At 56.4% G+C, this 112,735-nt stretch carries 118 protein-coding genes (2 of these 118 cut by a window edge); 52 read left to right on the top strand and 66 right to left on the bottom strand.

From position 1 onward, the window contains the following. The 4 genes from AB1F12_RS15470 to AB1F12_RS15455 form a co-directional block, all read left to right on the top strand. Positions 1-587, top strand: partial view of a DUF6478 family protein gene (locus AB1F12_RS15470; RefSeq protein ID WP_368185260.1) — the 3' portion only. Its footprint begins 187 nt before the window's first position; the window shows 587 of its 774 coding nt (coding positions 188-774); the start codon falls outside the window, past its left edge; its stop codon occupies positions 585-587. Between the two features lie 27 nt (positions 588-614). Continuing rightward, a complete protein-coding gene (locus AB1F12_RS15465; protein ID WP_368185259.1) occupies positions 615-992 on the top strand; it encodes a hypothetical protein in 378 nt (125 codons plus the stop codon). Positions 993-1,058: 66 nt separating this feature from the next. Continuing rightward, positions 1,059-3,083, top strand: a complete 2,025-nt coding sequence (locus tag AB1F12_RS15460) for an FAD-dependent oxidoreductase (protein WP_368185258.1) — start codon at positions 1,059-1,061, stop codon at positions 3,081-3,083. 221 nt (positions 3,084-3,304) lie between these two features. Continuing rightward, positions 3,305-4,210: a LysR family transcriptional regulator gene (locus AB1F12_RS15455; protein WP_368185257.1), complete on the top strand. Its 906-nt coding sequence runs from the start codon at positions 3,305-3,307 to the stop codon at positions 4,208-4,210. 75 nt (positions 4,211-4,285) lie between these two features. Here the strand turns inward: AB1F12_RS15455 and AB1F12_RS15450 are convergent, their stop codons facing one another. The 7 genes from AB1F12_RS15450 to mbfA are packed head-to-tail and all read right to left on the bottom strand — an operon-like array spanning position 4,286 to position 10,005. Further along, on the bottom strand, positions 4,286-5,200 hold the full coding sequence (locus tag AB1F12_RS15450) for an alpha/beta fold hydrolase (RefSeq protein WP_368185256.1): 915 nt from the start codon (positions 5,198-5,200) through the stop codon (positions 4,286-4,288). After that, on the bottom strand, positions 5,188-6,108 hold the full coding sequence (locus tag AB1F12_RS15445; protein ID WP_368185255.1) for an ornithine cyclodeaminase family protein: 921 nt from the start codon (positions 6,106-6,108) through the stop codon (positions 5,188-5,190). The genes AB1F12_RS15450 and AB1F12_RS15445 overlap by 13 nt, the downstream gene beginning before the upstream one ends. Continuing rightward, a complete protein-coding gene (locus AB1F12_RS15440) occupies positions 6,105-6,725 on the bottom strand; it encodes an HAD family hydrolase (RefSeq protein ID WP_368185254.1) in 621 nt (206 codons plus the stop codon). The genes AB1F12_RS15445 and AB1F12_RS15440 overlap by 4 nt, the downstream gene beginning before the upstream one ends. Then, positions 6,722-7,174, bottom strand: a complete 453-nt coding sequence (locus tag AB1F12_RS15435) for a YaiI/YqxD family protein (RefSeq protein ID WP_368185253.1) — start codon at positions 7,172-7,174, stop codon at positions 6,722-6,724. The genes AB1F12_RS15440 and AB1F12_RS15435 overlap by 4 nt, the downstream gene beginning before the upstream one ends. Continuing rightward, positions 7,171-8,001 (bottom strand): S-formylglutathione hydrolase, encoded by an 831-nt coding sequence (fghA, locus tag AB1F12_RS15430; protein WP_368185252.1) that lies wholly within the window; start codon positions 7,999-8,001, stop codon positions 7,171-7,173. Before fghA ends, AB1F12_RS15435 begins: the two co-directional genes overlap by 4 nt. 51 nt (positions 8,002-8,052) lie before the next feature. Then, positions 8,053-8,988 (bottom strand): AEC family transporter, encoded by a 936-nt coding sequence (locus AB1F12_RS15425; RefSeq protein ID WP_368185251.1) that lies wholly within the window; start codon positions 8,986-8,988, stop codon positions 8,053-8,055. Between the two features lie 39 nt (positions 8,989-9,027). After that, positions 9,028-10,005, bottom strand: coding sequence for an iron exporter MbfA (gene mbfA / locus AB1F12_RS15420; protein ID WP_368185250.1), 978 nt, complete (start codon positions 10,003-10,005; stop codon positions 9,028-9,030). Positions 10,006-10,155: 150 nt separating this feature from the next. Between mbfA and AB1F12_RS15415 the strand changes: the two genes are divergently transcribed. The 4 genes from AB1F12_RS15415 (at position 10,156) to AB1F12_RS15400 (ending at position 11,760) form a co-directional block, all read left to right on the top strand. Further along, positions 10,156-10,341, top strand: coding sequence for a hypothetical protein (locus tag AB1F12_RS15415; RefSeq protein ID WP_368185249.1), 186 nt, complete (start codon positions 10,156-10,158; stop codon positions 10,339-10,341). Between the two features lie 88 nt (positions 10,342-10,429). Further along, complete coding sequence (locus tag AB1F12_RS15410) at positions 10,430-11,050, top strand: TetR/AcrR family transcriptional regulator (RefSeq protein ID WP_368185248.1); 621 nt, start codon at positions 10,430-10,432, stop codon at positions 11,048-11,050. A 40-nt stretch (positions 11,051-11,090) separates the two neighbouring features. Further along, positions 11,091-11,381: an I78 family peptidase inhibitor gene (locus tag AB1F12_RS15405; RefSeq protein WP_368185247.1), complete on the top strand. Its 291-nt coding sequence runs from the start codon at positions 11,091-11,093 to the stop codon at positions 11,379-11,381. Positions 11,382-11,421: 40 nt separating this feature from the next. Next, positions 11,422-11,760, top strand: a complete 339-nt coding sequence (locus AB1F12_RS15400; protein ID WP_368185246.1) for a DUF2794 domain-containing protein — start codon at positions 11,422-11,424, stop codon at positions 11,758-11,760. Here AB1F12_RS15400 and AB1F12_RS15395 read toward each other — a convergent pair. From AB1F12_RS15395 to AB1F12_RS15385, 3 genes are all read right to left on the bottom strand, one after another. After that, positions 11,741-12,586, bottom strand: coding sequence for an NlpC/P60 family protein (locus tag AB1F12_RS15395; protein ID WP_368185245.1), 846 nt, complete (start codon positions 12,584-12,586; stop codon positions 11,741-11,743). The two genes, AB1F12_RS15400 and AB1F12_RS15395, sit on opposite strands and share 20 nt — an antisense overlap. Further along, a complete protein-coding gene (locus AB1F12_RS15390; RefSeq protein WP_368185244.1) occupies positions 12,583-13,965 on the bottom strand; it encodes a M17 family metallopeptidase in 1,383 nt (460 codons plus the stop codon). The genes AB1F12_RS15395 and AB1F12_RS15390 overlap by 4 nt, the downstream gene beginning before the upstream one ends. A gap of 68 nt (positions 13,966-14,033) precedes the next feature. Then, complete coding sequence (locus AB1F12_RS15385) at positions 14,034-14,207, bottom strand: hypothetical protein (RefSeq protein ID WP_368185243.1); 174 nt, start codon at positions 14,205-14,207, stop codon at positions 14,034-14,036. A 364-nt stretch (positions 14,208-14,571) separates the two neighbouring features. On the opposite strand from AB1F12_RS15385, the gene AB1F12_RS15380 reads away from it, so the two are divergent. Continuing rightward, a complete protein-coding gene (locus tag AB1F12_RS15380; RefSeq protein ID WP_368185242.1) occupies positions 14,572-15,219 on the top strand; it encodes a carbonic anhydrase in 648 nt (215 codons plus the stop codon). 18 nt (positions 15,220-15,237) lie between these two features. On the opposite strand, the gene AB1F12_RS15375 is transcribed toward AB1F12_RS15380, so the two are convergent. The 4 genes from AB1F12_RS15375 to hemN all read right to left on the bottom strand — a co-directional run bounded on the left by AB1F12_RS15375 (position 15,238) and on the right by hemN (position 19,677). After that, positions 15,238-15,447, bottom strand: coding sequence for a hypothetical protein (locus AB1F12_RS15375; protein WP_368185241.1), 210 nt, complete (start codon positions 15,445-15,447; stop codon positions 15,238-15,240). A 50-nt stretch (positions 15,448-15,497) separates the two neighbouring features. After that, the gene (locus tag AB1F12_RS15370) at positions 15,498-16,520 is read right to left on the bottom strand and encodes an aspartate-semialdehyde dehydrogenase (RefSeq protein ID WP_368185240.1); all 1,023 of its coding nucleotides are present in this window, start codon (positions 16,518-16,520) and stop codon (positions 15,498-15,500) included. 196 nt (positions 16,521-16,716) lie between these two features. After that, positions 16,717-18,225: a malonyl-CoA synthase gene (locus AB1F12_RS15365; protein ID WP_368185239.1), complete on the bottom strand. Its 1,509-nt coding sequence runs from the start codon at positions 18,223-18,225 to the stop codon at positions 16,717-16,719. A gap of 96 nt (positions 18,226-18,321) precedes the next feature. Then, positions 18,322-19,677: an oxygen-independent coproporphyrinogen III oxidase gene (gene hemN / locus AB1F12_RS15360; RefSeq protein ID WP_368185238.1), complete on the bottom strand. Its 1,356-nt coding sequence runs from the start codon at positions 19,675-19,677 to the stop codon at positions 18,322-18,324. 67 nt (positions 19,678-19,744) lie between these two features. On the opposite strand from hemN, the gene fnrL reads away from it, so the two are divergent. Further along, positions 19,745-20,482, top strand: a complete 738-nt coding sequence (gene fnrL, locus AB1F12_RS15355; protein ID WP_368185237.1) for a transcriptional regulator FnrL — start codon at positions 19,745-19,747, stop codon at positions 20,480-20,482. Positions 20,483-20,547: 65 nt separating this feature from the next. Here the strand turns inward: fnrL and AB1F12_RS15350 are convergent, their stop codons facing one another. Next, entirely contained in the window at positions 20,548-21,387 is an 840-nt protein-coding gene (locus AB1F12_RS15350) for a universal stress protein (RefSeq protein ID WP_368185236.1), read from the bottom strand. 190 nt (positions 21,388-21,577) lie between these two features. On the opposite strand from AB1F12_RS15350, the gene ccoN reads away from it, so the two are divergent. From ccoN to AB1F12_RS15295, 11 genes are all read left to right on the top strand, one after another. Then, a complete protein-coding gene (ccoN, locus tag AB1F12_RS15345) occupies positions 21,578-23,179 on the top strand; it encodes a cytochrome-c oxidase, cbb3-type subunit I (RefSeq protein ID WP_368185235.1) in 1,602 nt (533 codons plus the stop codon). Positions 23,180-23,190: 11 nt separating this feature from the next. Beyond that, on the top strand, positions 23,191-23,916 hold the full coding sequence (gene ccoO, locus AB1F12_RS15340) for a cytochrome-c oxidase, cbb3-type subunit II (protein ID WP_368185234.1): 726 nt from the start codon (positions 23,191-23,193) through the stop codon (positions 23,914-23,916). Positions 23,917-23,925: 9 nt separating this feature from the next. After that, a complete protein-coding gene (locus AB1F12_RS15335) occupies positions 23,926-24,126 on the top strand; it encodes a cbb3-type cytochrome c oxidase subunit 3 (protein WP_368185233.1) in 201 nt (66 codons plus the stop codon). After that, entirely contained in the window at positions 24,123-25,004 is an 882-nt protein-coding gene (gene ccoP / locus AB1F12_RS15330; RefSeq protein ID WP_368185232.1) for a cytochrome-c oxidase, cbb3-type subunit III, read from the top strand. The genes AB1F12_RS15335 and ccoP overlap by 4 nt, the downstream gene beginning before the upstream one ends. Then, positions 24,976-25,335, top strand: a complete 360-nt coding sequence (locus tag AB1F12_RS15325; protein ID WP_368188403.1) for a hypothetical protein — start codon at positions 24,976-24,978, stop codon at positions 25,333-25,335. The genes ccoP and AB1F12_RS15325 overlap by 29 nt, the downstream gene beginning before the upstream one ends. 41 nt (positions 25,336-25,376) lie before the next feature. Further along, positions 25,377-26,792, top strand: coding sequence for a cytochrome c oxidase accessory protein CcoG (gene ccoG, locus AB1F12_RS15320; RefSeq protein ID WP_368185231.1), 1,416 nt, complete (start codon positions 25,377-25,379; stop codon positions 26,790-26,792). A gap of 1 nt (position 26,793) precedes the next feature. Further along, a complete protein-coding gene (locus tag AB1F12_RS15315; RefSeq protein WP_368185230.1) occupies positions 26,794-27,249 on the top strand; it encodes a FixH family protein in 456 nt (151 codons plus the stop codon). Continuing rightward, positions 27,246-29,432 carry a heavy metal translocating P-type ATPase gene (locus AB1F12_RS15310; RefSeq protein ID WP_368185229.1) on the top strand — a complete coding sequence of 729 codons (2,187 nt, stop codon included), beginning with the start codon at positions 27,246-27,248 and terminating at the stop codon, positions 29,430-29,432. Before AB1F12_RS15315 ends, AB1F12_RS15310 begins: the two co-directional genes overlap by 4 nt. Then, positions 29,432-29,593: a cbb3-type cytochrome oxidase assembly protein CcoS gene (gene ccoS, locus AB1F12_RS15305; protein WP_368185228.1), complete on the top strand. Its 162-nt coding sequence runs from the start codon at positions 29,432-29,434 to the stop codon at positions 29,591-29,593. The genes AB1F12_RS15310 and ccoS overlap by 1 nt, the downstream gene beginning before the upstream one ends. Before the next feature lie 109 nt (positions 29,594-29,702). After that, complete coding sequence (locus AB1F12_RS15300; RefSeq protein ID WP_368185227.1) at positions 29,703-31,817, top strand: YjbH domain-containing protein; 2,115 nt, start codon at positions 29,703-29,705, stop codon at positions 31,815-31,817. Beyond that, positions 31,796-32,488 (top strand): YjbF family lipoprotein, encoded by a 693-nt coding sequence (locus tag AB1F12_RS15295; RefSeq protein ID WP_368185226.1) that lies wholly within the window; start codon positions 31,796-31,798, stop codon positions 32,486-32,488. Before AB1F12_RS15300 ends, AB1F12_RS15295 begins: the two co-directional genes overlap by 22 nt. Here AB1F12_RS15295 and AB1F12_RS15290 read toward each other — a convergent pair. Next, positions 32,485-33,390 (bottom strand): Gfo/Idh/MocA family protein, encoded by a 906-nt coding sequence (locus AB1F12_RS15290; RefSeq protein WP_368185225.1) that lies wholly within the window; start codon positions 33,388-33,390, stop codon positions 32,485-32,487. The two genes, AB1F12_RS15295 and AB1F12_RS15290, sit on opposite strands and share 4 nt — an antisense overlap. Then, entirely contained in the window at positions 33,390-35,132 is a 1,743-nt protein-coding gene (araD, locus tag AB1F12_RS15285; RefSeq protein ID WP_368185224.1) for an L-arabinonate dehydratase, read from the bottom strand. Before araD ends, AB1F12_RS15290 begins: the two co-directional genes overlap by 1 nt. A gap of 93 nt (positions 35,133-35,225) precedes the next feature. Here araD and AB1F12_RS15280 point away from each other — a divergent pair, with 93 nt between their 5' ends. Then, positions 35,226-36,131, top strand: coding sequence for a LysR family transcriptional regulator (locus AB1F12_RS15280; RefSeq protein ID WP_368185223.1), 906 nt, complete (start codon positions 35,226-35,228; stop codon positions 36,129-36,131). On the opposite strand, the gene AB1F12_RS15275 is transcribed toward AB1F12_RS15280, so the two are convergent. From AB1F12_RS15275 to AB1F12_RS15255, 5 genes are all read right to left on the bottom strand, one after another. Then, the gene (locus AB1F12_RS15275) at positions 36,112-36,750 is read right to left on the bottom strand and encodes an ATP-binding cassette domain-containing protein (RefSeq protein WP_368185222.1); all 639 of its coding nucleotides are present in this window, start codon (positions 36,748-36,750) and stop codon (positions 36,112-36,114) included. The genes AB1F12_RS15280 and AB1F12_RS15275 overlap by 20 nt on opposite strands. Continuing rightward, positions 36,743-38,428 carry an ABC transporter permease gene (locus AB1F12_RS15270; RefSeq protein WP_368185221.1) on the bottom strand — a complete coding sequence of 562 codons (1,686 nt, stop codon included), beginning with the start codon at positions 38,426-38,428 and terminating at the stop codon, positions 36,743-36,745. Before AB1F12_RS15270 ends, AB1F12_RS15275 begins: the two co-directional genes overlap by 8 nt. Before the next feature lie 34 nt (positions 38,429-38,462). Next, positions 38,463-39,662 (bottom strand): ABC transporter substrate-binding protein, encoded by a 1,200-nt coding sequence (locus AB1F12_RS15265; protein WP_368185220.1) that lies wholly within the window; start codon positions 39,660-39,662, stop codon positions 38,463-38,465. Further along, positions 39,659-40,282: a CDP-alcohol phosphatidyltransferase family protein gene (locus AB1F12_RS15260; protein WP_368185219.1), complete on the bottom strand. Its 624-nt coding sequence runs from the start codon at positions 40,280-40,282 to the stop codon at positions 39,659-39,661. Before AB1F12_RS15260 ends, AB1F12_RS15265 begins: the two co-directional genes overlap by 4 nt. 242 nt (positions 40,283-40,524) lie before the next feature. After that, the gene (locus tag AB1F12_RS15255) at positions 40,525-41,139 is read right to left on the bottom strand and encodes a DUF2306 domain-containing protein (protein ID WP_368185218.1); all 615 of its coding nucleotides are present in this window, start codon (positions 41,137-41,139) and stop codon (positions 40,525-40,527) included. A 69-nt stretch (positions 41,140-41,208) separates the two neighbouring features. Between AB1F12_RS15255 and AB1F12_RS15250 the strand changes: the two genes are divergently transcribed. After that, positions 41,209-41,811: a TetR/AcrR family transcriptional regulator gene (locus AB1F12_RS15250; protein ID WP_368185217.1), complete on the top strand. Its 603-nt coding sequence runs from the start codon at positions 41,209-41,211 to the stop codon at positions 41,809-41,811. 189 nt (positions 41,812-42,000) lie between these two features. Here the strand turns inward: AB1F12_RS15250 and AB1F12_RS15245 are convergent, their stop codons facing one another. The 9 genes from AB1F12_RS15245 to AB1F12_RS15205 form a co-directional block, all read right to left on the bottom strand. Next, positions 42,001-43,305 carry a PepSY-associated TM helix domain-containing protein gene (locus tag AB1F12_RS15245; protein WP_368185216.1) on the bottom strand — a complete coding sequence of 435 codons (1,305 nt, stop codon included), beginning with the start codon at positions 43,303-43,305 and terminating at the stop codon, positions 42,001-42,003. Between the two features lie 36 nt (positions 43,306-43,341). Continuing rightward, the gene (locus AB1F12_RS15240; RefSeq protein ID WP_368185215.1) at positions 43,342-43,722 is read right to left on the bottom strand and encodes a hypothetical protein; all 381 of its coding nucleotides are present in this window, start codon (positions 43,720-43,722) and stop codon (positions 43,342-43,344) included. A gap of 108 nt (positions 43,723-43,830) precedes the next feature. Then, positions 43,831-44,829 carry an ABC transporter substrate-binding protein gene (locus tag AB1F12_RS15235; RefSeq protein WP_368185214.1) on the bottom strand — a complete coding sequence of 333 codons (999 nt, stop codon included), beginning with the start codon at positions 44,827-44,829 and terminating at the stop codon, positions 43,831-43,833. A gap of 56 nt (positions 44,830-44,885) precedes the next feature. Then, positions 44,886-45,731: an ABC transporter permease gene (locus AB1F12_RS15230; protein WP_368185213.1), complete on the bottom strand. Its 846-nt coding sequence runs from the start codon at positions 45,729-45,731 to the stop codon at positions 44,886-44,888. After that, positions 45,728-46,681, bottom strand: coding sequence for an ABC transporter permease (locus AB1F12_RS15225; protein WP_368185212.1), 954 nt, complete (start codon positions 46,679-46,681; stop codon positions 45,728-45,730). Before AB1F12_RS15225 ends, AB1F12_RS15230 begins: the two co-directional genes overlap by 4 nt. Before the next feature lie 33 nt (positions 46,682-46,714). After that, positions 46,715-47,494, bottom strand: a complete 780-nt coding sequence (locus AB1F12_RS15220; protein WP_368185211.1) for an ABC transporter ATP-binding protein — start codon at positions 47,492-47,494, stop codon at positions 46,715-46,717. A 63-nt stretch (positions 47,495-47,557) separates the two neighbouring features. Beyond that, a complete protein-coding gene (gene hydA / locus AB1F12_RS15215) occupies positions 47,558-49,012 on the bottom strand; it encodes a dihydropyrimidinase (protein WP_368185210.1) in 1,455 nt (484 codons plus the stop codon). Between the two features lie 65 nt (positions 49,013-49,077). Further along, positions 49,078-49,308: a hypothetical protein gene (locus tag AB1F12_RS15210; RefSeq protein WP_368185209.1), complete on the bottom strand. Its 231-nt coding sequence runs from the start codon at positions 49,306-49,308 to the stop codon at positions 49,078-49,080. Then, complete coding sequence (locus tag AB1F12_RS15205) at positions 49,305-50,555, bottom strand: Zn-dependent hydrolase (protein WP_368185208.1); 1,251 nt, start codon at positions 50,553-50,555, stop codon at positions 49,305-49,307. Before AB1F12_RS15205 ends, AB1F12_RS15210 begins: the two co-directional genes overlap by 4 nt. 177 nt (positions 50,556-50,732) lie before the next feature. Between AB1F12_RS15205 and AB1F12_RS15200 the strand changes: the two genes are divergently transcribed. Further along, entirely contained in the window at positions 50,733-51,365 is a 633-nt protein-coding gene (locus tag AB1F12_RS15200) for a TetR family transcriptional regulator C-terminal domain-containing protein (RefSeq protein ID WP_368185207.1), read from the top strand. 43 nt (positions 51,366-51,408) lie between these two features. Continuing rightward, positions 51,409-51,648: a hypothetical protein gene (locus tag AB1F12_RS15195; protein ID WP_368185206.1), complete on the top strand. Its 240-nt coding sequence runs from the start codon at positions 51,409-51,411 to the stop codon at positions 51,646-51,648. A 3-nt stretch (positions 51,649-51,651) separates the two neighbouring features. On the opposite strand, the gene preA is transcribed toward AB1F12_RS15195, so the two are convergent. The 3 genes from preA to AB1F12_RS15180 form a co-directional block, all read right to left on the bottom strand. After that, the gene (gene preA / locus AB1F12_RS15190; RefSeq protein ID WP_368185205.1) at positions 51,652-52,956 is read right to left on the bottom strand and encodes an NAD-dependent dihydropyrimidine dehydrogenase subunit PreA; all 1,305 of its coding nucleotides are present in this window, start codon (positions 52,954-52,956) and stop codon (positions 51,652-51,654) included. Positions 52,957-52,968: 12 nt separating this feature from the next. Beyond that, on the bottom strand, positions 52,969-54,297 hold the full coding sequence (locus AB1F12_RS15185) for an NAD(P)-dependent oxidoreductase (protein WP_368185204.1): 1,329 nt from the start codon (positions 54,295-54,297) through the stop codon (positions 52,969-52,971). A gap of 122 nt (positions 54,298-54,419) precedes the next feature. Beyond that, the gene (locus AB1F12_RS15180) at positions 54,420-55,847 is read right to left on the bottom strand and encodes a PLP-dependent aminotransferase family protein (protein ID WP_368185203.1); all 1,428 of its coding nucleotides are present in this window, start codon (positions 55,845-55,847) and stop codon (positions 54,420-54,422) included. Positions 55,848-55,916: 69 nt separating this feature from the next. Here AB1F12_RS15180 and AB1F12_RS15175 point away from each other — a divergent pair, with 69 nt between their 5' ends. Both AB1F12_RS15175 and AB1F12_RS15170 read left to right on the top strand, forming a co-directional pair. Continuing rightward, positions 55,917-56,582: a pyridoxamine 5'-phosphate oxidase family protein gene (locus AB1F12_RS15175; protein WP_368185202.1), complete on the top strand. Its 666-nt coding sequence runs from the start codon at positions 55,917-55,919 to the stop codon at positions 56,580-56,582. Next, on the top strand, positions 56,579-57,295 hold the full coding sequence (locus tag AB1F12_RS15170) for a GNAT family N-acetyltransferase (RefSeq protein ID WP_368185201.1): 717 nt from the start codon (positions 56,579-56,581) through the stop codon (positions 57,293-57,295). Before AB1F12_RS15175 ends, AB1F12_RS15170 begins: the two co-directional genes overlap by 4 nt. Here AB1F12_RS15170 and AB1F12_RS15165 read toward each other — a convergent pair. Beyond that, positions 57,273-58,409 (bottom strand): Gfo/Idh/MocA family protein, encoded by a 1,137-nt coding sequence (locus tag AB1F12_RS15165; RefSeq protein WP_368185200.1) that lies wholly within the window; start codon positions 58,407-58,409, stop codon positions 57,273-57,275. The two genes, AB1F12_RS15170 and AB1F12_RS15165, sit on opposite strands and share 23 nt — an antisense overlap. Before the next feature lie 251 nt (positions 58,410-58,660). Between AB1F12_RS15165 and AB1F12_RS15160 the strand changes: the two genes are divergently transcribed. After that, positions 58,661-59,542, top strand: a complete 882-nt coding sequence (locus tag AB1F12_RS15160; RefSeq protein ID WP_368185199.1) for a LysR family transcriptional regulator — start codon at positions 58,661-58,663, stop codon at positions 59,540-59,542. Between the two features lie 24 nt (positions 59,543-59,566). Beyond that, complete coding sequence (locus tag AB1F12_RS15155; protein ID WP_368185198.1) at positions 59,567-60,514, top strand: DMT family transporter; 948 nt, start codon at positions 59,567-59,569, stop codon at positions 60,512-60,514. Here AB1F12_RS15155 and AB1F12_RS15150 read toward each other — a convergent pair. Further along, positions 60,462-60,785 (bottom strand): ArsR/SmtB family transcription factor, encoded by a 324-nt coding sequence (locus tag AB1F12_RS15150; RefSeq protein WP_368188390.1) that lies wholly within the window; start codon positions 60,783-60,785, stop codon positions 60,462-60,464. The genes AB1F12_RS15155 and AB1F12_RS15150 overlap by 53 nt on opposite strands. Before the next feature lie 130 nt (positions 60,786-60,915). Here AB1F12_RS15150 and AB1F12_RS15145 point away from each other — a divergent pair, with 130 nt between their 5' ends. From AB1F12_RS15145 to AB1F12_RS15120, 6 genes are all read left to right on the top strand, one after another. Beyond that, a complete protein-coding gene (locus tag AB1F12_RS15145; protein WP_368185197.1) occupies positions 60,916-61,812 on the top strand; it encodes a DMT family transporter in 897 nt (298 codons plus the stop codon). Positions 61,813-61,974: 162 nt separating this feature from the next. Next, the gene (locus AB1F12_RS15140; protein WP_368188389.1) at positions 61,975-62,325 is read left to right on the top strand and encodes an AtpZ/AtpI family protein; all 351 of its coding nucleotides are present in this window, start codon (positions 61,975-61,977) and stop codon (positions 62,323-62,325) included. Next, entirely contained in the window at positions 62,315-63,076 is a 762-nt protein-coding gene (locus tag AB1F12_RS15135; RefSeq protein ID WP_368185196.1) for a F0F1 ATP synthase subunit A, read from the top strand. Before AB1F12_RS15140 ends, AB1F12_RS15135 begins: the two co-directional genes overlap by 11 nt. Positions 63,077-63,131: 55 nt before the next feature. Next, on the top strand, positions 63,132-63,356 hold the full coding sequence (locus tag AB1F12_RS15130; RefSeq protein WP_108827259.1) for a F0F1 ATP synthase subunit C: 225 nt from the start codon (positions 63,132-63,134) through the stop codon (positions 63,354-63,356). 83 nt (positions 63,357-63,439) lie between these two features. Then, positions 63,440-63,994, top strand: coding sequence for a F0F1 ATP synthase subunit B' (locus AB1F12_RS15125; RefSeq protein ID WP_368185195.1), 555 nt, complete (start codon positions 63,440-63,442; stop codon positions 63,992-63,994). A gap of 3 nt (positions 63,995-63,997) precedes the next feature. Further along, positions 63,998-64,555: a F0F1 ATP synthase subunit B gene (locus AB1F12_RS15120; protein ID WP_368185194.1), complete on the top strand. Its 558-nt coding sequence runs from the start codon at positions 63,998-64,000 to the stop codon at positions 64,553-64,555. Positions 64,556-64,627: 72 nt separating this feature from the next. Here the strand turns inward: AB1F12_RS15120 and AB1F12_RS15115 are convergent, their stop codons facing one another. The 3 genes from AB1F12_RS15115 to AB1F12_RS15105 form a co-directional block, all read right to left on the bottom strand. After that, on the bottom strand, positions 64,628-65,746 hold the full coding sequence (locus AB1F12_RS15115; protein WP_368185193.1) for an LCCL domain-containing protein: 1,119 nt from the start codon (positions 65,744-65,746) through the stop codon (positions 64,628-64,630). A 63-nt stretch (positions 65,747-65,809) separates the two neighbouring features. Continuing rightward, positions 65,810-66,577: a FadR/GntR family transcriptional regulator gene (locus AB1F12_RS15110; RefSeq protein WP_368185192.1), complete on the bottom strand. Its 768-nt coding sequence runs from the start codon at positions 66,575-66,577 to the stop codon at positions 65,810-65,812. Between the two features lie 172 nt (positions 66,578-66,749). Then, on the bottom strand, positions 66,750-67,181 hold the full coding sequence (locus tag AB1F12_RS15105; protein ID WP_368185191.1) for an SMI1/KNR4 family protein: 432 nt from the start codon (positions 67,179-67,181) through the stop codon (positions 66,750-66,752). 95 nt (positions 67,182-67,276) lie between these two features. On the opposite strand from AB1F12_RS15105, the gene AB1F12_RS15100 reads away from it, so the two are divergent. Further along, complete coding sequence (locus AB1F12_RS15100; RefSeq protein ID WP_368185190.1) at positions 67,277-67,438, top strand: hypothetical protein; 162 nt, start codon at positions 67,277-67,279, stop codon at positions 67,436-67,438. Here the strand turns inward: AB1F12_RS15100 and AB1F12_RS15095 are convergent. Further along, positions 67,435-68,097, bottom strand: a complete 663-nt coding sequence (locus tag AB1F12_RS15095; protein ID WP_368188388.1) for an OmpA family protein — start codon at positions 68,095-68,097, stop codon at positions 67,435-67,437. The genes AB1F12_RS15100 and AB1F12_RS15095 overlap by 4 nt on opposite strands. Positions 68,098-68,216: 119 nt before the next feature. After that, a complete protein-coding gene (locus tag AB1F12_RS15090) occupies positions 68,217-69,071 on the bottom strand; it encodes a bifunctional helix-turn-helix domain-containing protein/methylated-DNA--[protein]-cysteine S-methyltransferase (protein WP_368188387.1) in 855 nt (284 codons plus the stop codon). 102 nt (positions 69,072-69,173) lie between these two features. On the opposite strand from AB1F12_RS15090, the gene AB1F12_RS15085 reads away from it, so the two are divergent. Genes AB1F12_RS15085 through AB1F12_RS15075 form a run of 3 tightly spaced genes read left to right on the top strand, consistent with a single transcriptional unit; the run spans position 69,174 to position 71,748 of the window. Continuing rightward, on the top strand, positions 69,174-70,067 hold the full coding sequence (locus tag AB1F12_RS15085; RefSeq protein WP_368185189.1) for a fatty acid desaturase: 894 nt from the start codon (positions 69,174-69,176) through the stop codon (positions 70,065-70,067). Positions 70,068-70,109: 42 nt separating this feature from the next. Continuing rightward, positions 70,110-70,757: an endonuclease III gene (gene nth, locus AB1F12_RS15080; protein WP_368185188.1), complete on the top strand. Its 648-nt coding sequence runs from the start codon at positions 70,110-70,112 to the stop codon at positions 70,755-70,757. Further along, a complete protein-coding gene (locus tag AB1F12_RS15075; RefSeq protein ID WP_368185187.1) occupies positions 70,750-71,748 on the top strand; it encodes an adenosine kinase in 999 nt (332 codons plus the stop codon). Before nth ends, AB1F12_RS15075 begins: the two co-directional genes overlap by 8 nt. 2 nt (positions 71,749-71,750) lie before the next feature. On the opposite strand, the gene AB1F12_RS15070 is transcribed toward AB1F12_RS15075, so the two are convergent. Together AB1F12_RS15070 and AB1F12_RS15065 are read right to left on the bottom strand one after the other, a co-directional pair. Next, positions 71,751-72,416, bottom strand: coding sequence for a DNA-3-methyladenine glycosylase I (locus tag AB1F12_RS15070; protein ID WP_368185186.1), 666 nt, complete (start codon positions 72,414-72,416; stop codon positions 71,751-71,753). A gap of 14 nt (positions 72,417-72,430) precedes the next feature. Beyond that, on the bottom strand, positions 72,431-73,249 hold the full coding sequence (locus AB1F12_RS15065) for a sulfotransferase family protein (RefSeq protein ID WP_368185185.1): 819 nt from the start codon (positions 73,247-73,249) through the stop codon (positions 72,431-72,433). 170 nt (positions 73,250-73,419) lie between these two features. Between AB1F12_RS15065 and AB1F12_RS15060 the strand changes: the two genes are divergently transcribed. From AB1F12_RS15060 to polA, 5 genes are all read left to right on the top strand, one after another. After that, positions 73,420-74,997, top strand: coding sequence for a DUF5928 domain-containing protein (locus AB1F12_RS15060; protein ID WP_368185184.1), 1,578 nt, complete (start codon positions 73,420-73,422; stop codon positions 74,995-74,997). Between the two features lie 9 nt (positions 74,998-75,006). After that, on the top strand, positions 75,007-75,372 hold the full coding sequence (locus tag AB1F12_RS15055; protein WP_368185183.1) for an HIT domain-containing protein: 366 nt from the start codon (positions 75,007-75,009) through the stop codon (positions 75,370-75,372). Between the two features lie 82 nt (positions 75,373-75,454). Then, complete coding sequence (locus tag AB1F12_RS15050; protein WP_368185182.1) at positions 75,455-75,640, top strand: zinc-finger domain-containing protein; 186 nt, start codon at positions 75,455-75,457, stop codon at positions 75,638-75,640. 19 nt (positions 75,641-75,659) lie between these two features. Next, positions 75,660-76,280, top strand: coding sequence for a TIGR02117 family protein (locus AB1F12_RS15045; RefSeq protein WP_368185181.1), 621 nt, complete (start codon positions 75,660-75,662; stop codon positions 76,278-76,280). Positions 76,281-76,333: 53 nt separating this feature from the next. Continuing rightward, positions 76,334-79,132: a DNA polymerase I gene (gene polA / locus AB1F12_RS15040; RefSeq protein ID WP_368185180.1), complete on the top strand. Its 2,799-nt coding sequence runs from the start codon at positions 76,334-76,336 to the stop codon at positions 79,130-79,132. A gap of 148 nt (positions 79,133-79,280) precedes the next feature. Here the strand turns inward: polA and AB1F12_RS15035 are convergent, their stop codons facing one another. The 5 genes from AB1F12_RS15035 to AB1F12_RS15015 form a co-directional block, all read right to left on the bottom strand. Continuing rightward, positions 79,281-79,748, bottom strand: coding sequence for an Hsp20 family protein (locus tag AB1F12_RS15035; protein WP_368185179.1), 468 nt, complete (start codon positions 79,746-79,748; stop codon positions 79,281-79,283). A 146-nt stretch (positions 79,749-79,894) separates the two neighbouring features. Beyond that, positions 79,895-80,716, bottom strand: a complete 822-nt coding sequence (locus AB1F12_RS15030) for a serine protease (RefSeq protein WP_368185178.1) — start codon at positions 80,714-80,716, stop codon at positions 79,895-79,897. Positions 80,717-80,756: 40 nt separating this feature from the next. Then, on the bottom strand, positions 80,757-82,079 hold the full coding sequence (gene glcF, locus AB1F12_RS15025) for a glycolate oxidase subunit GlcF (protein ID WP_368185177.1): 1,323 nt from the start codon (positions 82,077-82,079) through the stop codon (positions 80,757-80,759). Positions 82,080-82,083: 4 nt separating this feature from the next. Then, positions 82,084-83,184, bottom strand: coding sequence for an FAD-binding protein (locus AB1F12_RS15020; RefSeq protein WP_368185176.1), 1,101 nt, complete (start codon positions 83,182-83,184; stop codon positions 82,084-82,086). Positions 83,185-83,229: 45 nt separating this feature from the next. Then, the gene (locus AB1F12_RS15015; RefSeq protein WP_368185175.1) at positions 83,230-84,669 is read right to left on the bottom strand and encodes an FAD-linked oxidase C-terminal domain-containing protein; all 1,440 of its coding nucleotides are present in this window, start codon (positions 84,667-84,669) and stop codon (positions 83,230-83,232) included. Between the two features lie 123 nt (positions 84,670-84,792). Between AB1F12_RS15015 and AB1F12_RS15010 the strand changes: the two genes are divergently transcribed. Genes AB1F12_RS15010 through AB1F12_RS15000 form a run of 3 tightly spaced genes read left to right on the top strand, consistent with a single transcriptional unit; the run spans position 84,793 to position 86,275 of the window. Further along, entirely contained in the window at positions 84,793-85,203 is a 411-nt protein-coding gene (locus AB1F12_RS15010) for a CopD family protein (RefSeq protein ID WP_368185174.1), read from the top strand. Next, on the top strand, positions 85,203-85,898 hold the full coding sequence (locus tag AB1F12_RS15005; RefSeq protein WP_368185173.1) for a DUF599 domain-containing protein: 696 nt from the start codon (positions 85,203-85,205) through the stop codon (positions 85,896-85,898). The genes AB1F12_RS15010 and AB1F12_RS15005 overlap by 1 nt, the downstream gene beginning before the upstream one ends. A gap of 53 nt (positions 85,899-85,951) precedes the next feature. Next, positions 85,952-86,275 (top strand): hypothetical protein, encoded by a 324-nt coding sequence (locus AB1F12_RS15000; protein WP_368185172.1) that lies wholly within the window; start codon positions 85,952-85,954, stop codon positions 86,273-86,275. Here AB1F12_RS15000 and AB1F12_RS14995 read toward each other — a convergent pair whose 3' ends face one another. From AB1F12_RS14995 to AB1F12_RS14980, 4 genes are read right to left on the bottom strand one after another with little or no spacing between them, the layout of a single operon-like run. Beyond that, the gene (locus AB1F12_RS14995) at positions 86,276-88,348 is read right to left on the bottom strand and encodes a hypothetical protein (protein WP_368185171.1); all 2,073 of its coding nucleotides are present in this window, start codon (positions 88,346-88,348) and stop codon (positions 86,276-86,278) included. After that, the gene (locus tag AB1F12_RS14990; RefSeq protein WP_368185170.1) at positions 88,345-91,101 is read right to left on the bottom strand and encodes a DUF4159 domain-containing protein; all 2,757 of its coding nucleotides are present in this window, start codon (positions 91,099-91,101) and stop codon (positions 88,345-88,347) included. Before AB1F12_RS14990 ends, AB1F12_RS14995 begins: the two co-directional genes overlap by 4 nt. Next, complete coding sequence (locus AB1F12_RS14985; RefSeq protein WP_368185169.1) at positions 91,101-91,928, bottom strand: DUF58 domain-containing protein; 828 nt, start codon at positions 91,926-91,928, stop codon at positions 91,101-91,103. The genes AB1F12_RS14990 and AB1F12_RS14985 overlap by 1 nt, the downstream gene beginning before the upstream one ends. Before the next feature lie 38 nt (positions 91,929-91,966). Then, positions 91,967-92,968, bottom strand: coding sequence for an AAA family ATPase (locus tag AB1F12_RS14980; RefSeq protein WP_368185168.1), 1,002 nt, complete (start codon positions 92,966-92,968; stop codon positions 91,967-91,969). A gap of 82 nt (positions 92,969-93,050) precedes the next feature. Here AB1F12_RS14980 and AB1F12_RS14975 point away from each other — a divergent pair, with 82 nt between their 5' ends. The 4 genes from AB1F12_RS14975 (at position 93,051) to AB1F12_RS14960 (ending at position 95,491) form a co-directional block, all read left to right on the top strand. Beyond that, complete coding sequence (locus AB1F12_RS14975) at positions 93,051-93,617, top strand: DUF1285 domain-containing protein (protein ID WP_368185167.1); 567 nt, start codon at positions 93,051-93,053, stop codon at positions 93,615-93,617. Positions 93,618-93,619: 2 nt separating this feature from the next. Further along, positions 93,620-94,369 (top strand): hydroxypyruvate isomerase family protein, encoded by a 750-nt coding sequence (locus AB1F12_RS14970; RefSeq protein ID WP_368185166.1) that lies wholly within the window; start codon positions 93,620-93,622, stop codon positions 94,367-94,369. Positions 94,370-94,448: 79 nt separating this feature from the next. Next, positions 94,449-94,808, top strand: a complete 360-nt coding sequence (locus AB1F12_RS14965) for a VOC family protein (RefSeq protein ID WP_368185165.1) — start codon at positions 94,449-94,451, stop codon at positions 94,806-94,808. Then, a complete protein-coding gene (locus AB1F12_RS14960; RefSeq protein ID WP_368185164.1) occupies positions 94,808-95,491 on the top strand; it encodes a helix-turn-helix transcriptional regulator in 684 nt (227 codons plus the stop codon). Before AB1F12_RS14965 ends, AB1F12_RS14960 begins: the two co-directional genes overlap by 1 nt. A 34-nt stretch (positions 95,492-95,525) precedes the next feature. On the opposite strand, the gene AB1F12_RS14955 is transcribed toward AB1F12_RS14960, so the two are convergent. The 9 genes from AB1F12_RS14955 to AB1F12_RS14915 form a co-directional block, all read right to left on the bottom strand. Next, the gene (locus AB1F12_RS14955) at positions 95,526-97,541 is read right to left on the bottom strand and encodes a von Willebrand factor type A domain-containing protein (RefSeq protein ID WP_368185163.1); all 2,016 of its coding nucleotides are present in this window, start codon (positions 97,539-97,541) and stop codon (positions 95,526-95,528) included. Beyond that, complete coding sequence (locus AB1F12_RS14950) at positions 97,538-98,074, bottom strand: RNA polymerase sigma factor (protein ID WP_368185162.1); 537 nt, start codon at positions 98,072-98,074, stop codon at positions 97,538-97,540. The genes AB1F12_RS14955 and AB1F12_RS14950 overlap by 4 nt, the downstream gene beginning before the upstream one ends. 135 nt (positions 98,075-98,209) lie before the next feature. Further along, on the bottom strand, positions 98,210-100,360 hold the full coding sequence (locus AB1F12_RS14945; RefSeq protein WP_368185161.1) for an esterase-like activity of phytase family protein: 2,151 nt from the start codon (positions 100,358-100,360) through the stop codon (positions 98,210-98,212). A gap of 100 nt (positions 100,361-100,460) precedes the next feature. Further along, complete coding sequence (locus tag AB1F12_RS14940) at positions 100,461-101,303, bottom strand: TerB family tellurite resistance protein (protein WP_368185160.1); 843 nt, start codon at positions 101,301-101,303, stop codon at positions 100,461-100,463. Positions 101,304-101,426: 123 nt separating this feature from the next. Then, complete coding sequence (gene lpdA, locus AB1F12_RS14935) at positions 101,427-102,815, bottom strand: dihydrolipoyl dehydrogenase (protein WP_368185159.1); 1,389 nt, start codon at positions 102,813-102,815, stop codon at positions 101,427-101,429. A 21-nt stretch (positions 102,816-102,836) separates the two neighbouring features. Continuing rightward, entirely contained in the window at positions 102,837-103,226 is a 390-nt protein-coding gene (locus tag AB1F12_RS14930; protein WP_368185158.1) for an MAPEG family protein, read from the bottom strand. Then, positions 103,223-103,438: a hypothetical protein gene (locus AB1F12_RS14925; RefSeq protein WP_368185157.1), complete on the bottom strand. Its 216-nt coding sequence runs from the start codon at positions 103,436-103,438 to the stop codon at positions 103,223-103,225. The genes AB1F12_RS14930 and AB1F12_RS14925 overlap by 4 nt, the downstream gene beginning before the upstream one ends. A 51-nt stretch (positions 103,439-103,489) precedes the next feature. After that, positions 103,490-104,974 carry a 2-oxoglutarate dehydrogenase complex dihydrolipoyllysine-residue succinyltransferase gene (odhB, locus tag AB1F12_RS14920; protein ID WP_368185156.1) on the bottom strand — a complete coding sequence of 495 codons (1,485 nt, stop codon included), beginning with the start codon at positions 104,972-104,974 and terminating at the stop codon, positions 103,490-103,492. Positions 104,975-104,977: 3 nt separating this feature from the next. Further along, positions 104,978-107,944, bottom strand: a complete 2,967-nt coding sequence (locus AB1F12_RS14915; RefSeq protein ID WP_368185155.1) for a 2-oxoglutarate dehydrogenase E1 component — start codon at positions 107,942-107,944, stop codon at positions 104,978-104,980. Between the two features lie 74 nt (positions 107,945-108,018). Here AB1F12_RS14915 and AB1F12_RS14910 point away from each other — a divergent pair, with 74 nt between their 5' ends. Then, on the top strand, positions 108,019-109,011 hold the full coding sequence (locus AB1F12_RS14910; protein ID WP_368185154.1) for a sulfotransferase: 993 nt from the start codon (positions 108,019-108,021) through the stop codon (positions 109,009-109,011). Between the two features lie 300 nt (positions 109,012-109,311). Here the strand turns inward: AB1F12_RS14910 and sucD are convergent, their stop codons facing one another. From sucD to mdh, 5 genes are all read right to left on the bottom strand, one after another. Further along, positions 109,312-110,193, bottom strand: a complete 882-nt coding sequence (gene sucD, locus AB1F12_RS14905) for a succinate--CoA ligase subunit alpha (RefSeq protein WP_368185153.1) — start codon at positions 110,191-110,193, stop codon at positions 109,312-109,314. Between the two features lie 43 nt (positions 110,194-110,236). Next, positions 110,237-110,695, bottom strand: coding sequence for a hypothetical protein (locus tag AB1F12_RS14900; protein ID WP_368185152.1), 459 nt, complete (start codon positions 110,693-110,695; stop codon positions 110,237-110,239). A gap of 3 nt (positions 110,696-110,698) precedes the next feature. Next, the gene (gene sucC / locus AB1F12_RS14895) at positions 110,699-111,904 is read right to left on the bottom strand and encodes an ADP-forming succinate--CoA ligase subunit beta (RefSeq protein ID WP_368185151.1); all 1,206 of its coding nucleotides are present in this window, start codon (positions 111,902-111,904) and stop codon (positions 110,699-110,701) included. Positions 111,905-112,138: 234 nt separating this feature from the next. Then, positions 112,139-112,363: a hypothetical protein gene (locus AB1F12_RS14890; RefSeq protein ID WP_368185150.1), complete on the bottom strand. Its 225-nt coding sequence runs from the start codon at positions 112,361-112,363 to the stop codon at positions 112,139-112,141. 257 nt (positions 112,364-112,620) lie between these two features. Beyond that, positions 112,621-112,735 carry the 3' portion of a malate dehydrogenase gene (gene mdh, locus AB1F12_RS14885; protein WP_368185149.1) on the bottom strand. It continues 848 nt past the right edge of the window, so 115 of the gene's 963 nt are visible here — the last part of the coding sequence; its start codon lies off the right edge, out of view; its stop codon occupies positions 112,621-112,623.

Below are 112,735 nucleotides of genomic sequence, written 5' to 3'. Positions count from 1 at the left end.
TGCCACGGATCGGGTCCAATTCGTTTTTCCGCCCCGAAGGCACGGATTGGGCATGGCGTCCGCAATTGTGGCGCGGGCCATTGGAGCCGCGCGGCATGGCCAGCGTCCAAAGCAAACAGGGTTTTGGCAACGAAGTCACCGTGTTTCACGATTGCCGGATTTCTGAGCTGACCCTGCGCCAGCTGCGCAACACCAAAGAAGAAGACCTCGCGCCGTTTGGTCTGCGCATGGATGTTTTCCGATTTGATGGGTCGTTTTTGTCGCTGGTTCTGGATTTGCCGGATGAGGCTTGTCAGAACCTGAAAAAACGTCACTTGATCCGACTGGATACTATTATCGAGCTGGAAAAACCGCTCGAAATCTTTGCGCGGTTGAACATTAAACACGGCCCCAATACCGAACAGGTGGTGCGGGAATTACCGCTGAACCAATCGGATGTGATGGTCGAATTTGATCTGGCCTATACCAATCTAAATGAAAAACGCGTCGAACGGATGTGGATCGATCTGATTTTTGAGGGGCCGGAAATGAACCAAGTGACCATTCGCGAACTAACGTTCAGCCGGTCGCCCCGGGCCGAATTGTAACGGGCGGAATTGTAAAGGAACGACGTGATGGCAAAAAACAGATTGACCAAAACACGCCTGACCGATGGTGTCTGGGACGGTATTTTGACGCTGGCCAAAGAATTTGACGCGCCGCCCCCCCTAAAGGCGATGCATCTGGATCGGGTTCTGGACGGGCTGGATGTACAGGCCGAAGGCGAAGGTGGCCGGTTTCGGGTGCGTCTTCCTATTCCGACAGAATTGTTATCGGACGGGTTGCAAACGATCCTGTTGATCGATCAAGACAGTGGTGAAACGCTAAATTCGATCGCGATTCTGGCCGGGGATGCCTTGGCCGAAGATATGCGCGCGGAAATGGACCTGCTGCGCGCAGAATTGGACATGTTGAAACGGGCCTTTCGGCGGCATTGCGTCGAAACCATGTAATCTGACGTCGCGTCTTGCGTGACGTAAACGTCAGCTTGGGCCATGTTGACCACAACAGGAGGCCCCATGACCGATTTCCCAAAACTGCTTGCCCCGCTTGATCTGGGTTTTACCACGCTGAAAAACCGCACCCTGATGGGGTCGATGCATACCGGACTAGAAGAGACCAAGGATTGGAACCGGGTCGCAGAATTTTACGCCGAACGGGCGCGCGGGGATGTGGCCCTGATTGTCACCGGTGGCATGGCGCCAAATCGCGAAGGTGGCGTTTTTCCTGGCGCGGCGGGGCTGTTTAGCCAGGACGACATCGACAATCACAAAGTGGTCACAGACCGTGTGCATGAGGCGGGTGGCAAAATCGCCATGCAGATTCTGCATGCGGGGCGCTATGCCTATAGCCCTGAATGTGTCGCCCCCAGCCCCACCAAATCGCCGATTTCGCCGTTCCCACCCAAGGAACTGGACGAAGACGGGATCGAGAAACAAATCGCAGATATCGTCACCGCTGCCGCACGTGCCAAACAGGCCGGCTATGATGGTGTCGAAATCATGGGATCAGAGGGCTATTTTCTGAACCAGTTTCTGGTCACACATACCAACAAACGCACCGACCGCTGGGGCGGGTCCTATGAAAACCGGATGCGATTGCCTGTCGAAGTGGTGCGCCGCGCCCGCGAAGCGGTGGGCACGGATTTCATCATCATCTATCGGTTGTCGATGATCGATCTGGTGCCCAACGGGTCCACCTTTGACGAAGTGATCACATTGGCCAAAGCGGTCGAAGCCGCGGGCGCCACGATCATCAATACCGGCATCGGCTGGCACGAAGCGCGCATTCCAACCATCGCCACATCGGTGCCGCGCCGCGCCTTTACGTGGGTGACCCAGAAATTGATGGGCCATGTGACTATTCCCGTGATCACGTCCAACCGGATCAACACCCCCCAAGTGGCCGAAGACGTACTGAGCGATGGCTGCGCCGATATGGTGTCGATGGCGCGGCCCTTTTTGGCGGATGCGGATTTTGTCGCCAAAGCCGCCACAGGTCGCGCGGCAGAAATCACACCCTGCATTGCCTGTAATCAGGCCTGTCTGGACCACACATTCGGCGGCAAAATGTCGACCTGTCTGGTCAACCCACGCGCCTGTTATGAAACCGAACTGACGATTGATCGCGCAGACAAACCCAAACGGATTGCCATTGTCGGCGCTGGACCTGCGGGGCTGTCTACGGCCCTGACGGCGGCGCAACGTGGGCATGACGTGACCCTGTTTGATCGCGCGGCAGAGGTCGGCGGACAGCTGAACATGGCCAAACAGGTCCCCGGCAAAGAAGAGTTTCACGGGCTGGTCGACTACTACAAAACCGCGATTGATGTCTCTGATGTGACGCTCAAGCTGAACACGGTAGTGGTTGCCGGTGACTTGACCGGCTTTGACGAAGTCATCATCGCGACAGGCGTCACCCCACGTGATCCGGGCATTCCGGGGCAGGATGGCCCCAATGTGCTGTCTTATATTGATGTGCTGCGCCACCAGGCCCCAGTCGGGAACAAAGTTGCGGTAATCGGCGCTGGTGGGATCGGCTTTGATATCGCGGAATATCTGGTCATCGATGACAGCCCCACCGAAAATCTGGACGATTGGCGCGCCGAATGGGGGGTGGGCGATCCGCAACTGCAGCGCGGTGGACTGCACCCAGATGGCCCCAAACCAGAAGCCCCGGTGCGTCAGGTGACGTTGCTGCAGCGTAAACCAGAAAAGTTGGGCAAACGGCTGGGCAAAACCACGGGCTGGATTCACCGCGCGAGCCTGAAAATGAAGGACGTCAAAATGATGTCCGGGGTCAATTATGAATGCATTGATGCCGACGGGTTGATGGTCAGCTTTGGCGAGGCACGCGAAAATCCAACCTTGATCGAAGCCGACACAATTGTCATGTGCGCAGGTCAATTGTCCGAACGCAGTCTTGCGGATGCATTGGAACAGGCGGGGCAAAACGTCCATGTGATCGGGGGCGCAGATGTGGCGGCTGAACTGGACGCCAAGCGCGCCATAAACCAAGGCGTTCGGCTGGCGGCGTCCCTGTAAATCGCGGGAATGTACAATTTGCAGCATTGAATGGGGCGCGGCGACAATCGTGCCCTTTTCGTATTATTGCCCACAAAATAAGGGGTTAGCGCAGACCATCCTTCGTTTCCGATTTGCCAACAGCCGTTCAAAAACCCTGATATTGTCCGCGCACTGTCCCATTCCTGCCCGATTTCACGTCGATACAGGACCTCGAATTAAAGACGAGAAAAGGGACGCAAATGGACCGCTTGACGGAAATGGAAGCCTTTGCAACAGTTGTTGACCAAGGTGGATTCACAGACGCCGCCAAGAAAATGGGGATTTCAAAATCCGCCGTGTCAAAGCATGTCTCTTCACTTGAGGCGCGTCTTGGGGCGCGACTTTTGAACAGAACAACCCGCCGTGTTAGCCCCACTGAAATTGGTCTGGCCTATTATGACCGCGCGCGTCGCGTTCTCAACGATGCAGGCGAGGCGGATGCCTTGGTCACGTCCATGCAATCGGCCCCGTCAGGTCTGTTGCGGATTTCGGTTGCGACCGATTTTGGTGTGAACCATTTGTCCCCTGTACTGGGCGGATTTCTGCAGGAATTTCCAGATATTACGGTCAATATGGTGCTAAATAACCGCTATGTTGAACTGATTTCCGAAGGGTTCGATATGGCGATCCGCATCGGAGAGCTAGAAGACAGCACCCTGCGGGCCCGGAAACTAACCGAAACCACCAAACGCATGATCGCGGCGCCGTCCTATTTCGAACAATATGGACGACCTGAAAAAATCGACGATCTGAACGAACATAAATTGCTGCATTATTCCAACCAATCCAATGGCGCGGTTTGGAAACTGACCGCCCCATCTGGTGAAAAACGTCAGGTGCGCACGGCCGGTTGGTTGACGGTGAATGACGGTCAAAGCCTGCTGAACGCCTGTATTTCGGGGCTTGGTATCGCCTATCTGCCAGAATTTCTATACGCCGAAGCCATGGAACAGGGGCTGGTGCAGGATGCGATCCCAGAATTGCCAGAGGAAGTACAAGGCATCTATGCGGTTTACCCGCCGGGCCGGTTCACACAGCCCAAAGTGCGCGCATTCATCGATTTCCTGGCGCATTCCTTTGCCGATAAAGGCCCAGACGCCTGGTAAGGTTGAACAATTCCCTCGTGCTGAAAAGCACACTAAGCGGCCCAAGGGCCGCTTTCTTTTTGACAGACTGGGTTGTTAGCGGATCGAATCCTGCAGCATTGTTGCGATCAGGTCGGCCGCCTTTTCCCCGTGGGTCATGGGCAATTCGTGCCCCGCCCCCGCGACGGTTTCATGCAGCGCCTTTGGGTTCCAGCGGGCCAAAACCCCCATCGCACTGATGGGAATAACCCGATCTTTGGTCCCCCAGATCGCCAGAACCGGAATGCCTGATTTGGCGATACTGCGATGTTCGGTTTCCTGAATATCCATCAGCATTCCACGTCGACTGGACAATATGGCGGGCAGGAATCCACGGCGTTTAAGTTCATGCAATTGCGTGGCTTTCTGATCATCAGATGTTGGGCCGGATTTAATCCCAGCGCGCAGGCGTTTGGCCGCAAGCAAGGCATGCAACCAGTCGCCAAACCCGGGGATGCGGCGACAAGTGGCGCTGAATTGGCTTTCATTGGCTTGAATGCCCGCAGGCGCAACCAAAATCACTTGCTTTACACGATCCGGATGTTCCGCAGCAAAGGCCGTGGCGATAGATCCCCCCATGGAAAAGCCCATAAAGCTCAGATCTTGGGTCAGGTTTTCATGGGCCAGCAAATCGTTCAGCTGTTGTAGGAAAAAATCACGGCCCTGCCGACCGGGGGCCGCATCCGAAAATCCGCGCCCATATAGGTCATAGCTGAGGACGCGAAACCCCTGATGGGCCAGCCCATTTTCGATGTCTTCCCAAACTGGGGATGGGGTCGATAGCCCATGAATGGCAATGACAACCGGGCCACGGGTTGGTCCAATCCAGCGGTAATGTGTGATGCCCTGACTGAGCCGGGCAAAGTCACCCGGCGCTTTGGGGTAAAGTTCGGCGCGAACCGGGCGGCGGCGTGTTTCCAGCAAGAAAGGAACAGCCACAACAGCGGCAAATATCGCAATCAACCAGAGCATTTAGTCATCCAAGTTTGAAGGATGTGGCGGCTGGTCATCAGGTCCAAATGTGCGCCACCTCCGTTTTTGAATAGGGTGATTTCATCATCCGATTGCCGCTGAAACAGATCCATTTGATAATAGTCGGCCACCACATGGTCGCGGGTGATGACCCCCTCGGCCAGCGGGATTTTCAATTCGCCAATGTGGTCCAAAACCGTGGTTCGGTTGTCGACAAAGACCCGGGATCGCAGCAACGCAATGTCGTTGGCTTCGCGCATGTCAGGGCGATAAGCCCCAATTAAATCAATGTGTTGCCCGGGTTTTAGCCACGCCCCATCCAAAATCGGTTGGGTGCTCATGGTGGCGCTGGTCACGATATCGGCCTGTCCAACGGCGGTTTCCAAATCGGCAGCGATTTTTGTGCCGGGGAATTGCGCGGCAAATTTTTCTGCCCCACTGGCAGAGCGGTTCCAGATGGTGAACTGCGCGTCGGGGAACAATTCGCCATAGGCGGATCGCAATGTGCGCCCCACGGTTCCCGCCCCCATAATGAGGATGTTTTTGCTGTCTGGGCGCGCCAGTTTTCGCGCGGCCAAGGCGCTGTCGCCTGCGGTTTTCCATTTGGTGACCAGATGGAAATCTACGATGGCTTCTAGGGCGCCATCCTTGTCGGAAAAAAGGTTCACCGCGCCGCCAATCATGGGTTTGCCATTGGCGGGATTGCCGGGGAAAATCGTGGCGCATTTCACCGCCAGACCCAGCCCGGGTATCCATGCAGATCGGTTGAGCAACGTGTTGTCGTCTTGGTACAAAAAGACGTCGTCGACTGTGGCGGGGGGCAGGGCGTGACACGCCTCTAATGCGTCCGTTAGACCGGTCCAGGTCAAATGCTGATCGGTCGGGTCAAACGGAACAAAGGTTGTCATTGTGCGTTTTCCGGTGAGAGCAGCCCCTCGGCGACCAAGCGATCCGCCCATTTTTGTGGCGTTTCAAACAGATGCGTTTGCCAGCCCCGCGCGTCTGCGGCGGCGATGTTATCGGCGCGATCATCAGCAAAAAGCAGGCTTTGTGGTGGCAGGCCGCAATCGTCTTCGACTTGTTTATAAATATCCGCAGATGGTTTGGTGATGCCCATATGGCCCGAAATATAGCGCCGGTCGAATTCCTCTAAAAATGGATATTCCCGTTCGCCAATCGCAAAGGTCTGAATGCCAAAATTACTAAGCGCAAAGACCGGGACATTCGCGCGCCGTAGGGCCCGCAATAGACGGACCGAATGGTCCATCGCCGGGGCGGCCATTTCGATCCAGCGGTCATGCCACATCACAATTTCATCGTGCCACTGGGGGGTTGCGTCGGCCTGCGCCATCACGGTGTCGCGAAAATTTTCACCCAGGTCGACCCGTTCGTTCATGCCATGCAGATCGACCTCTGCGAACATTTTTTTGCGGCGCGCGGCCCCGATAACGGAATCATAGAACCGCTCTGGTTGCCATTCGATCAGCACGTTTCCGATGTCAAAAATGACGGCTTGGATACTCATAGGTCCCTCTTTATTTTGTTCAACTCGCGGTCCAGCGCGTCCAGAAACCGGGATCTGTCGGCCTTGGTGAACCCTTTGCCACCGCCCTGACGAAACGGATCAGCGGCGCGCAAATCCGCCATCAGGTCGCGCGTGGCGAGTACATTGCCGATATTGGCTTGGGTCAAGGCTTCGCCGTTATGTTTCAGAACCCGTGCGCCGGATTCCACGCATTTTGCCGCCAATGGGATGTCGCCGGTGATCACGACATCACCGGGCCCGGCGCGGTCTGCGATCCACATATCGGCCACATCGGGACCCTCTGGGACGATCACGTTTTCCACCAACGGGTTCAGGGATGGACGCAATCCGCCATTGCTGACAATCGCCATGGCGACCTTGTGGCGGGTGCCGACTTTTTCGACCTCAGCTTTGACCGGGCAGGCATCTGCGTCCACATAGATCGTCACGAATAAAGCGCCTCTGCATGGAAGGCGATGTGATCCTCGATGAAGGTTGAGATGAAGAAATACGAATGATCATAGCCCTTTTGCAGGCGCAATGTCCCCTGTTGACGGCGCGCGGCCATGGCGGCGGCAAAGGAGTCTGTGCCCAGAAGGTCGCCGAATTGATCATCGGTGCCGGTATCAATCAACAGCGGTCCGTCGAAACCTTTGGATTGCATCAACAGCGTGGCGTCATGGGGTTGCCATGTCGCTTCGTCGGTTCCCAGATAGGCGCTAAACTGTTTGCGGCCCCAATCGGATTGGGTGGGGTTACAGATCGGCGCAAAGGCAGAGGCAGACATGAACTGACCCGGCAGGCCCATCGCCAAGGTCAACGCGCCGTGGCCGCCCATGGAATGGCCTGTGATGGATTGGCGGTCGGTATCCACCGCAAAATTAGCGCCCAAAATGCGCGGCAATTCATCGGCAACATAATCCCACATGTTGAAATGTTTGGCCCAGGGATCTTGGGTGGCATTGACGTAAAACCCGGCCCCCTGACCCAGATCATAGGCGTCGTCATTGGCCACAGTTTCACCCCGTGGTGACGTGTCAGGAAACACCAAAGCGATCCCTTGTTCGGCGGCCCATGCCTGTGCGCCCGCCTTGGTCATCGCGTTTTCGTGCGTGCAGGTCAGCCCCGACAGGAACCACAGCATTGGTACTGTGCCCATTTGCGCCTCTTCTGGCAGGAACAGCCCAAATGTCATGTCCCCCGCACAGGCATCAGAGCGATGGGAATAGACGCCTTGAACGCCTCCAAAACACTTATTTTCGGAAAGGGTTTCCATGGGGGTCTCCAATTAGGTTCGTCTGGTAAATCCATTTACCTAACGGCTAGCTTAGCCTGTCAGGCTTGTCACCCATGCAATGACCATCGACACAGTGATAATGCTGATTGCCGTGGAAATCAGGATCGACGCGGAAACGCGTCCCGGGGCGACGTTATAGTGCTGTGCCATGATATAGACGTTGCCCGCGACAGGCAGAGCGGCAGCGGCAATGACCACGCCGGCCTGATAGGGGGCGACCGGGAAAATCATCAACGTGGCGATCGCAATGGCGGCTGGGTGCAACACCAATTTGGCGAATGTCAGCCAGAATGGGATCGCGATCCGGTCGGCGGTGATGGTGGCCAAGGATGCCCCAATGGCGAACAAAGCGCCGGGCGTGGCCGCGGCCCCCAATATCGTCACAAACGAATTCACCGGCGCCGGGATGGGCAGGCCGGACGCCGAATAAAGCAGGCCTATTGATGTGGACACAATCATCGGGTTTTTGATCAGGCCCAACCCGATGCTCTTGAAAATGGCGGGGGACATGCGGCCATCGCGTGACCCCGTGACCAGGATTACAACCAGTGACCCAAACACGATCAAATCAATGGCCAGCGCGATCATCACCGGCCCGATTGCGGCGGTGCCCAGCAGCAGGACCAGCATCGGAATGCCCAGAAACCCGGTATTGCCGATTACCGCGCATTGGGCCTCAAATGCGACCTCGGCGGTGGTGAGCCCGCGCATGAACCCAACGATTGTCGCGATCAGATAAATGGCGATGCTGCCACTGAGATAGGCCAGCACCAGCGGCCAGCTCCAGATTTCGGCCAAGCTGAGATTGGCCGAAAATTTGAACAACATGGCCGACAAGGCAAAGTAGAACACGAACCGGGTCAGATAGGCCGTGGCCTGCGCCGGGAAAAAGCCGGTCACGCCCGATCCATAGCCAAGGCCGATCAGCGCGAAAAAGGGCAATGTCTGAAGGAAAATATCCAGCATGACACTGCCCTAACACGTTTGTTTATCGAATAAAACGGCCTAACCAGACCCGATTAAAGCACCAGCCGCGAACACCAATGCACCGCCCAAAACCACCTGAAAAACGGCCCGGAAAAACGGGGTTTCCATGTATTTGTTTTGGATCCACGCAATTGCCCATAATTCAACAAACACCACGATCAACGCGATGATAGTGGCGGTCCAAAAGTCGGTGATCAGATAGGGCAGCGCATGGCCCAATCCCCCAACCATCGTCATGATACCGCTGGAAAATCCACGTTTATAGGGTGATCCACGACCGGAAATTTGCCCATCATCGGACGCCGCTTCGGTAAAGCCCATGGAAATCCCGGCGCCCACAGATGCCGCCAATCCAACCAAAAACGTGGTCCACGTGTCATGGGTCGCAAAAGCAACGGCAAAAATCGGGGCCAAAGTTGACACTGACCCATCCATCAAACCTGCCAAACCCGGTTGCACCCATGTCAGCACAAATTGACGATGGGCGGTGGCGTCTTCGTCATCGCGTGCAACGGAATTTAGACTGCTTTGCTCCAGTGCAATCGCTTTGTCTGAATGACCCGCTTCGGCGGCGGCTAAATCGCCCAGCAAAGTGCGTGTGGCGGCATCCGTGGTCTGTGCGGCTGCGGCGGTGTAGAACCGCTCGGCGTCCTTTTCCATCAACGTCGCCTCTTGGCGGATACGTTCCAGGCTGAGGTTTTGCATCATCCAAGTGGGGCGACGGGCGTAATACCCCGACACATGTTCGCGCCGGATCAGCGGGATAATGTCGCCAAACCGGTCCTGATGCAGCGCGATCAGGCGTCGCCGATGGTCGTCTTCTTCGGCGGCCATCCCATCAAAAACCAGCGCAGAGGCCGGGAAATCATCGCGCAGCTTTTCAGCATAGGTGCGATAGATCCGGGCGTCATCTTCCTCTGACGAAATGGCCAGCGCCAGAATTTCTTGCTCAGACAGGTCTTTGAACCGTTTTCGGCTGGCAAATCCGGGAATCATAGGTTGGGTCCTATTGTTAGAATAATTCTAAGTTAGTGATTTCTCGCTCAGAGGCAAGGCGAAAAGTGAACTAATCAGTTCAACTCCCCTTGAAAGATAAAACTAAACTGTTTAGTTTATAATCATCAACCGATTCCAAAGGATCAAACCATGAAACCGATTTTTGCCGCCTTCGCCTTGTCTCTGACTTTTGCTGCGGGAGCCGCCAATGCCGGGGGACTGATTAACGCTTTCCCGACGCTCACTTATCCAGAGCCACAGCCCATCGTCACGCAAGATTGTGTTGACATGACCAGCCTTGGTGCGCCGACATGTTTGGCAGATGACGCAAAATAACGTTGCGGCCCATTCACGGGTTGGACTGTAATTATCTTGCTGCAACTAAACCGACTTGTTTATAGACGACCCACACAGGAGGAACTGAATGCCAGACGGAACCACGACCGAAGTAAAACGAGGGCGCAAATTTGATCAGGTGATCGAAGGTGCCCGCGAAGTTTTTATGCGCGATGGTTTCGAAGGCGCCAGCGTCGACGACATTGCCAAAGCGGCCGGTGTCTCTAAGGCAACGCTGTACAGTTATTTCCCCGACAAAGGTGCGCTGTTTATGCAGGTCACCAAAACCGAATGTGAACGTCAGGCGACAGATGTGTTGGAATCTGTCGATCTGACGGCTGCGCCGCGTGACGTTCTGACAAATATCGCCACCCAGCTGGTCGATTTTTTCTGCTGCGATTTCGGCCAAGAAACCTATCGCATCAACGTCGCTGAATCCCCAAGGTTCCCAGATATGGGGCGGGCGTTCTACGAAATGGTTCAGGTGTCGGTGATTGGACCGCTAAAGGCCTATTTTCAAGCCGCGATCGACCGCAATGAACTGGCCATAGAGGACTTGGATTTGGCCGCTTGCCAATTCGAAGACCTGTGCCGGTCACAGTATTTCATCCGGCTGATCATGCAGGTTCAGGATCACGTCACCCCAGAAGAACGCGAACGGGTTGTGGTATCGGCCGTGGATATGTTCCTGGCGCGTTACGGCAAATAACCGGATCGACAGCACGCTCACAATTTGCGACGCTGGCGTCATGAAGAATCTGACAAAATTCCCGTTGATGTTGATCTGCGCACTGGGCGTTGCCGCCTGCGCTGGGATGCAGCCAGACCCCATCGCGCCACCTGTCGCGCAGGATACCTGCGACGCACAAAGCTATGTCGACTATGTCGGGCGGGATGCGACGGATTTGGAACGTGTTTTAATCCTGAAACCGGTCCGCATCATTCGCCCAGAAACTGCCGTGACGATGGATTTCAGCGCAGAGCGTTTGAATTTTCACATCGACAGCGCCAATCGCATCATACGGATCACTTGCGGCTAAGGGACTTGATTTACACGCATTTGCGGCGCAAGCTGTTGGTATGAATGTGCAAAACTCTTCGCCGTTTCCACCCGCCAAGCCAATCGTGGCGTTTCACCGAACAGAATTGGCGCCGATCCTGTCGTTGTATGGGCGCATGGTCGCCGCCGGGGAATGGCGCGATTATGGGATTTCTTCGCTCAAGGATCTGGCCGTGTTTTCAGTATTCCGTCGCACGGCTGAGTTTCCATTATATCGCATCGAAAAGCGACCCAAATTGCGGCTTCGACAGGGGCAATATTCGGTGGTGACGATGGAAGGTCAGATTTTGAAACGCGGCGATGACCTGAAACAAGTGCTGCGGGTGTTGGAACGCAAGCTTATCCGAGCGGTAAAGTAACCCGCTTGCGCGCCGTGATGTGGCCGTCACCTTGCGCGGCGATCCGGGCGATGGCTTGGGCGACATCTTCGAATTCGACCGCCATATGAAACGCATTGGCATGGATCAATCGGTGTTCATCCACAACCATGGCCACATGTCCCTTCCAGAACAGCAAATCCCCGCGCATCAGCGGAATACCTTCGCCAAATTCGGTGCCAAACATATCCTGTTGCAGGTCGCTATCCCCCGGACAATCCAACCCACAGGCGATAAACGCGGCCTGAACCAGCCCCGAACAATCAATACCCGCGCTGGAATTTCCGCCCCATAAATAGGGTGTGCCCAGCAGCTTTTCTGCTTCAGAAACGGGATCGATTGGCGGATCAGATAGCGGGGCCAAATGATGTGATGGGATGTAATGCCCGTCCAATGTGCGCGTGAACCGGCCCTCTGTGCCTTGGGCATGAATACGCGCGCCATAGGTCAAAACAATCGGCTTTGGCGCTTTGAAATCGGGGCGGTCAAAGGCAAAGGTAGCCCGCACCTGAACCTGATCAGTGGGGTCGATCCACAGCCCCAGCGCGTAATCCGGGACATATCCGACATAGCCACCGCGATCGGATTGACCAAAGGCCTGACCATTGATGCGTTCCAAAACACGGAAACGATCCCCGTGCACCAATTGCCGATCAAGCCCGGTTTGCGCGGGGTCGCACCGCAGATCTGCCAAATCTGTAACGATGCGGCACATGTCACCCTCAATGAAATGAGGCGCATCAACTTGGCCCTGCAATTCCGATGCCGCAAATCGTGCATTTGCCGCCAACAAACGGGAATCGGTCATAGTTTTAACATGTCTGGCAATGCATCCAGCAGCGCCCGCGCGCCCATTCCAACGCCGCCCTTTGGACGGGCCGGGGCTGCGCTTGGGTTCCAACCGTAGATGTCAAAATGCATGTAATTTGTATCGCTGGTAAACCGACGCAGAAACAATGCCGCGGTGATCGATCCGGCAAATCCACCCTTTGGCGCATTGTCCAAATCCGCGATCCCCGGTTCGATCATCGATTCATACGGGGTGTGAAATGGCATGCGCCAAACCGGGTCAGCGGCCTGTTTTGCGGCGGTTTCCAGCGCGGCAGCATCGCTGTCATTATCCGTATAATATGGCGCCAAATCGGGGCCAACCGCCACACGGGCCGCGCCGGTCAATGTGGCCATGGATACCATCAAATCAGGGTTTTCTTCGGCCCCTAGCGCCAGCGCGTCCGCCAGAACCAGTCGCCCTTCTGCATCTGTGTTGTTGATCTCGACGCTCAGACCTTTGCGGCTGGTCAAGATATCACCGGGGCGAAAGGCATTGCCATCAACGTTGTTTTCAACGGCCGGGATCAGGACACGCAGTTGCAAAGGCAGGTTCAGGGCCATGATCATATGCGCCAGCCCCAATACGGTTGCGGCCCCGCCCATATCCTTTTTCATCAGGCCCATCGACGCGCCGGGCTTTAGGTTCAAACCGCCTGTGTCGAAACACACGCCTTTGCCTACCAAAGTCAGGGTGGGGCCCGTTTTGCCCCAGTGCAGATCGATCAGGCGTGGCGCGTTTGGGCTGGCCCGGCCGACCGAGTGGATCAGTGGAAAATTGGCGTCCAATAAATCGGCCCCGGTGGTCACGGCGATTTCTGCGTTGTGGTCCTTGGCGAGGTTTCGGGCGGCTTGTTCTAGCTGTTGGGGGCCCATATCTGCGGCGGGTGTATTGATCAAATCCCGTGTCAAAAATTCGCCCGCAGCGATCGCCTCTATCCGGGGGGCGTCAACATTTGCGGGGGCAACCAGACGGGCCTGCGCCTGTGGTTGGGTGGCATATCGATCAAATCGATACATCTGCAACAACCAACCCAGCGCGGTTTCCGTGGCAAGTTCATCTGAAAGGTCCCCGGTTAATTCCCAGTCCCCGGCAGGCAAGGAATTTGCAGCACTTGCCGCAGTAAAGCGACGCCTTGCAGCGGTTTCTGGTGCACCCAGCCCGACAACCGCGCCTGCAATCGCGCCTGTTTCGCTTTGCAAAACCAATGTTTCGCCGGCATTGCCTTTGAACCCGTTCGCCTGCACCCAGTTTTGAGCGTGCAAAGGCAACGTGCCGGCCACAGCTTCAAGCGTGTCTGGCGTCACCAGATAAAGTGGATAAGAGGTCGTGGATTTTGGGGCGAAAACTGGGGTCATTGTGCAATCCGATAATGTGTCTCTCCACATTATTGCGCCCAATTGCGACCGCAAGAGGAAAGCGATGCTTAGGGCATAACCGAAACGTCCCAGATTTCCGTCAGGGACCGGTCAGTCACACGTGTCAGGCGCGCAACGGTGGATCCCAACGCAACTGCATCGTCACTCAGCGCGCAATCACGCACATCTTTGGCGACCTGTGACACGGCGCTGAGGCCAATTTGATCGGCTACAGCGATCATTCCTGCCGCTGATTCCCCGAGCCTGGCAAAGGTACAGGCCCTGTGGTTCTCCTCTACGCGTTGCAATTTACGCGCTAAATCTTCGACTGCACGGCAGATGATTTCCTCTGCCTGATGGGGCCCTTTATCCGCGAATAAACGCGCCAAAGGGGCTGGATCAAACGCCAAATTGTCTCGGGGTTGAACGACGCTCAATCCGTCGAGATTTGGGTGAATACCAAGTATATGAATTGCTGCCTTTTCCATGACTTAGGCATATCGCAAACACGGTTTTCAAGTGATGAAGGCCGGGCGACGAAATAGCTCGAAAAACTTGAAAATTGAAGGTATTAACCACGGCCAAGAGAAGCGAACGGAGAGAGACATGAAAAACGCGCGGCCATTGCCTGCCTATCTTGCAAAGCGGTATCACGGTTGGAAAGCCACCTCGCATGCGGAAAATGCCAATTGGTTCAGACGGTTAGCAAACGAAGGTCAGCGCCCACGATCCATGGTGATTTCGTGTTGCGATAGCCGTGTTCATGTAACGTCGATTTTTGGCGCGGATCAGGGCGAAATTTTTATTCACCGTAATATTGCGAATTTGGTGCCACCCTATTCGCCGGACGGGGCGGCGCACGGCACGTCAGCGGCCATCGAATATGCGGTGACGGCGCTCAAAGTTTCGCATCTGATCGTTCTGGGGCATTCCAGCTGTGGCGGCGTCGAAGGCTGCTATAACATGTGCGAAGGCAAAGCGCCGGAACTGGAAGAGAAAGAGAGCTTTGTCGGGCGTTGGATGGACATTCTGCGCCCCGGATATGATCGCCTGCCAGAAGGGGATGATACCATGCGCAAATCCGCGCTCGAACGTGAGGCGGTTTTGGTGTCTTTGGAAAACCTAATGACATTCCCCGATGTCGCGGAACGTGTGGCCGATGATCGACTCACTCTGCATGGTGCATGGAACGACATCGGCGAAGGTGATCTGGAATATTACGACCCAGAACGAAACAAGTTCGTTCCAGTCTAATTTGTTGGGTTGGGTCGTCTATTTAGGATTCCCCTTAATGACGGCCCAGGCATCCCTTCCGGTTTCCGTTTTTAGATCCAACTCAAACGCGGGATCTGCTTTGGAAATTTCCCGCACCATGAATTCGCGTAGCACCGTGCCGGGCGTTTCACCGTTTTCTGTGCACATGAGCCAGAATCGCTGTGCGAGGTAATCCGGGCAGTTAAACTGAAAGTCTTTCAATGGCATTCTCCCGCTCTCTTATGAGAACGGGATAATGCCTAGAGGTTAAGGACCTTTTACCCCTTGCGCAAAACTTCGCGACCAAGGAGTTCTGCGATTTGCACCGCATTCAAGGCAGCCCCTTTGCGCAGATTGTCCGACACGCACCATAGGTTCAGGCCATTTTCAACGGTCGAATCCTGACGGATGCGGCTGATAAAGGTGGCAAAATCACCGACACATTCGATCGGGGTCGTATAGCCGCCATCTTCGCGTTTATCGACAACCATGATGCCCGGTGCTTCGCGCAGGATGTCGCGGGCTTCGTCTTCGTCAAGGAAATCTTCGAATTCGATATTGATCGATTCTGAATGACCGACAAAGACCGGCACGCGCACACAGGTCGCGGTCACTTTGATCGATGTATCGACGATTTTCTTGGTTTCGGCGATCATTTTCCACTCTTCTTTGGTGGTGCCGTCTTCCATGAATACGTCGATATGCGGGATCACGTTGAACGCGATCTGCTTGGTGAATTGCTGGGGCGGTTTGTTATCGGTTGGGTTGTAGATCGACTTGGTCTGATCCCACAGCTCATCGATACCGTTTTTGCCCGCACCGGACACGGATTGATAGGTGGACACAACAACGCGTTTGATTTTCGCGCGATCATGTAACGGCTTTAGGGCCACCACCATCTGTGCGGTCGAACAATTCGGGTTCGCGATGATGTTTTTGTTGGCGTAATCGTGGATGGCCTCTGGGTTTACCTCAGGGACGATCAGCGGAATGTCGGGATCATAGCGATAAAGCGACGAGTTATCGATCACCACACAGCCCGCAGCCGCTGCTTTGGGTGCGTAGATTTTTGTCGCATCAGAACCCACGGCAAACAGCGCGATATCCCAACCGGTAAAATCGAACGTGTCCAGATCCTGGGTTTTCAGGGTGGTGTCGCCAAAGCTAACCTCGGTTCCCAATGATTTCCGGCTTGCCAAAGCGGCAAGTTCATCAACTGGAAACTGGCGCTCGGCCAAGATATTTAGCATTTCGTGGCCCACATTCCCTGTGGCGCCCACGATGGCGATTTTATAGCCCATGGATCTACTCCTTTGAATGGCAGAAGGCGACATAACCCTGTTTGCGATCAAGTTAAATGGGTGGCAGGGGGCGGATCCCACTTTTCATGATGCTGTGATGCAGAAAAATCGAAAGTGTTTCGTCAAATTGTGCGTCACTGTCGTTAATGTGACGAAATATACGGCAATTTTCGTCACATCGACGGAAGTGGGCGAATCACTTGCTGGTGAACCAAGTGGCAAATTCAGTGCGCAGCGCAGCCTTTTGCACCTTGCCCATGGTGTTGCGGGGCAGGGCATCGACGATCACGTAATGGCGGGGCTGTTTGAACCGGGCCAAGTTTTGCGCCAATTTACCAGCCACATCATCCAAATTCAGATCCGAAGGCGCCGCGAGGACCGCGATGATGCCTTCGCCCATATCCGGATGTGGCACGCCGATCACTGCGCTTTCGATGATGCCGGGCAGAGCGTCCAGCGCTTCTTCGACCTCTTTGGGATAGACGTTCAGCCCGCCGCAGATGATCAGATCCTTGCCGCGCCCAACGATGGTGACATAATCATCCTCGCCCATCACAGCCAAATCGCCGGTGATGAAAAACCCATCATCGCGCAGCTCTGCGGCGGTTTTTTCAGGCATCTGCCAATAGCCTTTGAAAACATTGTCGCCGCGCACCTCAAGGATGCCGATTTCGCCACGTGGCAATTCGCGGCCCTCAGGATCACAGACTTTGCCATCCACACCGGGCAACATGCGGCCAACGGTGCCGGGGCGGCGGTCCCCTGAATAGGGGTTGGAGGTGCTCATGTTGGTTTCGGTCATCCCGTAGCGTTCCAATATGCGATGACCGGTACGGGTTTCGAACGCTTGGTGGGTTTCGGCCAGCAAAGGCGCGGACCCGGACACGAATAACCGCATGTTCTGTGCCAGTTTTGCATCAAACCGATTGTCGCCTAGCAGACGTGTGTAATAGGTCGGCACGCCCATCAGCGCGGTGGCGCGGGGCATAAACCGGATCAATGTATCCAGATCGAAACCGGGCAGGAAAATCATCGATCCGCCCGCCAACAGGGTGATGTTGGTGCCCACGAACAACCCATGTGTGTGATAGATGGGCAAACCATGCAGCAACACGTCTTGGTCGGTAAACTGCCACGCATCCTTTAGGACCTCGGCGTTGCTCAGCAGGTTGCGCTGACTCAGCATCGCGCCTTTGGACCGGCCTGTTGTGCCGGATGTATAAAGGATCGCGGCCAGATCATCGGCGTCACGATCAACCGGGACAAACGTGCCGGGCTGCATGTCGGCCAGCGCGGCCAGACCACCGGTGCCATCGGCGTCCAAGGTGAGATGTTTGGCTTTGTGGGTATTGGCCACCGCACCGACATCGCCAGCCTTGGCGGACCCAGACAACACCAGTCCGGCACCAGAATTGCTGATGAAATAATCCAGTTCAGCGGCGGTATAAGCGGTGTTGAGCGGTAAAAACACCAATCCCGTTTGCACACAGGCGGCATAGACCGCCAAAGCATCCGGGCTTTTGTCGATCTGTACGGCCACCCGGTCGCCGGGGCGCAACCCCAAGACACAGAAACTATGGGCAAATTGCGCGGCGCGGCGCAAAAACGCGCCATGGGTCACATCGGTCCCGTCCGGCAGGTGCAAAAACACGGATTCTGCATTCAAATGCGGTGCAAAAAGCGCCTCATATAACGGGTTTGCCATGCGTGCCTCCTTGGGTTTCAGATCAGATAACCTGCCTAAAACCCCGCGTAAACATTCCGCAGCGGGTCTTTTGTTGGTTCAAAGTCGCATCTTTGGTTACATCGCGCGGGAATGGCGGCCTTCTGGCATGGCATAAGCATCCAGTTCCCGCGCCACCATCCGGGCAATCAGACGCGCGGATTGGGTGATTTTGAACCCGTTCGCATGGACGTCAATGCAGGGTTCAAACCGTTTCAACAGGGCGTCACACATGGCTTTTATGTCTGTGGTCTTCACGTCAAACCTGCGGCTGAGTTCACCGTAATCCAGTTCAAATCGGCACATGATCATTTCAATCATCGCCGATCGCAAACTGTCATCGGCGGACATGTTGTGGCCCCGGATTGTGGCCAATTGCCCGGTCTGGATGGCGCTGCCGTATTTTGACGATGTGGAATGGTTCTGCGCAAAGCCCTGCGGGTAGCGCGAAATCGCCGACGCCCCCATGCCGATCAGCACTTCGGATGTGTCATCCGTGTAGCCTTGGAAATTGCGGCGCAGCGCGTGGGTGCGATCCGCATCGGCCATGGTGTCGCCTTCGCGCGCATAATGGTCGATGCCAATTTCACGGTAGCCATCCCAGACAAACAACCGACGGGCGATTTCAAACAGCTCTAGCCGCGCTTCGCTGTCGGGCAGGGCATCGGCGGGGATCATGACCTGCCGTTTGGCCATCCACGGCACATGCGCATAGCCATAAAGCGCCACGCGGTCCGGCCCAAGCGACAGGATTTTCTGTACAGAATCCGTCATGCGGGCGCGGGTCTGATGTGGCAACCCATAGAGGATATCCATGTTCAGGCTGCGCACCCCAGCAGCGCGTAACATATCCACGACATCGCGGGTCTGTTCATAGCTTTGGATACGACCGATACATTCCTGCACCACCGGATCAAAGTCCTGCACGCCGATGCTGGCGCGGGTCATGCCAATCGCTTTGAGCGCATCAATGCGGGCTTGGTCGACCTCTGTCGGGTCAATTTCCACGGAAAATGTGATGTCATCTGCCCAAGGTCGAAACGTGGCCAGTTCCGCGCCCAGCTTGGCGATCATATCAGGGTTCAGCAGGGTCGGCGTACCGCCACCCAGATGGATTTGGGAAATCACAACGTCCTGTGGCAGTTGGGCTTTGACCAGTTCCATTTCGGCAATCAACATATCCAGATACGGGACCAATGGCCTGTCTGTGCTGGTGCCTTGGGTGCGGCAGGCACAGAACCAACACAGCCGGCGGCAATACGGAATGTGCAAATATAGCGACACACGGCTGCCCGTGGGAATGGCCTGCATCCAGCCAGCGACGGTGCTGTTATCAACACCTCCGGAAAAATGATTGGCAGGTGGATAGCTTGTGTAGCGGGGGACCCGCGCGTCAAACAGTCCCAGCTTACGTAAACTTTCAAGCGAAGCCATTGTACATCCTTAGGTGTTTCGGGTTATTAAGGGGCATTAGTTTTTGGGAACCGGAGTACCGTCCCTCATGAGCAAAGCCCTTGCTGATATCCAATGTAGCGAATGTCCCATTCGACACCGTGCCGTCTGTGCACGTTGCGAAGCTGACGAATTGCAGAAATTGGAAGAGATCAAGTATTATCGCAACTACGAAGCAGGTCAGGCGATCTGCTGGGCGGGCGATGATATGAGCTTTGTTGCGTCTGTGGTGCGGGGCGCTGCAACGCTGAGCCAAACCATGGAAGACGGACGCACCCAAATGGTCGGGTTGCTGTTGTCGTCTGATTTTATTGGCCGTCCGGGCCGCGCGCAGTCGCCCTATGATGTGACGGCTGTGTCCGATGTGACGTTGTGCTGTTTCCGTCGCAAACCGTTTGAAACCATGATGATCGACACGCCGCACCTGTCGGAACGTCTGTTGGACATGACGCTGGACGAACTGGATGCAGCGCGCGAATGGATGTTGATTCTGGGCCGCAAAACCGCGCGTGAAAAAATCGCGAGCCTGTTGGCGATCATTGCCCGCCGCGAAAGCACGCTGGGCCTGATGGCACAAACCGGACCCGTTCTGGTTGAACTGCCCCTGACCCGCGAAGCGATGGCGGATTATCTGGGCCTGACGCTGGAAACGGTCAGCCGTCAGATTTCGGCGCTGAAACGCGATGGCATTATCGTTCTCGAAGGCAAACGCCGCATTCAGGTGCCGGATATGCATAAACTGGTTCTGGAAACCGGAGATGACGTAGACGGCGGCTTCATCGCCTGAAGCCGCCGCGTCCTCTCTCCTCTGGGGTGCAAAAAATGCGGCCCCATTCCCCGAGAGATCCGTCATCAATGCGCCATAAACAGCGGGATTTCCGACTGTTCCAGCATGTCACGCGTAGGTCCACCCAGCACGGCTTCGCGCAGGCGGGAATGTCCGTAGGCGCCCATCACGATCATGTCGCAGTTATGTTCCTTGGCAAACCGGCTGAGGCATTCGGACACGCGCGGAAGGGTGCGTGACAGGATTGATACCTCGGCGCGCACGCCGTGGCGGGCCAGCATCAACGTCACAGCGCCACCGGGATCGGATCGTTCTGGCGAATGGCTGGGGGGATCGACCATCACCACATCCACACGATCGGCGGCCTGCATCAAGGGCATGGCATAGCGCATGGCGGACAGGGCTTCGGCGCTTTCGTCCCATGCCAAAAGGATGCGGCGCGGGTTAACGGGGGCTTCGGCATCGCTGTTGCAGACCAGAACCGGGGCGCGTGTGCCAAACAGGGCCGCCTCTAGGACGGAAACCTGCAACGGGGTCGCGCCTTTGCCATAAGGTTTTGCACAGACAATCAGGTCGGAATAGCGGGCAATCCGGCCGATACCGGAATCAAGTCCCAGATGCGGCATGATCACACCTTCGACTGCGACATTGGGAATGTCCTGAGGAATGATCGCATTGACCCAATCGACCAGTTCACCGGCCTGCGCGCGCGCCTCGGCAACACCAGTTTCCATGATGATCGCCGCAGATCCGGCTGGCAATGGTTCGTAGCGGGCAGGGTCCACACCCAGACAATGCACGTCCAGATGGCCGTCGCAGCGATCCGCCACCGCCCGCGCAGAGGCCAAAGGCGCGGCATCCGTGGCTTGGTCTGTGACGATGATCGAAACGGATTTGTACCCCATAACGGTTCTCCTTGGTTGACACACCGCTATTCTCCCTGACTGGGGCGCAGCTTTGTATGATGACTATCAACCTGCGCGCGCAAATTACTTGATTTGGATCAAGGTAGCGCTTGCTTGGGGGTGAGAAACCCAACTCATAGCAAAAGTTTCATGCGACTCGTCGTGTGGGCAAAAAAAGGGAACGCTTCTCATGTGGGATTGGATCAAGATTGTGGCGCTGGGGGTTATCACCCTTTTCGCTGCGCTTGCTGCGAACTGGGCCCGCGACCTGGCTTATCAGGTCCACGCTCTGATCGTTATGGCCGTCGCCGCTGGATTATTTATCTGGACGGTGCGCAAAACAGGGGACGCTCCGGCGCCTCGTACGGATGCATATATGGACGGTGTCGTCCGATATGGTGTCATCGCAACCGCCTTTTGGGGTTTGGCAGGATTTCTGGTCGGGACGTTTATCGCGTTTCAGCTGGCCTTTCCGGCGCTAAACTTTGATTTCTTGCAAGGCTACGGTAACTTTGGGCGGTTACGTCCCTTGCACACTTCGGCGGTGATTTTTGCGTTTGGTGGCAACGCCTTGATCGCAACTTCGTTCTACATCGTGCAGCGCACCAGCGCGACACGGCTGTGGGGTGGCAATCTGGCGTGGTTCGTTTTCTGGGGTTACAACCTGTTCATCGTTTTGGCCGCAACCGGCTATCTGATGGGTGCAACCCAATCCAAAGAATATGCCGAACCTGAATGGTATGTCGATATCTGGCTGACCATCGTCTGGGTGGCCTATCTGGCGATTTACCTAGGCACGATCATGAAACGCAAAGAGCCCCACATCTATGTGGCCAACTGGTTCTTCTTGTCGTTCATCGTCACCGTGGCGATGCTGCACCTGATCAACAACCTGTCGATCCCGGTTAGCGTCTTTGGCTCAAAATCTGTTCAGCTGTTTTCGGGTGTGCAGGATGCGATGACCCAGTGGTGGTATGGCCACAATGCGGTTGGCTTCTTCCTGACGGCGGGCTTCTTGGGCATGATGTACTACTTTGTGCCAAAACAGGCCGAACGTCCTGTGTTCAGCTACAAACTGTCGATCATCCACTTCTGGGCGCTGATTTTCCTGTATATCTGGGCCGGTCCACACCATCTGCACTACACTGCGTTGCCGGATTGGGCATCGACCCTTGGCATGGTGTTCTCGATCGTGCTGTGGATGCCGTCATGGGGTGGGATGATCAACGGTCTGATGACGTTGTCAGGCGCGTGGGATAAAATCCGCACCGATCCGATCATCCGGATGATGGTGATTTCCATCGGCTTTTACGGCATGTCCACATTTGAGGGCCCGATGATGTCGATCCGTGCGGTCAATTCCTTGTCGCATTATACTGACTGGACCATTGGCCACGTGCATTCTGGTGCTTTGGGCTGGAACGGGATGATCACCTTCTCGGCGCTCTACTTCCTGACACCACGCCTGTGGAACAAAGACCGCCTGTATTCCCTGTCTTTGGTCAGCTGGCATTTCTGGTTGGCGACAATCGGGATCATTCTTTATGCCGCCTCAATGTGGGTCACCGGCATCATGGAAGGCCTGATGTGGCGCGAAGTTGATGCGCAAGGGTTCCTTGTGAATTCGTTCGCTGACACCGTTGCTGCGAAGTTCCCGATGTATGTTGTGCGTGGCTTGGGCGGTGTTCTGTTCCTCGCTGGTGCATTGATCATGTGTTATAACCTGTGGATGACAGCCTTTAGCAAACGCGTACCTAGCGCGTCTGCTGCTGCTGCCGTTCCCGCCGAATAAGGAGACGACCAATGGGTATTCTTGATCGTCATAAGGTTCTTGAAAAGAACGCCACCCTGCTGCTGGTATGCAGTTTAGGCGTGGTCACAATCGGTGGGCTGGTGGAAATTGCTCCGCTGTTCTACCTGGAAAACACCATTGAGGATGTGGAGGGCATGCGCCCCTATTCCCCACTGGAACTGGTCGGTCGCGATATTTACATTCGCGAAGGCTGCTATGTCTGCCACAGCCAGATGATCCGCCCGATGCGCGACGAAGTCGAGCGTTACGGTCATTATTCGCTGGCGGCGGAATCCATGTATGACCACCCTTTCCAATGGGGGTCCAAACGGACCGGGCCGGATCTGGCACGGGTTGGGGGGCGCTATTCGGATGAATGGCACGTCCTGCACCTGAACGATCCCCAAGCTGTGGTTCCTGAATCTGTGATGCCGAAATATGCGTTCTTAAACGACACCATGTTAGAGCCCACATATATTCAGGACCTGCTGGAAACGCACCGTATGGTGGGTGTGCCTTACACTGATGAAATGATCGAAAACGCACAGGCCGACTTTGTGGCTCAGGCGGATCCTTTCTCGGATTGGGACGGTCTGGTTGAACGTTATCCGGGCACCCAGGTGCGCAATTTCGACAATGCCGATGGCATTTCTGAAATGGACGCATTGGTGGCGTATCTGCAAATTCTGGGCACTATGGTCGACTTCTCGACCTTTACCCCAGATGCAAGCCGCTAGGGGGTCGACATGGATACATATTCGATCTTCAGGGAAATCGCGGACAGCTGGGTTCTGCTGGCAATGTTCGTCTTTTTCGGTGGCGTGGTGGCCTGGGCGTTTCGCCCCGGATCCCGCGCCATCCACCAAGACGTCGCCAACGTTCCGTTCCGCCATGATGACGCGCCTGCGCCTGACGTAGCGCCCAAAATTTCGGAGGCTCAGTCATGAGCAAACAAGACAACAACACACCGCAGGACCCGGATACAACCGGCCATTCCTGGGACGGGATTGAGGAATTCGACAATCCGCTCCCGCGTTGGTGGCTCTGGGTGTTTTACGCAACCATCGTTTGGGCGATCCTTTATACGGTTGCTTATCCTGCATGGCCTCTGGCCAAACAGGCCACCGCGGGTTTTCTGGGCTATTCCACCCGAGGCGAAGTGGCCGAACAGATTGCCATTGTGGATGAACAAAACGCCGCTTTGGTTGAAAAACTGGCTTCCGCTGACATGCTTGCCATCACGGATGACACCGAATTAAACGGCTTTGCGCGCAATATGGGCGCGGCTGTGTTTCGCGCCAATTGTTCGCAATGTCACGGTTCCGGTGCGTCGGGTGCGTTTGGTTTCCCGAACTTGCTGGATGATGACTGGCTGTGGGGTGGCACCATTGATGACATCGTCCTGACCGTCACACATGGCGTGCGCAACGAAGATTCCTTTGATGCGCGTTGGTCAGAAATGCCCGCCTTTGGTGAAATCCTGTCTGAGGAAGAAATCACACAAGTCGTTGCATTTGTGCGTCAATTGTCCGGTCAGGACGCGGATGCCGCATTGGCCAGCGCTGGTGAACCGATCTATCTGAACGAATGTTCTGCCTGCCACATGGAAGACGGCACAGGCGATCGGTTCCAAGGGGCGCCAAACTTGTCTGATGCGATCTGGCTCTATGGCGGTGACGAAGCCACCCTCACGGAAACTGTCACCAATGCCCGTTTCGGCGTCATGCCCGCCTGGAGCGAAGAGTTCAACGCAGCCTTTGGTCTGACACCTGCTGAAATCAACGCGGTGTCGGCCTATGTCCACCAATTGGGCGGCGGCGAATAATCAAACCACAGCTGATGTGGCGAAACCGGGCTTGCTGTTGCAGGCCCGGTTTTGTTTTGGGCAAAGGGGCGCTGCGCCTTGGTTAGATCAACCTGTTCCGTTTGATGCATGTCAAAGAAACCCCAGCCAGAATCATCCACAAAGACCCCGAGTAATCTTCTCTCCCCGATGGGCCAACCTTCCCGGTCCATCGAACCTTTTAGCGGCGCTTTTGGCGCCGCTTTTTTTCTGCCTGATTGTCACATGTGACAACCCGCCCAAAGACCACAAAATTGCGATGGATTATGGTCAACTTGACTTGAATCAAGGCCGCAATTGCCTGCCGGTCTAAAAGATCAAGCAAAACTATAGCTTTTATGCCAGGACCCAGAAATGAGCCAGCCAGACGCCCCACAGCTCTACGCCAAGCGCGAGCCGGTTTTTCCACGTAAAGTCAAAGGCTTCTTCAGAAATATGAAGTGGGTCATAATGGCGATTACCTTGGGGATTTACTATCTGACCCCAATGATTCGCTGGGATCGTGGTCCATCGTTGCCGGATCAGGCCGTGTTGATCGATTTGGCCAATCGCAGGTTCTATTTCTTCTGGATCGAAATCTGGCCGCATGAGTTTTACTTCATTGCCGGGCTGCTGATCATGGCCGGTTTGGGGCTGTTTTTGTTCACCTCGGCGCTGGGCCGAGTTTGGTGCGGCTATGCCTGCCCGCAAACCGTTTGGACGGATTTGTTTATCCTGACGGAACGCTGGATCGAAGGCGACCGCAACGCGCGTGTCCGACTGTGGAACGCCAAATGGGACGCCAAGAAAATTCGCCTGAGGATCACCAAATATGTGATCTGGGTGCTGATCGGTCTGGCGACCGGCGGCGCGTGGGTGTTTTATTTTGCCGATGCGCCCACATTGGCGATGGCGCTGGTCACGGGCACGGCCAATCCAATCGCCTATACAACAATGGCCATTTTGGCTGTCTCAACTGTGTTTTTCGGCGGGATCGCCCGCGAACAGGTCTGCATCTATGCCTGCCCATGGCCGCGTATTCAGGCCGCAATGATCGACGAAGACACCATCGTGATCGGCTATCGCGAATGGCGCGGTGAACCGCGCGGCAAAGGCAAAAAGCGTGACGATATGGGCGATTGCATTGATTGCATGGCCTGCGTGAATGTCTGCCCGGTTGGGATCGATATCCGCGACGGTCAGCAAATGGCCTGTATCACCTGCGGTCTATGCATTGATGCCTGCGATGACATGATGGACAAAGTCGGCAAACCACGTGGTTTGGTTGATTATTTCGCCCTGAAAGACGAAGCCAAAGAACGCGCCGGTGAGCCGCCGATCAACGTTTGGAAACACATCCTGCGGCCGCGCACGATCCTTTATACGTCGCTGTGGTCGCTGGTCGGGTTTGCCTTGGTGTTTGCGCTATTTATCCGTCCGGATATCGACATGACTGTTGCACCTGTGCGCAATCCGACCTTTGTGATGCAATCGGATGGCACGATCCAGAACACCTACGAAGTCCGCCTGCGTAACAAACACGGGGATGACCGCGAATTCCACATGTCGCTCAGTTCGGATGAAATTCTGAGGATTGATTTGGAAGGCACGCATGAACGGGTTACAACTGTGCCCGCTGACAGCACCAAACTGGTGCGTGTCTTTGTCAGCGCCCGGACCCAAGATCCGGCATCTTCGGCGGAACGGACTGATTTCCGGCTCTGGGTTGAGGATCTGAATGGCAATGAACGGTCCTATGTGGACACCCACTTTATTGGGAAAGGAAACTGATATGGCCCGCGAATTGACAGGCAAACATGTGCTGATCGGGATGGTGGTGGCGTTTAGCATTATCATCGGGGTGAATGTTCTGATGGCAACACAGGCGATCCGCACCTTTCCGGGGCTAGAGGTGAAAAATTCCTACGTGGCCAGCCAGAATTTTGACGCGGATCGCGCGGCGCAATTGGCCTTGGGCTGGGATGTCTCGGCCAAGGTGGAACAAGGCGAATTGCTGTTGTCGATTGTGGATGCAGACGGCACCCCGGTTGATCCAACATCCATCACCGGCACCTTTGGGCGCGCGACATCCGTGCAGGATGATCAGACACCTGACTTTACCTTTGATGGGAATGTGCACCGTGCGCCTGTGACCACAAATGGCGGCAATTGGAACCTACGCATGGTGGCGGTTGCACCTGATGGCACCGAATTTCGGCAACGCGTTGTGGTTTACGTCGCACAATGAGCGTTTCTGATCATCCCTCGGCAGCGGCCTGTCCGGGCTGCATTGCCCTGCCAGATATCGCCCGGCGGGTCGAAAAGACCCGGTCGGAACATGCGTTTGACGTGCAAATATCACTGCCATCAATCCATTGTGCATCCTGTATTTCCGGGGTTGAGCGCGGTTTGATGCAGCTGGATAGCGTCGAAGATGTGCGGGTGAACTTGACCCGCAAACGCGCCACGGTGCGGGTGGCCCCCGGCACGGAACCTGACACTATTGTGCACCATCTGGAACGGTTGGGATTTGAGGCGCAGCCGTTGGACAACGCAACCCTGACCGCCGGAGAGAGCGACAAACAAGCGCGCGACCTGATGATGCGATTTGGGGTTGCCGGATTTTCGTCGATGAACGTGATGCTGCTCAGCGTGGCGATCTGGGCGGGGGCAACCGATGCAACGCGCGACATGTTTCACTGGCTGTCTGCTGCGATCGCGTTGCCGACCATCGCCTTTTCTGCGCAACCGTTTTTCAAATCGGGCTTTGCGGCGCTGCGTGCTGCGCGGTTGAACATGGATGTGCCGATTTCGTTGGCGATCCTGTTGGCGGCGGGCATGTCGCTGTTTGAAACGATCAATTCCGGCGAACATGCCTATTTCGACGCGGCTTTGTCGCTGACATTTTTCCTGCTGGCGGGGCGGTTTCTGGATCAGAAAATGCGCTCTACCGCCCGATCCGCTGCGGCGGAACTGGCCGCCTTAGAGGCGCCGACCGCCCTGCGTGTTGTGGATGGCGACACCCACACGGTCAAAGTCACCGATGTGTCGGTCGGCGATATTTTATTGGTGCGGCCGGGCGCGCGCATTCCTGTGGATGGTGACGTTATTCAGGGTGCCTCTGAAATGGATCGCGCGTTTTTGACCGGCGAAACCGATCCGGTTGCTGTGGCCATCGGCGCTCAGGTGCGCGCGGGCGAAGTGAACCTGACCGGCCCGCTTCATATTCGAACCTCGGCTGTTGGGCCGGATACGTTATTGCATGGGCTGGCCGATCTGGTGTCCGTCGCCGAAGAAGCCAAGTCGCGCTATAATTCATTGGCCGACCGCGCCGCACAGATTTACGCACCTGCCGTGCATTTGCTGGCGCTGATCGGGTTTGTGGTCTGGATGTATCTGACCGCAGGCGATGTGCGCACGTCGCTGAACATTGCCGTTGCGTTGTTGATCATCACCTGTCCCTGTGCGCTGGGCCTTGCTGTGCCTGCAGTGTCGACGGTGGCGTCGGGGGGGCTGTTCAAACGTGGATTGTTGGTCAAACATGCCACTGCATTGGAACGTTTGGCTGAAATCGACGAAGTGGTGTTCGATAAAACCGGCACATTGACGCGCGGAACTCCGACATTGACCAATCCACAGGACCTGCCGGATCATGCATTTGCGTTGGCGGCGGCTTTGGCTCTGGGGTCTAACCACCCCCGGTCCAAGGCGATTGCAAAGGCCGCTGAGGGCTTTGATTTGCCTGACGTTCAGGTCACCGACATCGTTGAACATCCCGGATTGGGCGTCGAAGCGAAATTCCAAGGTCAAACGGTGCGTCTGGGACGCGCGGAATGGGTCACCGGTCAGGGGGATAGTTCCACCTGTCTGGGGATTGATGGTCAGGACACCGTTCAGTTCACGTTCGAAGACACGTTACGCCCCGGTGCGGCAGAGCTGCTGCAACATCTGCGTGATCGCAATATTCCAGTGATGTTGCTGTCTGGGGATGCGGAAAACCCGGTGGCTCAGCTGGCGCAGGACCTGAACATTCCCACATGGCAATCCGGTGTTTTGCCCAGCGAAAAAGCCGCCGTACTGGAGGCCAAGCGCGCCGCCGGAAAACGTGTTTTGATGGTTGGCGATGGCCTAAACGACACCGCCGCATTGGCCGTCGCGCATGTATCTATCGCGCCTGCCTCTGCCTTAGAGGCGACCCGTGTGGCGGCTGATCTGGTACTGGTATCGCCTGATTTGTCGCGAATCCAAGACAGCCTGCGCATTGCGAAATCTGCCCGCAAACGCATCCTCGAAAACTTTGGCGTGGCGGCTGTCTATAATTCAATCGCCATTCCGATTGCCTTTGTTGGGTTGGCGACACCGTTGACGGCGGCTATTGCCATGTCGACCAGTTCTATTCTGGTGTCGCTAAACGCGTTGAGGACCCGCTGATGGATGTGCTTGTTTTCTTGATCCCCGTTTCTGTCGGGCTGGGTGCTTTGGGGTTAGTTGCGTTTTTCTGGACGATGAAATCGGCGCAATATGATGACCCGCAGGGGGATGCGGCGCGGATTTTGCGGGACGATTACGACGACAATCCAAAGCCGGATTGACAAAAATACGCCATTCGCACCGCTATGACGTGAATGCGGTTCCCAAACGGCAATGACTTATTTAATGTGCTGTTGGATTTCGATGTTGAAATTCGCCGGGGGGCGACACGTGAAAACAACAACATTTTTGACTTTTGGTGTGGCTTCGATTGCGTTGTTTTCAGCGACGGCCAGCTTTGCACAGGACAGCTGGATTTCCAGCTACAACTATTACGGGGCGCCGGGGCTGTTGGATTTGCCAACAGCGATTGCCCCCGAAGAGGGCGAAATTGCCGCCACACTGAGCTATACGCCAACGCATTTGCGCAACACAATTTCGTTCCAGATCACGCCGCGCCTGTCTGGCAGTTTCCGCTATTCGCGCAACAATGATTACAATCCCGAAGGCTCTGGCCACGATCCGCTTTTTGATCGCAGTTTTGATCTGCGGTATCAGCTGGTCGAAGAAGGCGAACATATCCCAGCCGTCACAATCGGGTTGCAGGATTTTATCGGGACGGGTGTTTATACATCCGAATATCTGGTTGCGACCAAAACTCTGTCCCCAAATGTGCGGGTCACAGGCGGAATCGGCTGGGGACGTTTGGGCAGCTATAACGGCTTTGAAAACCCATTTGGGGCCACTGACCGCGGGGAATTTGAATTTGACGAAGGGGGTGACCTTTTGTTTGATCAATATTTCCAAGGCGATGCAGCGTTGTTTGGCGGGGTGGAATACCGGTATTCTGACACTCTGACGTTTAAGGCTGAATATTCGTCCGATGCCTATACACGCGAAACCACGAATGGCGAATTTGAACATCAAAGCCCGCTGAATTTCGGTGTCGCATGGCAACCCCGCCCCGGATACCAAGTGTCGCTTTCTTATATGAATGGCCACGAATTGGCGTTGGCGGGCACTGTGATGATGAACCCGCATAATCGCGGATCTGGCTCTGGGTTTGATCCCGCGCCAGCGCCGGTTTCCGTGCGTGGCGCGCATGACCGCGCCGCCCTGAGCTGGGACCGCAACATCCGATCCGAAGCAAGCATCCGCGCGCAATTGCAGCAGGTTCTTGCGGTTGAAGGCATCACATTGATTTCGGTTCAGTTGACCGATCGTCAGGTGCGCGTGCGGTATTCTAACAGCCGCTATCGGTCCGAAGCACAGGCGTTGGGGCGTGTTGCGCGGATTTTGACCCATGTCATGCCCGCCTCTGTCGAAGTGTTCATCCTAGAGCCGGCCCAACGTGGCCTGCCATTGTCGTCCACTACATTGCGACGCAGTGATATCGAAACACTGGAAAATGAACCCGGCGCAGCGCAGGCGATTTTTGATCGGGCTGCATTTGATCACGCCGGGCCAAATGCCGGGCTGGTTGCTGTCGATGCGGCTGACGGGGCTGCCTTTACTTGGGGATTGTCGCCCTATACCGAAATTTCCCTGTTTGATGGCGATGAACCCATCCGCGGAGAGGTGGGGCTGGAACTTTCGGGTCGTTACACGATCCAGCCGAACTTGGTCTTGTCCGGTCGGGCCCGCGCCGCCTTATGGAGCGGTTACGAAGATGCGGGTTCAATTTCCGCTTCAACGCTGCCCGCCGTGCGTCGGGATGCGTTGCAATATGCCGTTGACGGAAACCCAGGTATCGAAGAATTCACCCTCGCTTGGTACGGCCGCGCTGCCCCGGATGTGTATACGCGTGTGACCGCAGGGTATCTGGAAACCATGTATGGTGGCGTGTCCGCCGAAGTGCTGTGGAAACCCGTCGAGAGCCGGTTGGGGCTGGGGGCAGAGCTAAACTATGTCGCCAAGCGGGACTATGACATGCTGCTCGGGTTTCAGGATTACGAAACGGTCACCGGGCATGTCTCGGCCTATTATGATTTTGGCGAAGGCTGGCATGGCCAATTGGATGTCGGTCGTTATCTGGCCGAAGATTTCGGCGCAACCTTGTCGGTTGACCGTGAATTCACCAATGGCTGGCGGCTGGGGGCCTATGTGACCCAAACCGATGTTTCCGCAGAGGAATTTGGCGAAGGGTCCTTTGACAAAGGCATCCGCCTGACCATTCCGTTTGATTGGTTGATGGGGGCCCCGACCCGCAGTCAAAGCTCTGTTTCACTGGCATCCCTCAGCCGCGATGGCGGTGCACGTGTAGATGTTGATGGTCGTCTATATGACACGCTGCGTGATGGTCATTTGGGGGATATGACAGATGAATGGGGACGGTTCTGGCGATGAAAATGATGGTCATGAAAAAGAGTTTGTTGAAAATACTGACAGGCCTGTCCCTGGCCGCTTTGGTTGCGGGCTGTGGTCCTGACCGACGTCAGGGGGTTGGCACGCAAATCGTTTCCGGTTTGGTCGCGTCGCGAACTGGTGCTGCAACGGCTCAGGCCCCTGCCGAAATGACCCGCGCCAATATCGCAGCGATGGGCCAAGAGGTGATCCTCGTGGACCATCTGGGCCATGGCGCACCCAGTTTGTTTGTCAAAGGCGGCACAAATGGTGCAAAAATCACGTGGTTTTCCGCCGCTGGCCAATCAATGACCCTCGAAGGGGGATATTTGATCGCGACGCGCGGGCTTGGGTTCGATTTGATGGCGTCTGACGCCAACGGAATCAACGATTTGCTGGCCGGTCGGGTGGAAATCGCCACTCGCACATATGAGTTTCTGAACGGCAATGATCAGATCGTCACCCGGACCTTTGGTTGTGCGATCACGTTGCGTGAACCCGAACAGATCGAAATCGTCGAACGCAGCTTTGCCACCACACGTGTAGAAGAAACCTGCGCTGATGAACGCCACATTTTCACGAACGCCTATTGGGTGGATAGCGCTGGCACATTACGTCAAATGCGCCAGCTGATTTCGCCCGAAGCCGGGTATTTCCAGGTGTCGACCCTTTAGAATTCAAACGCGTCGACGGTTTTTCTGCGCCCCAAGGTGAACGCATCAGACAGATGGATCATCGGGGCCAGATCGACGTTTGATTTGCGATCCCGCACCAGATCAGCCATCTGCGCATAAAGCGCAGGATATTCGCCCATGCCAGTGGCGTTTTGATCCTGTCCGTCGATGAACAGACGCGCACCGCCATCCTTTAGGATCAGCGTGCCATCGGTGGTTTCGACTTCGATTTCCCAGGTTTGCGGCCCGTCTTGGCGCCAATCGAAATCGGCGGTCACATGGCCCGAAAATGTCAGATCAGCAGCAATTGGCATGGCGCGATTGGACGGAAATTCCAATGTGGCGTCGGTCAGATGCACCGGGTCCGGCAGAATATGTGTCAGGATCGACAGGGCGTTGATGCCGGGGTCAAACACGCCCATACCACCGGGATCAAACACCCAGTCCTGACCCGGATGCCACAGGCGCACATCTTCGCGCCAGGTGATATGCGCGCGCGTGATTGTGCGTGATTTCAACCAATCCGCCGCCGCCTGAACGCCATCCGCCTGTCGGCTGTGCCATGTCGCATAAAGCGACACACCCGCATCGCGTGCACGCCGTTCCAGATCAAAAATTTCCGCAAGCGTGGCACCGGGTGGTTTTTCCAGCATCACGTCTTTGCCGTTTTCAATCAACGTTTTAGCCACATCGTAACGGGGTGCTGCTGGGTGACACAGGGAATAGACCTGAACGTCTGGATGGGCCTCTAACGCGTCATTGATGTTGGTGTAGCCGGGCACGCCGTCCACCCCGCCAGACCGGCTAACGGTGGCGGCCAAATCCCAATCTTTTGACGCGGCAATCGCCGGGATATGTTGATCCCGGGCGATTTTACCGATGGCACATAGGATGATTTCCATCAGTGACTCTCCCGCTTGACGACTTTGCCGCGATGCCCAACCAAGAAGCTAAGATCTGCGCCTTTGTCCGCACCCTCAACCGTGTCGAAATAAAGCTGCGTCCAGCCGCCATTGGGCCGTTCAACTGGGTTTTCCCACGCCGCAAGCCGAGCGGCCATTTCTTCGTCGGAAATGTCCAGATGCAACCGGCGTGCGGGCACGTCCAATTCGATCATGTCGCCGTCCTGCACAATCGCCAGCGGTCCGCCAGCGGCGGCTTCGGGGGATGTGTGCAACACAACCGTGCCATAGGCCGTGCCGGACATGCGCGCATCCGACAGGCGAATGATGTCTTGAATGCCGCGTTTCAACAGCTTGGCTGGCAGGACCATATCGCCAACTTCGGCCATGCCGGGATAGCCTTTGGGGCCGCAATATTTCAGTACCATGATGCAGGTTTCGTCGATGTCCAGATCGTCGCTATCCACCCGCGCTTTGTAGTCTTCGATGCTGTCGAACACCACGGCGCGGCCTTTGTGCACCATCAGGTCTGGCGATGCCGCAGACGGTTTCAAAACCGCGCCATTGGGGGCCAGATTGCCACGCAGAACGGCGATGCCGCCGGATGATGTCAGCGCCTGATCTGTGGGCAGGATGACGTCTTCGTTCCAGTTCTGCACATCTTTGACTTCGTCCCAGATGCCAGTGCCATTCACGGTGATCGCGTCATTGTGCAGCAATCCCATTTCGCCCAAACGTTTGATCACAACCGGCAAACCACCGGCGTAGAAAAACTCTTCCATCAGGTATTTGCCCGATGGCATCAGGTTCACGATTGTGGGCACGTCTTTGCCGCAGCGATCCCAGTCGTCCAGCGTCAAATCCACACCCATTCGGCCCGCAATGGCCAACAGGTGGATCACCGCATTGGTGGACCCGCCGATGGCGCCATTGGTGCGGATCGCGTTTTCAAAGGCGTCTTTGGTCAGGATATCGCTGGGTTTCAGGTCATCTTTGACCATCTGCACGATGCGCCGCCCGGTGATCTGGCTCATCATGCGACGGCGGGAATCCACGGCGGGAATGGCGGCGTTGCCAGACAGGGCCATGCCCAACGCTTCGGCCATAGAGGCCATGGTGCTGGCGGTGCCCATCGTGTTGCACGAACCGGGGGACCGCGCCATCGCGGCCTCTGATGCGACGAATTCTTCGGACGTCATTTCGCCCGCTTTCACGGCGGCGCGGAATTTGCGCAGATGGGTGCCGGACCCCAATTGTTCGCCTTGGAAATAACCGTTTAGCATCGGGCCACCGCTGACCATGATCGCGGGAATGTCGACCGATGCGGCCCCCATCAACAGGGCTGGCGTGGTTTTGTCACAGCCTGCCATCAACACAACACCGTCGATGCATTTGCCGCGCAACGCCTCTTCGACATCCATGGCGCATAGGTTGCGATGCAACATCGCCGTGGGGCGCAGCGTGGTTTCTGATGGGGAAAAGACCGGGAATTCAACCGGAAAACCGCCTGCTTCCCAGATGCCGTTTTTCACTCGTTCGGCCAGATCACGCAGATGGGCGTTGCAGGGCGTCAGTTCCGACCACGTGTTGCAGATCCCAATCACGGGCCGCCCGTCAAACACGTCCGGTGGGAACCCTTGGTTCATCATCCAGCCACGGCGATAAATGGCGTCTTTGGACGCGCCGCCCAGCCAGTCCTGGGACCTGAGTTTGCGGGGCCATTTTGCGGGTTTAAATGTCATGGAATCCTCATTTCGCTTTGGTCCAGAATAGCGATCCATACTTGCCAAACAAATCATATTAGCGCATCAATAATTACCATTTTGGATAAGTATATGCCGCTTCAACTGCTACAAAAGGGATTAAAGCTGTCCCATCTCAGGCTTATGGCCGCATTGGCGTCGCAGCATCGGATCGGTGAGGCGGCGGATCAGGTCGGGATCACCCGGCCTGCCGCGTCGCGGTTGATGTCGGAAATCGAACATTTGACCAATCAGCCTATGCATCAACGGGTGGGGCGGGGCATTGTTTTGACCGATGCGGGCCTGTCCCTGGCGCGGCGCGCGGCGCGGATCATTCAGGAAATCGATTCAGCCGGGCGTGAATTGGACGAAATGCAGCAGGGGCGCGGTGGGCATGTCCGGATAGGGGCCGTCACGGGCGCGGCGCTGGACAAAGTTTTGCCCGCGCTTGCGCAGCTGCCCGACCTGCGATCCCGCGTCGAAGTGGCGACATCCGACGTTTTGGCCAATATGATTTTGGACGGAGAACTGGACTTTGCCCTGTCCCGTTTGCCCGATGGTTTTGACCCGGATATGTTTGATTTCACCGCCATTGGCAGCGAACCGGTCACGTTGCTGGTGCGGCAGGATCACCCGTTGCTATCGGTCCAGCCGACCCCGCAGGACATGCTGCAATTCCCATGGATATTGCCGCAATCGGATGCGATTTTGCGCCAAGCGGTTGAGGCTCAGTTAAAACAACAGGGCCTGCCATTGCCGGATGTTCCGTTGGAAACCTCATCGTTTTTGGTGACGATCACGCGCCTGCGTCAAAGCGATGCCATTGCGCCCGTCGGCGTGGCGACGGCGGCGGATTTTGCAGGTGCTGGCATGCCGATCCGGCGATTGCCCGAAACCTTTGGCTTTGCGCTGTCGCCCTATGGGATCGTGACCCAAGCCGGGGCGGTTTTGACGCCCGCGGCGGCGCGGGTGCGGCAGGCTATGTTGGCTGCAGGGTGATCAATTCACCGCGCGCAGCGTTGGCATCATCGATATCATGGGTGACCATCAACACAGGCAGGCTGCGGTCATGGGCGGTTTTGAAAACCAAACTGCGCACCTGTTCGCGCAGCGCCGCATCCAGCCCCGAAAACGGTTCATCCAACAGCAACACACATGGGTCCGACAGCAGCATGCGCATCAGGGCCACCCGCGCCTTTTGTCCACCGGACAACGTAGCAGGGTCGCGGTCGTGAAATCCGTCTAGGCCGACCTCACGCAGGGCATGTTCAACCTGCGCGCGGCGGTCAGCGCGGGTGCCGCCGGATTGCAGGCCAAACGCCATATTTGCCCCGACGCTAAGGTGCGGAAACAGCAGGTGATCCTGAAACAGAATACCGACGCGCCGTTGATGGGGGGGCATATGCGTGATGTCCGACCCGTTCAGCAGGATGCGCCCGGAACAGTCAAAATCAGCGGCCAGATTGCCGGTGACCGCAGACAAAAGCGTGGATTTGCCCACGCCGCTGGGTCCCATCAAGGTCAGGACCGCGCCGGGGGTGATCGTGCGGTTGATGGCGAGCAAAGGCTGGTTATCTTTACGGATTTCGACTTGGTCGAATGTCAGGCCTTCATCCATTTCGCAATCCTTTTCTGTTTCGATAAATGATGGCGGGCAGGGCTATTGCCAGCGCAAAGGGTACGAGCGCAGCTGCCGTTTGCATCAGGCCATAAACGCCAATTGCCCGTCGATCCCCGCCCGAGGCCAGTGCAACCGCTTCGGTTGTGAGGGTTGATACACGCCCGCCGCCGACCAGCAGCGTCGCCAGATATTGCCCCACCGACACCGCAATGCCCACGGCGATGGCCGTCAGGATCGGGGCCAGCATCATTGGCAATCGGATGTGCCAGAAAATCCGGCGCGGGGAGGATCCCAGCGCGGCGGCGACGATGGCGTTTCGGTTGTCCCATGCCTTGAACGGGTCCTGAAGGGATAGGCGCAAATAGGGCAGCACAAACACCAGATGGGTGAAAATCACCGGCCAGATGCCCATATCCGCGCCCAGATTGATCAGCAGGGTTTGCAGCCCCGGCAGAAACGCGGTTTGAGGGATCAATAACGGCAGATATAGCAGCCACATGCCGCGTTCCGTGAGGGTCAGATTGTGGCGTTGTTCGGTCTGCAAACAGCCCAATGTCAGCGCCAATCCAATCCCCGTGGCGACCAGTGCGATCCACGCTGTTGTGGCCAATGTGTCCAAACTGGCGGGGCCGTGACGTATCCAGGATCGCAGGGTCAATTGTTGGGGCAATGCGTCGGGGAACGCCCAGAACCCGGCAAAGGACCAGATAACCAGACCGGCCAATCCGGCGAAGACCACGATGGCTGAAATCGCGCCCAGTCCAAAACCGATGCCCCGCAAGGGACGATCCAGCATCTGGCGTCGACCCGCATAGGCCCAGCGTCGTCCGGCCAATCCCAATAGGATTTCGCCGATCCGCCACAGGATCAGCGCGCCGACAACCAGTCCCAGCTGGATCAGTGACGCGGCGGCGGCCTGAAGACGAAACGCCAAGTCAGGATCGGCCATCCATTTGACGATTTGTACGGACAAAGGCGGCGGCGTGTTTGGCCCCAGGATCACCGCCACATCCACCACCGACATAGAATAGGCCAGCACCACATAAACCGGCAGGCGGATTTGGTGATAAATCGCCGGGAACACGGTTTTAAGCCACGCGGTGATGCGCTGATACCCAGCGGATTGGGCCACGCGCATGCGCTGGGTTGCGTCCACTTGGCTGAGGGCGGCGAGGGTGATGAGCAGTAAAAACGGCACTTCTTTGGCGATCAGACCGGCGGTCATGGTCAGGCCCAGCGGGTCCTGAACGATCAACCAGTCCACCGGGCGGTCCCATCCGGTGAGTGTGGGGCTGACCAACCGGGCGATCCAGCCGGATGGCGCAATCAGAAAGGCAAACCCAAATGCGGCGGCGGCGTGGGGCACGGATAACAGCGGCGACAGCAGTTTTTCGAGCAATCGAAAGGCGCGTGTCCCCGACCAGCCTGCGGTGATCAACACAACAATGATCAGCGATCCCAGCGTGGCAAACAGGCCCGTCGTAACGCTGAGCTGGATGGCGGGCCCGATGCCAGCCCAGTCAAACACGGCACGAAAAGGATCAAGCGATGGGCCATGCAGACCCGCGGCGGGCAGATGCCCAAAGGCAGGCAACACCGTGCCCCATAACCCGGCCACCACTGGCCCCAACAGGGCCAGCAAGGTTAAAATCGGCAAAAGTGGTGGAAATTTCATAGCTTAATCGACCACTTTCGCCGGTAATATTAGCTTATTGTGCAACACCGTAGCGGTTTTGCCAATCTTGCGCGATGCGTGTCATCCAGCTGGGATGGGGTTCGGCTTGCGCCTGTCCCAGTTCAGCCGGTGTCAGCGTTGCGATGCCCAAATCCAACGCGTCAAAGACGGCGCGTTCCTCGGCGGTGATCGCGTCCATGTCCAACACGGTGCCATAGCCCAGCACATTGGGGTCTTGGGCGCGGGCCTGTGCTTCGGGGGACATCAGGAAATTGGCCAGAACCATCGCGCCTGCTTTGGAACCCGAATTATAGGGGATCGCCACAAAGGACGCGTTGCCGATGGTGCCTTTGTCCAACACGAATGTGCGCACGGTGTCGGGCAGTTCAAAGTTGTTGATCGCGGTGCTGGCGGCGCCGGGGCTAAAGGATGCGGCCAGATCGACTTCGTCATCTGAAATCAGCTGAAACTGGCGTTGGCCGGATTGCGGATAGGCGCGGCCTTCGCGCCACAAAACCGGCGTCAATTGTTCCAGATAATCCCAAAGCGGGGCGGTGACGTCAGCATAGTTTTCATCCGTGGCGGGGTCTGCCAGCACAGATGGGTCATCTAACAGATCAACCAAGGCCTGTTTCAGGAATGTCGTGCCCAGAAAATCAGGTGGCTGTGGGAATGTGAACCGGCCCGGATTGGCCTGCGCCCATGCCAGAATGTCGTCCATTGATCCCAAAGGTTCGGCCAGATCGGCGGTGTCGTGGATAAACACAACCTGCGCCATGGCCCAGGGCGCTTCGTACCCTTCGACGGGCACGGTAAAATCGGTCTGAACGGTTTTGCCATCCACATCAACCACATCCCAGTTGGGCAATTGTTCCGCAAAGGGACCAAACAGCAAATCTGCCTCTTTCATCGCGGCAAAATTGGCCCCGTTAATCCAGATCATGTCCACGGCGCTGTCATCATGCTGGCCGGCCTCTTTTTCGGTCAAAACCCGTGTGACGGCATCCGCGGTGGAGGTCAGTTTTACATGTTCCAAGGTCACGCCGTAATCCTCGGCGATACGCGCACCGGCCCAAGCGATGAAATCATTGGTGGTCGTGGACCCGCCCCAAGCGTGCCAATACACAGTTTGACCACGGGCTTCGGTCAGGACGGCGTCCCAATCGCTGGGGTCAATATCGGCCAACGCGGGCAGGGGCGCAATCAGCGCGGCGAGTACAGCAAGATGTTTCATGAGGATCCTTGTTGGTCGTTAAAGAGGTGGAACGCGCCATATAGACGCAAAGTGGCGGTGACAAAGCAGGCCAAGCCAAACAGGACAGCCAGCGGGACAAAGGCACCGGGCCATAGGCAGAGGGCGACGAAAAACGCAATGGTTTCCGTGCCTTCTAGCAATCCGTTGGAATAATATAGCGATTTCACCCCTTGGGCGGATGTCGACATTTCGTGTTTTTCAGCCAGGATCGCATAGCCCAGAAAGGATGCGCCGTTGAAATAAAACGATGTCAGCAAAAACGCCCCAGCCGCGCCATTACTGGCCGGATCAAACAGGACAAAACCCAGCGGGATCGCCCCGTAAAACAGAAAATCACAGGTGATATCCAAATAGCCGCCAAAGTCGGTTTTTTGGGTCGCACGGGCCACAGCACCATCCAGCCCATCGGCCAGTCGCGACATCAATATCAACGCCAAGGCCAACCCAAACCAGCCCATCCAGATCGCCAGCGCCGCCAACAGGCCCAAAACCAACCCGGCCAAGGTCACACCATTAGCGGTGATCCCCATCTGGGCGATCTGGCGTCCCAGCCGGTTGAGCGGCGGGTCGATCAGTTTTCTGGTGGCGGCGTCTAACATGCGGGCTCCGGTTTCGTTGCGCACCTATGTGGCCCAAGAAACCGCGTTGGTCTATCGACATGACAGGAATGTGACATGCTGTCATTTTTGATAGGGTGTCAGGCGCCATATACGTTTATATTTCGCAATCGCGACCGAAGGCAGTTCAGAATTGCCTGTTTGTGCTTTCAAAAACGGACATGCGCATAGGGCCAAGTGACCGTCGGTTGCGCGGGACAAAGCGACGCTGACGCCATGTAAGATCAATGACTGCTTTTGGTGTTTCTCAGTTTTCGCACGAAGTACTCAGCCACAACTAGGTTTGGTAGCCAACAAAGCCAGGACACAACCTGATATGCCACGTCAAATGGAACACCTGAGATGAGCTGAGCAGGAAGCCAAACACGCAACATTACACCTGCGAAAGTTAACGCGATTGAGCGGATCATCCATTCACGGTGCAAGCTAATTTCGCGTCGTCTTGCGAATTGGACTGCCTTAAACGTCACCACAAGCCAGATTATGGCCAGTAAAATAAACCCCGATTGCGCAATTGGGCCATGCATGGCGTCGAAACCGATCATGATACCGCTCAAGCCAGCCACCAAAACTGCGCCAACATATATCCGGCCCAACAACCGATGCCGACTGAGCGATTTGGCCCGAAACTTCTCGGACAGTTGGAACGGCGCGATGGCAAGCGCGATAGGTGCGAAGATAACGTGCAAGTAAAACGAGTAATTAGGCGACACCAATTGGTGGGCCATGTTCGGAAACCCTGTCTTCATCCCAAGTACGACAAACCGGTAAGACACGAGGGCAACGGCAATGGACAAAAACCAAAAAATGCCTCGTTGAATCTTCATTTTAAGCAACATCGTTGCGCACTCCTTGACAGTGTCAAGTTCACCGCTTACGTCAATCTACTTGACACTGTCAAGCCGTAAATGTATTCGACCAATATGAATTTGAATGAAAAGACGAAGCGTGCCGGAGATTTGCGCCAAACGCTCATCAGCGCGGGAATTGAGTTGTTACAAAGCGGCGGTGCAAATGCGCTGACACTCCGTAAATGTGCCGCACGCGCTGGGGTCTCTCACGCGGCACCGGCTCATCACTTTGACGGTATAGAAGGACTGCTCACTGCGATTGCGGCACGCGGCCATGAAACGTTTACCGCGACAATGCTTGCTCACTTGAGCCGTGCACCGAACCTGAACCGAGATCGCCTTTATTCCATATGTGAAGGGTATTTGGAATTTGCTGCGGCAAATCAGGCCCTCTATGGATTGATGTTTAATTCCAGCCAGATAGATTTCTGCGATCCAGACCTTGGCGCAAAATCTCGCGCCTCATTCGAAATTTTGGAACAGTGCTGCGCGCCCTTTCAAGACACGAATACTGGCCCTTTGACGCTCGAGATCACGATTTGGTCGTTGCTGCACGGATATTGTAGCTTTACCAAGAAAATCCGCGAAGGAAGTCCAATGCATCCGGCAAATCAAATACCATTTCGGCAGCTTTTTGACTACGTCGTTCCGTCGAATTAGCCTGAACCCTGGAACACCTTGGACCATAGGATGACATTCACGCGTAGCGCAGCATCGGTCGAAGAGGGCTCGAAACTGACATTCGCGGCGAGCTACGCCAACGACTGCTTTCCCAAAAAGGAAAACGATGTGTTGCCCCTCATGTGACCTTTGGGCCGGAACGCGGCCGGCCCAAAAGTGGTTTGAAACTTAGGGGTTTTCTGATCGGAACCAACCCAAGCGGCTAAAGATCAGCCAATCTAGCAACAGCGCGGCGATCAGGGATGCGGCCACCAATGGGAACAGCAGCGACACAAAAATGATCAACACGATCATACCCGATCCCAAGGCCCGGTCCGGCGCATTTGGCACCCCCAGCCGACCCGCGGGGCGGCGTTTCCACCATGCCACGAATCCGGTGATTGACAGGAACAATGCCGCCAAAGCCGCCAATGTGTTCACCACCAGATTGAGCGGTCCGTAGAGTTCGCCTTGGTGCAGGGAAATGCCCAGCGAAACGGCCTTGGCCAAAACAGGGTTCTGGTCAAAGTCATGCCGCATCAGAACGTCACCGGAATATTGATCCACGATCAGTTCGGATTGCTCATACCGATCCCGGCTGGCCGAACGGACCCAAAACGCGGCCGCTTCGTCGCGCGGCGGGCGCATTTCATAGGGCGACACCAACCCTTGGGCTTGGGCCGTGGCGATCACATCTGCATAGGCAATGGGCGTGCCTTGGGACGTGGTTGATCCGGGCACATCCCGCGAAAACCGCAGCGATCCGGATTTTTGATCGGTCTGTTCCTGTACATAGGACAGCCCCCCGCCCCAGACATCCGTCCAAGGCAGGCCGGAAATCAGGATGGGCACCACAACGATTGTCGCCAAAAAGCCAACAAACAGATGGGTTTCGCGCCACCATGCGCGACCCTCGCCTTTGGGCAGGCTAACGGCCTTGGACAGGGTGCGCTGGCCACGGGGCCACCACAGATAGACGCCGGTGATAAACATCACGATGGCCCAATGGGCGGCCAATTCGACAAATTTTGTGCCGGTTTTGCCCAACAGCAATTCGCCATGGAATTTTTTCAGCATCCGCATCGCCATGCGATCCCGTTCAACGGACCCCAGAACGTCCCCCGTGTAGGGATCGACCCACGCATAAGACCGCACACGATCTGCGTCGTTAAATTCGATCATCGCGGATCGGGCTGGATCGTCGTAAACGGTGATGCCCCGCAGACGGGTGACGCCCAGTTCACCGTCTACAGCCGCCACTAGGGTTTCCAGCGGCAGCACCGCTTCGCCCACGGATACGTTCATTTGGTCGGCATAAAGCCAGGCTTCGATCTGGGGTTTATATAGGTAAATCCCCCCGGTGATGGCCAACATGGCCATAAAAGGCAGCACATAAAGAGAAGCGAGGAAATGCCATTTCCACACCATACGATAGAGGGCCCCGCCGGTCGCTTTTTGCGACGCAGCAACGCCCGATACAGTTGCATCGGTCATAAAATAGTCCTGTGATTTGATTTGAAAATTAAGGTGTCAAATCACAGCAGGGGGCGCACGAGAAGGCAGGATATGGGACAATCGATCCCGATCCGCCGCATCGTGAACAACAATCGTAAACGGGCGTGTGTAATCGCGCGCCAAGGCCTGCCAATGGGGGTCGGGCTGGGCCTGCGCGATGACAAGATCGGCCAAAACACAATGTTCGGATTTGTGTTCTTGGGACTCAATCGGGGTGCCGTTTGCATCCAGCGTCAGGATGATAATTTCCGCCCCGGTACAGATCGCCACGGTTTGAATACCCGGGATCACATGGACCAAAATTGCGGACATGCGGGGCGCAAGCAATCCCAGAACAACCAGACAAACCATCAGTGCCCGCAGGATTTGGCTAGGGTTGAGGCGGGATAACAACATGTATGAACGGCTCCTTAAGGGTGTTTAACCTTAGGGGGCCTCAGAACAAACCGGAAAACAAAAGGGCGCGCAGTTTCCTGCACGCCCAATGACTTGATCAGATGGGAATTATTCGCTCAGCGCGGCATCCGTGATCGCATGTGTCCATGCGCCTTCTGGGGTGGCGGTGATCACAGGATCGGACCCACCGGCCAGCAATGTGGCGACGGTGCGATCAAAGTCGGCTTCGTCCAATGCGCCGTTTGATCCCATGGTCAGTTTGGCGATTTCGGCCATCATGCGGATCTGATGAGCTTCGGTTTGGGCGCCGGTTTCGTCATAATCCAGAATGATTTCAGCCGCTTCGCCCGGGTTTTCTTCGGCCCATTTCCAGCCTTCCATAGAGGCACGCACAAAGCGCACCATTTTGTCGGCAAATGCCGGATCGTCCAGATTTTCCTCTAGCACGTAAATGCCGTCTTCCAATGTGGCGACGCCCTGATCTTCGTATTTGAAGGTGATCAATTCGTCCTCGGAAACGCCTGCATCCAGAACCTGACCGTATTCATTATAGGTCATCGTCGAAATGCAATCGGCCTGACGTTGCAGCAGTGGATCAACGTTAAAGCCCTGTTTCAGAACTGTAATTCCGTCTTCGCCACCTTCGGTTGGAATGCCAACCTGGCTCATCCAGCTGAGGAACGGATATTCGTTGCCAAAGAACCAAACGCCGATGGTTTTGCCGCGGAAATCCTCAACGGATTCAATGCCGGTATCACGCCAGCAAGTCAGCATCAGCCCGGATGTTTTGAACGGCTGTGCGATGTTCACCACCGGCAGACCCTTTTCACGGGCGGCAAGGGCGGATGGCATCCAGTTCAGCATGGCATCCGCGCCACCACCGGCCAGAACTTGGGGTGGAGCGATGTCAGGTCCGCCGGGCAGGATGGTAACATTCAGGCCTTCGGCTTCGTAGAAACCTTGTTCCAGTGCCACGTAATATCCCGCAAACTGAGCTTGGGTAACCCATTGCAATTGCAGCGTTACATCATCATCCGCCAGTGCTGGCATGGCCAGTCCTGCGGTCAAACCCAGTGCCGCTGTTGTCGCGATCAATGTCTTTTTCATGATAGTTCCTCCGTGTTGTCATTACGCCGGATTTTCCCGGTCATTATATGATTTCGTTAGCGTCGGTGTGAGGGATGCCAGAACGTGATCCGTCCTTCGATCCATGCCATAACCCCATAAAACGCGGACCCGGCCAATGCGGCAACCACGATTTCTGCCCAGACCATATCCAGTGCAAGCTGCCCAACCGAGGTTGAAATGCGAAATCCCATCCCCAAAGTGGGCGATCCGAAAAATTCAGCCACAATCGCACCGATCAGCGCCAATGTTGTTGAAATTTTCAGCCCATTGAAAACAAAGGGCATCGCAGCGGGCAGGCGCAATTTAAACAAGGTCTGCCAATAGGATGCGCCATATGTGCGCATCAGGTCGCGCTGCATGCCAGATGTGTCACGCAGACCGGCGACGGTGTTAACCAAGACTGGAAAAAACACCATAACCACCACGACGGCAGCTTTGGATTGCCAGTTGAATCCGTACCACATCACCAAAATGGGGGCCGTGCCGACAATGGGCAATGCGGCCATGAAATTACCCACAGGCAGCAGGCCGCGCCGCAAAAAATCGTATTTGTCAGCGATGATCGCGGTCAGAAACGCGGCGATACAGCCGATGACATAGCCGCTCAGCGCGCCTTTGACGAAGGTCTGATTGAAATCCGCCCATAGGATCGACAGGTTTGCCTCAAACGTGGTGGCGATATGGGTGGGGGCCGGTAGAATGACCAGCGGCACATCCAGCCCTTTGACGATCAATTCCCACATCACGATCAGTGTCAGGCCAAAAATGGCAGGGATCGCGATTTTGACGGCGGGCAGATGTGCGGCCGGGCCATTGGCCAGTTGCACATTCAGCCACCACATGGCGATCCACAGGGCAAAGGCGGTGAAAACAAGGATCATGATTGCACCCCCATACGCCGCAACGTGCGCCGTTCCAGCCAGCCAATCAATCCGACCATGCCCGCCGCAACCAGCGCCGCCATAAACAGAGCCGACCAGATCTGGACGGTTTGCCCGTAATAGGACCCGGCCAGCATCCGCGCACCCAGTCCGCGCACGGCACCGGTGGGCAATTCGCCAACGATCGCGCCGACCAGACTGGCGGCCATGGCGATCTTCATCGAGGTGAACAGATACGGCACCGAAGACGGCAGCCGCAGCATCCAGAACGACTGAGATTTCGACGCATTATACGTGCGCAGCAGGTCCAATTGCATGTGATCCGGGCTGCGCAACCCTTTGACCATGCCAACGACCACCGGGAAAAACGACAGATAGGCGGATATGATTGCCTTGGGCAGAATGCCCTGCACGCCAATCGAGTACAGAACCACGATGATCATCGGTGCGATGGCGATGATTGGGATGGTTTGGCTGACAATCGCCCAAGGCATCACAGACATGTCCATGGCTTTGGAATGGACAATCCCGACGGCCAAAATCACGCCCAGCCCCGCCCCGATGGCAAAGCCCAGCAAGGTCGCCGATAGGGTGATGCCTGCGTGATAAAACAGGCCGCGATTGGACAATGTGCCGGATCGCACGATGCCGCGTCGCCCAAACAGCTCTTCTCCGAAGGTGCTGTCCCACATTTCAACCACCACCTGATGCGGGGCGGGCAGGCGCGCGCGTTCAACGGACCAGGATGCGCCCAATTCGCCAGTATTGGCAAAGACCATGCCAATCGCGCCTGCGTCCCTGCGTTCCACAGCGGTTTCGGGATAAACAACAGCACCGGCACGTTCGGCGGTTGTCAGAACTTCGCGGATATTCATCGGCACGCAGGCGATGTACCAAATCGCGGCGATGGCGGCGATCACGGTCAGGACAGGGACAAAGGTCTGTTTCATGCCAGCCCCCACATGTGGATAAATTGGATCGGGTCAATCATCGGCATGCCCCGCGCGCAGGCCTTCGCGGACACGATGGGCCACATCGATAAATTCCTGTGAATCGCGGATATCGAGCGGGCGTTCCTTGGGCAACGGGCTGTGGATGACGTCAGTGATCCGACCGGGGCGCGGAGACATGACAACGATTTTGGTCGACAGATAGACTGCCTCAGGGATGGAATGGGTGACAAAGCCGATGGTTTTGTTGGTCCGCGCCCAGAGCTGCAACAATTGTTCGTTCAGATGGTCGCGGACAATTTCATCCAGCGCCCCAAATGGTTCATCCATCAACAGGATATCCGCATCAAAGGCCAGCGCGCGCGCAATGGACGCGCGTTGCTGCATCCCGCCGGACAATTGCCACGGGAATTTTTTGCCAAATCCGGCCAGATCAACCAGTTCCAGCACTTTTTCGACGCGGGTGTTTTGTTCGGCCTTGTCGAACCCCATGATTTCCAGCGGCAGTTTGATATTGCCCGCAATTGTGCGCCATGGATACAAGCCCGCGGCCTGAAATACATAGCCATAGGCGCGTTTGCGGCGCGCTTCGTCCGGGGTCATGCCATTGACGAACAGGTCACCGCCGGTCGGGGTCTCTAGCCCCGCGATGCAGCGCAGAAACGTGGTTTTCCCGCAGCCAGACGGCCCGATAAAGGACACAAAATCCCCTTCGTCAATGTCTAGATTCACATCTTTGAGCGCATGGATCGGACCGTCATTGGTGTGAAAGGTCAGATCAAGATTGCTGGCTTTGATCACTGCGTTGCTCATTTTGTTCCTCATGCCCCGGACGTCATCCGGGGCTTCTATTGATGTTCCATCCATGGGCATGGATTATACGCCGGTTGACGGAATGCCGCTGCGCTGCACGGGGCGCGGTGCGGTCAGTTCTTTCCAGCTGCTCAGCGCTTTGTTCACGGCTGTGTTTGGACCACGGGCGACAAATTCGCCATGGCCTTCTTGGGTTTTGATGTCGCCGTCCATCACCGCAACCTGACCGCGCGTCAGGGTATAACGCGGCAGGCCTTTGACTTCGTTGCCTTCGAACACGTTGTAATCAATGGCGGATTGCTGGCTGGCGGCGGTGATGGTTTTGGATTTTTCGGGATCCCAGACCACCAAATCCGCATCTGCCCCAACCAGAACCGCGCCCTTTTTCGGATAGCAGTTCAGGATTTTGGCGATGTTGGTGGATGTCACGGCGACAAATTCATTGGGCGTGATCCGGCCCGTAGCCACGCCATGGGTCCACAACATCGGCATGCGATCCTCTAGGCCACCGGTGCCGTTGGGGATTTTGGAAAAGTCGCCCAGCCCGGTGCGTTTTTGATCGGTGGTGAACGCGCAATGATCCGTGGCCACCACGGACAAAGACCCGGATTGCAGGCCAGCCCACAGGCTGTCTTGGTGTTGTTTGTTCCGGAACGGAGGCGACATGACACGCCGCGCGGCATGGTCCCAATCGGGGTTGAAATATTCGCTTTCGTCCAGAGTCAAATGCTGGATCAGCGGTTCGCCCCAGACGCGTTTGCCCTGCATGCGGGCGCGGCGGATGGCTTCGTGGCTGTCTTCGCAGGAAGTGTGCACCACATAAAGCGGCACGCCGGCCATATCAGCGATCATGATGGCGCGGTTTGTGGCTTCGCCTTCGACCTGTGGCGGGCGGGAATAGGCGTGCGCTTCGGGGCCGGTATTGCCCTCGGCCAGCAATTTGGCGGTCAGTTCTGCCACCACGTCGCCGTTTTCCGCATGAACCATCGCGATGCCGCCCAGTTCCGCAAGCCGTTGAAACGACGAATACATTTCATCGTCATTGACCATCAGCGCGCCTTTGTAGGCCATGAAATGTTTGAATGTGTTGATCCCACGTTCCTGAACGATGGTTTTCATGTCGTCAAACACCTGTTCGCCCCACCATGTCACCGCCATGTGAAACGAATAGTCGCAATTGGCGCGGGTCGATTTGTTGTCCCAGCGTTTCAGCGCGTCCAGCATGCTTTCGCCTTGGTTGGGCAGGGCAAAGTCAACCACCATCGTGGTGCCCCCCGCCAGACCAGCGCGTGTGCCAGATTCAAAATCATCGGTGGAATAAGTGCCCATAAACGGCATTTCCAGATGGGTGTGTGGGTCGATACCACCGGGCATGATGTAACAGCCGGTCGCGTCTAGCTGTTCGTCGCCCTTTAGGTCAGGTCCGATCTGCGAAATGACGCCGCCTTCGATCAGGACGTCGGCCTTGTAGGTCAAATCAGCGGTGACAATGGTGCCGTTCTTGATGACGGTGCTCATGGTCGGTTTCCTCCTTGGGGTCGTGGCGTTTTGGCTGGCGTAACGGCTGGCAATGGGCCGTCACGTCAAGGGGTACATATCGGTGTGCCGTTTTGGTCATTCACGGTGAACAAATCCCCGGCATAAGTGTAGAACCAACACCCGTCCGGGTCTTGGTTCACTTCGGTCCGGTCCACGTCAATGGGCAGGGCGCGGTCCACATCCGCCGGGAAATCCAGCAATGGCGCCGGGGGCGGTGGATCGCATGCGGCTAGCGCAACTGCGCCTAGCGTGATGAAGGGGGCAAGAAGCTTCATCCCACAATCTCCGCGGTTTCAACAACCGCATGGAACAGCACATCTGCCCCGGCGGCGGCCCAGTCTTTGCTGATGTCTTCGGCCTCATTGTGGGACAGGCCGTCGACGCAGGGGCACATGATCATAGCCGTGGGCGCAACTCGGTTGATCCAGCAGGCATCGTGGCCGGCGCCGGAAATGATGTCGCGGTGGGAATGGCCCAGCCGTTCGGCCGCGTCGCGCACGGCTGTCACGCAGCCCGGATCAAACGTCACCGGATCAAAACCGCCGACCTTTTCGAATGCGATCTGCATGCCCATGCCGGTGACAAGTTCGGTGCCCTCGGCCCGCAGGCGGTTTTCCATATCGGTGATCACGTCCAGATCGGGGGATCGGAAATCGACGGTGAACACCACCTTGCCAGGGATCACGTTGCGCGAATTGGGGTAGACGTCGATATGGCCCGCAGCCCCCACCGCATGGGGCGCGTGGGACAGGGCGATGTCGTCGACCAGGTTCAGCACCTTGGCCATGGCCAACCCGGCGTTTTTGCGCATCGGCATCGGGGTGGACCCGGTGTGGCTGTCTTTGCCGGTGATGGTGACTTGGGTCCAGCTCAGGCCCTGACCGTGGGTGACCACGCCGATGTCTTTGCCTTCGGCCTCCAGAATGGGGCCCTGTTCGATGTGCAGCTCAAAAAACGCATGCATTTTGCGTGCGCCGACCTCTTCTTCGCCGCGCCAACCGATCCGTTCCAGCTCGGCTCCGAATGTTTTGCCCTCGGCGTCTTGGCGTGCATAGGCCCAATCTTGGGTATGCATCCCGGCAAACACACCTGATGACAGCATCGCCGGGGCATACCGCGTGCCTTCTTCGTTGGTCCAGTTGGTGGCCACGATCGGGTGTTTGGTCTGAATGTTCAAATCGTTCAGCGTGCGGATCAGTTCCAGCCCGGCCAAAACCCCCAACACGCCATCATATTTGCCACCCGTCGGCTGGGTGTCCAAATGTGACCCCACATAGACCGGCAGGGCATCGGGATCTGTGCCGTCGCGGCGGGCAAACATGTTGCCCATCTGATCCAGCCCCATCGTGCAACCGGCGGCTTCGCACCAGCTTTGAAACAGGGCGCGGCCCTGCGCGTCTTCGTCGGTCAGCGTCTGGCGGTTGTTGCCCCCTGCGATGCCGGGGCCGATTTTGGCCATCTCCATCAGGCTGTCCCACAACCGGTCACCGTTAATTTTTAGATTGGCAGCAGGTGCAGTCATGTCACATCCTTTCGGGCATATCGCAGAAATTTATCTCGTGTCGATTTGACCAAGTGGTCAAAGCAACGCTATCAGAGGTCCATACCCAGTCAAGCTTTCCGGCTGCGACATATGCTAATGCTGAATTGTTTTGCACTTGGCGGGGTAAAGTATGAAGTTTGTGGCAAGAGGTGCACAATGACAGCAACGCCAAAGTCGGGTCCAAATGCGGGAAACCAGACGCGGATTCAGAAAAAGAACCGGTCCCTGATTTTGGAAGCCGCGCTGGACGTGTTTTCAAAGTTCGGGTTTCGCGGGGCGACGCTGGATCAGATCGCGGATCAGGCCGGGCTGTCGAAACCGAATTTGCTGTATTATTTCCCATCCAAAGAAGCGATCCATATGGAGCTGTTGCAAGGGTTGCTTGGCACGTGGCTGGACCCGCTTCAGGATATGTCAGCCGATGGGGAACCGCGCGACGAAATCCTTGGATATATGCGCCGTAAACTGGCAATGAGCCGGGATTACCCACGCGAAAGCCGTCTGTTTGCCAATGAGATTCTACAAGGCGCGCCGCGCATTCATTCCGCCCTAGAAGGCGAATTGCGCGATTTGGTCGAAGAAAAGGGCGCCGTGATCCGCACGTGGATTGCGGATGGGAAAATGCATGACGTGAACCCGACGCATCTGCTGTTTTCAATCTGGGCCTTGACCCAGCATTACGCAGATTTTGAGGTACAAGTGGGCGCCATTTTGGACGGCGCTGATCCCTATCCGCAGGCGGAAACCTTCTTGGATCAATTATTTGGTGGGTTTTTCCCCGCAAAATAAGGGGATTAACCACACTTTTACCAATATCGGTCATGGTTAACGCATGATGGATATTCGAAACCGCATCCCCGCTGGCCCAAATCGCCAACCGTTTAACTGGAACCGCACCCTTGCAGGCGCGGTCCGGGGGGGTGTTTTGCGGCACAATGTGCGCGACATTGATCGTGGACCCGGGCGCGACGCCCTGATGGCCGAGGTTAAGAGACGCGGATATCACCTGATCGAATGTGGCGATCAGTTCATCATCATCTGTAATCCCGGCCCTCTGAGGGTACATATCTAACCTTTATTCCGCCGCTGTGGCGCTTGGGTTGTTGGGATGGGTTGTCCAGTTGGCATATTCATCACTGACAACTTTGCCGGTGCGTGGGTCGACTTCGCCGGGCTGCATTTGGATCATCGAAATGCAGTTTTCCACCGGACAGACATCCACACATAGATTACAGGCAACGCATTCCTCGTCTTTGACGCTGAACACCCGATCTTCGCTCATGGCGATGGCCTGATGGCTGGTATCTTCGCAGGCGGCATAGCAGCGGCCGCATTTGATGCAGGCATCTTCGTCGATCTTGGCCTTGGCGATGTAGTTCAGGTTCAGATCTTTCCAATCGACGACGTTTGGCGTGGCGCGGCCCACAAAATCGTCGATTTTGTCATAGCCTTTTTCGTCCATCCAAGCGCCCAGACCGGCGATCATTTCCTCAACGATGCGGAACCCATAGGTCATCACCGCCGTACAAACCTGCACGTTGCCCGCGCCAAGGCTCATGAATTCGGCCGCGTCGCGCCACGTGGTCACGCCACCGATTGCCGAAATCGGCAAACCGCGTGTTTCGGCACTGCGCGCGATATCCGCCACCATGTGCATGGCAATCGGTTTCACCGCTGGGCCGCAATAGCCGCCGTGGCTGCCTTGGCCGTCAATTGACGGTTCGGGGCTGAAATCATCCAGATTGACCGAAGTGATCGAATTGATCGTGTTGATCAGGCTGACCGCATCCGCGCCGCCGTTTTTCGCTGCCTGCGCGGGATAACGCACATCGGTGATGTTGGGCGTCAGTTTCACGATCACCGGGCGGTCATAGTATTTTTTGCACCAGCGTGTGACCATTTCGATATATTCGGGCACCTGACCCACAGCGGATCCCATGCCACGTTCGGCCATCCCATGCGGGCAGCCAAAGTTCAGCTCGATCCCATCCGCGCCGGTTTCTTCGACACGCGGTAGAATTGCTTTCCAAGCGGCTTCTTCGCAGGGCACCATAATCGACGCGATCAGGGCGCGGTCGGGATAGTCGGCTTTGACGCGCGCCATTTCTTCGAGGTTCACCTCAAGCGGGCGATCGGTGATCAATTCGATGTTGTTGAGCCCCAGCAACCGCCGGTCAGCCCCGTAAATCGCCCCATAACGCGGGCCGTTTACATTAACGACGGGCGGGCCTTCGGACCCCAGTGTTTTCCAGACCACACCGCCCCAACCAGCCTCAAAGGCGCGGCGGACGTTGTATTCTTTGTCCGTGGGCGGCGCAGAGGCCAGCCAGAACGGATTCGGGGATGAAATACCTAGAAAATTGCTTGTTAGGTCGGCCATGTTGAACCTCCTTTACGCGGAAAGCGTTGCGTGAATGTCTTCGGCGGCGTCGCGTCCTTCGGCGACGGCCGTCACGGTCAGATCGTCGCCACCACTGGCGCAATCCCCCCCGGCCCAGATGCCTTCGCGGCTGGATCGCCCGGTGTCAGACACTTTGATTTTGCCATGTTCCAGTGCCAGCCCACCATCGGTGGTCAAGGATTGGCCGATGGCCAAAAACACCTGATCCGCGGGGATGCGGGTGGTTTCACCGGTGGGTTTCAACCCCGCGCCATCATCAACCGTAAAGGCCAGCTCCATCTCAGCGGCGGCGCCGTTGCCATGTACCGCGACGGGCTGCACATGGGTTAGGATCTGCACACCTTTGGATGCGGCCAGATCCTGTTCAAAGGGGCTGGCGCCCATTTTATCCCGCCCACGGCGGTAGGCGATGGTCACGTTTTGCGCGCCCAGCAATTTAGACTGAACGGCGGCATCGACGGCGGTCATCCCACCGCCGATCACCACCACGTTGCGCCCCACGGGAAGGGCGCTTAGGTCGTTTGATTGGCGCAGATCGCTGATGAAATCCACGGCGGGTCCCACGCCGGATTTGTCAGTGCCATCCACACCCAATGCATTCACACCGCCCAGGCCAACGCCCAGGAAAACCGCGTCAAAATCAGCGGCTAGCGTGTCGATGTTCAGGTCCGCACCCAAGGCTTTGCCGGTTTCCAAGGTGATACCGCCGATTTGCATCAGCCAGTCCACTTCGCGGGCGGCAAAATCATCCGTGGATTTATAGGCCGCGATGCCAAATTCGTTCAAACCGCCGGCTTTGGGGCGGGCATCATAGATCACCACGTCATGGCCTTTGGTTGCCAGTCGATGCGCACAGGCCAGACCGGCGGGGCCGCCGCCAACCACCGCCACCTTTTTGCCGGTTGAGGCGGCGCGGGTATATGGATGGCTCTGACGGGCCATCATTTTATCAGTGGCATAGCGTTGCAAACGCCCAATTTCGACAGGTTTGCCTTCGGCCACTTCGCGGACACAAACCTGTTCGCACAGTTCCTCGGTTGGACAAACGCGGGCACACATGCCGCCCAGAATATTCTGGTCAAAGATGGTTTTTGCCGCGCTTTCGGGCTGACCCGTTTGGATCTGGCGAATGAACAACGGAATGTCGATGCTGGTCGGACAGGCCGTCATGCAGGGCGCGTCGTGGCAGAAATAACAGCGATCTGCCGCAACTGTGGCTTCGTGGGGGGCATACGGCGCGTGCAGGTCGTCGAAATTCTCGGCGATTTCGGACTGGCTGAGACGGCCGGCGGTAATTCCGGGGGTCATTGGGCTGGTCATGGTTATTCCCTGTTGATTTTCTTTAGCCTGCCATGGATCAAAATTTTATCAAGTGGTAAAATTTTAAAAATGCGCACAAATGTTGTCGGTTTTTATGCCGCTCAGCAGCATTATTGCTCAATTTATGGGCGGGGAAAGGCCTTAGCCAATTTCTCTGCGCCGCGGCGAATTTCGGAATCTGTAAAGGCAGCAAAGCCTAAAACAGCCCCCTGACGCTGAACCGGGCCAGCATAGTGACGTGACAGCGGGCGCAGTTTGACCCCGAATCGGTCTGCGGTTTGGGCCAGCTCAATGTCGGTTTTTACCGGGGCATCGGGTGCCAAATTGGCGATGACATGCAGCCCGGATTGCGTGGGTTCGGGGGTTAAAACATGTGGCACATGGTGCTGAAACGCGGCGATCAGGGTTTTCTGGCGTTGGGCATATAGGCGTCGCATGCGCCGGATATGGGTGGCAAATCCACCGGTTTCTATGAACCGAGCCAGCGCCGGTTGCGCGGCCAGCGACGCGGTAGGGCGGCTTTGGTTTATGGCATCCCGCGCACCAGCCACCAAGGTTTCGGGCAGCACAACAAAGCCCAACCGCAATCCATGAAACAGCACTTGGGAAAAGCTGCCGACATAGATGACGCGGGCGCGGTCATCCAGGCTCATCATGGCGGGTAGGGGTTGGCCCTGAAACCGGTATTCGCCGTCAAAGTCGTCCTCGATGATATAGCCGTCCGTTGCGCGCGACCATTGCAACAGCGCCATACGCCGGGACAAAGGCATGGTCATGCCCAGCGGAAATTGCCGCGACGGGGTGACGGCGATGGCGGCAATATCGGTGTCGGAACTGGGATCTATCGGCAACCCGTCTGCGTCCACATGTCGGGCGCGGACGTGAAATCCGGCATGTGTTATGGCGGATCGCAGCACGTCATGGCCGGGATCTTCGACCAATATGTTGCCCGCGCGATTTGGCAACGCAGTCAGGATCAGGCGGATGGCTTCGGTCAGGCCGGACGTGATGACGATCTGCCCGGCGTGGCATTTCAACCCCCGCCAATCCCTAAGATGCGCCACCAATGCCTGACGCAGGTCGGGCCAGCCAAAGGGCGACGGCGCATTGAGCATATCGACCGACGGCGCCCGCCAGCTTTGTTCCATCAGGCGTGCCCAATCGGTGAATGGAAATTCCCGCAAATCAGGGGCTGCGCTTTGGAATGTGATCAGGGGGCTGGGTTTGGCAAGGGGGGGCAGGTTTGATGGTGGCGGCGTGGTGGAAATCGGCAAATCCGGCAGGTCGGCGGCGACATACATGCCTGATCCGCGGCGGCCCTGCAGGTAGCCTTCGCTGACCAATTGATCAAACGCAGAGGTGACGGTGATCCGCGACACAGACAATTCCGCAGCCAGCAGGCGGCTGGCAGGCAATCGATCATTGGGCTGCAATTGCCGTTCATGCACCAGCTTTCGCAACGCTTGGGTCAGTTGGGCCTGCAAACTGGTGGGTCCAGCGCGGTCCAGCGAAATGGCCATGATGGCGGCGTGTAAATTGGACTTAGTCATTTTGCGATTATTGGATATCGTGCAGGTCCAAACAAGGGGCTAGGTCATGGGCAAGCAAAGGAAAGCACCATGCAAAAACCCAGTGACCCCAGATTGACCGAAATGACCCGATTGCGCCGTATGCACGAACGTGGCGCCCATGATCCCGCATCGATCTATGCGATTTTGGACGCATCTGCGATGTGCAGCGTGGGCTATGTCATTGACGGTCGCCCGGTTGTGACGCCCACGTTTCAATGGCGCGAAGGCAACCATGTTTATTGGCACGGATCATCCGCCAGCCGCATGTTGCGCAAAAGCGTGGGTGCGGATGTGTGCCTGACAGTGTCGATCATGGATGGATTGGTTCTGGGCCGGTCCGCCATGCATCATTCGGCAAATTACCGGTCCGCGATGGTATTTGGCAAAGCGGTCAAAGTCGAAGATCCAGAGGAAAAAGTGGCGCGGCTCAGGGCGTTTGTGGATGGGATGTATCCCGAACGTTGGGACATGTTGCGCCCGATCACCCAGCAGGAAATCAAGGCAACCACCATTCTGGGCATGCCCATTGACGAAGCGTCCGCCAAGGTGCGCGATGCCGGTGTTAGTGATGACGAGGCCGATTACGAATTGCCGATTTGGGCAGGGGTCATTCCTGCGGTCACGACGTTTGGGGATGCGATTGCGGACCCGCGCAACTTGGCCAATGTCGATATTCCAGATCATGTTCACAACCTCATCGGAGCAAAGCTATGAGCCGGGTAAATCATCTAAACCAACCAATTGGGGATGCATTGCCAGCAGGCTGGACCGCGCCGCCATTGCCGAACGCACAGGGGATCACGGGGCGGTATGTCCAACTCGAAGCGCTCAACCCCGAACGACACGCTGCGGATTTATTTGCGGCCAATATGTTGGACGAAACCGGCGCTGGGTGGACCTATCTGCCCAATGGGCCCTTTGCCGATTATGCGGCGTATCTGGCTTGGATGACATCCACCTGTCTGGGCGATGATCCGCAATTTTATGCCTTTGTGGATCGTCAAAGCGGCAAGGCGATTGGCATGGGGTCCTATCTGCGGATCACTCCGGATGCGGCATCGATTGAGGTGGGCTGGCTCAGGTTTTCGCCCCTGATGCAGCAAACGCCACAATCGAGCGAAGCCATGCATTTGATGATGCAGCACGCCTTTGGGCTGGGATATCGTCGATATGAATGGAAATGTGATGCGTTGAATGCGCCATCGCGACGGGCTGCGGAACGACTGGGGTTCACCTACGAAGGCACATTTCGCCAAGCGACCCTATATCGGGGACGCAATCGGGACACGGCTTGGTTTTCGATTCTGGATCGCGAATGGCCGGCCATTCAGGCCGCCCATCAGGCTTGGCTTGACCCCGCGAACTTTGATGAAAACGGACGGCAACGCCGCCCGCTGGGGTGGTTTATGGGGTCGCGTCCAATGTGACCCAAGCCGCATCCTGAGCCGAAGACCGCACGCAGGCATCAATGAAATAGACCCCGCTCAGGCCTTCGCGGATGCCGGGTAACACGCCGTTGCCATCCCGGTTTCCGGCGTTCCATGCACGGATCGCATCCGCAGCACCGCTATAGATATTGGCAAACCCTTCGAGATATCCCTCAGGGTGGCCGCCGGGCGTGCGGGTCACGGCATTGGCCGCGTCCCTTGCGCCCGCGCCGCCCCGTGTCAGCAGCTGTTTGGGCTGGCCAAACGGTGTGTACCACAGGTAATTTGGGTCCTCTTGCGCCCATTCAAGACCGCCTTTGCTGCCGTAAACCCGCAAACGCAGCGCGTTTTCATTGCCAACCGCCACCTGAGAACACCACAGCATCCCGCGTGCGCCGCCGTCAAATCGCAGCATGACATGGGCGTTGTCGTCAACCAGACGGCCCGCAACAAACGCCTGCAAATCCGCGGCCAGTTGCGTCACATTTTGACCGGTCACAAATTGCGCAAGGTTATGGGCATGTGTGCCGATATCACCCGTTGATCCACCCGCGCCTGATCGGTTGGGGTCGGTGCGCCAATCGGCCTGTTTGCCATCGGTTTCTTCGGCCAGCCAATCCTGCGCATATTCGACCTGAACCACCCGCAGATCACCTAAATCACCATTGGCGATCATATCGCGCGCCTGCCGGATCATCGGATAGCCGGTGTAATTATGGGTCAGAATGAACATCGCATCGGATTCGCGTGCGACTTGGGCCAGCCGATTGGCGTCATCTATTGTGGCGGTCAGGGGTTTGTCACAAATCACGTGGATACCCGCCTGTAAAAACGCGATTGCCGCATCCGCATGCACATGGTTTGGCGTTACAATCGCCACCGCGTCGATGCCATCGTCCAGCGCAGCCTCTGCAACGGCCATTTCGCCAAAGGTATCATAGGACCGTGTCAGACCCAGGGCCTGCGCGCTGTTGCGGGCGCGTTCGGGGGTGGATGATAACGCACCGGCGACCAGTTCCCATTGTCCATCAATACGCGATGCAATCCGATGCACGGCGCCGATGAAAGCGTCTTTGCCCCCACCGACCATCCCAAGCTTTAGCGGTTTCGTCATTTTTGGTCCCCCCAATGCTAATATTAGCTGTCGTTGGCGCTAACATATCTAAAAATCCGGATAGGCAAAGGGAAAAAGTAAACGTTTACATTATGAAAATGTCAGCAGAGTTGAACTGATTTCCACGGAAAGCTGGCGAAATGAAATTCCGTTCCTAAGTAGGAGATAACGCGGATGTGACCGTTGCGTCGGTGCACACCTGCCGTTAAATTATCTGAGATAAGTGCGAAAAAGCACAGGATGAGGGTGCCATGGAAAACTGGGATGAAGTACGGACAGCGTTTCAAGTGGCGCGATTGGGCACCGTGAGCGGGGCGGCAGACGTGCTGGGCGTGCATCACGCCACGGTCATCCGACACATTGATGCGCTCGAAACCCGATTAGGTGTTAAGCTGTTTCAACGGCATGCACGCGGCTATACCGCCACAGAGGCCGGTCAGGATCTGATGCAAATCGCCAAAACGACGGATGATCAATTTGCCCAATTGGCCGGTCGGCTAAAGGGGCAGGGCGCTGGTGTCAGCGGCGATTTGGTTGTGACGTCGTTGCCGTCTTTGTCTGCGCTGATGTCGCCAGTTTTGGTGGATTTTCAGGCTGAAAACGACGGTTTGGTTGTGCGCTATTTAACCAGTCCGCGGGTCTTTCGGCTTGAATATGGCGAGGCGCATGTAGCGATCCGTGCGGGCGCGGCCCCCGAGGAGCCAGACAATGTGGTTCAACCCTTTATCAAGCAACGCCTGCGTTTGGTTGCATCCGATGATTATATCGCCCGGTTCGGCAAACCGGAACAGGACGCTGACCTGACCGATCATCAGTTTGTTGGGATCGACAAAGTGGCCAGCCGTGTGCCGTTTAACCGGTGGATCGAAGCGATTGTCGCATCCCCGAAATTTGCCTACCGAACCGAAGGGGACCGGTCGATGCTGGACGCGATCGCATCGGGCGCGGGCATTGGCTTTGTGACCGACTGGGATATGGAACGTCTGGGCAATTTGACCGAAGTTGTTCCGTCACGGCCGGAATGGGTGGCGCAATTGTGGCTGGTGACCCATGTGGATTTGCATCGCTCACCCAAGGTGCAATCGTTCCTGAAATTCCTCAAAGAACGCTCCAAAGATTGGAACTATGCATGAGCCTGACCACATGATCCTCGTGCTATGAGCCGCCCCAACAACGGAGCCGTCGCAGGGCATGTTGCGATGCTGGCGTTTTCGGCCTTGGTGGCTGGGTCCTTTGCGCTTGGGGGATTGGTTGCCAACGAAATTGCCCCGATGGCGATCACATCTTTGCGGTTTTTGTTGGCGTCGACGTTGGTTGGCATCGCGGCATTGGTCATGGGCAAATTGCACCGCCGGGATGCGCGCGCGCCATGGCGCTATGGCGTGTTGGGCGGTTTGATCGCGTCCTATATGGTGCTGATGTTTGAGGGGTTGAAAACCGCGCCACCGGTGAGCGCGGCGGCGGTGTTTACCCTGACCCCGGCCATCGCCGCCCTGTTTGGTTGGATCGTTTTGCGACAGATCACCACCGGCCGCATGGCGCTGGCGATCACGATCGGCGGATTGGGGGCGATCTGGGTGATTTTTCGCGCTGACATACCTGCGATTCTAGCGTTTCAGATCGGCAAAGGGGAAATGATCTATTTCGTCGGATGCGTCGCCCATGCGGTCTATGCCGCGCTTATCCCGCGTTTGAACCGGGGTGAGGCACCGGTGACGTTTACCTTTGGCACGTTGGTTATGGGCACCCTGATTGTGGCCGGATTTGGCTGGTCCGATATCATGGCCACGCAATGGGGCAACCTGCCGATGATCGTGTGGATCACGCTGGGCTACATCACGGTGTTTGCCACGGCGGCCACGTTTGTTTTGATCCAGTTTGCCGCGTTGCGCCTGCCCGCCGCCAAAGTCATGGCCTATACCTATCTGGTGCCCAGCTGGGTGATCCTGTGGGAAATCGCACTGGGCGGGGCATTGCCCCCGGTTGCGATTCTGGCCGGGCTGGGTTTGATCGTCATGGCGTTGCTGTTGTTGCTGCGCAATGACAGTGATGTCAGTCCTCAGGCAATTCTGTCGCCAGAAACCGCTCAAACGCTTCCAGATTGATGGCTTCGAACTGACCAAAGCCCTGCATCCAGATGCTGGCATCCCGCATGGCGTCTGGTTCCAGTTTGCACCATTTGACCCGCCCGCGTTTTTCCTGCGAAATCAGGCCCGCCTTGGTCAACACATTCAGATGTTTGGAAATCGCCGCGAGGGATGTTTCAAACGGTTCGGCCACATCTGTCACCGCCATATCATCCTCTAGCAGCATGCGCAGGATTTCACGGCGTGTGCTGTCTGACAGGGCGGCAAATATAGTGTCGATCTGGTCCATCCGGGGCAAACTATCGTTCAATGTGCGAAAGGGAAACCCAGTCCGTTAAATGACCCCCATCACAAAAATGAATTGGACAAACCCGGCCCAGTCTTGTCCCAAGATCACGTGAGAGTAGAGGGAAGTCGTCATGCCATTGCGCTATTGGGGAATTATTGTCATTTTGGCAGCGGGCTGGGGCGCGTCTTTCTTCTTTAATGAAATTCTGTTGCGTGAATTGGGGCCGTTATCGGTCGCGATGGGGCGTGTTGGCACCGGTGCGCTGGGCTGTTGGATCTGGCTGCTGGCCACCGGAAAAAAGAAGGCCGTTCCAATGGCCGCGCTGGGCCAGTTGGCGGTGTTTGGACTGTTCCAATATTCGCTGCCCCTGGCGATTTATCCGGTGACGCAGCAATTCATCACGTCATCGGCCGCGGGCATCGTGAATGCTATGACGCCGATTATGGTGGTGATCGTCAGCCATTACTGGCCGGGCGGTGAACGCGCGACCAAATTGAAATCCATCGGCGTTTGCTTTGGCTTTGCCGGGATCATTCTGCTGGCTTTGCCGTCGCTCAGGGGGCAGGGGCAATCCAACGGATGGGCGCTATTAGCGACCATCTGTGCGCCGGTTTGCTATGGGATCGCGATGAATTACATGCGTCGATTGCATGATTTGGATCGCACATTGCTAACCGCGTGGTCGCTGACATTGGGCAGTGTGGTTCTGATCCCGCTGGCCTTGTTGGTCGAAGGCCTGCCAGTGATCACCCAAACCGAGACATGGGCCAGCCTGATGGTTATCGGGTTTTTGCTGACCTCGGCGGCGTTCATCCTGTTGTTCTGGCTGATCCCGCGTGTGGGCGCGACCACGGCGTCGACGATCACCTTTATTGCGCCGGTTTCCTCTGTGCTGTTGGGGGTGTTGGTTTTGGCAGAAGAGCTGGCGCCCGTTCAATATGCGGGCATGGCGGTGATATTCTTCGGGATGTTGTTCATCGACGGGCGGCTTATTGGGTGGTTTCGCAACTCTCAACCAAATGGTTGAATATCCAAATGGGGGTGAATGGGCGCAATATTGGCTTGTGTCACTCTGGCGCAGGTGTTTTTTTTCGTTAAATTACAGGCGCATAGCAATCTGATCGAGTGTCTTGACTCTGTGCCCCCCGCCGCCTACTCCATCACCAACACGAATAGGGGAGCCTTGCGCTTGTCCGACCCAGAAAATCGCAGCAATGCCGAGCGGCTAAAAGATCTTGAACGCAAGATCGCAGAGGCCAAGGGTCCGGATCAATCCAAGCACCATTCGGAAGAGCACTATTCGCAGGCCAATCTGGCATGGCGCATGGTGATCGAGCTTGTAGCGGGTCTTGGGATCGGCTTTGGCATTGGATACGGGCTGGATGTGCTGTTGGGCACGACGCCTTGGTTGATGGTGTTGTTCATATTCTTTGGCCTCGCGGCTGGCGTTAACGTCATGATGCGATCGGCCAAAGAGATACAGGAAAGACAGTTGGCCGAGCAGGCCGACAAAGACGGGGAAGCGAACGATGGCGACTGAAACACACGGCGCAGAAGAAACAGGCGGTCTGGTATTTCACCCAATGGATCAGTTCAACATTAAGTCGTTGTTCGGTGACGGTGCCATTTCCTGGTACACGCCGACAAATGCGACATTGTGGATGGCGCTGACCGTTGTTGCGATCGTTTTGTTGATGGTTCTGGGCACCAAAGGCCGCGCCATCGTCCCAACACGCATTCAGTCGATCGCCGAAATGGCCTACGGCTTTGTTTATAAAATGGTCGAAGATGTCGCCGGCAAAGACGCGGTTGGTTTCTTCCCATATGTCATGACTTTGTTCATGTTCATCGTTTTCGCCAACTTCCTTGGCCTGATCCCAATGTCCTTTACCACCACGTCCCACTTTGCGGTGACGGTTGTTCTGGCCATGTTGGTGTTCCTGACCGTGACCATCTACGGTTTCGCCAAAAACGGCACCAAATTCCTGGGTCTGTTCTGGGTTTCCAGCGCACCGCTGGCGCTGCGCCCGATCCTCGCTATCATCGAGCTGATTTCGTACTTTGTACGTCCCGTCAGCCATTCCATCCGTCTTGCTGGTAACGTTATGGCCGGTCACGCGGTGATCAAAGTGTTCGCAGGTTTCGCTGCCATCACCGTGATTAGCCCCGTGTCTGTGGTTGCCATCACCGCAATGTACGGTCTGGAAATCCTCGTGGCCTTTATTCAGGCCTACGTGTTCACAATTCTGACCTGTGTTTACCTAAAGGATGCACTGCACCCCGGTCACTAATTCCGGGCGACGGTCTGATAACTTATCTAAACTTCCAATCGTAAGGAGAATACTCATGGAAGGCGAACTCGCACACATCGGCGCTGGCTTGGCTGCAATCGGTTCCGGCGCTGCCGCTATCGGTGTTGGTAACGTTGCTGGCAACTTCTTGGCTGGCGCTCTGCGCAACCCATCCGCAGCTGCGTCGCAGACTGCTACTCTGTTCATCGGCATCGCGTTTGCAGAAGCCCTGGGGATCTTCTCGTTCCTCGTCGCTCTGCTGCTGATGTTCGCCGTCTAAGCCTACGGAACACCATCCTTACGCGCGGGGGGATCAGAATGCTGATCCTCCCGTTGTAACCGGAAAGTTCCTAGGAGGACGTTATGGCGACTGAAACGCAAGAAACCGCGGGTCACGCCGCTGAGGGTTTGGACCACGCCGCATCGGCGCCGGGCATGCCTCAGTTGGACTTTTCGACTTGGGGTAACCAGATTTTCTGGCTCGTGATTACACTTGTTGTGATCTACCTCGTGCTGACCAAGATTGCGCTGCCGCGCATCGGGTCCGTGCTGGCGGAACGTCAGGGCACAATTACGAATGATATTGCTGCTGCCGAAGAGCTGAAGCTCAAGGCGCAAGACGCTGAAGCGGCTTATGACAAAGCGCTGGTTGATGCCCGCGCCGAAGCCCACCGGATTGTGGAAGAAGCGAAAGCAGAAATCCAAGCCGAGCTGGATGTCGAGCTGGCCAAAGCGGATGCAGAAATTGCCGCCAAAACCGCTGAAAGCGAAGCTGCGATTGCAGAAATTCGTGCCGGTGCCGTTGATGGTGTGCGCGAAGTTGCAGGGGCTACGGCTGCTGAACTGGTTTCTGTTCTTGGCGGCAAAGCCGATGAGAAAGCCATCACGGCTGCCATCGCTGAACGGATGAAAGGGTAAGACATGAAAAAACTTCTCGCTCTGACCCTGACTGTTGCTGCTAGCCCTGCTTTTGCTGCCTCTGGTCCGTTCTTTTCGCTGAAAAACACTGACTTTGTTGTGTTGCTTGGCTTCCTGCTGTTCATCGGCGTGCTTTTCTACTTCAAAGTGCCCGGCATGATCGGCAAAGCATTGGATGACCGTGCCGAAGGCATCAAATCCGAGCTGGAAGAAGCCAAATCGCTGCGCGAAGAAGCTCAAACTCTGTTGGCGTCCTATGAGCGCAAACAGAAAGAGGTTCAGGAACAAGCGGAACGCATCATTGCCCACGCCAAAGAAGAGGCCACATTGGCCGCTGAACAGGCGAAAGTGGACATGCAAACATCGCTGACACGCCGTTTGGCCGCAGCACAAGAACAGATTGCCAGCGCGCAAGCCGGTGCAATCAAAGATGTGCGTGACCAAGCCATTACCGTGGCTGTCGGTGCTGCCCAAGACGTGATCGCGTCACAGATGACTGCCAAATCCGGCGGTGAACTGATCGATGAAGCGATCAACGTTGTTGGCGAAAAGCTGCACTAAGCAAATATGATCTGGGGCAACCCAATCTGATAAAAAACCCGGCGCAGATGTGCCGGGTTTTTTGTTTTGTATTTATTCAAACACAAACGCGCCTTGCCATGCGCCGTAATCCGCGGATGTGACCCCATTGCGGATAGACCCGGTATACGATCCGGCATCTGGGATGGGGCGAACGGAAACCGGACCGCCCGCATCCCCCACAACACCCGCATGCAACGCAGCCGTGCAAAGGTTGCTGTCATAGGTATAGGTGCCCGTGCCCCAAATACCGCTGGTGCCAAACCGGGAAGGGGCACAGTGACATGTCAGCGGGCCTGCTTGGTTGGTCATGCTGCCGGGACAGGCCGGCAGGGCGATTGGGCGGATCTGCGCATTGGGCCTGTTCAGGATGATCCCGGTTGTTGGGTAGGGACCATAATCATTGGTGGTCACGCCATTGCGGGTGGTGCCGACATAAGATTGCTGCGCGCCGCCCGTGGTGGCCCAAATCATGCCGCCTGTGGCCGGGATCGCCCCAGAATGAACCGCAGCGCGGCATAGATTGCTATCATAGGTATAAGGGCCGGATCCCCAGACCTGCGTGCCTTGGTTGATCAGTGTGGCGGTACAGTTACAGCCCAGCAATACACCTGGATAGCTGCCAATGGGCACCCAAGTGGGCGGGCAATCCGCCTGTGTGGTCAGGCCGGGTGCTGGTACTGGCGCTGGAACTGGCGCAGGTGGGGCTGGGATGGGCGTGGCTGGCACGGGTGGCGGTGTTGGTGTGGCAGGTGTCACAGGCGCGGGTGTTGGCGTGACGCCCTGCGCAGCAACACAGGCCCGCACATAATACCGCAGCCCCGGCACACGCGCAGCGTTATAGGCAGGTTTATCCCAGATCGGATATTGTGCCTCGGATGTGTATAACGCCGTCCACATATACTGATTGCGGTTGGCGCCAAAGGTCGCCCAATTGTCCGGGTCAAAATTGGACCGGCCATTTGCGGGCATAATGAACCCAAATCGGTTCACCCGATAGGGTTTGCTGGCGTTAAACGTGTCATTGCCATTGTACCGGTTTAACGCATTGGTCGCGTCGGTAATCCATCCTTCTAGGCATAAAATCCCGACCGGCGTCTGATAGACGTCTTGCGCTTGCGCAGTTCCGATTGACGAAAAAAACAATAAAATCGCGGCTACAAAATTCTTCATCGCTGCCTCCTGTGAATGGGCCCAGTATAGCGCATTCACGGCATTTGACGAAAAAATATCAGGTTAACGAGAGGATTCGTGGTCAAACCGCTGTTGAGCGACGGCTTCGTTGCGGTCAGATTTTTGTTTATCTGTCAGGCATTGATCGACGAAATTCAGGTGCGCCTCAACTGCATTGCGGGCCCCTACGGCATCCCGCCCTTGTAGCGCAACATTGATGGCCCTGTGTTGTTCCAGCAATGTGCCGCGCGTGGCGCGCTGTTGAAACATGATACGGCGATTATAGAACACGCCTTCGCGCAGCAGCTGATACATGGATCGCATCATATGCAGCATCACCACATTGTGGCTGGCTTCGATGATCGACAGATGAAAATCCGCGTCCAGCCCAGCCTCTTCGGCGGGGTTGCGTTTGGAATGGGCGGCTTCCATTTTGTTAAAAATCGTGTCGATGACTTTCAGATCGGTCGCGGACCCATATTGGGCGGCGCGTTCTGCGGCCAGGCCTTCCATGTCGCGGCGAAAGGCGATGTAGTCAAACACTGCTTCGTCATGGGATGAAAACAGCTGTACCAGCGCATCAGAAAACGCCGATCCCAGCACATCTGCCACATAAACACCCGCACCTGCCCGCGATGTCAGCAGGCCGCGTTCCTGCAATTCTGCCAAGGCTTCGCGCAATGACGGTCGTGATACATGCATGCGTTCGCTAAGTTCGCGTTCCGATGGCAACCGTTCGCCCGGACGCAAAATGCCGCGCAGGATCAGCAATTCGATCTGACGCACAACAGAATTTGACAACTTTTCGGGCTGGACGGGTTGAAAGGGCATGATGTTCCACGTTTGAATTGGTCAAATCATATGACCGGACAGAATATGCCGCAAGCTGTGAATGCGAAAAAGAGTTGAACGTCGGGAGGCTTTGAGTGTTGTGGCGCAAACGGGTCAAAGTGAAAAACGGACATTTGCGCGGGATGCAAGGTATGCCGCAACGCGCCAGAACCTAATCAACCATTGGGATCAGACTCTCAATGAAAGCATTAAAGGTGTCAGCAACAATTTCACAATCTGAAGACATGGGTTGCTCAATGTCACTATGGGGAAGGTCGAACCAGAATACTTTTCCAAAGTTCCGCCCTGTATGAGCCAAGCCATACCGACCACCACCGCTATCAATAGCAAACCAAATCAGGTCATTTACGCATTCTACGGTGTTGACTGTGGTGCGCTTGTTCATCGAAAATAACGGAAAGAACACGGACAAGTCCGCGTCAAATCCCGTATCTGGACAAATCATTTGCAAAGGCAAGAAGCCGTTCTTACCCTTTAGGAAATCTCTGTACTGAGGTGGGAGACGTACCTTAGCACCTGCCTCAAAGGCGGTAATTTCGCCATCGGTCAGGCTGTGGCCTATAACGTCGATCTCAAACTTCATCTGCCTGACCCTTTCGTGTGCAACAAAATCGTTGAACTTGAAAACTGTGTTTTGCAATGCCTGCAACGTTCGCATTGCAAGCATAAAGGCGGGGCATGTTCAATATCCGGTCTTGGGCAGAAATGCCTGACTTTGGGGCGGTATCGCGTGATGCGGCCCATAAACGGTGCACCTGCACGTCAAACATGCGCATGTTCTGCAAAAAGGCCGCCAAGCGGGTGCTGGCGGCCTTTGAACCTGCTAACACAGCAGCTTAGTTCGGTGTGATGATGATTTCCACACGGCGGTTTTGTTGACGGCCCTCAACCGTCAGGTTGGACGCCACAGGGGCATCTTCGCCGCGGCCAAAGGACCGGATACGGGCCGCTGACACACCAGAGCTGATCAGCACAGAGGTCACGGCTTGGGCGCGCCGCTGGGACAGGCTTTGGTTATAATTTGCATCGCCGACATTATCGGTATGGCCGATCACGTTGACGGTGGTGTTGGGATAGTTGTTCAGGCTAGAGGACAGCGTGCGCAGGTCAGATTGCAGCCCGCCAGTCAGCGTTGCGCTGTCGGTTGCAAACAGGATGTCCTGCGGCAGGGTCACGATCAGTTCCTGGCCTGTGTTGCGGATATCGACGTTTGACCCCATTTGCGCGCGCAGATCAGCCTCTTGGCGGTCCAGTTCAGCGCCACCAATGGCCCCCAGGCCCGCGCCCAGTGCAGCGCCAATCACAGCACCGCGACGGCGTTCTTCGGCGTCATCACCCGCAGCCACGCCCACCAGCGCACCGATACCTGCGCCAACCAAAGCGCCGGTTTGGGTGTTGCGGTTGGGGTTGTTGGGGTCACGCAGGTCTTCTACGCCGTTACAGGCGGTCAATGCCAAGGCGGATACAGCGGCAAGGATCATCGATTTGCGAATAATCATCATGGGTCTTTCCAAAATTGTGACGCGCATTAGGCGCTTGCTCCAATCATATCGGTCGGAACGCGCTGTTATCCAATATCACTCTGATAATCAGCGGAAAACCGCAGAAATCCGCCGATTTACCCGGTCGGGTCCAATGAATCAGATTGGGCGGTTTCGCGCGCCAGCAAGGCGCGTTTCACCGGCAGCCCCCAGTGATAGCCCCCCAATCCGCCGGATTTGCGCACCGCGCGGTGGCAGGGGATCAACCACGAAATCGGATTGCGCCCAACGGCCGTCCCCACCGCCCGCACGGCGCGGGGTTTGCCGATATGGCCGGCAATTTCGCTATAGGTGGTCACGTTGCCGGACGGGATTTGCAGCAACGCTTCCCAGACTTTGATCTGTAGGGGGCTGCCGATCAGATAAAGCGGGGTAGGTTCATTGGTGGGGCGCGCGCCATAGGCCGACAAAACCCACGGGCGCAGCATGTCGGGGTCTTCGACAAATTGGGCGTTGGGCCAACGCGACGTCAGGTCCAGCATGGTCGCTTCTTCGCCCGCTTCGGATGCAAAGCCGATGCCGCAGACGCCCTTTGAGGTGCCCATGACCAAGCTTTGCCCAAACGGACTGTCAAACCAGCCCCAGCGGATGGTCTGGCCTGCGCCGTTGCGGGCATATTCGCCGGGGCTCATGGCTTCCCAGCGGACAAACAGATCATGCAGGCGGCCTGAGCCGGACAATCCCAATGCGTTGGACGTTTCCAGTGTCGTGAATCGGTCCCGCAGCAATGATTTGGCATGGCCCAGCGTCAGATATTGCTGAAACCGTTTCGGAGACACGCCGACCCAGGCGCTAAACAGGCGCTGAAAATGGGCCGGTGACATGTTCATCTGGGCCGCCAGATGTTCAAGCGACAGGGGGGCTTCGGCGGCATCAATCAGATCGATGGCGCGCCGCATCACATGAAAGTGGTATTCGCTGACATTTTCCATGGGACCAAAATAGGGGTTCACACAATCGAAGCGACCCGAAATTTGCGCATTGTCAAATTTCTGATCTGGCGTGGTCCGAAAATGCCGTGATAGCGTTTCGAAATGGATCACAAAGCGTTTTTGAAATCATTGGACCCGGATGTCGCACGACGTCTGGTGGAAAAATCAGATCGGGCAGGGATGGTGCATTTGGCCGGTCATGTCGGGCTGATCAGTCTGTTTGGCCTCTACATCGCGTTGCAGGCCCCGTTCTGGGGGCTGTTGCTGCCGCTCCAAGGCGTGTTGATCGTGTTTCTGTTCACCTTGGAACACGAAGCGACCCACAAAACACCCTTTGCCAATGAGGTGTTAAACGAATGGGTCGGGCGGTGTTGCGGGGTGATGATCCTATTGCCGTTTGAATGGTTCCGCTATTTCCATCTGGCCCATCATCGCCATACCAATATCCCCGGCAAAGACCCCGAACTGGGCCATGGCGAAGCGGGTGACAAACCGGATACGTGGGCGCGTTGGATCATGCATGTGTCGGGCATTCCGGTGTGGATCAGTCAGATCAAACAGATTGTGATCAATGCGCTCGGGCGTGCATCTGGGCCGTATTTGCCACCCCGTGCCGTAGGTCGCATCACCAAAGAGGCGCGGATCATGCTGGGGCTTTACGCGCTGGCCGCACTTAGCTTTGCGTTTACGACCCTACTGTTTTGGGTGTGGATTTTGCCCGCGCTGATCGCGCAACCTGCGTTGCGGCTGTACCTGTTGGCCGAACACGGGCGGTGCCCACAATTGGCCAATATGTTCGACAATACCCGCACCACATATACCAATCGGATCATCCGGTTTGTCGCGTGGAATATGCCCTATCACGTCGAACATCACGTGTTCCCCAACGTGCCGTTCTACCTGTTGCCGCAGCTGCATGTGCTGACCAAAGATCACCTGATCCACACGGAACCGGGATATGTGGCCTTTACAAAGCAGTATGTCGCCGATTTCTGAGTGATCTTGCCCAATCGTGGCGAACAATGCATAGCAGGCGCCATGATCAAACAGATGGACTATAACACCCTGCGCGACGTGTTTACGCGTTTCCAATCCTCCGAGGCAGAGCCCGAAGGAGAGTTGAACCACACGAACGCCTATACGCTGGTGGTCGCGGTTGCGCTGTCCGCGCAAGCCACTGATGTCGGCGTGAACAAAGCCACCGAAGCGTTGTTCAAAATCGCCGATACGCCGGAAAAAATGCTGGAACTGGGCGAAGACGGCCTGATCGAACATATCAAAACCATTGGGTTGTTCCGTCAAAAGGCCAAAAACGTCATCAAAATGAGCCAGATTCTGGTCGATCAATACGGATCCCAAGTGCCCAATTCACGTAACGCGCTGGTGGGGCTGCCCGGGGTTGGTCGTAAAACGGCCAATGTGGTGTTGAACATGTGGTGGGGGCATCCAGCCCAAGCCGTGGACACCCATATTTTCCGTGTTGGCAACCGGTCTGGCATCTGTCCGGGGAAAAACGTGGACGCGGTCGAACGCGCCATCGAAGACAACATTCCCGTTGATTTTCAACACCATGCACATCATTGGCTGATCCTGCATGGCCGCTATATCTGTGTCGCGCGCAAACCCAAATGTGGGGCCTGCATCATCCGCGATCTCTGTCAATTTGAGGACAAAACCCATGACTAAAACCTACCAAATCGTTGGCATCGGCAATGCCGTTGTGGACGTGTTGACCACGGCCGATGACAGCTTCTTGGATCTAATGGGCATCGAAAAAGGCATCATGCAGCTGGTCGAAAGGGACCGCGCAGAGGTGCTTTATGGGGCGATGGAAAACCGCAAACAAGCCGCGGGTGGGTCTGTGGCCAACACATTGGCCGGGATCGGTAATCTGGGGCTGCGCACCGGGTTTGTCGGCCGTGTTAGCGATGATGCGTTGGGTCAGTTTTATGCCCAAGCGATGGAGGCCGATGGCACCAAATTCATCAACGCGCCTGTGCCAAACGGCGCGCTGCCCACGTCGCGGTCGATGATTTTTGTGTCCCCCGACGGTGAACGGTCGATGAACACCTATTTGGGCATTTCTGCCGAACTTGGCCCTCAGGATGTGGATGCAGACGTGGCCGGCAACGCGGAAATCGTTTTCCTCGAAGGGTATCTGTTCGACAAAGACAAAGGCAAAGAGGCGTTCATCACCATGGCGCGCGCCTGTCGCGCCGCCGGTGGCAAGGCCGGGATCGCCATTTCTGATCCGTTCTGCGTTGAACGTCACCGCGCCGATTTCCTGAGCTTGATCGAAAACGAACTGGATTACGTGATCGGCAACGAAGCCGAAATCCGGTCATTGTACGAAACGGATGATTTAGAAGATGCGCTGGCCAAAACCGCCGCGATCTGTTCGTTGGTGGCCTGCACACGGTCCGGCGAAGGCGTGACAATCGTGGCAGATGGCAATCGCGATGACGTCCCGGTTGAACGGATTGTGCCCGTTGATGCAACCGGCGCGGGCGACGGGTTCGCCGCCGGGTTCCTATATGGTTTGGCCACTGGGGCGGATATGCGGACCTGCGGTGAAATGGGCTGTGCCGTCGCTGGTGAAGTGATCCGTCACATGGGCCCACGCGCGGATCGTAACCTGTTGGCAATGCTGCGCGATCTTAGCTTGGTTTCTGCGTAAACCTACAGGCTCATCGCTAAAACACGGCTGATTTCGGTCAGGCTTCGGCCTGATTGGGATCGCCATGTGTTGAATGCCGCTTGGGTGGCTTTCAGCGCTTTTTGGGATGTGGGCGTTTTGTCGATCACGCCTTCGGCAACCAGCCGCCCAACCACATCACGCGACAGGATGAAACTGTCGACGCCCATGGATCGCAACATATAAGGGCCGGTATTGCCGCCCAGCCGCGATCCACGTTTTTTCAACACGCTCGTCAGACCGACAAAATCATCGTCTGGCCATTCGGCAACAAACGCGCCAAACGATCCGTGTTCATTGGCGATATCCATCACAAACCGCGCGTTTTCGATCACCGACTGAATTTTCGGGCCGTGACGCACAATGCCTTTGTCTGATATCAGGCGGTCGATATCTTCGTCGTGGTAAAACGCGACCGGGGCAGGGTCAAACCCCTGAAATGCGGTTTCAAAACCGGGCCATTTGGCGTCGATCACTTTCCAGCTAAACCCAGCCTGAAACACCCCGCGCGCCATCGCCGCCAGCCAGTGATCATCGGGGATTTGTCGAATATCCGCCGGAGTTTTGGGCCGTTCTAACAGGGTTTCTAATATCGCAGTGCCACCTTTGCGATCCGCTGCGATATCAAAAATGGCGTCGAAACTACGCATGATGAAACCCGGCCTTATTCGCCCAGTTTGGCGTGGACTTCGTCCAGATCAATTTCGCCGATGGGCATTTTATTCCCTGGGTTTTCAAAGTCATATTTGAACAGGTTGAAATCACGTTTGTAGATTTCATAGACCAGATGCATCGACAGATCGTCGAAATAATCCTCAACCGGATGGGCCCGTTTGGGGCCGTGGCCTTCGCTTTCGTTGAAACGTGGGATCGCGGCCAGATCGACCTGATGCGGGGTTTCGATGGCGTCCAGCACCGATTGCATCCCGTCGTTGAACGATTCAGTCCAGAAAATATTATCGTAGCGCCCGCCATTGACGATGAACGTGGACACATGCCCGGACATGGCGGACCAATGGATGTCAGGCTCCATCGGGCGGCGCCAACGGATGGTATCACGCGCAAACAGCAAAAACCGGCGGAAACTTTGGATTTGGTCAAATTCAAAGCCCGTATCCGGATCGCCCACCTCGATCCCATATTTCTGGATCAAAAGCGGCACCAGATTGCCCCGATACCGGCGGCCATTGCGCTGAATGCCGCAGATTTTGTCAAAGAACGACGACAGGATGCGCGTATAGGGATTGCGCACGCAGGTGAAGGCATAGCTTTTGTGGGACTGGGCGTTGTCGGTGATCGCCTGTTGGCTGCTTTCCATCGACCATTTGTGCATGTTTCCCGTGGCGTCATGGATGTCACCATCAAAGAATTCGCCTTGGTCGGAATAATACATGATCTGGCCAATGGTCGAGCACGCGCATTTGGGCACCACCCGGTACACCATGCTTTCGCTCTCTGTCATCCACGTTCCGGGAAAACCCATACTCTGCCCTTCCAATCCAAAATGCACATCACTGTGACGGCTCTGTCCCTTGTTTCAGGGCAACCGTTTGCCAATTATGCACAAAAATACAAACAAACCCTGTTTATTCAACGTCTGTTCAAGGTATCAAGCGTAAACAATCCTCACGCTGAGGCTTTAAGGTTTCCAAAATGGCAAAAATCGCCTTCATTCTGCTGTGTCACAAGGATCCGGATGCGATCATCCAACAAGCGCGTCAATTGACGGCTGTGGGCGATTGCATGTCGATTCATTTTGATGCACGTGCGCCCAAGGCGGCGTTTCAGAAAATTCAGGATGCTTTGGCCGACAATCCGAATGTGACCTTTGCGCGCAAACGGATCAAATGCGGCTGGGGGGAATGGAGCCTGGTTCAGGCCACGCTTTATGCGGTTGAGGCCGCGGTCGAAGCCTTCCCACGTGCGACCCATTTCTACATGGTGTCGGGGGATTGCATGGCGGTGAAATCTGCGCGCTATGCCCATGATTTTCTGGATGCCGAAGACGTCGATTACATCGAAAGTTTTGATTACTTTGAAAGCGATTGGATCAAAACTGGGATGAAGGAAGAGCGGCTGATTTATCGCCATTTCTTCAACGAACGCACCCAGCCTTGGCGGTTTTATCAATCGTTTAAGTGGCAGGAAAAACTGGGTCTGACCCGTGACATTCCGGCTGATATTCAGGTGCAAATCGGCAGCCAATGGTGGTGTCTGCGACGGCGCACCATTGAATGGATTTTGGATTTTACCAAACAACGCAAAGACGTGATGCGGTTTTTCCGCACAACGTGGATTCCGGATGAAACGTTTTTTCAAACCCTTGTGCGCCATCTGGTGCCCGAACCCGAAATCCGCACCCGCACCCTGACATTTTTGACGTTTTCCGATTACGGGATGCCGATCAATTTCTACAATGATCACTATGAATTACTGCTTTCACAGGATTTCCTGTTTGCCCGCAAAATCAGCCCAGAAGCCAAAGAACTAAAGAAACGGTTGGGGGTATTGTATGCGTCTGAACGTGACGATTTCAAAATCTCAAACGAAGGGCGCAGTCTGCATAAATTCCTGACCGGGCGGGGCCGTATTGGTCGGCGTTTTGCGACGCGGTTCTGGGAAACCGAGGCGTCCCTGGGCCGGGATCGCGAATTGATGGTTGTGGCGTGCAAAAAATGGCATGTGGCCAAACGGCTGGTTGGGTCGATCAAACATCACACCAACATTCCCGCCATCGATTATCTGTTCAACGAAGAAGACACGCCGTTGCCCGATCTGGGCGGCATCCAAAGCACGCTTGAAAAACGCACCCGTCACCGGCGTGCGTTGATGCGGATGCTGTATGATTACTATGACACGGATCGGCTGATCATCTGTCTGGACACGGCCAGCATTGATCTGTTGCAGGATTTCTATTCGGATCGCTCGACCACGCGGCTGCTGGAAATCGATTGCGAATTTACGGATGACTATCTGGTTGGCCATGCCAAACGGGTCGGATTGGCCGGCGAACAAACGTCCGAAGATACGCTGCGGCAATTGCTGCCCACGATCCGTTATGACGTGGTCTATGAAAGCGATCGTTTGAGGGATTCGGGGTTTGTGAACCACACGCGCCTGCGGCAGGATCACACTGCGGATGAAAACGCCGAACCGATTGCTGAATTTCTGACCGTGGGTCATGATGTGGCCAAACAGATTGCTGAAACGCCGTATCTCTTTGTGGATTAGAGGAAAATCATGGATTTTGACTACGATACAAACAATATTTTCGCCAAAATCCTGCGCGGCGAAATCCCCAATCAAACGGTGTTTGAAAACGATCACGCGCTGGCATTTCGCGACATAAATCCCGGCGCGCCGGTGCATGTTCTGGTGATCCCCAAAGGCCCCTATGTCAGCATCGATCATTTCGCACGTGACGCCAGCCCAGAGGAACAGGTCGGATTTTTTGCCGCCGTGGCCCGTGTTTGTGAGGTTGAAAACCTGAGCCAGGGGTTCCGGTCCATCGCCAACACGCGCACTCACGGCGTTCAGGATGTGCCGCATTTCCACCTGCATCTGATTGGCGGCAAACAATTGGGCGCGATGCTCCCTCAAAGTTGAGCGTATATATCGCAGCGTTTGCGCTTGTTTGCGGGCTGCGGATTGCTAATATGCGGCCAACTCAAATTGAATAGGTTCAACCATGACCACACCTGCCCCAGAGACCAAGATTGTCAGCCAATGGCGTGTTGCCTGTGATGGGGGTGAAGGCGCGTTGGGGCATCCGCGCGTTTGGTTGCAGATCCCGACGGAACATGGCTGGGTGGAATGCCCCTATTGCGATTGCAAAATGATCCATGAAACCATGAAGGATCAGGTCAACGCTTAAGCGGGGACTGATCTGGGCGTTGGTTGGGCTGTTTGGCCCGATTGCGCTGTTTTTGATCGCAGGCACAGTGGGCGGTTTGATCCGCGCCGGTGAAACATCCGTGGCAATCGACCCGGCCTATGAAATCGTCCTGATCAAAGGCGCGATCCACACCGACATCGCCATCCCATCAAACGCCCAAACCCGGGCGTTTTTTACATTTGCGGACCGTGCAGGCGTGCCAATATCGCATCCCAATGCGGATTGGATTCTGGTCGGTTGGGGATCACAGGCGTTTTACACCAGCGCAGGCACCTATGCGGATGTGAAACCCAGCGCCGTTTGGCGCGCCGTGACCGGGGACAGCGCGGTTTTGCGGATCACTGTGTCTGGGCCCATTCCAAACGGTACATTTACCCAAATCCCGGTCACGCAGGACCAGCTGGATCGGCTGCTGGACCGCATTAGGTCCGATCTGGATCAGGTCACGGCGGATCGTCAGGGCGCAACCTGGCCTGGATTTCATCAGCATGATCGTTTCTTTGCCGCCGCTGGGCGTTTCAACCTGTGGCGGACATGTAATGTCTGGGTGGGGGATGTTCTGGATGAAATTGGCGTTTCAACCGGCATTTGGACGCCCTTCACGTGGACCTTGCCCTAGCCCATCAGAACCATTCGTGGCACAAGACATGCAACGCATCTGGGAGAGTGAAAATGAGCGAGCAATTTGGCAAAGGGTGTCATCTGCATCTGATTGATGGATCGGCGTTTATTTTTCGGGCTTACCACGCGCTGCCGCCCCTGACGCGCAAATCGGATGGGCTGCCGGTGGGTGCGGTCAGCGGGTTTTGCAACATGTTGCAGCGCTATGTGGATGGCAATACTGGCGCGGATGCGCCGACGCATGTGGCTGTAATCTTTGATCATTCTGGAAAATCCTTCCGGAATGACATGTATGATCTGTACAAAGCCAACCGTCCCCCCGCCCCAGAGGATCTGCGCCCGCAATTCCCCCTGACCCGTGATGCGACCCGTGCGTTCAACATCGCCTGCCACGAAGTTGAGGGCTATGAAGCGGATGACATCATCGCCACTTTGGCTGTGCAAGCCCGCGAAGCTGGTGGTCGCTGCACGATCCTGAGTTCGGACAAAGACCTGATGCAATTGGTCGGTGGCGGCGTTGATATGTTCGACGCGATGAAGAACAAATTGATCGACGTGGACGGTGTGCATGAAAAATTCGGCGTGGGCCCGGATCGTGTGGTCGATGTGCAGGCGCTGGCAGGTGATAGCGTGGATAACGTGCCCGGCGCGCCCGGAATCGGTATCAAAACCGCAGCGTTGCTGATCAACGAATACGGCTCGCTTGAGGAATTGCTGGACCGCGCGGGTGAAATCAAACAGCCCAAGCGGCGGCAAACCCTGATTGATCACCGTGAACAGATCGAATTGTCCAAACGTCTGGTGCAGCTTGATGAACAGATGAAGCTGGATTTCACCATCGAAGATCTAGAAGTGCGCGACCCGGAGCCTGAGGTTCTGTTGGGGTTCTTGGCGGAGATGGAATTCCGCACGATGACCAAACGCATGGCTGAAAAACTGGGTGTTGATGCCCCCGTTGTGGCTGATGCCCCTGCGGTTGAAACGGTCGCCACACCAGATGCCATCCCGTTTGATACGGATGCCTATGAATGTGTACGCGACGCGGATGCGCTGCAAAAATGGGTGGATCTGGCCTATGAACGGGGCTGGGTTGCCTTTGATACGGAAACCACCGGGTTGGACGACATGGTCGTTGATCTGGTGGGGATTTCTCTATGTGTTGAGGCGGGCCATGCCTGTTATATCCCGCTGACCCACCGCGCCGAAGCTGCGGACGATCTGTTTGGCAGTGACGCGCTGGCCGACGGACAGATGCCGCTGGAACAGGCCATCGCGATCCTCAAACCCATGCTCGAGGATGATAGCATCCTGAAAATCGGGCAAAATATGAAATATGACGCCAAAATCCTGATCCGGTACGGCGTGAATGTGACCTGTATCGATGACACGATGCTGATGTCCTATGCGTTGAATGCGGGCGTGCATAACCATGGGATGGACGCGCTGTCGGAACGGTATCTGGATCACCAGCCGATCCCGATCAAAACCCTGCTGGGCACGGGAAAATCCGCCAAAACCTTTGATCGGGTGCCGGTGGACGACGCGGTGAAATACGCCGCCGAAGATGCGGACATTACCCTGCGTCTGTGGCAAATGTTCAAACCGCAACTGCACCAAAAACAGGTCACCACGGTTTATGAAACGCTGGAACGGCCTTTGGCGCCGGTTCTGTCGCAAATGGAACGGCATGGGATCAAAGTGGACCGCGATGTGCTGTCACGCATGTCCAACGCGTTTTCCCAGAAAATGGCCGAGCTAGAAGCAGACATTCACGCCGGTGCGGGGCGTCCGTTTAACGTGGGATCGCCCAAACAGCTGGGTGAAATTCTGTTTGACGATCTGGCGTTGCCCGGCGGAAAAAAAGGCAAAACAGGGGCCTATGCAACCGGCGCTGACATCCTAGAGGATTTGGCGACAGAACATGAATTGCCCCGCAAAGTTCTGGATTGGCGGCAACTGAGCAAGCTGAAATCGACCTATACGGATGCGCTTCAGGATCATATCAATGCTGATACGGGCCGGGTGCACACGTCGTATGTGCAAACCGGGGCCAATACCGGGCGTTTGGCGTCTACGGACCCGAACCTGCAAAACATTCCCGTACGCACAGAAGAAGGCCGCCGCATTCGCGAAGCATTTATCGCAGAGCCGGGCAACGTGCTGGTATCGTTAGATTATTCACAGATCGAATTGCGCATTCTGGCCCATGTGGCTGGTATTGACGCGCTGAAACAGGCGTTTCGCGAAGGTCAGGATATTCACGCCAAAACCGCGTCGGAAATGTTCAATGTCCCTCTCGAAGATATGACCGCTGATGTGCGTCGTCAGGCCAAAGCGATCAACTTTGGTGTGATTTACGGGATTTCGGGGTTTGGTCTGGCGCGCAATCTGCGTATCCCGCGCGCCGAGGCACAGGGGTTCATCGACCGCTATTTCGAACGGTTCCCCGGCATCCGCACCTACATGGATGACACGGTGGCCTTTGCCAAAGAAAACCTGCGCGTCGAAACGCTGTTTGGGCGCAAAATCAACACGCCGGAAATCAACGCCAAGGGCCCACATGCCGGGTTTGCCAAACGGGCCGCGATCAACGCGCCCATTCAAGGCACGGCCGCCGATGTGATCCGCCGCGCCATGGTTCGGATGCCCGATGCGATTGCCGATTTGCCCGCCAAGATGCTGTTGCAGGTGCATGATGAATTGCTGTTTGAAGTCGACAAAGACGCGGCTGATGATCTGATCAAAGTGGCCAAGGACATCATGGAAAATGCCGCCAGCCCGGCCGTGCATCTGGATGTGCCTCTGGTGGTGGATGCAGGGATCGGTGCCAACTGGGCCGAAGCGCACTAGCCCCAAGAAAAAGCGCGAGCCCCAAACGGGACCCGCGCATCTGACAGGGAGGGTTGTCAGGGACCTGTTTAACGGGGAGGGACGTCAAACAGATGATCTGACAGAGTGATGTCAGAGGTCGATCTGACGAGAGAGTTGTCAGAGGTCGTTAGTTAACGGCTTTGGCATCCACCACGTCTTTGGGGGTTGCTTCGGTCCGGGTGATGGCGATCTGGCGCGGTTTCAGCGCTTCGGGCACTTCGCGGATCAGATCGATATGCAGCATGCCGTTTTCATGGCTGGCCCCGGCGACACGCACGTGGTCGGCCAGATGGAACCGGCGCTCAAAGGCGCGATTGGCAATGCCACGGTGCAAATAGCTGCGTTCAGTTGTTTCGTCGGCCTTGCGACCTGTCACCAACAGTGAATTCTCTTTGACTTCGACGCCCAAATCTTCGTCAGAAAAACCGGCGACAGCAATGGAAATACGCCAGCCATCTTCGTCGATTTTTTCAATGTTATAGGGCGGATAGGTTTTGGTCTGGGTTTCTGTGGTCAGAACCCGATCCATCATGTCAGCAATCTGATCAAAGCCGACAGACGCACGATACAGGGGTGCTAGGTCAAAATTTCGCATGGGTCATCCTCTACTTGAGCAATAACAAATATGGGTGCCTTCCCTTGGGGACAGGCGGTGATCCAAGGCCCGATTGGCGCCTTGTGATTAACATTTGGGGGGCAATTTTATCGGTTCAAGAGGGGACGTTGAGAAATTTGAACCGGCTATTGGCGCGGGGGCGGCGTCATGAACAGCGCGCCGGTGTCATTGGTTTGGCCCGGTTCAAGCACGCGAATACCGTGGGGGGGCGTGTCGCGAAACACACCACGGCCTGCATCCATTTCAGAACGCAGCTGATCCAACGGCGCGCTGATTTCCGCCCCTAGCGACACCTTGCGCCCGCCGATATTTGCCTTTGAGGTGATGATGCTGACGATCTGGGCAATCCCGTTTGAAATCAGAAAAACCGGTGCGCCAGAGCTGCCAAAATCAATGTCGCAACTCATGACAACCACACCGGATTGGCGCCCCAAAACGGCACAAACCTCTTGCAAAGAAGGGGCCTCGGCGCGGTCAAGCGCGTAGGACACAACGCCAACCTGCGCCCCAATCGGCATTTGGGTCGCCGTGCGAAAAGGTTCGATGGATGTGTTGCGAATGGGTTGGCTGAGTTCGAGCAGCGCCATGTCATAGGCGACCGACGCCACCGGTGCGTCGTCCAGATACACATAATCAGGATGCACCACGACGCGGCGAATTTCACGATAGGCCAGCGCGCGACCATTGCGCAAACCGGCCAAAAATTCGATCCGCGACAGATCAATGGGCGCCCCGGTCTGGCGATCAAACAGACAATGGGCCGCCGTCACGATTTGGCGATCCGAAATCAGCGCAGCGGTGCAAAACCCTTTGCCATCAAGCTCTAGCCGACCCACAGCTTCCCAGCCGCGTGCATCATCGGCGGTTTGCAACGCGTCCAATGCTGCGTCCTGCGCATGGGCCGCACTGATCCACAATCCGAAAAATAGCACTAAAAGACGTTTCATACCCTGCCTGTACCCGGCTTTTGGGGCCAGATTAGGGCAGTTAGCGCAGGATGGGCACCTCTGGAGTGCGTTTCCCCGGCGCAGTGAGTCCTGCGGGCATCGGTCCACCGGTTGCCCAATCCAGCAATTCCACTGTGTGCAGGATCGGCGTGTCCGTTCCAGATCCGATTTGCATCATGCAGCCAATATTCCCCGCGGCGATCACATCGGGTTTTTTAGCCTCGATATTGCGGATTTTGTTGGCTTTGAGCTGTTTTGAAATCTCTGGCTGCATCAAATTATAGGTCCCCGCGGACCCACAACATAGGTGGGAATCGGCAGGTTCGACGACGGTATATCCCGCGCGGCGCAGCAAATCTTTGGGATAGGTTTTGATCTGTTGGCCATGTTGCAGGGAACAGGCGGCATGATAGGCGACAACCATGTCTTTTTCTGCGCCTTCGGGCAGGTCCAATTGCATCAATAACTCGCTGATATCCATGGTGATTTCACTGACTTTGGCGGCGTCGCTGGCCAAGGGATCATTGCGGAACATATGCCCGTAATCCTTAACCGTGGTACCGCAGCCGGACGTGTTGATCACAATCGCATCCAACCCTGCGCCGTTGATTTCATCGCGCCAGGCGCTGATGTTTTTGGCCGCTGTGGCGTGGCTTTCATCCTCTTTGCCCATGTGATGGGTCAGCGCACCACAACAGCCCGCGCCTTTGGCCACGACCACGTCGCATCCAAGCCGGGTCAGCAGGCGGATTGTCGCGTCGTTGATGTCAGTGTTCAGCGCCTTTTGCGCACAGCCCGTCATCAAGGCAACACGTTTTTTGCGTGGGATTTCAGCGGCAAAGCTTTGGGGATCGTCATTGCGGCTAACCGGGGGGATCACCTTGGGGGCCATTTCCAGCATCGCCCGCAGACGGGGATCAGGCATGAACCGTGCAAAAGGTCGCCCGATTTTCGCCCCCAGCAAGGCCAGTCGGAACCGTCCGGGATAGGGGAGGATCCGTGCCAACATCCACCGCAAGGCCCGGTCAGAAAACGGGCGTTTATAGCGTTTTTCGATATAGGCGCGGGCATGATCGACCAGATGCATGTAATGCACGCCCGACGGGCAGGTGGTCATGCAGGCCAGACAGGACAGGCACCGATCCACATGCAACACGGTTTGAGGGTCCGGGTCGCGGTCATTTTCCAGCATATCCTTGATCTGATAAATCCGGCCGCGGGGGCTGTCTAATTCATCGCCAAGGATTTGATATGTCGGGCAGGTTGCAGTGCAAAATCCGCAATGGACGCAGGACCGCAGGATGTCATTGGCCCGTTGAATACCGGGATCGTTCAGTTGCTCTGGAGTAAAGTTGGTTTGCATCAGATCAATCCATCAGGCCGGGGTTCAGAATGCCGCGCGGGTCAAATTGGGCGCGCAACCCTTGGGTCAGGGCGCGTAGCGGGGCCGGTTCCGGGGCAAAACCCGCAACAGAATGTCGGGTTTCAACATCCGCGCGGATCAGCGTGGCATGTCCGTCAAATGCCCCCAGTTTTGCACGTAAATCACCGCCTTGTGGGGCCAAGGCCCAAATCAAACCGCCGCCCCAATCCAGCAAAGTCTGGGTCGCACCCATCCGGCTGATCAGGTCCGGCGCGTCGCTGGGTTTTGCCGAAATGCGCCAGACATCCCCGGGCTGGTCGGCAAAAACAGACACGTCCCGGATGGTCGTCCAGTCCACGTCTTGGATTTCGACATCCCCAAAAGGCGCGAGCAATTTGGTCAACTCACTGGCGCGATAGGTGACGGATTGTTCAAATCCTTCGATCCGAACGCAGGTTTGCGCGGCCTGTGTATCATGCGCGCATCCTGTCACCTCATAGGGGGATCCCAGCGCGCGTGACATTGCGGCCACCGCCTGCGCGACATCCAATCCGCCCAGCACCAAGGTGGCGCTGGTTTCAGGTTTGGGCAACACTTTGAGGCTGACATCGCAGAGCATTCCCAACGTGCCCCATGACCCAGCCATCAGTTTGACCAGATCATAGCCGGTGACATTTTTCATCACACGCCCGCCGTTTTTCAGGATGCGCCCCGCCCCATCCACAAACGTAACGCCCAGTGCAAAATCGCGACATGCGCCAACCGCGATGCGGCGCGGGCCGGATACATTGGCCGCAACTACGCCGCCGATTGTGGGCGTGCCGGTTGTGCCCAGCAGCACCCGGTGGTCCATCGGCTCAAACGCCAAACGCTGATTTTCCTGATCCAAAGCGGCTTCGATGTCAGCGACGGGCGTGCCAGATTGCGCAACCAAGGTCAGCGCGCCGGGTTCATACAAAGTAATGCCGTTCAAATCCGCGCTGGACAGGGTGGTGCCATCCATCGGGCGGCCAATGTCACGGGTTCCGCCGCCACGAATGTGCAACGGGCCGGACGCGTTTTGGATCATATCGGCCAGGTCGGTTATGGTGTTAGGCAACAGCATGATGTCAGTCCATTTTGGAAAGATACAAGAAAGAGAAGCGGCAGATTACTGCGTCGCAACGCGTCGGGATTGGCTGGAATCCAGCGGGAACACCTTGGCCGGATTTAGCAGCCATTTGGGGTCAAACACGTCTTTGACGGCCATCTGGATATCCAGATCGTCGGGCTGATATTGGGTGTTCATCAGATCGCGTTTTTCGATCCCGACGCCGTGTTCACCTGTTAGGCACCCGCCCACTTGGACGCAGAGTTTCAGGATTTCGGCGCCCAGTTTTTCGCACAATTCCAGATCGCCAGGCTTGTTGGCGTCAAACAGGATCAGCGGATGCATATTGCCATCGCCCGCGTGAAAAACATTGCCCACATCCAGACCGATTTCTTGGCTTAACTCTTTGATCCGGCGCAATACAAATGGCAATTCGGACACAGGGATCGTGCCGTCCAGACACATGTAGTCATTGATTTGCCCCATCGCGCCAAAGGCAGATTTACGGCCCAGCCAGATCCGGGCGGCCTGATCTGCGTCACGCGCTTGGCGCAGCTCAACGGGATTGTGGCGATTGGCGATGTCGATGATCCGGCGCAGTTGATCGTCGATCTCGGCCTCTGATCCTTCGACCTCAACGATCAGCAAGGCTTCGCAATCGGGATAACCCGCTTTGGCAAAGGCTTCGGTTGCGCGAATACAAGGGCGGTCCATGAATTCGATGGCGACCGGTAAAATCCCGGCTTTGATGATGTCGCTGACACAGGCCCCGGCCACTTCGTTGCTGTCAAACCCGATCAGGGCGGGGCGTGCGCCTTCGGGTTTGTGCAGTATGCGCAGGGTGGCCTCGGTGACGATACCCAGCTGCCCCTCAGAACCGCAGATCAACCCCAACAAATCAAGCCCGCCCGCATCCAGATGACCGCCGCCAATATCAACGATGGTGCCGTCCATCATGACCATTTTCACGCCCATCAGATTGTTGGTGGTCACGCCGTATTTCAGGCAATGCGCCCCGCCTGAATTCATCGCGATATTGCCGGCAATGGCGCAGGCCAGCTGGCTGGACGGGTCAGGTGCGTAGAAAAATCCCTCTTCTTCGACAGCGCCTGACACGCTGAGATTGGTGCGCCCGGTCTGTACGCGAATGATGCGGTTGTCATAATCGGTTTCCAGCACGTCATTCATCCGCGCCACGCCCAAAATGACGCAATCCGCGGTGGGCAATGCGCCGCCTGCCAATGACGTTCCCGCCCCGCGCGGCACAACCGGCACGCCTTCGGCATGGCAAACCTTTAGCACATCGGCGACCTCTTGGGTGGTGGTGGGCAGAACCGCACAAAGCGGCGGGCATTTATAGGCCGTCAGCGCGTCACATTCATAGGCGTGCACTTCGGTGTCTTTGTGGATCACTTGGCTGTTGGGCAGCACCGCCTGAAGCTTTGCAACGATCTGTTGCTTGCGGTCTATGATCGACGCAGAGGGGACGGGCATTTGCATGGGGCTGCTCCTGACGGCTGTAATTGGTAAAGTTTTATTACCAACGCCTGTGATATTCAACACAATTATTGTCGCAGGGGGGCAAGTGCTTGCAATCAGGTGCGATTTTGGCCAGTCAAAAGCATGGATTGGGTAAAAGTCATACACCTGCTGGCTGTGATGGGCTGGATGACCGGCATATTTTCGGTGCCGCGGGCGATTATCTTCTGGAAACGGGAATTCGCGGCATCCGGTGAATTTGGCCCCGCCGGGGATTTGACCGTGAGGCTTTATCGGTTTTCGGCCGGGCTGGGCGTGATTGCGATCATCACCGGTTTGATTCTGGCGTGGCATTGGAATTTTGCCGCTTGGATTTGGCTAAAACTGGCTTTTGTCGCAGCCTTGGCCGCGCATTACGCCTTTACTGGGCGGTTGGTGATCCGCGCCCGCCGTGGTGTTTTTAGCCACAGCGATCTGTTTTTGCGGATATTCAACGAAGTCAGCGTTTTTGGCACCATCGCGATCCTGATCGTTGTTGTGTTTAAGCCGTTCTGATGCCCAATTCACTTCTTGATATCATTCAGACCGTTTCCTGGATCGACTGGGGCGCGCTGGGGTATCTGTTGATCGGTGCTGTCCTGATCGGTTTGCTGATCGAAAATCCCCCCAAATCCCGTCCATCCGTATCGATGATCATGGCGGAATATCGGCGCGATTGGATGCGCACCTTTGCCACCCGTGAAGTCCGCATTTTTGACAGTCAAATCCTTGGGAATTTGCGGCAGGGAACATCGTTTTTTGCCTCTACCAGTTTGTTGGCCCTAGGGGCGGTTCTGGCCCTGATCGGGAACACGGAACCGCTATCGGGGTTGGCCTTGGAATTGGCCCAAGAAGAGGCGCCAGCATTGGTTTGGCAGGTCAAATTGCTGGTTGTGGCCTATTTCCTGATATCCGCGTTTTTGCGGTTTGTCTGGTCGCACCGCGTGTTTGGCTATTGTTCGGTTTTGATGGCCGCCACACCAGAACAGTCAGATGACCCAAATGTTGATGTAATGGCGCAGCAAGCGGCCGAATTGAATATCCGTGCGGCGGTGAATTTTAACCGTGGCTTGCGGGGCATTTATTTCGCTTTGGGGGCGTTGGCCTGGTTGCTGGGGCCCGCCGCATTGATTATCGCCACCACTGTGACCCTCTGGGTGCTTTGGTCACGGGAATTCAATTCGATCCCACGTCAGATCATTCTGCGCTAGTGCCTAACAGTTTCGTGATCCCAAATGTGATTTTTACGTGCTAAGCACCGCCTATGTGGAAATTATTACCTTTACTGATTGCATCCCCTCTGGCGGCTGATCCGCCGGAAATCCTGAATGTCCAAGTGTCCGAAACATCCGTTGCGGTGACATTGGTCCATCCTGATACGGGGTGGGATCACTATGCTGATGGCTGGCGGATCGAAGACGAGAATGGCAACGTTCTGGGCACACGGGTTTTGGCGCATCCCCATGTTGCCGAACAGCCGTTTACCCGGTCCCTGACGATCAGCGATCTGCCGGATCAGGTGTTTATCCGCGCCCGGTGCATCGTGGATGGCTGGAACGAAACGACGGTGGCGGTTCAGGTGCGCTGATCAGCGCCGCCGCCCTTCGTAGAGCCACGCACCGATCACCAGCAACGCAGATAACAGCAGAAACGCCCAAGAGGGCAGCGCCGGAAACACGGTGATATCTGCCGACCGATAGGCGTCGCGCGGGATGATCCCGATCCAGCCCCGCCCCGATGCCGGGCGTCCTTCGCGGATTGCGCGCACATCCAGATTGCCGTCATCCATCTGTGCGACGGCCCCGCGAAACGTGTCTGCCAATGGGGTCAGATCGTCACCGGTTGCAATGGTTTGCACAAATTCACGTGGTGCCGCTGGGCCAAGCGCGATCACGGCGCTCTGATCCGTATCCGCTAACCGATAGAGCCCCATTTCTGGCCCATCATAGGTCGCCTCAAACCGGCCCGGGCTGGTTTCACGCAGCGCGACGCTGGTTTCGCTGCCATCCGGGTTTTGCACGATGATGTCTTCGGCTGTGTCGGCCAAGGTGCGGCGGATAATCCGCATGCTTTGTCCGGTGGGTTCCGCCCAAAGTGTTTCTTCTTCCAGCTCGGGCTCTTTCATCATCCAATGGGCCAAGCGACGCAGCAATTCCAGCTGTGGCCCGCCGCCTTCATACCCGCGATTCCACAGCCAGACATGGTCTGATCCCAGCAAGGCCACACGGCCCTCGCCAACGCGGTTCAGGATCAATAGCGGGGAATCGTCGATCCCGCTCATGACAACGGATGCATCTTGGGCGGCGACAACCTCGACTTGGCGCAACCAGCGCCCCCAACCGGGTTGCCCGTCAGGGCCCATCGGCAAAAGCGTGTCCAGACCGGATGTGACGGGGTGGCGATGTCCCAATTCAGTGAGCGTCGGGGTAAATCCCTGTTCCATGATCCGCGCGGTTGGTCCGGCGGGCAACACATTGCCCAAAGGCGACCTGAACAGGCTGTCAGCCCCTGCAAAATCAGGTCCCGCTGCAATCAGAACCGCACCGCCGCGTTCCACGTAACCACGGATGTTTTCCAGATAGGACGACGGTAAAATCCCACGCCGTTTGTAGCGATCAAAGATGATCAGATCGAATTCATCGGTCTTTTCGAGAAACAATTCACGGGTCGGAAAGGCAATCAGGCTGAGTTCATCCACCGGCACGCCGTCTTGTTTTTCAGGGGGACGCAGAATGGTGAAATGCACCAGATCAACCGACGCGTCCGATTTTAGCAGGTTGCGCCAAGTGCGTTCGCCGGGATGAGGTTCGCCCGACACCAACAACACCCGCAGCCGATCCCGCACGCCGTTGATCTGAACCACCGCCGCGTTGTTGCGATCGGTCAATTCGCCCTCGGCGGTTGGGGTTTGGAATTGCAACACATTCATCCCGCCATGGGGCAGGGTGACGGGCAGTTCCAGATCTTCGTTGACGGGGATCTGAAATTCCAGCGGTGGAGCGCCGTCAATGGAAATGGACAGATCGACCAATTGGGTTTCGGTTGGGGCCGCGCCTTGGTCCTCTATGCGCAGGGTCAGGGTCACAGGTTCGCCCAGAATGGCAAAGGCAGGCGCATTTTGCACAATCAAACGCCGGTCCCAATCCGTGTCATGCCCCGATAGCAAAACATGCATGGGGGCAGGCAGGTTGGGGGCGGCATCCATATCATGGACCCGCCCATCCGTGAGTAAAACAATCCCGGCGATGCGGGCGCTTGGCTCTTCGGCGATGGCTTCGCCCAGGGCGGTCATCAGCCGTGTTCCTCCGTCGCCATCCGCATCCGGCACGCGCACGATGCGCAATTCGGTATTCGGGCGCTGGGTCACTTCGGATTGCAGGTTGCGCAACGCTGTTTCGGTCTGTTCTGCACGGTCAGACAGGGTCTGGCTGGCAGAGTCGTCGACCAGCGCGATGACGATGTCGGACAGGGCAATGCGGTCTTCGCGTTGGACGGATGGATTGGCGATCCCGGCCAGCAGCACCAGCGCGGCAACCATCCGAAAGATCCAGCCATTCAGACCCCGCCAAATGGCAAGGACTAGACCACAGGTCATCAGGCCCGCAGCGATCCAGATCACGGGCATCGGCACCAAAGGCGCTAGGATTATCGATGCATTCATTGGCCCAGCCTATCCAGTAGGTCAGGCACATGGACCTGATCCGATTTGTAATTCCCGGTCAGCACATGCATCACCAGATTAACCCCAAACCGCAGCGCGATTTCGCGCTGGCGTTCCCCGGCCATGCCGCGCCCCACAGGAAACATGCGATTGCCGGTTTCGTCGATGGCCCAGGCCGCAGCCCAGTCATTGCCGCCAATGACAATCGGGGTGACGCCATCGTTCAGATCACGAAACGGCATGCCTTCGGTCTGGGTGGCACCGGGGGGCGCTGCTTCGACCCAGACGTCGCGGCTGGCATAGCGGCCGGGAAAATCCTGTAACAGGTAAAACGACCGGGTCAGGACATGATCGCTGGGAATGGGTTCAAGCGCGGGGATGTCCAACGACCGGGCAATCGCCTGTAGATGCCTCCCCTCTGGGGAGGCGCCGCCAAATCCGGCGATATTTGCGTCGCGTGTGTCAAACAGGATCATGCCGCCAGTTTGCAGATACCGGTTCAGCTTGGCATAGGCATCACGGGATGGCAGGGCCTGATCAGGTGATATCGGCCAGTATAGCAATGGGAAAAAGCTAAGCTCATCGGTTTCGATATTCACCCCGATTGGGGCGGCTGGTTCTACGGATGTGCGGCGATATAGCGTGTCTGACAGACCAAATAACCCGCGTGAGGCGGCTTCGTCGATCCGGGAATTTCCGGTCAGAACATGGGCCAGTACCACTTCTGATGTGGCGCGAATGGCGATGTCATCGCTTTGGGCCTGCGCATCAGGGGCCAAGGACAGCGCCGCCAAAATCACAACCGCACTTTGCAAACGCGGCCCGCGCAATTTGCCCGATAAGGCGAGCGAGGCCAAAATATCCAGCGCCAACAGCGCCAATGCCCCGATCAACAACCAGCCTTTGAGCAGGGTTTCCCGCACCACGCCCAATCCTTCGACGCGAATGCGGTCTGGCCAAATTGCGGGGGTGATATCGGTGTTGTGGGATATGGTGTTCACCGCAATCCGCCGATCTTCGCCTGCGTAAATGCCGGGGGGCAGGTCCGCATCCGGTTGCCCCAAGGCCAGCCGTTCACCGGTCACGCCGGGGCGCGTTTCGGCAGGTTCAACATCGCCAAAGCCGGTCAGCACCCGTTCGATAGACCAGCTGGTGCCTGCCAGATCCTCGGCTGATTGCGCAGCGGGACGGGTGGAAACCGCGAGCCGTTCCAGCATCTGCACAAACAGGCCGGACAGGGGCAGGTTGGACCATTCCGCATTGGCCGTCACATGCACCAGCACGATCTGACCCTGCCCGTGGGATTTTTGGGTGACCAATGGCGTGCCATCGGCCAATTGCGCGATCACGCGGTCGGACAATGTGGGATCAGGCTGGGCGACGATTTGGGCGGTGACGGTCACATCTTCGGGCACTGGCAGGCCGAAAAATGGCGATCCTTGTGCAAATGGCGCCAGCGCTTTGGGTTCGCCCCAACTCATGGCGCCGCCGACTGTGCGGCCACCGGCGCGCAGGCGCACGGGCATCAGCGGGTCTTCGTCGACGCGGCTGATGTCACTGGCGGCCAAACGTGGACCGGCGAACCGCAACAACAATCCGCCTTGGTCCAGCCAATCCAGCATGGCGGTTTCTTCGGCAAAGGACAGCCCCGCAACATCGGCCAATATGATCACATCCGGGTTGGCCAACAGCACATCATCCAAGGTGCCGTTGATCAGGTCCGCCGTGGGGATCAACGCCTGTTCGAGATAATGCAGCGGCGACAGCAATTCGATTTCTTCGCTGTTTTGTCCGCCTGCGATCAACGCAACTTCGCGGCGTTTCAGGGCGTCATCGGTCAATGTAACCGCCCCTGCTGACCGGAGCCCGGTCAATTCAAATCGGGTGATCCGATTGCGCAATTCAGGCGGCAATGACAGGTCGAGTTCGGCCTCAAGTTCGCCAGCCTGCCATGTGATGTCGGATTGTGCCAGACTGCGTTCCCGCCCAGCCGGATCCAGCCCGATGGTCGAAATGCGCGCGGTGGCGGCCCCGACATCAACGGCCCGTGCGGCGGTCAGTTTGATCACACCATCCTCAAAGCGGGCGGGGCGCAGGGCCAATACGGGTCGGTTGCTTTGATAGGCGGTGACAGTGCCGTGGGTTTCCAGCGCGCTGAGCAGATCCATCCGACCATCGCGGGTGACGCCGTCTGACAACCAATAGGTTTCAAAATCCCCGGTCAGCGTGGCCAGCCAAGTGGCAATGGCATCCGCATTTGGTGCCCAGGCATTGGGGGTAAATCCGGGCAATCGCTGGGTGATGGCATCTGCGGCGACAAAATTAGGCCCCTCTGCAGGCAAATCGGTCAGGCTGATCAGATCGACCTGACGCCCGTCGCGGGCCGCATCCGCCAGCAACCCTTCGATCCGGTCCAAACGGCGTGGCCAGTCGCGTGCATCCGCCCATGACCCATCCACGAGGATCAGCAAAGGACCGGTTCCGCGGCTGTCATCGGTCGGGTTCAAAACCGGCCCGGCAAAGCCCAAAATCATCGCCGCAACCGCCAACATGCGCAGCACCAACAACCACCAAGGCGTGCGGTCGGTTTGGCTTTCGTCATCTTGTAAGCCCAAAAGCAACGCCACACCCGGAAATGCGCGGCGGATAGGCGCGGGGGGCACGGCGCGCAGCAGCACATACAGGATTGGCAAGGCCAGCAACCCAATCAGCAGGGCGGGGGCGGCAAATCCGATCGGGCCGACGGTCCACATTAGCGATGCTCCAACGTGTTGAACAACCACAACAAAGCCGCAGAAGCGGGGTCATTTGTGTGATGCGTTGTGATCTGAAAATCGGTGGCACGGGCCAGTTTGGTCAGCGCGTCTTTGCGCTGCGCCAGCCGAGTCAAATACCGATCCCGCAACTGACCGGCATGCAATGTTTCATGGGCGATGGTTCCGCCGATGCTCTGAAATACGGTGCGGCCGTGGAATGGAAACTCTTCTTCTTGGGGGTCCAGAACCTGTAGGATTGCGCCGCGAATGCCGCGTTCGGCGGCACTGGTCAGGGCCAGTTCCAACGGGGCCAAATCCCCCATGAAATCAGAAATGAACAAGGCGCGTGATTGGGGCAGCAACCCGGCGGTGCCGGGATATGCGTAATCTTCGGGCGCGTCGGTGGTTAGCCGTGTGGCCAGCCGGTTCAATTGTTCGCGACCATTGCGGGGCGGCAGGGTGTCGCCGGCCAATCCCACCCGTTCGCCACTGCGCAGCAACATGATCGATACGGCCATCGCCAATAGGCGCGCGCGGTGCAATTTGGTCGGGATGTCGTCGGTTGACGCGAACCGCATCGACGCGCCCTGATCGACCCATAGCAGCACCGATTGCGCCACCTGCCATTCGCGTTCTTTGACAAAGGCACCATCGGCCTTGGCTGACCGCCGCCAGTCAATATGGCGGGCTTCGTCCCATGGCAGGGCGGGTCGGTATTGCCAAAATGCGTCGCCTTGTCCTGCTTTTCTACGGCCATGTGCCCCCAGCAATACGGTCGAGGCAAGATGTTCTGCCTCGGCCATAAGCGGGGGAAAGGGGGCCATTAAATCCTCGGCCTTGTGGCGTAGATCAGCAGGGTTTGTCACGCAGCGGCCTCAACCTTGGTGATGTGGGCGGCGACCTGATCGATGACATCGGGCAGGGTGGCACCACGGGCACGTGCGGCAAAAGACAGAGCCATGCGATGGGTCAAAACCGGTGCGGCCAGTTTGCGTACATCATCGGCGTTGGGCGCCAAACGTCCGTCCAGTAATGCCTCTGCACGTACCGTTAGCATCAACGCCTGAGCCGCGCGCGGGCCAGGGCCCCAGCTGACGGTGTCGCGCACGATTTCGGGTGCAGATGGATCATCCGGGCGGCAGGCGCGCACCAGATCCAGGATCATTTCCACAATCGCATCGCCCACCGGCATCCGGCGCAACACAACCTGCGCGGCCAGCAACTCATCGGCGGTAAAGACCGCGGTGGCGTCGTCTTCGGCTGTGCCGGTGGTGGCGATCAGGATGTCCTTTTCGGTGTCACGATCTGGGTATGGCACGTCGATCTGCACCAAAAACCGGTCGAGCTGTGCCTCTGGCAGGGGATAGGTGCCTTCTTGTTCAATCGGGTTCTGGGTGGCCAAAACGTGGAACGGTTTGCCCAACGGGCGATGTTGGCCGGCGATGGTCACTTCGCGTTCCTGCATGGCCTGCAACAGGGCCGATTGGGTGCGTGGCGATGCCCGGTTGATTTCGTCGGCCATCAACAACTGACAGAAAACCGGTCCTTCGATGAACCGAAACTGGCGGCTGCCATCTGCGGATGTTTCCAGAACTTCGGACCCCAGAATGTCGGCAGGCATCAAATCGGGTGTGAATTGGATGCGGTTTTCATTCAACCCCATCACCGTCGACAACGTATCCACAAGGCGGGTTTTGCCCAATCCCGGCAGGCCCACCAACAAGGCATGCCCCCCTGACACCAATGCAGACAGCGTCAGGTCAACCACACGATCCTGTCCAATGAACCGCCGCGCAATACTTTGGCGTGCTTCGCCCAGCTTCGCCCCTAGGCCTTCAATCTCGGCAACAAGCTCTTCTGCCATGGCAATCTCTCCTGTCGAAATGTAACATCGGTATCAGATCAGATAAACGCCCGGACCCCAACGGCAAATTCAGGAAAAACACATGAGTTTGAACGCATCGGCAGAAAGCCTCGCATCGGCGGCCCGTCAGGCCAGCAAAAAAGGCCCACCCCCGGTTGATAAATGGAACCCGCCATTTTGTGGGGACCTGGATATGCGGATCGCACGCGACGGCACGTGGTTTTATCTGGGAACCCCGATTGGGCGCTATGAATTGGTCAAACTGTTTTCGTCCATAATCCGCAAGGATGGCGACGATTTTTTCCTTGTCACGCCGGTGGAAAAGGTCGGCATCACGGTGGATGATGCCCCGTTCGTGGCCGTTGATTTTAACAGCGTCGACAATGGTTTAGAATTTGTCACCAATGTCGAAGACGTAGTGGTTGCGGGGCCCGATCACCCCATTCGGGTGGTGCGGGATGCTGAAACGGGCGAACCGTCGCCCTATATTTTGATCAGACGCAATCTAGAGGCGTTGATAGATCGCAAAAGTTTTTATCGATTGGTGGATCTGGGCGAAACACAGACCGTGGATGGGGCGGACTGGTTCGGGATCACATCACAAGGGACCTTTTTTCCGATTATTTTGAGTGAGGAGTTAGATGTTTAACTATGCCGCGATTTTGTGCCAATTTGACGATGCTATTCACAGAAATGCCATTGCTGGAACGCCCCGAAGCCGCCGCGCGGGCCGGATTTAAATCGGTCGAGCTGCTGTTTCCATATGATACCAACGCCGCAGAGCTGGGCAGTGCTTTGGCGCGGTCTGGTCTGTCTTTGTCGTTGATAAACTGTCCGCCGCCCAATTACACCGATGGGCCACGTGGGTTTGCCGCGATCCCCGGGCTTCAATCGCGGTTCCGGCAGGATTTCAAACGATCTTTGCGGTATGCGACGGTTCTGGGGGTGCAGCATTTGCATATCATGGCAGGTGTTGCAGAGGGCGAAGATGCGCGCAAAACCTTTGTTGAAAACCTGACATGGGCGGCCTCGGTCGCCCCAAAACAAAGCCTGACCATCGAACCGATCAATTCAATGGATATGCCGGGATATTTCCTGTCCAGTTTTGATCAGGCCATGGCCATTCTGGATGAAATCAACGCGCCCAACCTGCACCTGCAATTTGACGCCTATCACGCGTATCACATCACAGGCGATGTATTGGGCACGTGGGAAAATGTGCGCCGTCGCACGGTGCATGTTCAGGTGGCGGGCGTGCCGGGGCGGCATGAACCACGCGCAGGTCAAATCGACTATCCGGGGTTCTTTAAGAAATTAGATGCAGACGGATATGACGGGCTGGTCAGCGGTGAATATCGCCCGGTTGCAGGGACGATGGATGGGCTGGACTGGATAAAATGACGTTCTCCAAATCCTGCTGACACTATGCTGTCAGTAGGGCTGTGCCAAAAGGGGACATCGACATTTAAAGGAGAAACCGATGTCATCTATGCCTATTGTTGTCTGGACCGAAATCCCTGTTTCCAAATTGGACAGCGCCATCAGCTTTTATAACGAAGTGTTCAACTGGGACATGCAGATCAACACCGATTCCCCCAATCCAACGGCCGTTTTGGGCGGTCGGATGGATACGGTTGCCGGGTCCCTGTTTGAGGGCACGCCGGGCACCGGGACCGTGATCCACATCGCGGTTCCTGACACTCTGGAAGCGACGCGCGACCGCTGTACCGCTGCGGGTGGCAAAGTCACCAGCGATATCGTCACCCTGCCTGTGGGCCGGTTTGTCTATGCCAGCGATCCTGACGGCAACGCGCTGGGCCTGTTTGAGGTCGCAGCCTGATGCGGCGCGCCGACCGTCTGTTTCAGATTGTCCAATACCTGCGGGGTGGGCGATTGGTGACGGCGGCGCAGCTGGCAGATCGCCTAGAAGTCACGACCCGGACCGTTTACCGGGACGTGGCTGATCTGATCGGGTCAGGCGTGCCCATCGAAGGCGAAGCGGGTGTCGGATATTTGATGCGGGACGGCTATGATTTACCGCCGTTGATGTTCACCAAAGACGAAATTGTCGCGCTTGTGGCGGGGGCGCGGATGATCCGGGCATGGGGCGGGGCCGAAATGGGCCGCGCCGCCGAAGAGGCGCTGGTCAAAATCGAATCCGTGTTGCCCGATGAGGCCCGTTTGCGCGCCGCGCGCGTGAAAATCGATGCGTTTTCCGTTTTTGCCATGGACGAAGCGATGCGCATGTTGGTGGACCGTTTGGAAGCGGCCTGTGATCAGCAGATCAAGCTGGCGCTGGGTTACAGCGATGCCGAAGGCGAGGTCACGCAGCGCGATATTCGCCCGCTTGGGCTGTTGTTTTGGGGGCGGACCTGGACCTTGGCGGCCTATTGCGAAAAACGCCAAGATTTCCGTATGTTTCGTCTGGATCGCATGGATCACGTCGAAGAGCGCGGCCCGTTCAAAGACGAAAAGGGCAAGACCTACCGGGATTTCTTTGCCCGAAAGCGACCCGAGATGTGACCCGGATCGCAGTGATTGTTTGAGCCAATAAAACCTATTGCTCAGACAGGCTTTGGGCGAGGCGCATCAATTGCACGGCCTCGGTGCGATAGCCAAACGGATCGTCGCCACGATTGGCATTTGCCAACGCAATCGCATCCCCGTAGGACCAATCGTCGATATAGTCATTGGACCGCAGCAATTGCCCAAATCCCGCCATGGCAACCGCAAAGGCCTGTTCGGTATTGGCCACATCACCGGGCAGGATCGGGGTTTCGATCAACTGACTGACATCTTGGCCCGGAGTTTTGTAGCGCAACCGCAAAAACCCCAGTTCATCGCTGTCCGTCGCGGTTTGGGTGGGTTGATACCGCAGCGGATCGGTCAATTGCGCGGGCGATCCAACGGGCGTGACTTCGTAGATGGCGGTCACGTTGTGGCTCGCGCCCAATTCCCCGGCATCCACCGCGTCATTGTTGAAATCTTCGCGGTTCAACTGGCGGGTTTCATAGCCGATCAGCCGGTATTCTGCGATCTGGGCCGGGTTGAATTCAACCTGAATTTTCACATCATTGGCGATGGGGAACAGCGCACCGGTCAGTTGATCAACCAAAACTTTTTGGGCTTCGTTCAGCGTATCGATATAGGCGGCCTGACCGTTGCCGTTTTGGGCCAAGGCCTGCATCGTTGCATCGTTCAGATTGCCCCGTCCAAAGCCCAGCACAGACAGATATGTGCCGGTGTCACGTTTGTCTGCGATGAAGTTTTCCAACCCAGATGGGTCAGACACACCCACGTTAAAATCCCCATCCGTGGCCAGAATCACGCGGTTCACTTCGCCGTCTTGTGACATGTCCGCCGCGATGGCATAGGCCTGTTCCAGACCACCCTGACCGTTGGTGGACCCACCCGCGCCAAGGGATGAAATGGCCTGCAAAATGGCCTGACGATCACTGGCGGCCGTGGGGGCCAGCACCTGTCCGGCACTGCCCGCATATTCGACAATCGCCACTTCGTCATCGGGATGCAGGTTGTCCAGCATCAGGCGAAAGCTTTGTTTGAGCAGCGGTAATTTTGACGGATCGTTCATAGACCCGGACGTGTCGATCAGAAACACGAGGTTCAGCGGCGGGCGATCCTCAATCGCGGGCATGGTGCCCTGGATCGCGATATGAACCAGCTGCGTGTCGGTGTTCCATGGGGTTTCAAACACATTCACGGTGGGGCGGAACGGCGCATCGTCCAGCGTTCCGGACGGGTAGTCATATGGGAAATAGTTGATCAATTCCTCAACCCGTACGGCATCTGGATCGGGCAGAAACCCACGGCTCAGGCTGTTGCGCAGCAACGAATAAGACGCGGTATCCACATCGATGGAAAATGTCGAAACGGGGTCGGTCGCCGTGACCTTAAGCGGGTTTTGATCGGCGTTGGCATAGGTTTCGGCGGTTTCGCTAAAATGACTCGTTTCTAAGTCTACCGCAGCAAGCGCACCGACATCCGCAGATGGGCTGAAAAACTGACCGCCCATGTTCAATGCGTCCTCTTGAGATAGGGTTCTGGCCTGGCTTTCAGCCATTATTGGTTCGGCGTGAATTTCCATTGCCACTTGCGGTAGGGGATCTGACACGGCTTGATCATTGCCCAAATCGACTTGTGCGACATCATTGGGCACAATCAGATCCGCCACAGGTTCCGTGCGGCGGGTCAGGTTTGTGACCTCTTCGGCCTCGGCAATTGTCAGAGGGGTGTTTGTTGGGATTGATGGCTTCCACATGTCCTGACCAAATGGGGTCAGCACGATCACACCACATGCAACGATTGCAGTGGTAAAGGTCAGCCCGGCGCGGGACGTCAGTGTATTCAGCATTTGTTTTGCTCCTGTCCAGAGGCCCATCGGGCCAGCTACAGGATTGGAACGCGGCTGATCCGTCGATCCTTGGCGCATTTCGAAATTTTTCTGCGCGAGGGCCAGATTTTCTGCCTTGCGGGTCGCGTTTGGGGCCGGGGACGCAGTGCCAAACAGGGCTTTCAGGTCATCAAGTTCATCGCCATTGATATCGTCGTTCATGATGTGCCCTCCTTTTCTTTTTGGGCGCGCAGGGCCTTGCGGGCCTCAGATAAGCGCCACGAAATTGTGCCTTCGGATACGCCGAGGATTTCGCCGGCCTGGGCGTGGGTCATGTCATCCAGAACCAGAGCCAATGTATCGCGCAAATCCGGGGGCAATTGCGCCATCGCCGCCCCAAGCCAGTCAGATTGCACGCGGTTTTCGGCCAGTTCTGCCTGTCGCGCCTTTTCCCAATCCCCCCAGCCGGTGGCGGCTTTGGAATGGGTTGACTGACGGCGGCGGCGATCATGGGCGGCATTGACCGCAACGCGGTAGAGCCACGTGGTGACCTTGGCGCGGCGCTGATATTGCCCCAATTTTGCGGGCAATGCGGCGCAAATATCCTGTGTCAGGTCCTCAGCCTCTTCGCGATTGCCGGTCAGACGATAACACAGGCCAAACAATCTGTCATAGACACGCGCCAAAAGGGTGGCAAAGGCGTTGCCATCCCCATTTGCCGCCGCAAAGGCCAAATCTTCGTCGCTTGCTTCCATCAACATCACCCTATGGGACGTGTGCGGCAGGTCAATCCTTGGAAAAATCTTAAAGTTTTTCAGAAGCGGTTGGATTCAAACAAAAAACACGGGGGACCAAAGCCCCCCGTGCGATTTTTTCAAATGTATTTGGTCTTAATCTACTTGGCCGATCGAAAAGAACAGCGTTTCGCCAGAATGGTCGTCAACGCCGTCATTGTCGGTGGACACAAACGCCGTGCCGTCAGACAGGATGGCCAGACCTTCGACTTTGTCCTGAACGTAGCCGTTTGTTTGCAGCAGATCAGGGATCAGGTCGCGGACCTCTTCTTTGGTGACAACCGGTAGGTCGCCGCCCAACGCGGCCGGAACCATGTCAGACAGGGCAACGCGGTAAATGCGTTTGGTGACTGCGGCGGCGCCGATCTGATTGTCGCGTTCGATGATATAAACGTAATCCCCATGCGCGACGATTTCAGACAGACCCACCCAACCGGTGTCTGGGTCCGCTTTGGGGTACAAAACCGCGCCCCATTCTTCGGTTTCGATGTTGTAAGACACTAATTTGACGTGGTTTTCTGGATCATCACGCCATTCGCGCTGAACGGCCATCCACAATGTGTCGCCAATCAGGGTGATGCCTTCGAAACCAAAGCGTTTTTCGACATCCATCAGTTCGGATGGCAGGCCGATTTCATCCTGAATTTCGCCGTCTGCGTCAATGTGATAGATCGCATGTGGGGTAACGCGATCCGTGCGCCCCTCAGAGGCGACCCAGAACCCGCCATTGCCGTCCAATGTGATGCCTTCCATGTCCAGTTTCTGGGCAGGGAAACCCGCGCGTGTGACGTCGATTGCGTGGGTGATGCGGGCCGGAGTTTGGCTGGGATCGATTGCGAAAATGCGGGGTTGTTGACGGTAAAAACTGTCATTCACGGCATAGATCATGCCGTCCGCATCGGCCACCATGCCAGAAATGGCACCCCAGCCGATCAGCTCGTCTGCGCCTTCTGATGTCAGCATTGGGTATTGTGCGGCACCTTCGCCATATTCAAAGATCATAACATGGGCGCGCGCGCCGCCATCTTCGATCAGGTCAACTTCGTTGGCTGAAATCAACAGGTTGCGGTCAGGGATCGCAGCGTAACCCTCTGGCCCGATACCCGAGGGCAACAATTGCATCAGCACAGGTGCGGTTGGGTCGGTTGCATCATAAACGCCCACAACACTGGCGCGTTCTGCCCCAACAAACACCATCGGCGTGCCGCCAAAGGTGGCTGTTTCGATGGATTCAGGTTCGACACCTTTGTTGCCGGACCGTTTTTCTGGGTAGTGGCCGATTTGAACAATGGCATGTTCAAAGCTGACGCCGGATTCATAGACTTCGGATCCGTCTTTGTTAAAGATTGTCCAACCGCGGCTGCCGCCATCCATGTCGCCTTCGTTGGCGATGGCGAAATTGGTGTCGTCCAGCCATTTCACCGCGTCTGGTTCCCGCACGCGGCCCGGCTGGGACCCGGTAAAGGTCAATGCGCGTTCTTCTGGGATGTCGATGTTTTCCAGATCAACTGCGCCCGCGGAAAAATGGTTCAGGATGGTGCCGTCACGACCTACAACAACCAAGTGGTTGTTTTCCTGCATGGTCACAATCGTTTCACCCAAACCGTTGATGTCGACGAATTCGGGCTCTGGGTCCTCTGGACTGACCTCGGCCAGACCTGTCATGTCGATCTGGTTCAGGCTGTCGCAGTTCAGCCCTGTTTCAGCCGTGTCGACCATGACCAAGAAACCCGCAGGCAATTGACCGGTGCGGCCATCGCCCAGATCTTCGTCACGTTCGTTTTCGATCGCCACAGACAGAAAAGCGCCGTCTTTGGAAATCGCGATACTGTCGGGCTGACCGCCCAGATCACACCGGCCCAGCTCTTCTCCGGTTTCCATATTGATCGCGGCCAGATGACCCGATGGATCGGTGTAGCTTGCGGATGTGTTCACGCCCACAAACGCCGTCATGCCAAATACGGCAACCGAAGTCGGTTCGCCATCCATCGCAAAGGACCCTTTGGGTTGTGGGTTTGCCGCATCGGTCAGGTCGATCAGGCCCACAGCTTTGTTGGGGCTGTCGGTGTAGATCAATGTCATGCCATCGGCGGATGCTGCGATGATTTCGGCAGAGGTTTCGGCCGATTGATCCTCGATATTTGTGTTGGTCGCAAAGCTGGCAATGCGGTTAAAATTCATGTCAGCGGTTGCGGTGGACGCAACGGCGACCAATGCGGTCGTCAGATATAGAAACTTGGTGGACATGATATCCCTTCCCCAGTTGAATTCGGATGGGCTGGGGATGCCTTTGATCGTTAACTATTGTGTAACGTGTCGGTATCAGTTTTATGAAATTGTCGGTGCCCTAGGCAGGATTAGTTTGCGCCAAATGCCCGCTGATCCGTTGCAAGGCGGATCTGAATTCCGGTCCCCGAATTTGCAAAGCCTGCGCGATTTCGCTGACCAGACTATGTTCGCGTGGATCCATTTGGCCATCAGCGACAGCGATGTTGAGCGAGGCTTCCATCACCACTTCTTTTTCGCCGGGTTTCAGGTCCTGTCCCAGCAAAGACGGATCAATGGGATCGTCACGCATATCACGCAGCAACGTGTTGATCTGGCCAAAACTGATGGACTTTCCGGTCAGGCGGCTCATGATAGAAGAGATTTCTTTGACCTCGCGTTCGTCAATTGTGCCATCCGCAACGGCCACGTGGCACATAGCGGCCAAGGTTTGCATTTCCGCCTCTTTGGAGAGGCGACGGCGGGGTTTGGATGATCGGCTGCGCAATCCGATCAGGATTTTGAACATCAAAACAATCGCGCCAAGGATCAGCCAGGCATGCCCGGCCATCAATTCTTGGGCGGACAATTTGGGGGTCGCGGGGATATCTGCCGGGATCAGGCCCATATCCTGAAAATTGGTCATCTGTTGCGATGTAAACGGGATATATTCATCCCCCTCACACCCCGTTTCCGAGATCGCGTAACCGTCCAGCGTGGTATAGACCGGCACAAACAAAAAGGTCATTTGTTCGACCAGATGACATAAGGAATAGGACCCGCCTGATGACATCGGCAATGTGGTTTCTGATCTGAACTGAAGATCCAGCCCCCAGCCCCCAATGCCACCTGCACGCCGGGCATCTGCGGTTGTTGCGGAAATGGCCAATGCGCTGGCCAAAGCAATCCGTGTCACATGTTTCATAACCGGTCCCTCATCCTACGGTTGATGGCAGGTTAATTCGGCAATGTGGCGTGAATTGGGGCGCAAAAAGGAGAAAGGGCAACCTGATTAAGGCTGCCCTTTGTCGTGAAATTTGGGGGGCGATCAGGCGTGAATGGCACCGTCGCCGCAGGCCATGGCGGCTTCGCGCACGGCTTCGCTAAAGGTGGGGTGCGCATGACAGGTGCGTGCAATGTCTTCGGCGGCAGCGCCAAATTCCATGGCCATGCAGATTTCATGGATCAATTCACCAGCCGCTGGACCAATCAAATGTGCGCCCAAAACGCGATCGGTGTCTTTGTCCGCGAGGATTTTAACAAACCCTTCGGCCGCCATAGAGGCACGCGCCCGGCCATTGGCCATGAACTGAAACTTGCCAACCTTATAGGCGCGGCCTTCTTCTTTCAGTTGCTCTTCGGTTTTGCCCACGGACGCAACTTCGGGCGCGGTGTAGATCACGCCGGGGATCAGGTTGTAATCCATATGTGGTTTCTGACCGGCCAGCATTTCGGCCAGAATGCCGCCTTCGTCTTCGGCTTTGTGGGCCAGCATCGGGCCTTCGATGACGTCGCCGATTGCATAAATGCCCGGCACATTGGTGGCGTAATGCGCGTCGGTTTTGATCTGGCCACGTTCGGTCATCTCAACGCCCAACGCCTCCAGCCCCAGCCCGTCCACAAACGGGCGACGCCCGGTGGCGACCAACACGGTGTCGGCTTCGATCACGTCCTCAGCGTCGTTTTTGCGCAGTTTGTAATGTACTTTGGCTTTGGTTTTGTTGGCTTCGACTTTTTGCACGGCCGCGCCCATGACAAAGTTGATGCCCTGCTTTTTCAGCATGCGTTGGAACGTGCGTTGCACTTCGCCATCCATGCCGGGGGTGACGCTGTCGAGGAATTCCACCACGGTGACATCCGCGCCCAGACGTTTATAAACCGACCCAAGCTCAAGCCCGATCACACCTGCGCCGATCACCACCATTTTCTTGGGGATTTTGCCCAATTCCAGCGCGCCGGTGGATGTCACGACAACCTTTTCGTCGACCTCAACACCCGGCAACGCAGATGGTTCGGACCCGGATGCAATGATGATGTGTTTGGCCTCATGCACGTCATCGCCAACTTTGACCTGACCGGCGGCGGGGATGGAACCCCAGCCTTTCAGCCAGTCAATTTTGTTCTTTTTCATCAGGAATTCGACGCCAGCTGTGTTGGCATCCACCACTTCCTGTTTGAACGCCAGCATCTGTTTCCAATCCACTGACGGGCTTTTGCCTTTTAGGCCCATATGCGCAAAGTTATGTTCCGCTTCGTGCAGTTGATGGGACGCGTGCAGCAACGCCTTGGAGGGGATACAGCCCACATTCAGGCAGGTGCCGCCCAGGGTTTCGCGCCCTTCGACGATGGCGGTTTTTAGGCCCAATTGCGCCGCACGAATTGCGCAGACATAGCCGCCGGGACCGGCTCCGATTACGATGACGTCATAGCTGGACATGGATGTCTCCTTTGAACGGGCCTAGATCAGGGCCGAGAGTAGCATGAGGGTGGTGGCACCAAAGCCAACGCACCAGATGAGGGTCCGCCACGGGGTTAACCCGAACATATAGGCGGGGATATATGCGATGCGCGCGGCCAGATAGGTCCATGCGCAAATTGCGGTCAGGCCGGTTGTTTTGTCGCCCAGTGTCACCACCAAAGCAGCGATCGAAAATAGGATCAAGCCTTCGAAATGGTTGTTCATCGCCCGTTGCGCCCGCCCGGCATATCCTGACAAGGTCACCGGTTTGTCGCGCGGTCCTAGGGCCACACGTGGCGTGACCTGCATGTTGGCCAACACGGAATAGAGCATGAATTGCACCACTTGCAGCAGCGCCGCGAGGGTGAGGATGACAAGTTCAGTGGTCATGGATGACGCTCCGCGGTTTGGGCTCCGCAATTGCTGCAAAGAATAGCAACACCTTTGTCGCGTTTCTCAATCTGCCATTCCGCCCCGACTTTGGCCGAAATATAGCCCGGTTTTGAACCGGACGACCCCGGCCCAACCCCAATGATCCATTTGATCGCGGCGGTTTGGCCACAATCCGGACAGGTCAGAGTTTGAGGTTTCAGATAGGCCACTGCGTCACTCGTTGATAGATGGGCCCGACATAAGCCGAGCCCATGTTTGGATTACAGATCCATCAGCAGGCGACGTGGATCTTCGAGCGCTTCTTTGACGCGCACGAGGAAGGTCACAGCGCCTTTGCCGTCAACGATCCGGTGGTCATAAGACAGCGCCAGATACATCATCGGACGGATCACAACCTGACCGTTGATGGCCATGGGACGGTCCTGAATTTTATGCATGCCCAGAATACCGGATTGCGGGGGGTTCAGGATCGGCGAAGACATCAGCGAGCCATAGACGCCACCGTTTGAGATGGTGAATGTGCCGCCCTGCATTTCGGCCATGGACAATTTGCCGTCACGGGCTTTGGCGCCTTTTTCGGCGATCGCTTTTTCGATTTGGGCGAATGACATCTGATCGGTGTCGTTCAGAACCGGCACAACCAGACCTGTCGGCGTGCCTGCCGCGATGCCCATATTGACGTAGTTTTTATAGACGATGTCTGTGCCATCAATTTCGGCGTTCACTTCTGGCACTTCTTTCAGGGCATGCACGCAGGCCTTTGTAAAGAAGGACATAAAGCCCAGTTTGACACCATGTTTCTTCAGGAACAGGTCTTTGTATTCGTTGCGCAGCGCCATGACCTCGGTCATGTCGACCTCGTTATAGGTGGTCAGCATCGCGGCGGTGTTTTGGCTGTCTTTCAGACGGCGCGCGATGGTTTGGCGCAGGCGGGTCATTTTCACACGCTCTTCGCGCGCGGCCTGATCAGCGGCAACGGGTGCGCGCGGGGCGGCTGCGGGGGCAGGCGCGGCGGCTTTGGGGGCGGCAAGTGCAGCCATCACGTCTTCTTTCATGACACGGCCATCTTTGCCGGTTGCAGTGACGGCGTCGCGTGAAATCCCGGCATCGGCCATGGCTTTCTTGGCGCTGGGCGCGTCTTCGACGTCTTTGCCGGTTGTGGCCGGCGCGGCTGTCGCAGCGGGCGCGGCGGCTGGTGCAGCCCCGGCATCGGTGGACATGATTGCCAATTTCCCACCGGCTTCGACGGTGGACCCTTCATCGGCCAAAATCTGCGTCAAAACACCGGCCGCAGGGGCGGGCACTTCGACGGACACTTTGTCTGTTTCCAGCTCGCACAGCATTTCGTCGGCGACAAACGCTTCGCCCGGTTTTTTGAACCATGTGGCGACGGTTGCCTCGGTCACAGATTCACCCAAAGTCGGGACCATCACGTCCAGGCTTTCCCCACCAGAGGATGCCGCCGGGGCAGCAGCCGCGGCAGGTGCGGCGGCAGGGGCTGCGCCCGCACCTTCGGACAGGGTGGCCAGCAGGGCGTCAACCCCAACGGTGTCGCCTTCGGCGGCGATGATTTCACCCATCGTGCCAGCAGCGGGGCTGGGCACTTCGACGGTGACTTTGTCTGTTTCCAGCTCACAGAGCATTTCGTCGACGGCAACGGCATCGCCGGGTTTTTTGAACCAAGTGGCGACGGTGGCTTCGGTGACTGATTCACCCAATGTTGGGACGCGTACTTCGATTGTCATGGCTCAGTTTCCTTCCATGCTCAGCGCGTCATTCACGAGCGCTGCTTGTTGGGCTTTGTGTTGTGATGCCAGACCCGTCGCGGGCGAGGCAGAGGCAGGACGACCCGCATAGGCAGGGCGTGTTGTATCGGCTTTGATCCGGGTCAAAACCCATTCGATATTGGGTTCGATAAAGGACCAAGCGCCTTGGTTTTTGGGTTCTTCCTGACACCAGACCATTTCAGCGCCTTTGAACCGTTCCAGTTCTTTGACCAATGAAATGGCAGGGAATGGATAGAATTGTTCGATCCGCAGCAGATAGATGTCGTCAATCCCACGTGCATCGCGCTCCTCAAGCAGGTCAAAATAGACCTTACCGGAACACATCACCACCCGTTTGATTTTGTCATCGGCCACCAAGTTGGTGTCGGAATTGCCCTGTTGGGCGTCATCCCACAGAACCCGGTGGAAACTGGACCCGGTGGTGAAATCCTCAGAACGGCTGACGGCCAGTTTGTGGCGCAGCAGCGATTTCGGGGTCATCATCACCAGCGGTTTACGGAATGACCGGTGCAGCTGACGGCGCAGGATGTGGAAATAGTTCGCAGGTGTGGTGCAATTGGCCACGATCCAGTTATCGCCGCCGCACATTTGCAGGAACCGTTCCAGACGGGCCGAACTGTGCTCGGGGCCTTGGCCTTCGAACCCGTGGGGCAGCAGCATGACCAGACCGGACATACGCAGCCACTTGGCTTCGCCGGAACTGATGAATTGGTCAAACATGATCTGCGCCCCGTTGGCGAAATCGCCAAACTGCGCCTCCCACAGGGTCAGCGCGTTTGGTTCGGCCAGCGAATAGCCATATTCAAAGCCCAACACCGCATATTCCGACAGCATCGAATCGATAACTTCGTATTCAGCCTGACCTTCGCGGATATGGTTCAGCGGGTAATAACGATCCTCTGTTTCCTGATGCACAAACCCGGAATGGCGTTGGGAAAACGTCCCGCGGGTGGAATCCTGACCGGATAGACGCACGGGGTAGCCTTCGGTCAACAAAGATCCAAACGCCAACGCTTCGCCGGTTGCCCAGTCAAAACCTGTGCCGGTTTCGAACATTTTGGATTTGGCTGCCAGCAGACGATCCACGGTTTTATGCAGCGCATAGCCATCCGGGGCAGAGGTCAACGATTGACCGATTTCCGCCATGGTTTCCGGTTTGATCGCTGTTGCGCCGCGCTGATAATCATCGTCGTTTTGCTTGTCCATATGGGACCAGCGCCCATCCAGCCAGTCAGCTTTGTTGGGTTTGTAGGTTTTGCCGGTCTCAAACTCATCATTCAGATAGGCTTGGAACTTGGCTTTCATGTCTTCGATTTCGCCTTCGGGCAGCAGGCCATCTTTGACCAAACGATCCGTATAAAGCGTCAGCGTTGTTTTCTGTTTTTTGATCTTTTTGTACATGATCGGGTTGGTGAACATGGGCTCGTCGCCCTCGTTGTGACCAAACCGACGGTAGCAGATCATGTCGATCACGACGTCTTTGTGGAATTTCTGACGGAATTCCGTGGCCACGCGAGCCGCATGAACAACCGCCTCTGGGTCGTCGCCATTGACGTGGAAAATCGGCGCTTCGACCATCAAAGCGATATCCGTTGGATAGGGCGAAGACCGAGAGAAATGCGGCGCTGTGGTGAACCCGATCTGGTTGTTCACAACGATATGCATCGTGCCGCCGGTTTTGTGACCGCGCAGACCGGACAGGCCCAGACCTTCTGCGACCACACCCTGACCGGCAAAAGCCGCATCGCCGTGCAGCAAAATGCCCATGACAGATGTGCGTTCGGTGTCACCCAATTGGTCCTGTTTCGCGCGTACCTTGCCCAGAACAACGGGGTTCACCGCCTCTAGGTGGGATGGGTTTGCGGTCAGCGACAGGTGCACTGCGTTGCCATCAAATTCGCGATCCGAAGACGCGCCAAGGTGATATTTCACATCGCCTGACCCATCGACATCCTCGGGCTTGAACGATCCACCCTGAAATTCGTTGAAAATCGCGCGGTAGGGTTTGGACATCACATTGGCCAGAACCGACAGACGGCCGCGGTGTGGCATGCCGATCACGATGTCACGAATGCCCAATTGACCACCGCGTTTGATGATCTGCTCCATGGCTGGGATCAGGCTTTCGCCGCCATCCAGACCAAACCGCTTGGTGCCCATATATTTGACATGCAGGAATTTTTCGAACCCTTCGGCCTCGACCAGCTTGTTCAGGATCGCCTTACGTCCATTTTGGGTGAACGTGATTTCCTTGCCGAACCCTTCTATGCGTTCTTTCAGCCAACCGGCCTCTTCTGGGTTGGAAATATGCATGTATTGCAGGGCAAATGTGCCGCAATAAGTGCGTTTCACAATGGCAAGAATTTCCGCCATTGTCGCCACTTCGAGGCCCAGAACATTGTCGATGAAAATCGGGCGGTTCATATCCGCGGCGGTAAAGCCGTAGGACGCTGGGTCCAGTTCAGGATGCGGGGTCTGATCACGCATGCCAAGAGGATCCAGATCAGCGACCAGATGGCCCCGAATTCGATAGGCCCGGATCAGCATCAGCGCGCGCAAACTATCAAGCACAGCAAGGCGAACCTGCTCTTCGCTGACCTCAACGCCTTTGTCTGCGGCCTTGGCTTTGATTTTGTCACCGGCGGCTTTGGCATCTTTGGGATCGGCGGGCCATTGGCCATCCAGCGCAGCTGTCAGGTCATCATTTGGCGCCGGTGGCCAATCGTTGCGCGCCCAAGAGGGACCTGCGGCTTCGGCTTTGGCATCTGCAGGGGCATCCCCCAAGGCGGCAAAGAAATCCCGCCAGCTTTCATCAACAGCGTTGGGATTATCGGCATATCGGGCATATAATTGCTCAATATATTCCGCGTTATGCCCTTGCATAAAGCTAGAAGCATGGAAGACGTCGTTTGGGCTTTGATCTGTCATTTTCATTTCCTCGCAGAGGCAGACATAGTGATGAAGTGGCCTAACATAAGATTAGTTGAGGCGTCGTTAGCGTGGTGCCGATTGGCAAACGGTCCCAATTGGGGTGTTGCATTGGCGGCTGGACTTTGGATATTGGGCGCATTGATTTCAGCGATATAGGCACCGTTTTTATGCAGCCCAATTATCTTTTTGTTGTGGGTGCGCCCAAATGCGGCACGACCACAATTGCGCATGTGCTGGGGCGTCATCGCGATGTCTGTTTGGCCGCATCCAAGGAACCGCGTTTCTTTACGGATTATGGCAGCCGCACATGGCATGGCCCCATGGGACAGGCTTTCGCTGAAAGCATGGTCACGGACCGCATCGCGTATGAGGCTGAGTTCGCCGCCAACCCGCAGGCCGCCTGGCGCATTGATGCGTCCACCGATTATCTGAGCTGTCCTGCCTCGGCCGAAATGATCCGGGACTTTGCCGATTCCATTGCCCCGGCACACGTTCAGGTGGTGATTGCCGTGCGCGACCCGGTGAAACGTATTTTGTCCGAATACCGGCATACGACCCGCGACGGGCATGAGCGGCTGACATTGATGCAATCGATGGCCGCCGAACCGGATCGGATCGCGGCGGGCTGGCATCCGCTGTTTCATCATATGGCGCGCACGCAATACAGCACCCAGATCGCTCGGTATCGATCCGTTCTCGGGGATCGAGTGACGATTGTGGATTATCACAGTCTTGATGCGGAACTGGACCGGATTTGGGGGCTGATGAACCTGACGCCAGTTCCGATTGAGGCCACACCGCGGATGAACACCAGCCACAAACCCAAATTGCGATGGGTGCGCAAAATCCTGCGAAATCAGACCACGCTGGCTACTGCGCGCGCGATTGTTCCTAAATCCATGCGCCGTGGTATTCGTCAGGGGATCGAGACCGCGAACACCGACAGGTTGGTTGCAACCGATGCTGATGTAATCGCGCTCAGACAAATGCTTGGCCCGGAAATTCAGAGATGCCTCGACGATCCATTGATCCCGACATCGGCGTGGAGTTTGGGCGAAACCTGATTGTTTGGTTTCCTTGTTATCGTCAAACTCACCCATTGCCAGGGCATCGGCCCGGCAGTCTGGGAAAGTCAGATAATCACAAGAGCAACACACGTGGTCAAACTTTCTGCGCGTTGAAGGCAGAACATGCCGGAACAGATTTTTGTCGCGCCAGTAGAGCTCCAGCATTCACTGCTGAACTGAGCATACAAGCGACGGCGAAGATCTGAGTCATCATGACGTATTCCAAACCATTAGATCGTTAGATTTCGGTGTGGCGACAATCGCCGCCGCACCGGGTTTTATGACCCTTTGGGTTGCTTAGCCGATCGCTTTCAGCACGGCTTCGCCCAATGTGGCAGGGCTATCGGCAACCACGATGCCAGCGGCGCGCATGGCTTCGATTTTGGATTCAGCGTCGCCTTTGCCACCAGCAACAATCGCGCCAGCGTGACCCATGCGACGACCCGGAGGCGCCGTGCGGCCAGCGATGAAACCAGCGACGGGTTTCCAACGGCCTTTTTTCTTTTGCTCGGCCAGGAATTCAGCGGCTTCTTCTTCTGCAGAGCCCCCGATTTCACCGATCATGATGATGGATTGTGTTTCATCATCGTCCAGGAACAGGTCCAGCACGTCGATATGTTCCGTGCCTTTGATTGGATCGCCGCCGATGCCCACAGCGGTGGACTGGCCCAGACCGATATCAGAGGTCTGTTTCACGGCTTCATAGGTCAGGGTGCCGGAACGGGATACAACACCAACCGACCCACGTTTGTGGATATGGCCGGGCATAATGCCGATTTTGCACGCATCCGGGGTGATCACGCCGGGGCAGTTTGGCCCGATCAGGCGCGATTTGGACCCTTCTAGGGACCGCTGAACGCGCATCATGTCCAGCACAGGAATGCCTTCGGTGATACAGATGATCAGCTCCATTTCCGCGTCGATCGCTTCCAGAATGGAATCGGCTGCGAAGGGCGGGGGAACATAGATCACAGAGGCGTTGGCCTCGGTGACGTGTTTGGCTTCGTGGACCGAGTTAAAGATCGGCAGATCCAGATGGGTCATGCCGCCTTTGCCGGGGGTCACGCCGCCAACCATTTTTGTGCCATATGCGATGGCTTGTTCAGAGTGGAACGTGCCCTGCGAGCCAGTCAGGCCCTGACAGATCACTTTGGTGTTTTCGTCGATGAGGACTGCCATGAGGAGTCTCCTTTATTAATGCGCAATGCGCGTCGTCAAAGTGTCAGGACCGGCTGACACTTCCGTTTTCATATAGGCTGGGACCATGATTGCTGATGCCAACACTGCATTGAAGACCGTCGGCTGTGCCCGTCGCGACCGAAACGCTGGTGCGGTCATGTCCATTCAATTGGTAGGACGCGAACCGTGACCCGACATTTGGAAATACAATGATGTTCGGCTCTGCAAACCGCCCAGAGGCAATAATGGCCCGCTCAGAATTGGCGGCGCTGCCGGGGGCAACACAAAATTCCTGAAACAGAGCGTCTGCCAAATTAGCATTCGCTGACATGGCACCACCGGATGGCTGATCTGGGGTCGCTTGCGACGCTGCAAGATCAACCAGACCACTGCCGGGCGCAACAGCCTGTGGGCCATTGCGTGTTTCCAGACCTGATGAGGATGCGCAGGCGCCCAATCCCATCAATGCGATACCCAAAACTGTGTGTTTAAACCCCAACATGCCTTAACCCTTAACCGCTTTTACAATTTTTTCGGCGCCATCGGACAGATTGTCAGCCGCAATCACGTCAAGACCGGAATTGTTGATGATGTCCTTGCCGGCTTCTACGTTTGTGCCTTCTAGACGCACAACCAGCGGAACCTGAAGCCCAACTTCTTTGACCGCAGCCACCACACCTTCGGCGATCACATCGCAGCGCATGATGCCGCCAAAGATGTTCACAAGGATGCCTTTGACGTTCGGGTCAGAGGTGATGATTTTGAACGCTTCGGTGACCTTTTCTTTGGTCGCGCCGCCGCCCACATCAAGGAAGTTGGCAGGCTCAGCACCATAAAGTTTGATGATGTCCATTGTGGCCATCGCCAGACCCGCACCGTTGACCATGCAGCCAATTTCACCGTCCAGCGCGATGTAGTTCAGATCGTGCTTGGATGCGGCCAGTTCTTTGGGATCTTCTTCGGTTTCGTCGCGCAGCTCGGCAATGTCTGGCTGGCGATAGATCGCGTTGCCGTCAAAACCAACCTTGGCATCCAGAACCTTCAGGCTGCCGGTGCCCTTGCCATCGTCCAGAACGATCAGCGGGTTGATTTCCAGCATTTCCATGTCTTTTTCGGTGAACGCTTTGTACAGCTGACCCATCAGCTTGACGCATTCTTTGACTTGCGCACCTTTCAGGCCCAGTGAAAACGCGACGCGACGGCCGTGGAATGCTTGGTACCCTGTGGCAGGATCAACAGAGAAGGACAGGATTTTTTCTGGGGTCGACGCGGCGACCTCTTCGATGTCCATGCCGCCTTCGGTGGAACAAACGAACGAGACGCGGCTGGTTTGACGATCAACCAACAGGGCCAGATACAATTCGCGTTCAATGTCAGACCCATCTTCGATGTAGATGCGGTTGACTTGTTTGCCAGCTGGACCGGTCTGGTGTGTCACCAGAGTTTGGCCGAGCATTTTCTTGGCTTCTTCGGCTGCTTCTGCAACGGATTTCGCCAGACGCACGCCGCCTTTTTCGCCAGCAGCAGCTTCTTTGAATGTGCCTTTGCCGCGTCCGCCTGCGTGGATCTGCGCTTTGACAACCCAAAGCGGGCCGTCCATTTCGCCAGCTGCGGTTTTTGCGTCCTCAGCTTTGAGCACAACGCGGCCGTCACTGACAGGCGCGCCATAAGAGCGCAAAAGCGCTTTCGCTTGGTATTCGTGGATGTTCATAGACCGTCCCCTCGCTTTGGTGGTTTGGTTATTGGTCAGTAAGCACAGTATAACCCCTGAAAAAACGGTAAATATTGCTGAAATGCAGAAAAACCGACATTTGTGATCACATGGAAAAAGAGTGTGATCACAAAATGTGTGGAATTGATGTTTTTGTTAGCGCCAGCAGGAATCGGTGATGTCCTGCTGGCACCCAATCCAGATCAATGAGCAACAGCAAAAGCCGTTATTTTGCTATTCTGCGGGGGTGCTTTGGTCGGATTCACCTTGTTTTGAAGCATCGCGTCCAGAAGCGCCGCGTAAACCATTCCAGCCAAGTTGTATTTTGAGCCCGTGTTTGGGGGATCGGACAAAACGGACATAGCCGCCCCCAATGACAACGATACCAACTGCGAGACACAGACCGACGCTTGCGATCAGCAGGATATTGTCGGGCAGGTTACTGAGCATTTTAGACATATTAGCCTCCTAGAGATATGCAAATACATGTTTCACGGGAGGGCGTCGGTTGATCCGCGCTTCTTACCGGGAGGTACCCTTCGTTCGGTTTCCACCCTCAAAGACCAGTCGATGATCCTTGCCCGGTCTAAAAACGCGATTCTGACGAGGGATTTGTGACGGCGGTGTAAATGTAATGTGTCTATCGGCGCGGGTGGCGGAATACAAAAAGGCGCCCGCAGATGCAGGCGCCTTTTCGGATTAAGATCGCAAATCGCTTAGGTCAGCGAAGGATCGATTTCTTTACATGCAGAAACCAGGCCTTTGACGGCTGCAACAGATGCGTCGAACATCTCTTGCTCAGCTTTGTTCAGCTTGATGTTCACAACACGC

It is taken from the genome of Aestuariibius sp. HNIBRBA575 (genome assembly GCF_040932005.1).
Classification (GTDB): domain Bacteria; phylum Pseudomonadota; class Alphaproteobacteria; order Rhodobacterales; family Rhodobacteraceae; genus CANLNM01.
This window is presented reverse-complemented; position numbering and strand designations above follow the sequence as displayed.

Bases quoted from the DNA above. Each gene is read 5' to 3' on its own strand.
- AB1F12_RS15260 (WP_368185219.1), bottom strand. From the start codon at position 40,282: ATGTTAGACGCCGCCACCAGAAAACTGATCGACCCGCCGCTCAACCGG.
- AB1F12_RS15070 (WP_368185186.1), bottom strand. From the start codon at position 72,416: ATGCGTAGTTTCGACGCCATTTTTGATATCGCAGCGGATCGCAAAGGT.
- AB1F12_RS15130 (WP_108827259.1), top strand. From the start codon at position 63,132: ATGGAAGGCGAACTCGCACACATCGGCGCTGGCTTGGCTGCAATCGGT.
- AB1F12_RS15050 (WP_368185182.1), top strand. From the start codon at position 75,455: ATGACCACACCTGCCCCAGAGACCAAGATTGTCAGCCAATGGCGTGTT.
- AB1F12_RS15180 (WP_368185203.1), bottom strand. From the start codon at position 55,847: ATGACTAAGTCCAATTTACACGCCGCCATCATGGCCATTTCGCTGGAC.
- AB1F12_RS15065 (WP_368185185.1), bottom strand. From the start codon at position 73,249: ATGGGTTTTCCCGGAACGTGGATGACAGAGAGCGAAAGCATGGTGTAC.
- glcF (WP_368185177.1), bottom strand. From the start codon at position 82,079: ATGCAAACCAACTTTACTCCAGAGCAACTGAACGATCCCGGTATTCAA.
- AB1F12_RS15125 (WP_368185195.1), top strand. From the start codon at position 63,440: ATGGCGACTGAAACGCAAGAAACCGCGGGTCACGCCGCTGAGGGTTTG.
- AB1F12_RS15280 (WP_368185223.1), top strand. From the start codon at position 35,226: ATGCCGCTTCAACTGCTACAAAAGGGATTAAAGCTGTCCCATCTCAGG.
- AB1F12_RS15195 (WP_368185206.1), top strand. From the start codon at position 51,409: ATGATGGATATTCGAAACCGCATCCCCGCTGGCCCAAATCGCCAACCG.
- AB1F12_RS15105 (WP_368185191.1), bottom strand. From the start codon at position 67,181: ATGAAGTTTGAGATCGACGTTATAGGCCACAGCCTGACCGATGGCGAA.
- hemN (WP_368185238.1), bottom strand. From the start codon at position 19,677: ATGGCTTCGCTTGAAAGTTTACGTAAGCTGGGACTGTTTGACGCGCGG.
- AB1F12_RS15410 (WP_368185248.1), top strand. From the start codon at position 10,430: ATGCCAGACGGAACCACGACCGAAGTAAAACGAGGGCGCAAATTTGAT.
- ccoP (WP_368185232.1), top strand. From the start codon at position 24,123: ATGAGCAAACAAGACAACAACACACCGCAGGACCCGGATACAACCGGC.
- araD (WP_368185224.1), bottom strand. From the start codon at position 35,132: ATGACATTTAAACCCGCAAAATGGCCCCGCAAACTCAGGTCCCAGGAC.
- AB1F12_RS15010 (WP_368185174.1), top strand. From the start codon at position 84,793: ATGGATTGGGTAAAAGTCATACACCTGCTGGCTGTGATGGGCTGGATG.
- AB1F12_RS15150 (WP_368188390.1), bottom strand. From the start codon at position 60,785: ATGGACCAGATCGACACTATATTTGCCGCCCTGTCAGACAGCACACGC.
- AB1F12_RS15265 (WP_368185220.1), bottom strand. From the start codon at position 39,662: ATGAAACATCTTGCTGTACTCGCCGCGCTGATTGCGCCCCTGCCCGCG.
- AB1F12_RS15450 (WP_368185256.1), bottom strand. From the start codon at position 5,200: ATGCTCTGGTTGATTGCGATATTTGCCGCTGTTGTGGCTGTTCCTTTC.
- AB1F12_RS15245 (WP_368185216.1), bottom strand. From the start codon at position 43,305: ATGACCGATGCAACTGTATCGGGCGTTGCTGCGTCGCAAAAAGCGACC.
- AB1F12_RS15455 (WP_368185257.1), top strand. From the start codon at position 3,305: ATGGACCGCTTGACGGAAATGGAAGCCTTTGCAACAGTTGTTGACCAA.
- AB1F12_RS15160 (WP_368185199.1), top strand. From the start codon at position 58,661: ATGGAAAACTGGGATGAAGTACGGACAGCGTTTCAAGTGGCGCGATTG.
- sucD (WP_368185153.1), bottom strand. From the start codon at position 110,193: ATGGCAGTCCTCATCGACGAAAACACCAAAGTGATCTGTCAGGGCCTG.
- AB1F12_RS14940 (WP_368185160.1), bottom strand. From the start codon at position 101,303: ATGAAACATGTGACACGGATTGCTTTGGCCAGCGCATTGGCCATTTCC.
- AB1F12_RS15315 (WP_368185230.1), top strand. From the start codon at position 26,794: ATGGCCCGCGAATTGACAGGCAAACATGTGCTGATCGGGATGGTGGTG.
- AB1F12_RS15000 (WP_368185172.1), top strand. From the start codon at position 85,952: ATGTGGAAATTATTACCTTTACTGATTGCATCCCCTCTGGCGGCTGAT.
- AB1F12_RS15375 (WP_368185241.1), bottom strand. From the start codon at position 15,447: ATGCCATTGAAAGACTTTCAGTTTAACTGCCCGGATTACCTCGCACAG.
- AB1F12_RS15055 (WP_368185183.1), top strand. From the start codon at position 75,007: ATGGATTTTGACTACGATACAAACAATATTTTCGCCAAAATCCTGCGC.
- AB1F12_RS15210 (WP_368185209.1), bottom strand. From the start codon at position 49,308: ATGAAGCTTCTTGCCCCCTTCATCACGCTAGGCGCAGTTGCGCTAGCC.
- AB1F12_RS14990 (WP_368185170.1), bottom strand. From the start codon at position 91,101: ATGTGGACCGTCGGCCCGATCGGATTTGCCGCCCCCGCCCTGCTGATT.
- AB1F12_RS15390 (WP_368185244.1), bottom strand. From the start codon at position 13,965: ATGACCCCAGTTTTCGCCCCAAAATCCACGACCTCTTATCCACTTTAT.
- ccoG (WP_368185231.1), top strand. From the start codon at position 25,377: ATGAGCCAGCCAGACGCCCCACAGCTCTACGCCAAGCGCGAGCCGGTT.
- AB1F12_RS15155 (WP_368185198.1), top strand. From the start codon at position 59,567: ATGAGCCGCCCCAACAACGGAGCCGTCGCAGGGCATGTTGCGATGCTG.
- AB1F12_RS15335 (WP_368185233.1), top strand. From the start codon at position 23,926: ATGGATACATATTCGATCTTCAGGGAAATCGCGGACAGCTGGGTTCTG.
- AB1F12_RS15365 (WP_368185239.1), bottom strand. From the start codon at position 18,225: ATGGCAAACCCGTTATATGAGGCGCTTTTTGCACCGCATTTGAATGCA.
- AB1F12_RS15085 (WP_368185189.1), top strand. From the start codon at position 69,174: ATGGATCACAAAGCGTTTTTGAAATCATTGGACCCGGATGTCGCACGA.
- AB1F12_RS15200 (WP_368185207.1), top strand. From the start codon at position 50,733: ATGACAGCAACGCCAAAGTCGGGTCCAAATGCGGGAAACCAGACGCGG.
- AB1F12_RS15145 (WP_368185197.1), top strand. From the start codon at position 60,916: ATGCCATTGCGCTATTGGGGAATTATTGTCATTTTGGCAGCGGGCTGG.
- AB1F12_RS15310 (WP_368185229.1), top strand. From the start codon at position 27,246: ATGAGCGTTTCTGATCATCCCTCGGCAGCGGCCTGTCCGGGCTGCATT.
- AB1F12_RS15035 (WP_368185179.1), bottom strand. From the start codon at position 79,748: ATGCGAAATTTTGACCTAGCACCCCTGTATCGTGCGTCTGTCGGCTTT.
- AB1F12_RS14995 (WP_368185171.1), bottom strand. From the start codon at position 88,348: ATGAATGCATCGATAATCCTAGCGCCTTTGGTGCCGATGCCCGTGATC.
- AB1F12_RS15205 (WP_368185208.1), bottom strand. From the start codon at position 50,555: ATGACTGCACCTGCTGCCAATCTAAAAATTAACGGTGACCGGTTGTGG.
- ccoS (WP_368185228.1), top strand. From the start codon at position 29,432: ATGGATGTGCTTGTTTTCTTGATCCCCGTTTCTGTCGGGCTGGGTGCT.
- AB1F12_RS14930 (WP_368185158.1), bottom strand. From the start codon at position 103,226: ATGACCACTGAACTTGTCATCCTCACCCTCGCGGCGCTGCTGCAAGTG.
- AB1F12_RS15090 (WP_368188387.1), bottom strand. From the start codon at position 69,071: ATGGAAAATGTCAGCGAATACCACTTTCATGTGATGCGGCGCGCCATC.
- AB1F12_RS15005 (WP_368185173.1), top strand. From the start codon at position 85,203: ATGCCCAATTCACTTCTTGATATCATTCAGACCGTTTCCTGGATCGAC.
- AB1F12_RS15370 (WP_368185240.1), bottom strand. From the start codon at position 16,520: ATGGGCTATAAAATCGCCATCGTGGGCGCCACAGGGAATGTGGGCCAC.
- AB1F12_RS15185 (WP_368185204.1), bottom strand. From the start codon at position 54,297: ATGACCAGCCCAATGACCCCCGGAATTACCGCCGGCCGTCTCAGCCAG.
- AB1F12_RS14960 (WP_368185164.1), top strand. From the start codon at position 94,808: ATGCGGCGCGCCGACCGTCTGTTTCAGATTGTCCAATACCTGCGGGGT.
- AB1F12_RS15165 (WP_368185200.1), bottom strand. From the start codon at position 58,409: ATGACGAAACCGCTAAAGCTTGGGATGGTCGGTGGGGGCAAAGACGCT.
- AB1F12_RS14985 (WP_368185169.1), bottom strand. From the start codon at position 91,928: ATGGCCCCCTTTCCCCCGCTTATGGCCGAGGCAGAACATCTTGCCTCG.
- AB1F12_RS15115 (WP_368185193.1), bottom strand. From the start codon at position 65,746: ATGAAGAATTTTGTAGCCGCGATTTTATTGTTTTTTTCGTCAATCGGA.
- AB1F12_RS14900 (WP_368185152.1), bottom strand. From the start codon at position 110,695: ATGTTGGGGTTTAAACACACAGTTTTGGGTATCGCATTGATGGGATTG.
- AB1F12_RS14945 (WP_368185161.1), bottom strand. From the start codon at position 100,360: ATGTCCACCAAGTTTCTATATCTGACGACCGCATTGGTCGCCGTTGCG.
- AB1F12_RS15445 (WP_368185255.1), bottom strand. From the start codon at position 6,108: ATGACAACCTTTGTTCCGTTTGACCCGACCGATCAGCATTTGACCTGG.
- AB1F12_RS14970 (WP_368185166.1), top strand. From the start codon at position 93,620: ATGCCGCGATTTTGTGCCAATTTGACGATGCTATTCACAGAAATGCCA.
- AB1F12_RS15015 (WP_368185175.1), bottom strand. From the start codon at position 84,669: ATGCAAATGCCCGTCCCCTCTGCGTCGATCATAGACCGCAAGCAACAG.
- AB1F12_RS15275 (WP_368185222.1), bottom strand. From the start codon at position 36,750: ATGGATGAAGGCCTGACATTCGACCAAGTCGAAATCCGTAAAGATAAC.
- AB1F12_RS15350 (WP_368185236.1), bottom strand. From the start codon at position 21,387: ATGGGGTACAAATCCGTTTCGATCATCGTCACAGACCAAGCCACGGAT.
- AB1F12_RS15110 (WP_368185192.1), bottom strand. From the start codon at position 66,577: ATGCCCTTTCAACCCGTCCAGCCCGAAAAGTTGTCAAATTCTGTTGTG.
- AB1F12_RS15405 (WP_368185247.1), top strand. From the start codon at position 11,091: ATGAAGAATCTGACAAAATTCCCGTTGATGTTGATCTGCGCACTGGGC.
- lpdA (WP_368185159.1), bottom strand. From the start codon at position 102,815: ATGTCCAGCTATGACGTCATCGTAATCGGAGCCGGTCCCGGCGGCTAT.
- AB1F12_RS15440 (WP_368185254.1), bottom strand. From the start codon at position 6,725: ATGAGTATCCAAGCCGTCATTTTTGACATCGGAAACGTGCTGATCGAA.
- AB1F12_RS14915 (WP_368185155.1), bottom strand. From the start codon at position 107,944: ATGACAGATCAAAGCCCAAACGACGTCTTCCATGCTTCTAGCTTTATG.
- AB1F12_RS15060 (WP_368185184.1), top strand. From the start codon at position 73,420: ATGGCAAAAATCGCCTTCATTCTGCTGTGTCACAAGGATCCGGATGCG.
- AB1F12_RS14890 (WP_368185150.1), bottom strand. From the start codon at position 112,363: ATGTCTAAAATGCTCAGTAACCTGCCCGACAATATCCTGCTGATCGCA.
- ccoO (WP_368185234.1), top strand. From the start codon at position 23,191: ATGGGTATTCTTGATCGTCATAAGGTTCTTGAAAAGAACGCCACCCTG.
- hydA (WP_368185210.1), bottom strand. From the start codon at position 49,012: ATGAGCACCGTCATCAAGAACGGCACCATTGTCACCGCTGATTTGACC.
- sucC (WP_368185151.1), bottom strand. From the start codon at position 111,904: ATGAACATCCACGAATACCAAGCGAAAGCGCTTTTGCGCTCTTATGGC.
- AB1F12_RS14955 (WP_368185163.1), bottom strand. From the start codon at position 97,541: ATGAACGACGATATCAATGGCGATGAACTTGATGACCTGAAAGCCCTG.
- AB1F12_RS15400 (WP_368185246.1), top strand. From the start codon at position 11,422: ATGAATGTGCAAAACTCTTCGCCGTTTCCACCCGCCAAGCCAATCGTG.
- fghA (WP_368185252.1), bottom strand. From the start codon at position 8,001: ATGGAAACCCTTTCCGAAAATAAGTGTTTTGGAGGCGTTCAAGGCGTC.
- AB1F12_RS15220 (WP_368185211.1), bottom strand. From the start codon at position 47,494: ATGAGCAACGCAGTGATCAAAGCCAGCAATCTTGATCTGACCTTTCAC.
- AB1F12_RS15135 (WP_368185196.1), top strand. From the start codon at position 62,315: ATGGCGACTGAAACACACGGCGCAGAAGAAACAGGCGGTCTGGTATTT.
- AB1F12_RS15120 (WP_368185194.1), top strand. From the start codon at position 63,998: ATGAAAAAACTTCTCGCTCTGACCCTGACTGTTGCTGCTAGCCCTGCT.
- AB1F12_RS14980 (WP_368185168.1), bottom strand. From the start codon at position 92,968: ATGGCAGAAGAGCTTGTTGCCGAGATTGAAGGCCTAGGGGCGAAGCTG.
- AB1F12_RS15225 (WP_368185212.1), bottom strand. From the start codon at position 46,681: ATGAAACAGACCTTTGTCCCTGTCCTGACCGTGATCGCCGCCATCGCC.
- AB1F12_RS15250 (WP_368185217.1), top strand. From the start codon at position 41,209: ATGTATTCGACCAATATGAATTTGAATGAAAAGACGAAGCGTGCCGGA.
- AB1F12_RS15270 (WP_368185221.1), bottom strand. From the start codon at position 38,428: ATGAAATTTCCACCACTTTTGCCGATTTTAACCTTGCTGGCCCTGTTG.
- AB1F12_RS15175 (WP_368185202.1), top strand. From the start codon at position 55,917: ATGCAAAAACCCAGTGACCCCAGATTGACCGAAATGACCCGATTGCGC.
- AB1F12_RS14975 (WP_368185167.1), top strand. From the start codon at position 93,051: ATGAGTTTGAACGCATCGGCAGAAAGCCTCGCATCGGCGGCCCGTCAG.
- mbfA (WP_368185250.1), bottom strand. From the start codon at position 10,005: ATGATTCCCGGATTTGCCAGCCGAAAACGGTTCAAAGACCTGTCTGAG.
- AB1F12_RS15395 (WP_368185245.1), bottom strand. From the start codon at position 12,586: ATGACCGATTCCCGTTTGTTGGCGGCAAATGCACGATTTGCGGCATCG.
- AB1F12_RS15230 (WP_368185213.1), bottom strand. From the start codon at position 45,731: ATGATCCTTGTTTTCACCGCCTTTGCCCTGTGGATCGCCATGTGGTGG.
- nth (WP_368185188.1), top strand. From the start codon at position 70,110: ATGATCAAACAGATGGACTATAACACCCTGCGCGACGTGTTTACGCGT.
- odhB (WP_368185156.1), bottom strand. From the start codon at position 104,974: ATGACAATCGAAGTACGCGTCCCAACATTGGGTGAATCAGTCACCGAA.
- AB1F12_RS15240 (WP_368185215.1), bottom strand. From the start codon at position 43,722: ATGTTGTTATCCCGCCTCAACCCTAGCCAAATCCTGCGGGCACTGATG.
- AB1F12_RS15425 (WP_368185251.1), bottom strand. From the start codon at position 8,988: ATGCTGGATATTTTCCTTCAGACATTGCCCTTTTTCGCGCTGATCGGC.
- AB1F12_RS15415 (WP_368185249.1), top strand. From the start codon at position 10,156: ATGAAACCGATTTTTGCCGCCTTCGCCTTGTCTCTGACTTTTGCTGCG.
- AB1F12_RS15290 (WP_368185225.1), bottom strand. From the start codon at position 33,390: ATGGAAATCATCCTATGTGCCATCGGTAAAATCGCCCGGGATCAACAT.
- AB1F12_RS15075 (WP_368185187.1), top strand. From the start codon at position 70,750: ATGACTAAAACCTACCAAATCGTTGGCATCGGCAATGCCGTTGTGGAC.
- AB1F12_RS15385 (WP_368185243.1), bottom strand. From the start codon at position 14,207: ATGATCGCTGTAGCCGATCAAATTGGCCTCAGCGCCGTGTCACAGGTC.
- ccoN (WP_368185235.1), top strand. From the start codon at position 21,578: ATGTGGGATTGGATCAAGATTGTGGCGCTGGGGGTTATCACCCTTTTC.
- AB1F12_RS15295 (WP_368185226.1), top strand. From the start codon at position 31,796: ATGGGGACGGTTCTGGCGATGAAAATGATGGTCATGAAAAAGAGTTTG.
- AB1F12_RS14950 (WP_368185162.1), bottom strand. From the start codon at position 98,074: ATGGAAGCAAGCGACGAAGATTTGGCCTTTGCGGCGGCAAATGGGGAT.
- AB1F12_RS15100 (WP_368185190.1), top strand. From the start codon at position 67,277: ATGTTCAATATCCGGTCTTGGGCAGAAATGCCTGACTTTGGGGCGGTA.
- AB1F12_RS15460 (WP_368185258.1), top strand. From the start codon at position 1,059: ATGACCGATTTCCCAAAACTGCTTGCCCCGCTTGATCTGGGTTTTACC.
- fnrL (WP_368185237.1), top strand. From the start codon at position 19,745: ATGAGCAAAGCCCTTGCTGATATCCAATGTAGCGAATGTCCCATTCGA.
- AB1F12_RS15465 (WP_368185259.1), top strand. From the start codon at position 615: ATGGCAAAAAACAGATTGACCAAAACACGCCTGACCGATGGTGTCTGG.
- AB1F12_RS15325 (WP_368188403.1), top strand. From the start codon at position 24,976: ATGTCCACCAATTGGGCGGCGGCGAATAATCAAACCACAGCTGATGTG.
- AB1F12_RS14965 (WP_368185165.1), top strand. From the start codon at position 94,449: ATGTCATCTATGCCTATTGTTGTCTGGACCGAAATCCCTGTTTCCAAA.
- AB1F12_RS15095 (WP_368188388.1), bottom strand. From the start codon at position 68,097: ATGATTATTCGCAAATCGATGATCCTTGCCGCTGTATCCGCCTTGGCA.
- preA (WP_368185205.1), bottom strand. From the start codon at position 52,956: ATGGCCGACCTAACAAGCAATTTTCTAGGTATTTCATCCCCGAATCCG.
- AB1F12_RS15020 (WP_368185176.1), bottom strand. From the start codon at position 83,184: ATGCTGTTGCCTAACACCATAACCGACCTGGCCGATATGATCCAAAAC.
- AB1F12_RS15255 (WP_368185218.1), bottom strand. From the start codon at position 41,139: ATGTTGCTTAAAATGAAGATTCAACGAGGCATTTTTTGGTTTTTGTCC.
- AB1F12_RS15170 (WP_368185201.1), top strand. From the start codon at position 56,579: ATGAGCCGGGTAAATCATCTAAACCAACCAATTGGGGATGCATTGCCA.
- AB1F12_RS15030 (WP_368185178.1), bottom strand. From the start codon at position 80,716: ATGAAACGTCTTTTAGTGCTATTTTTCGGATTGTGGATCAGTGCGGCC.
- AB1F12_RS15380 (WP_368185242.1), top strand. From the start codon at position 14,572: ATGAAAAACGCGCGGCCATTGCCTGCCTATCTTGCAAAGCGGTATCAC.
- polA (WP_368185180.1), top strand. From the start codon at position 76,334: ATGAGCGAGCAATTTGGCAAAGGGTGTCATCTGCATCTGATTGATGGA.
- AB1F12_RS15235 (WP_368185214.1), bottom strand. From the start codon at position 44,829: ATGAAAAAGACATTGATCGCGACAACAGCGGCACTGGGTTTGACCGCA.